Source organism: Asanoa iriomotensis (genome assembly GCF_016862515.1).
Lineage (GTDB): Bacteria > Actinomycetota > Actinomycetes > Mycobacteriales > Micromonosporaceae > Asanoa > Asanoa iriomotensis.
Window position 1 is genome coordinate 1 of record NZ_BONC01000009.1, and the last position, 115343, is coordinate 115343.

The following is a 115343-nucleotide window of genomic DNA, read 5'->3' on the forward strand; positions in this document are numbered from 1 at the left end:
TCGGGGCCCGCCGCCGCTGCGCGGCGGCGGGTGTACTCCGCACCTGGTAGTCCAGCGACGTCGGATCCGTGGCATGCGGCGGCAGGGTGCAGGATGAGGTCGTGGCTGTCGACGTGGTGACCGAGATCGTGATTGACCGTCCCTGTGCGGACGTCGCGGCGTACGCGGGCGATCCGTCGCACGCGCCGCAGTGGTACGTGAACATCGAGTCGGTGCGGTGGCGCACACCCGAGCCGGTGGTGGTGGGATCGCGACTGGATTTCGTGGCACGGTTTCTCGGTCGGCGGCTGGCCTACACGTACGAAGTGGTCGAGTTCGTCCCCGGCGACCGCCTGGTGATGCGGACGGCGCAGGGGCCGTTTCCGATGGAGACGACCTACACCTGGACACCGGTGGGCGCGGACCGGACGCGGATGACGTTGCGGAACCGGGGTGAGCCGGCCGGGTTCACCAAGGTGACCGGGCCGGTGATGGCGGCGGCGATGCGCCGGGCCAACCAGAAGGATCTGGCCAACCTCAAGCGGATCCTGGAGGAGCCACGCTGAGCATGGTCCGCGTCCGGGAATGACGCGGTCGCTTCGCTAGCGATGGAGCTCCGCGCCGCTATTAGTAAAGTTTGTGAACAGAAGGTGCTACAGTCACGGACATCGATCCCTAACTCCCTCCGGAAAGGAGTGATCGCATGTCGAGACTGCGTGCCCTGCTCGTGGCGCTGGCCGTGGCCGTCGGCGGCGGACTGGTCGCGGTCATCCCGGCGACCGCGGCGTCGGCCGCCGCGTGCACGGCGGCGTGGCAGGCGTCGACCGTCTACTGGGGCGGCGACCAGGCCTCCCGCAACGGTCGCAACTACCAGGCGAAGCGGTGGACGCAGGGCGAGGCCCCGCCCGGCACCACCGGCGTGTGGCAGGACCTCGGCGCATGCGACGGCGGCGGTGGCGGTGGCGGTGGCGGTGGGACCACCTGCAACTACCCGAACTGGGCCGCCGGCACCTGGTACGCGGCGGGCGCGATCGTCCGCTACACCAACGGTCTGTACTACATCGCCGAGCACGACAACCCGGGCTACGACCCGATCATCAGCACCTGGTACTGGGACCCCTACACCTGCGGCGGTGGCGGCAACCCGACCGACCCGCCACCGGGCACGGGCGGCTTCGTCGTCAGCGAGGCGCAGTTCAACCAGATGTTCCCGGGCCGCAACTCGTTCTACACGTACTCCGGCCTGGTGGCCGCGCTCGGCGCCTACCCGGCGTTCGCCAAGACCGGCAGCACCACCGTCCAGCGCCAGGAGGCCGCGGCCTTCCTCGCCAACGCGCACCACGAGACCGGCGGGCTCGTGCACATCGTCGAGCAGAACACCGCGAACTACCCCCACTACTGCGACTGGAGCCAGTCGTATGGCTGCCCGGCCGGCCAGGCCGCCTACTACGGCCGCGGGCCGATCCAGCTCAGCTGGAACTTCAACTACAACGCCGCCGGCAACGCGCTCGGCCTGCCCCTGCTGACCAACCCCTGGCTGGTGCAGAACGACGCCGCGGTCGCCTGGAAGACCGCCCTCTGGTACTGGATGACCCAGAGCGGGCCCGGCACGATGACCCCGCACAACGCGATGGTCAACGGCGCCGGCTTCGGCGAGACCATCCGCAGCATCAACGGGTCGATCGAGTGCAACGGCGGCAACCCCGCCCAGGTGCAGAGCCGCGTCACCCGCTACCAGCAGTTCGTCGGCATCCTCGGCGTCGGCGCCGGAAACAACCTCTACTGCTGACCATTAGGCCCGGGAGCGACGCGCGTACGCGGTCGCTCCCGGGCCCTTTCACTGCGCCGTGCGGACCCATACCGCGTTGATGACCCACCTGAAGTTCGACTTGCTGTTGATTTCCATGTCGTTCGTGACCGAGCCGTCGCTGCTGCGGGTGCCGGCCCGGATGTGCACGGTCTGGCCGAGTTGGACCGGGCCGTTGCTGAACAGCCGCGCCGTGAAGGCGCCGCCCTGGGTGAGGAACTCGCGGGCGACGACCGCGGTCGAGTCGGTGACCCAGTTGAAGCGCGACATCAGCGCGAACGACGGCGCGGTGACGTTGGGGTGCAGGACGTGGGCCATCAGGAAGTTCTCCTGCGTCGTGGACGAGTCCGACGTGCCGAACTCGTCCTCCACGCGCAGCTCGTGCCGGCCGAGGCCGCACCGGGCCTCGATGAAGATCTCCAGCACGCCGGTCGCCGCGGCGCGGAAGTTGAAGCCGATCTGGGCGTCGGCGACGGCCCAGCCGTTGTCGAAGTCGTCCGCGTCGTTGTTGTCGAGCATGATCTGGTGACTGACCAGGCCGGCGAACCGGTCGATGTCGACGGTCCGGGAGACGCGGAACCCACCGAGGTTGTGTGGATCGAAGCCGTGCTGGAAGGCCGGGAACGGCGGACGGAACGCGGTCCAGGCCAACGGCGCGTTGGCCGCGTCCTGCTGTGCGGTCGTCGGTCCCTGCGCGTCGTGCAGCCACGCGGCGTGCCCGCCTTCGGCCTGCGTGGTCGGCGTCGCTTCCAGCACCGCGGCCTTGGTCTCCGCGACGATCCGCCGCAACTGCCCTTCGTCGACGTTCAGGCTGTCGAAGTAGGCCTGCACGTTCTTGCGGCGCTGCTGATTGAGCGCCTCGTAGTCGGCGTTGAGGCCGTTGGGCGGCTGGAGCAGGTCGCGGAACCGGGTGCGCTCGCCGCGCATCCGCCGCCGCAGCGACAGCCAGTTCTCCTCGCCCAGCAGCTCGGCGATGCGCCGGTTGCCACGCTCGACGATCTCGGCCACCTTGTCGCCACGCGCTTCGGCGGTGTTGCGCTGACGACGGTCGTAGTCCTCGGCGACCTCGGCCGCCATGCGGCGATCCGCTTCCGGAATGTCAGGATCGAACGGCATGTGATACTGACTGAAATATTGCCCCGTCGACATGAGTCCCCCCGCTGGCCCCATGGGTCGTCCGGCGCGACTCCGCGCCCAGGCTGAACGTAGCAAGCCCTGATCCACTGCGGGCCGGATCGGAACGACCCACCGGGCAAGGGTGATGGACACCGTCTGTCAACCGGCACCGCCGGCGTTCGACAGCCGCCCGATCGATGGCCTCGCCCGAAGGCCAGCTCAGCATGGTCACCTCGATGAGCAGCGCGGGGATCCGTTGGCTCGCCGAACGCTGAGCTCGACCTCGTTGACCCGCAGCACAGATCGCACGCCCCATCGAACGCGGGTTGACGCAACCGTCCGGTTGCCATACGGTTATAGCAACCGGATGGTTGCATCAACGATCGAAGGAGCGTCCGATGCTCGTACCAACCGCCATGGTCATGGCCGACAATGCGACCAAGCAGCACGTGCTGTCGGCGCGCCCCACGGCGCCCACGACCCACGCGCCCGCGGCGCGCCGGAGGCAAGCGGGTGCCGCACGCCGCTTCACCGTCGCGACCCTGCGCCGGCTCGCCGACAACGTCGAAAATCGCGGCATTCCCGCGCCGACGCACTGACACTGCAACTGGAGGCGAAATCATGAGCCACCACACACCGAACCCGGCCCTGCCGCCCGTCGTGGACAGGAAGACCTGGCAGGAGGCGCGGGAAGCACTGTTCACACGGGAGAAGGCGCACACCCGCGAGGGCGACGCGATCGCAGCGGCCCGGCGACGGCTGCCGATGGTGGAGGTCGACGCCAGCATCGAGGTCATCGGTCCCGACGGGCCGGTCACGATCCTCGACGTCTTCGAGGGCCGCAAGCAGCTCATCGCCTACTACCACGCCTGGTGGCCGGGCCGTCCCGCCGCGGAACAATGCGAGGGCTGCACGTTCTTCAACAGCCAGGTCCGCGAACTCGCCTACGTCCATTCGCGCGACGCCACGTACGCCGTCCTCTGCAAGGGCCCCTTCGAGGAGAGCATTCGCTACCGGGACTTCCTGGGCCTGGACATGCCGTGGTACTCGGCCGCGGAAACGGCACCGCGACTCCTGGAGGGTCGCGACTGGCAGCGTCACCACCTGGTCTGCTACCTCCGCGACGGTGAGCGGGTCTACGAGACCTACTACACCGGCGGCCGCGGCGTCGAGATCATGGCACCCACGCACGGGCTGCTGGACATGACCGTCTACGGCCGCCAGGAGGCGTGGGAGGACTCCCCGGACGGATGGCCGCAGGGCTGGGGGGACGCGAAGAACCCCGAAGTCTGGCGTACGAACGGACGCCCGATCGTCCAGTGGTCCCGCATCGAAGCCGGCCGCTCCGACGACCTGACCTGAAGGACGACGAGCCCGCGGATCGTCAGTTCGTGACCGCGGGCTCGTCGTCGCAGGCCCTGTGCACCGGGCTCCCGCAAGCCGCCCGCTTCGTAGACGCCGAGCGCGGCGTCGAAGGAGACGAACTTGACGCCGCCGACCAGGGCGCCGTCCAGTCAGCGTCGGACGACGGCGTCCGTCCGCTCCGCCGCTTTGGTCGCCGGTCGGCGCCGCCGCCGGCTTCGGACGAACTCGACGACCACCGGGACGAACGACACCGCGACGATGGCGACCAGGATGAGCTCGACGTTTGACCGCACGAACCCGATCTGTCCCAGGAAGTAGCCGGCGACGGTGACTCCGGTGCCCCAGGCGATGCCGCCGACGACGTTGTAGGTCACGAACGTGCGGTAATGCATCCGCCCGGCTCCGGCGACGACCGGTGTGAACGTGCGCACGATCGGCACGAACCGCGCCAGCACGACCGAGCGGGCGCCGTGGTTGGCGAAGAACGTCTCCGCGCGGCGCAGGTTCTGCTGTTTGAACAGCCGGGAGTCCGGCCGGCGGAACAACGCCGGGCCGACCTTGCGGCCGAACAGGTAGCCCACCTGGTCGCCGGCGACCGCCGCGACGCTGATCAGCAGGCACACCAACCACAGTGGAGCGTGGAGCACCCCGCTCGCGACCAGCAGGCCGGTGGTGAACAGCAACGAGTCGCCGGGCAGGAAGAAGCCCGCGAGGATGCCCGACTCCGCGAAGACCACGGCCAGGATCCCGAGCAGGCCGAACGTGGAGATCAAGTGCGTGGGGTTGAGGATCACGTTCCCCACAGTGCGCCGGCGAGCCTGAAACTGACCTGAAAGCGCTCGTGTTCAGCCGCCGTCGGCGGCGAGCCGGTAGCCGCTGCCGCGCACGGTCTCGATCGCCGCCCGGCCGTAGGGCAGATCGATCTTGCGGCGCAGGTAGCGGACGTACACCTCGACGATGTTGTGGTCGCCGTCGAAGTTCATGTCCCAGACGTTCTCGATGATGGCGGTCTTGCTCACCACGTCGCCGCGATGGCGCATCAGGAACTCCAGCAACGCGAACTCGCGGCTCGTCACGCTGATCTCGTCGTCACCACGGGTCACCCGCCGCCGCGCCGGATCCACCGACAGGTCACCGGCGGAGAGCACGGTCGGCCGTGCGGGCGCGCCGCGGCGGGCCAGCGCGCGCAGGCGTGCGACAAGGACGACGAACGAGAACGGCTTGGTGAGGTAGTCGTCGGCGCCGAGATCCAACGCGTCGGCCTGGTCGTAGTCGCCGTCCTTGGCGGTCAGCATCAAGATCGGCGTCCAGACCTCGCGGGCCCGCAGCTGCCGCGAAACCTCGTACCCGCTCATGCCCGGCAGCATGATGTCGAGCACGACGACGTCGTAGGGGTGCTCGGTCGCCGCCCACAGCCCGTCGGGGCCGTTGTGCATGACGTCGACGGCGAAGCCCTCCCCGGTCAGGCCCTCACGGACCATTTCCGCCAGCGCGACCTCGTCCTCGACGAGCAGGATTCGCATCGTCCCCCCTCACAGATCGGCCGGCGGCAGCCAGACGTGCAGCGACGCGCCGCCGCTGGACGAGGTCTCGGCAGTGATCCGCCCGCCGTGGCTCGCCACGATCTCGTGTGCGATGGCCAGTCCGAGGCCGGAGCCGCCGTCCGACCGGGTCCGGCTGTCGTCGAGCCGCACGAACCGGTCGAAGACCCGCTCGCGCTCGGCCTCGTCGATGCCCGGGCCGTCGTCGTCGACGCGCAGGTCGGTGCCGTCGGGACCGACGGTGACCGTGAGCGTCACGACCTGTCGCGCGTAGCGGGCGGCGTTGTCGCACAGGTTGCGGATCACCCGGTCGAGCTGGTGTGCGTCGCCGCGCACCCGGGCCGGTCGGATGCGCGACTCGATGCGCAGCTCGGGATGTTCGGCGTGGAGCCGGTCACGCTCGACGTAGGCGAGGTCGTCGAGGTCGACGTCGTCGTGCCGCACGGTCAACCCGTGCTCGTCGGCCCGCGCCAGCAGGAGCAGGTCGGAGATGATCCGGCTCAGCCTGGCGGTTTCGCCCCGCATCCGCCGCAACTGCCGCCCGTGACCGGAGTCCGTCGCCTCGAGGAGCTCGAGCCCGACCTGCAGCGTGGCCAGCGGGCTGCGCAGCTCGTGGCTCGCGTCCGCGACGAACCGGCGCTGGGTCCGCGCGGCGCCGTCGAGTCGATCGAGCATCGCGTTCATCGTCTCCGCCAGGGCGGCGACCTCGTCGCGCGCTGCCGGGACAGGCACACGGGTACGCAGATCGCTGGCGGTGATCGTCGACACGCGGCGGCGGATCGCCTCGACCGGGCGCAGCGACTTGCCGACGAAGAAGTAGGTCGCCAGGCCCACGACGAGCGCCAGCGCCGGCACACCGACGAGCGCCGCCCGCACGATCACCTCGAGGCTTTCGTTGACGGGCCGCAACGACTGACCGACGACGACCACCCGCGCACCGTCGGCGGTCTGTGCTCCGGTGGCCAGGATCCGGAACTCGTCCTCGTCGTCGGGCGACAGCAGCCGCTGCTGCGTCACCGTCTGTCCCGGAGCCGGGCGGGCGGCGGTCAGCGCGGGCCGCGTGCCGAGGTCGGGCGACGCGTCCAGCACCCGACCGGAGCTGTCGAGCACCTGCACGGCGGTGCGATCGCCGGCGGCGGGTTGCAGGGTCTGCGCGAGCCGGGTCGGATCGTCGGCCTGGAGGGCGGCGACGACCTGACCGGCCCGCTGGGTCGCGGCGGCGTCGAGGTTGCCGGTCAGCGTGGCCCGCGTCGCCAGCAGCAGGCCGACTCCAGCCACCAGGACGGCGCAGGCGACGACGGCCGCGGCCGCCAGCGCGGAACGCACGCGGACACCGCCCAGACGCGCAGTCCAGGGCTGCGTGATGCGTCGTACGGCGGCCGTCACCTGGGAAGCGTATGACTCCCCTACCTGAGAACCCGCTGAACCGGACGCTTCAGCCGGTTCTCAGCACGGCCTTCCTAGCGTCCCGCAGGCACGGGCGGCGACCGCCGACAGCAGGAAGGCACCGGAATGCGACCAACCCCGCGGATAGCGATGATCTCGGCCAGCATCGGCGCCGGGCACGACCAGGCCGCCGACCAGCTGACGACCGCCCTGGTCGCCCGCGGCTGCGCCGTGACCCGGCACGACTTCCTCGATCTGCTGCCGGCCCGGGCCGGCCACGGGCTCGCCCAGCTCTACGCGGCCCAGCTGCGCACGGCACCGGGCAGCTGGGGCGCCCTCGTCGGGACCCTGCGCCGGCCGTCGCTGGCCCGGGTGACCGGCAACGCCGTCGCCCGGGCGGCGGCCCCGGGACTCCTGCGGGCCCTGACCGGAGACGAGGACCTGGTCGTGTCCACGTTCCCGTTCGCCAGCCAGGCGCTCGGGCAGCTCCGGGCGGCCGGCCGGTTGGCGTCGCCCGTGGTCACGTTTCTCTGTGACCCGTCGGTGCATCCGCTCTGGGTGTCCGCCGGCGTCGAGACGCATATGGCGGTGGACACCGTCGCCGCGGCGCAGGCCCATCGCCTGGGCGCGCGCGGGATCGTGGTCTGCGCACCCGCCGTCGGAGCCGGCTTCCGTCCGGGGACCGAGGCCGAGAAGCGCGCGGCCCGCGCGCGCTGGGGTCTGCCGGACGGGCCGATCGCGTTGGTCGTAGGCGGATCCTGGGGCGCCGGAGCGCTGGCACAGACCGCGCGGGACATCGCCGCGACCGGTCTGGCCACACCGGTGACCGTCTGCGGCCGCAACACGCGGTTGCACCGGAGGCTCGTCGCCGACGGGCCGGGCATCACCCTCGGCTGGGTCGGGGACATGGCCGAGCTGCTGCGGGCCGCGGACGTGGTGGTGCACAACGCCGGCGGGATGACCTGCTGGGAGGCGATCGCCGCGGGTGTGCCCCTGCTCGCCTACCGGGCTCTGCCGGGCCACGGCACCGCCAACGCCGCCGCGCTCGAACAAGCCGGCCTGTCCGCCTGGTGCCGCGACCGCGCCGACCTGCGCGCGGCCCTGCGCGACCCGCGACCGTTTCCGCCGCAGCCGGTGACGGCTCCCCGCCCGGCCGACGCGCTCACCCGGTTGCTGGGCGCGCCCGCCGCCGACCTGGCTCCCGCGGCGTGAACAGGTCCTGGCGGGCGGCGCTCGCCATCGGCGCGGCCGCCGTCACACCGGCGCTCGCGCCCTCGTTGCGGGTGGTCGCCCCGGCGCTGGCCGGAGTCGGAGACCCGCGACACGTCGCCCTCACCTTCGACGACGGGCCCCATCCGGCGTCGACACCGGCATTCCTCGACGCTCTCGGCCGGCTTCGCGTACGCGCGACGTTCTTCCTCCTCGGCGAACAGGCCGCCGCCTACCCGGAGCTGGCCCGCCGGATCGTCGACGACGGCCACGAGGTCGCGCTGCACGGGCACAGCCACCGCCTGCTGCCCACGCGGAGCCCGTCGGCCACGCGGGACGACCTGCGCCGCGGCTTCGTCAGCGTCGGCGACGCGACCGGGATCGCGGCGCGGTGGTACCGGCCGCCCTACGGAGTGCTGACCGCGGCCGCCCGAACGGCGGCGACCCGACTCGGGATGCGGTGCGTCCTCTGGACGGACTGGGGTCGCGACTGGACCACCCGCGCCACACCGCGGACCGTCTGCGACACCGTCACCCGGCGGCTTTCCGGCGGCGCCACGATCCTGCTGCACGACAGCGACACCCAGTCGGCACCCGGCTCCTGGCGCGCCACCCTCGACGCGCTGGTCCCGCTGGTGACGACCTGCCACCAGCGCGGCTGGACGGTCGGCCCGTTGGCCGAGCACCAGATGCGGTGACCGCTATCGCCGGCGGACGTCGACGACAAGTGCGACGGCGAACGACACCGCGATCAAGGCGCCGGTCAGCGCGACGGCGTAGCCGGGCAACACGTCGGTCCCGATCAGCGTGAGGCCGATCGCCAGGGAGAGCAGCGCGGCGACTGCGATCTTCCAGTCGTCGCCGACGATGAAGTCGTAGCCGAAGCGGTAGACACCGCGCACCAGGTTCATGCCGGACTCCCCAAGCGGTCGAGGTTGGCGGCGACCGATTTGCGCCGCACGTGAGGCAGGAGGGCGACCAGCACCCGGGACCAGATCAGCCAGCCGGCCAGGATCACCACGAGTGCCCAGTCGCCGCCGGGCCAGTGCAGGCTTGACCCGCCGTGGAACACGCCGAGCCCTTCGACGGCCCAGAAGGTGCCGTAGGTGGTGAGCAGCAGCCCGACGGCGTACTTGAGCGCGTTCTCGGGCACGGCCGACAGCGGGCGGGCCACGACCGCGCCGATCCCGGCGACGATCAGGCCGGCGCAGACCGCGGCGGCCACGGCAACCGGCACGTCGCCGGCGTTGAGGCCGAAGGTGATCACGATGAACACCACCTCGACGCCTTCGAGGAACATGCCCTTGAACGAGACGACGAAGCCGAACCAGTCGAGCCCGAAACGATTGCGATGGCCGGCGGCCTCGGCCGCGGCGGTCTGCGCGGCGAACGCGGAGTCCTCGTCGTGGCGTGCCATGAGGCCCGCGCTGCGCAGGATCGCCTTGCGCAACCACTGCAACCCGAAGATCAGCAGCAACGTGCCCACCACCAGTTGCAGAACCGTCCGCGGCAGCCACGTCGCCAGCGAATAGCCGACCACGGCGCTGAAGAGGACCAACGCGACGAGGGCCGCGCCGGCACCGGCCAGGGCCGAGCGCCGGCCACGCGTCAACGCCATCGCCAGCACGATGGTGGCCGCCTCGACGAACTCGACGAACGCCGCGGCGAAGGTGGCCGAGGCCAGACCCCAGACCGCGTGGTTGCCCACTGTTCACCTCCCGGCTTACACCTACAAGTTATAGGAGGTCGCCTCGAAACGGTCAGCTGTGATTGCCCGGGAGCACGATCGGGTAACGCGGTGCGATGTCCTTGAATCCGAGCGACGGGCCTGTGGCGGACCCCCAGAGCCGAGTCGCACCGGCCGAACCCTCCGCCGGGCGACCCGCCAAGGCACCGGGCAAGCGCTCGCGCCGCAAGACGTGGCTGCTCGGCGGCCTGGCGCTGCTGCTGGTCATGTGCGGCGCCGGCACCGCGATCGGCACCTACTACGTGGACAGCGTGCCCCCGCCCGACGAACTGGTGCTGCCCGAGTCGACGACGCTCTACTACGCCGACGGGAAGACGCCGATGGCGAAGCTGGGCACGGAGAACCGCACGATCGTGCCGTACGACCAGATGAACGACGCCGTCAAGCAGGCCATCGTGGCGGCCGAGGACCGGACGTTCTGGACCAACGAGGGCATCGACTTCAAGGGTGTGCTGCGGGCCGCGTGGAACAACGTCACGGGCGGTGACCGGCAGGGCGCCTCGACGATCACCCAGCAGTACGCCCGGATCGCCGCCGATCTGCAAGGGGTCACCTACTCCCGCAAGCTGCGCGAAGCCGTCATGGCCTGGAAGCTGGCCGACAAGCACAGCAAGGAGGAGATCCTCGGCTTCTATCTCAACACCGTGCCGTTCGGTCGGGGCGCGTACGGCATCGAGGCGGCAGCACAGGCGTTCTTCGGCAAGACGGCCCGCAAGGACGCCTCCCGCGCGAACCAACTGACGCTCGCGGAGGCCGCGGTGCTGGCCGCGATGGTCAAGCAGCCGGAGGCGAACCCGGACGACCCCGAGGGGCAACCCGGCTACGACCCGACCCGCAACGACAAGGCTCGCCAGAACTCGATCGAGCGGTGGCGCTACATCCGCGACGGGATGGTCGCCCTGGGCTATCTCACCGCGGCCGAAGCCTCGAACCTCGCCTACCCCGACACGGTCCGTGACTACGACCCGCGGGCCGGTCAGTCCGGCCTCGGCGGGCCCACCGGGCTGGTCGTCAACCATGTGCTGAGCGAGTTGCGGGGCACCGAACCGTTCAAGGACAGACCATTCGACTATGTCCGCAACGGCGGCTTCCGGATCGTGACGACGGTCGACAAGCGGGCGCAGGACGCGGCCGAGGCGGCCGCGAACATCCACGGCGAGAAGGCACCCGACGCGGTGCGGGGACAGCCCAAGAACTGGCAGTCGGCGCTGGTGGCCGTCGAACCGGGCAGCGGCCGGGTCCTCGCGTACTACGGCGGCAACGACGGCTCCGGCGCCGACTACGCGGGGTGGTACATCGACGACGAGGGCAACGCGGCCGGTTTCGGTCAGCACCCGCCGGGCTCCTCCTTCAAGGTGTACGACCTGGCGGAGGCGCTGCGGCAGGACATCTCGCCGAAGCAGACGTTCGACTCCCCCGCGACCAAGGAGTTCCCGGCCAGCGGCCGCACCCGCGACAGCGCGGCCGGGCCGATCCGCAACTCCGGCAGCGCGGACTGCCAGCCGGACTGCGCGCTCTGGGAGGCGACCGTCGCGTCGCTGAACACCACCTACTTCGCGCTCACCGAGCAGCTCGGGGTCGCGGCGGTCATCGACATGGCCCGCAAGGCCGGCGTCGAGTCGATGTGGGCCAACGAGAAGGACAAGCCCGAACCCGTCCGGGTCGACCTGCGCGAGACGTCGGGCAAGGACGCCGCACCCCGATTCTCCACCGAGGTCGGCATCGGCCAGTACGGCATCACGGTGCAGGACCACGCCAACGGCATGGCCACGTTCGCGGCCGGCGGCAAGCGCGCGGAGGCGCACTTCGTCCGCTCGGTGTCCAAGGGGGACGAGGAGCTCTACAAGGAGCAGTTGAAGCAGACGGACGTGGGGCTCGACGAGGAGCAGTCCAAGCAGCTCAACTGGACGCTGCGCCGGGTCGCCGCGGCGAAGGTGCCGGACTGGGACGCGGCGGGCAAGACCGGCACCTGGCAGGCCGGCAAGAGCACCACGCAGAACCTGCACGCGTGGATGGTCGGCTACACCGGTGCGATGTCCGCGGCGGTGTGGCTGGGCACCACGGACGGCAAGCCGTTGCGCACCAAGGACGGCAGCTACGACGTGTTCGGCGCGAGCCATCCGGGAAAGATCTGGCAGCAGTTCATGACCGAGGCGGCCAAGGCGATGAAGCTCAACCCGGACGACTACCGGTTCGCGGAGCCCAAGTTCCCGCAGGAGACCCCGTCCGCCCCGCCCAGCGCGGCGACGACAGCCCCGTCGCCGACCCGCACGCCCGAGCCGACGGACGCGCCGGAGCCGACCCCGTCGGTGGAGCCCACCCGCGAGCCGGAACCGACCAGGACGCCGCGGCCGACCGGGTCGCCGCGCCCGACCGCGCCGGTCACGCCGCCACCTAACTAGCGGTTCCGCCCGGACGGAGCAGCACCACGCCGTCGACGACGATACGCGCCTGGGCGGCCGATGCCGCGCAGTCGGTCAGGACCTCGCGCTGCGGTGCCTCGCAACCGGTCGGGTACGGCGTGACGAGCCGGCCGAGCAGCGCCGCGGTGACGGCGTCCTGCAAGGCGCCGCCGCCCTCGTCGACCACCATGCCGGCCTGTGCGAGGTCGGCGAAGAGGCGCTCGATGTTGGCACTCTCGATCGGCAGCAGCCCGGGGTCGAGATGGTCGGCGACCGTGACGGATCCGGATCGCAACGCCCCCAACGCCGCGCGGACCGACCGGGCGACCGCCGGCGACTCGGCACTGACGTCGATGACCGCCGGGTGCGTCGCCACCGATGTGCGTACGACGAACTACCAGGAGCCGCAGGTGGTGGAGGCGCCGGGGGCGACGGTGACGGTCAGCCCACCGGATGCCGTCGTGGCAACCTGGCTGGTGAAGCTCAGCATGGGGGTCTCCCTTCTGGACGGTGGTGAGACGGCACTGACGTGCGTCGATGGTGAGCGCGAGATCAGCAGGGCCCGTGCGCCGAATAAAGATCGAGCGGCGTCATCTTCCGCAACGTGCACCGCGTGGCCGTCGGGCGTTCACCGTCCGGTATGGATCACCGGTCAAACCTGATCGCGCTCTCTCACAAAGGTCGACGGACCCGTACCGGGGCAATCCCGTTCACGGCAGGCACCGCCTCCGACCTGGTCATTGACAGCACCGAGCACCCCCGTTCAGGATGGGCGCACTGGCAGCCGGGTCTCTACCAACGAATCGGCGTCGTTGGTCGGGAAGCGCCTTCTGTGTGCCCTCCAACCCGAGAGCGATCACCGGCCGGCCGAACAAGGACGGGGAGCCCCAACGCGTGAACCGCGTCCCCGGACTCAGGCCCTAACGGATCGCACAGAAAGGGCACACCCAGATGCCCCACACCCCCAGTGGGCGGTGGCTGAGGCGGCTACCAGTCGTCACCCTCGCCGCCGTCACCGCCGTGCTCCTCGTCAGCCCGGCGGCCGCCGCACCGGACGGAGCTTCGCCCGCCGAGACACCCGCCGCGCCGGTCGAGCTCGAGCGTCTCCCCGGCGAGGAGGCGAGCGTCGTCGAGGTGAAGGTCTCCGGCACCGCGGAGATGGACCGCCTCGTCGCCACCGGCGTCGACCTCGACCACCACGTCTCGCAGGTCCCGGACGGCATCGTGCTGCACGCCGTCGTCACCCCCAACGAGGTCGCCGGGCTCCAGGCCAACGGCTACCAGGTCGGCAACGTCCTGTTCGCCCCCGAGGACTCCGCGGAGCGGGTGGGCGAGCGCGAGGCGACGATCGCCGCGCACATCGCCGAGAACCAGGCGTTCACGGCGGAACTGGTGGACGACCCCACCACCAAGGACATCAAAATCATCCGGGCCGACTACTACACCTCGGGGACCAACCAGGTCCTGTCGGTCGAGGCGAAGTGGGCACAGGGCCAGACCTCGACCAGCGCCCTGACCGTGCAGCGGGACAGCGGACCCGGCACGGCGATGGGCTCGGGCGGCTCGCAGAACATCTCGCGGTTCGTGGACGCCGGGGTCTACCTGTACCACCGCGGTGCCTCCACGATCACCAGCCGGCCGGACCGGATCCAGATCACCAGCCCGACCGGGGATGTGGCCAACGTCCAGGTGAAGGAGTGGCTGCCGATTTCGGAGGAGTCGCCCGAGGGTCCGGGTTACCAGAAGGACTTCGTCAGCAGCTACCTGACCCCGACCGAGCTGTACGACCGGATCAAGGCGCTGGCGGCCGAGTTCCCGCAGCTTGCCGAGATCGTCGAGCTGCCGTACAAGACGAACGGCTACCGCCGCAAGGCGCAGGTGGTGCTCGGCACCGCGAACGCCAGCCGGGTGGCGGTCGACTCGCGGGCCTGGGGCCACGAGGGCGGCAACGACATCTCCGTCGAGCTCGCCAACCCGGGTGCCGCCGACCAGCCGCTGTCGGTGAGCCTGACCGGCAACGACATCAAGGTCAGCCTGGCGACCAACGCCAGCGGCGCGGTGACCAGCACCGCGGCCGAGGTCGTCGCGGCGCTCAACGCCAGCGCCGGCTCGCTGATCCAGGCGTACACCTACCGGGGCAACACCGGTGCGGGTGTGGTGGCCACCGCCGCCCGCACGGCGCTGACCGACGGACTGCGGGCGCCGGCCAGCGTTTCCCGCGATCCCCAGCCGGTGTACGCGATCCGGATCGGTAAGACCCGGGACGGATCGAAGACCGGTGTCCTGGCGTACGCCCAGGAGCACGCACGTGAGTGGGTGCCGCCGCTGGTCACCATCGAGACCGCGGAGCGGCTGCTGCGCAACTACGCACATGACGGCAAGACCAAGCAGCTGCTGAACAACCTGGACATCTGGATCGCCCCGTCGATCAACCCGGACGGCGGCCACTACTCGTTCTACGACTTCAACTCGCAGCGGAAGAACATGACCAACCACTGCCCGCTGACCGGGTCGGCGGACGCCCTCGGCCGCAACTCGTGGGGCGTGGACAACAACCGCAACTACACCGAGTACAGCCTCTTCGACGGCTACTCCGGTGCTTCCGCGAGCTGCACAGGCGAGACGTACGCCGGGCCCAGCGAGCTGTCCGAGCCGGAGAGCAGGAACGTGGACTGGCTGGCGGCTCGGCCGAACATCAAGTTCTCGATGAACCTGCACTCGTCCGGCAACTACTTCATGTGGTCGCCGGGCGCGTACGCCACCCCGGGCCGGATCTCGGCACCGCGGCCGACCCTGGCCCAGGAGTCGTTCTTCTGGGGTGCCTCGTCCCGGATCCTGACCGCGATCAAGCGCCACCGCAACATGGCGGTGACGCCGGCCCGGACCGGCCCGATCTCCGACGTGCTCTACTCGGCGGCGGGGAACTCCGGCGACATGCTGTGGTACAAGTACGGCATCTACGCCTGGAACTTCGAGGTCGGCACCTCGTTCCAGCCCTCGTGGGACTCGGCGCACAACGAGACGATGGAGTTCTCCAACGGCCTCGTCGAGCTGCTGCGGGTGGCGCGTGACTACTCCACCGACTACCAGCGCCCGGAAAGCACCCTGGCGGTGACCCCGAGCGCGACGGAGGGCATGGTCAACGTCCAGTTCAACGTGACCGAGGCGGCCGCCGTCTTCTACACCATCGACGGCGGCACGCCCACCTACGCGTCCACGCTGTACGCCTCCGCGGGCATCCGCGAGGCCGGGGAGATCCTGACCCTGCCCGTCGGGACCAGGATCAACTGGTTCTCGGTGGACGCGGCCGGCAACGTGGAGAAGAACTACGTTCCGAACGGCACAGCGAAGAACTTCAACAAGGGCCAGGCGGTTCTGGCCACCGGATAGTCACATCGCGGCCGCGGCACCTCGTCGGTGCCGCGGCCGCGCCTTCCGTTGTGCGGCCCCGGATGCGCCAAAGGCTGACGCGGGAAGCCCGTACCCCAACGCCCAGTTCACCGAGAAGCTGCTCGGCAACGCGGTGCTGCTCACCCTCGACGGCTACGGGCACCCGAGCTACCAGGTGCCGAGCGCGTGCATGGACGCGGCCCGGGTGACCTTCCTGGTCGACCTGGTCACTCCCCCGCCCGGGACGGTCTGCCAGCCGGACGAGACCCCGTTCCCGCAGTAGGCGGTCGCGACCACGGGGAGAGATTGGCGGCGGTGACCCAGGCGACGACGACCGCGACGATCACCACCGAGATGAGGTTGAGGGCCTCGGACTGCAGGAAGAGCAGCGTGAACAGGACGGCGGTGAGCGGCAGGCCACCGAGCATGACCACGGTCATCGCGCCGATGCCCATGCCGACGCCGGCGGTCAGCGGCAGGCCGGCCGCATGCGACAGGGCGAGACCACCGGCCGCTCCGATGAACATGCCGGGAAACGTCGGGCCGCCGCGGAAGCTGCTCAGCGACACGCTGTAGGCCAGGCTCTTGAACAGGACCAGCAGCACCAACTCGCCGACCGACCAGGCGCCGGCCAGTTGGATCAGGGTAGGCAGCGCATTCTGGCCCGAGAACAGCACCTCTTCCGGGCCCTTGTCGGTGACCGCGGCGAAGAGGGCCGCGAATCCCCCGACGACCACGCCCGCGAGGGGGGTGGCCAGCAGCACGCGCCGCGTCACGTACGGCTGGATCTGGAAGGCGAGGCGGCGGATCGCGGTGCCGAGCACGCCGGCGGCCAGGCCGATGACGATGGCCCAGCCGAACTCGCCGACGGTCGGCGGTCCGAGTGCGGGGATGTTCGGCACCGCGAGCGAGAACGTGCCGAACCCGGTGACGTGATTGAGGCCCACGAAGATGAGCGCGCCGATGCCCGCGGCCAGCAGCCCGGGCGCCATCACCACGCTGACCATGCTCCCGCCGACGCCGGCCGCCTCCAGCAGCAGGAACGCGCCCGCGAGCGGGGAGATCAGCAGGGTCGAGATGGCGGCGAAGCTGCCGGCCGCGCCGATCAGCACCACTGCCTGGTGTGGCGTGTCGCGCTTGAGCAGCCGCACGATCAGCACTGCCAGCCCCGAGCCGATGAGCACCAGCGGGCCCTCCGGGCCGAGGACCGCGCCGAAGGCCAGCGTGGCCAGCGACGCGCAGGCGACACTGGGCAGGTCGCGTGTGCTCAGCGGCGAGCCCGCCACGAAGCCCTCCGCCGGGTTGTGCCCTCCCGGTCCTGGCAGGTACCGCAGGCTGAGGCCGACCAGCAGGCCGCCTACCGCGACCATCGGGATCGGCCACCACACCGGGGTGCCGCTGAAACCCAGGTCGCGCGGCAGGTCGGTGAGGAAGAAGGTCTGTGCGTTGTTGACTGCCTTGAGGTAGAAGTACGCGACGATCGACACCGGGACGCCGATCGCCGCGCCCACAACCAACAGGGCCAGGTAGCCGCGGCTCCTGAGCATCTCCGTCGGGCTGGGCGAGGTCGACGATGGGCTACCCACGACGATCTTGTGCGTCGGCGTGCACACCCATCCGCGACTCCCTCCGGTTTCGTAAGCTGATCTTCCGTAGGTTCCGGCGCCCGCGGGCCGACATCGCGAAATTCGCCTGGCCCCGGCCACGAAAGGCTGAACCTCCGAGCGGTGCCCGGGCCGCAGCGGCCCGGGCACTCGCGTCAGCTCACGGCGCAGCGTCTGCCGTTGAGGGTGATGTTGGGTGGGATCGGGTTGGTCACGTTGTCGAAGCTGGCGTTGAAGCCCACCCCCGACAGCGTCGCTCCCGGCGCCAGGGTCGCGTTCCAGCTCGCGTTGCGGACCGTCGTGGTCGGGCCGCTCTGGCTGAACGTGCCGTTCCAACCCAGGGTCACGGCCTGTCCGTTGGCGAACTGCCACTGGACCGTCCAGCCGTTGACCGGCGCCCCGGTCAGGTTGGTGATGCCGAGCTCGACCTGGAAGTTGCCGGTCCACGACGTCGTGACGGCGTACGTGACGCGGCAGGTCGCCGCGGGCAGGTCGTCGTCGGGCACCAGGAAGACGTTCGGGTTGATGTCGGCGGCCGGCGTGTCGGTGTTGCGGGCGATCACCTGTGCGAGGGTGGTGTGGAAGTCGACGCCGAACTGGTCGCGGATCCAGGACAGGCCCAGGTCGTTGCCGTAGAAGAAGCGGTCGCCGTCGCGGAGGGCCTGGAACTGCCGGGTCCAGATGGCGCGTTGCAGCTCGCCGAACTCGCTGCCGGTCACGTGCGGCTCGGCGATCATGCCGACGAACGCGTCGACGTTGTCCACGCTGCCGTAGACGGCCCGCAACCGGGCCGCGACCGTCGACCGGCGGACGCCGGAGGTCGAGCCGTCGGCCTCGCCGACCACGGTCGGGCTGCCGTTGATGTCGGCCGTACTCAGGAAGTCGAGGCTGTTGGGGTTGTCCACGCCCGTGCCGGACGGGAACGTGTCCGTGGACTCGCCGGTGATGGCCCGGAACGAGGTCTTGGGCGGCAACCCGTACGCCTGCCGCATCTGGTTGTAGCTCGGCATCCCGTGGTCGCGTGACCGTTCGATGTCGATCGCGCCGAGGTCGACCACGCCGCGGAAGCAGGCCGGCAGCGTCGGACCGTCCAAACAGGTCGGATTGCCCGGCACCGGCACCTGGAAGAGCACGCTGCGGAGCTGGTTGTCGATCATTTCGTCGTTGCGGTACTGCGACTCCGACAGGCTGGTCATCAGCGGACCGAGGCCGAGCGCGGGAAGCAGGCCCGGGTTGAAGAACCCGACGTTGAGCGGCACGGTGATGGCCACGTCGGCGCCGTCGACCTCGACCTCGAGCCCCTGCGCGCGGAACGCGTCGAGCTGTGCCGAGGTGTAGCGGGATGCCTGCGTCTCGGCGGTGAACTCGCCGTGGATCTGGCTGTGGGCGCGGTAGCCGACGGTCGCGAACTCGTTGGACAGCGTCGTGTCGGTCGACGGCTTGTATCCGGTGTACGCGGGCAGGTTGACGCCCATCACCGGGAGGAACTCGTTGTAGGTGATGTACTGCTGCTCGGCGACGACGATCCGGCGGGCGATCTGGAACCGGTCCTCGGCGCTCAGCGACGCCGGCAGCGACCGCGCGATCCGGTTGTGCTCGCGGGCGAAGAGGGTGTGGGTGGCGGTCAATGCGACGTTCTCGTTGGCCCGCACGTCGCCGGCGGTGACGGCGGCGCCGGAGTTGCCGATCAGCCGGCCGTCGACGTCCATGGCCGGCGCGGCGGCCGCGTTGCCACGTGCGTCACGGCGCGGCAGGTAGTTGCCCGGCATCATCAGCGTCGCCGCGTTGTTGGCCATGTTGTTGTCGACCGGCCCGTCACGCAACCATTCGAGCCGTTGCGGTGTGCCGCCGTAGACGGCCCAGGCGTCGATGTAGGAGCTGACCGTGTTGACCGCCTGGCGCGGGTTGGTGACCCCGGTGCCGGTGGCCGCCCGGTCGCGGGTGAACGGGATCCCGCCGGCCGTGTCGACGAACTGCTCCAGCGGATCGGCGGCGTTGAACGGGATCGGCGCCGACTCGGTGCCGCCGGCGGCGAGGCCGAAGGTGTGGTCGAGGAACTGGCCCCAGGTCCAGCCCCATTGGGTCACCCGGTGCTCGGAGAAGATGTTCTGGTGCGCGTCGTTGAAGACGCGGTTGCTCACGTACCGGCTGTTCGGCCCTGTCACCGGCTGCCCGCGCCCGTCGGCGTAGCGGGCCGCGGCCACCCGGGAGTAGCTGGTGCCCACCTGCCCCTGCGCCGGCCGGAACAGGTTGTTGCCGCTCCCGTCGAGGCTCTGCACCTCGAAACCCACCGCGGCGCGGGCGTCAGGCATCACCACCAACACCGCCGCGGTCGCGACAACAAGGGCGAGGATCGACTGTGGTACGCGGGCTGTGGGCATGGCTCCTCCATGCACTGGGTCATCAGAGATCCGATCATTGACCCGCTTCACTGCGAGTCAAGGCAGCATTTGGGCGCCAGTGTGCGCTGCGCAACGATGCACGTCAATAGGTAAGATGGGATGTTTGAAGGCGCAACTGTTGAACGTGCGCGCAACGGCGAATACCGCACGGATACCGGTGAAGAGCGGCGAGTGCCGGATGGAGACCCGGTGAGGGTCCGTCCCCCGGAGAGTACGGAGAGACGACGCGGCCCCGCGTCTCTGGCTCAGGGGAGGTTTCGTAATGGCAGACAAGGCCCGCGGCTGGGACTGGTCCAAGTGAAGGTCATGAACGGTCCGCCGACGTCAGCACGAGGCGTCCGCGAAGGGTGCGGTCCTCCATACGCTGGTGGGCGATGGCCGCCTCGCGGAACGGGAGGACGTCGACGACGGTCTCCCCCAGACCCGCGGCGACCGCCGTCAACGCGGCGCGGAGGGCGGGTCGGATGTGCTGCGGATGGGTCGGCAGGAACGCGCCGGCGTTGAAGCCGGAGATGGTGACGCTGCCGAGCCAGAGCTGGTTGCTGTCGATCTGGTGGGTCCAGTCGTCGCTGGCGTTTCCGGCAGCGATCAGGCGACCACCCGGCCTCAGGAGAGACAGGCTCCGCGTGCGGAGCTGACCGCCGACCGGGTCGATCACGACGTCGAACTTCTCGTCCGCCAGCGCCGTGGACAGGTCGGCCGAGTCCACGATCTTGTCGTAGGGCAGCCGGGTGTCGGCGGCCGCCGCCAGCTTGCCCGTCCGCACCGTGCCCACCACGCGGGAGGCGCCGAGCTGCCTGGCGATGCCGGGAAAGGCGGCCGAGAAACCGCCGAGCGCGCCGTGCACGAGCACGGATTCGCCCTCGGCGAGGTGCGCGACCTGGGTGAGCGCGACGTGCGCCATCGCCGCGTTCGGCACGACGGAGACCGCCAGGCCCGGCTCGATGCCGTAGCCCGCGGTCGAGACGACGAGAGCCGCAGGGGCGACGTAGACGGAGGCATAGCCGCCGGTGCCGGCCGCGGACATGGAGACCACGGGCTCGCCCGGCGTGAATCCGGTGACGCCCGCGCCGATCGCGCGCACCGTTCCGGCGACCTCGAGGCCCGGCACGTACGGCGGTTGCGGCATCCCGGGCTGGTCCTTGAACACGCCACGCCGCATCAGCACGTCGACCAGCCCGACAGCGGAATGAGTGACATCGATGGCGATCTCGCCCGGCCCGGGAACGGGGTCCGGGAGCTCGGTGACGGTCAGCACCGACGGGGCGCCGAAGGAGGTGGCTTGCACTGCCCGCATCAGAATCATCTCCTCATAACGCATCACATGATGCGCTAACTCGACCGTAGCACGGCCGAGCCCGATAGCGCATCGCGCGATGCACTAAACTGGGAGCATGCGTGAGCGAGCGCGATCGCCCGAAGACAAGGCACAACGTGCCGAGGACCTGCTGGCCGCGGCCGAGGCCCTCGCCCTCGACCTTGGTGGTGTTCGGTTCGTCACGGTCGCGGCTGTCACCGACCGCGCGGGGCTGCACCGGACAGGTGCGCGGCGGTACTACGCGAACCGCGAGGAACTGCTGCTCGAACTGGCCGAGCGCGGGTGGGGGCAGTGGCGCGACGCCGTCAAGGCCGCCGTCGGCGATCGAGCCGGGCTCGGCCCCGAGCAGGTCGCGGTGGCGGTCGCCTCGACGCTCGCGTCGCTGTCGGTGTTCTGTGACCTGCTCTCCCACGCGGCGATGAGCCTCGAAGGCGATGTCGACATCGAACGCGCCCGCAGGTACAAGACGAACGCCACCGCCGCCGCGACAGAGATCACGAACGTCCTGGCAGAGGCCAGTAGCATGACCGTCGAGCAGATCGAGGGTCTCATCGCGGTCGCGGTCACGCTCGCGGCCGGCCTCTGGCAGGTCTCCCACCCCACTCCCACCCTGGCGGCGCTCTACGAACAGATGCCGGCCTGGGGACATGCCGCGCTCGACTTCGAGCCGAGGCTCACGCTCCTGCTCCGCGCGACAGCCGTGGGACTCGTCGACATCACGGCTTGACGTACGTCATGTTATCGCTCACAGTCGATGTCAACGCCGACGACAGGCTCACCGGGCAAGCCCGTTCGTCTGGCCTTCGTGCAGTCGCCTGAGGCGGCGTGCCTCCGTTGTGAACGATCACATCTCTGACCTGGCATGCCCCTCTTTCCCATGTGGAGGAAGATCATGTCCGGGCTTCAACTGGCTCCGTCAACTCCGCGTCGCTGGTTGCGGCGCTTCATCGCTGGTGGCGTCGCCGCGGCGGTGATCGCGAGTGTTGCGGCGACCGTCCTGGCGACGCCCGCCGCGGCCGCGACCGTCGACACGAGCGCGTGGTACGTGCTGGTCAACCGTAACAGTGGCAAGGCGTTGGACGTCTACAACCTGGCCACGAACGACGGCGCGCGGATCGTGCAGTGGGCGCGGAACAACGGCAACCAGCAGCAGTGGCAGTTCGTGGACTCGGGCGGTGGCTACTACCGGCTGCGGTCGCGGTTGTCGGGCAAGGTGCTCGACGTCTACAACTGGTCGACCGCCAACGGCGCCAACATCGTGCAGTGGACCGACAACAACGCGGCCAACCAGCAGTTCCGGCTGGCGGACTCCAGCGACGGCTACGTCCGGTTGGTCAACCGCAACAGCAACAGGGTCGTCGAGGTCCAGGGCGCCTCGACCGCCGACGGCGGAAGCATCGTCCAGTACGACGACTGGAACGGTGCCAACCAGCAGTGGCAACTCGCCCGCGTCGACAGCGGAAACCCGGGTGGCGGGTGCGCGCTGCCGTCCACGTACCGCTGGACGTCGACCGGCCCGCTGGCCACCCCGAAGTCCGGGTGGGTGTCGCTCAAGGACTTCACCTACGCCCCGTACAACGGCCGGCATCTGGTCTACGCGACCACGCACGACACCGGGACCAGGTGGGGCTCGATGAACTTCGGCCTCTTCACGAACTGGTCCGACATGGCCTCGGCCAGCCAGAACACGATGTCATCGAGCACCGTCGCGCCCACCCTGTTCTACTTCGCGCCGCGCAACATCTGGGTCCTCGCCTACCAGTGGGGCGGCACCGCGTTCTCCTACCGCACGTCCAGCGACCCCACCAACGCCAACGGCTGGTCGGCGCAACAGACCCTGTTCACCGGCAGCATCTCCAACTCCGGCACCGGACCCATCGACCAGACCCTCATCGGCGACAGCACCAACATGTACCTGTTCTTCGCCGGAGACAACGGCAGGATCTACCGCGCCAGCATGCCCATCGGAAACTTCCCCGGCAACTTCGGCTCGACGTACACGACCATCATGACCGACACGACGAACAACCTCTTCGAAGCTGTTCAGGTCTACAAGCTTCAGAACGAGAACCGGTACCTCATGCTCGTGGAGGCCATCGGCGCGCAAGGCCGCTACTTCCGCTCGTTCACGGCCACCAGCCTCAACGGCTCGTGGACACCGCAGGCCGCGACCGAGGGCAACCCGTTCGCGGGCAAGGCCAATAGCGGCGCCACCTGGACCAACGACATCAGCCACGGGGAGCTGATCCGCGCCAACGCCGACCAGACCATGACCGTCGACCCCTGCAACCTGCAGCTGCTCTACCAGGGGCGCTCCCCCAACTCCGGCGGCGACTACGGGCTCCTGCCCTACCGGCCGGGGCTGCTGACTCTCCAACGCTGATCGCGTCGCGGGAGTCGTTCGCCAAAGACGTCTCGCACCGGTCACGGGATCGATAGCCTAGGTGCGGCATGGCACGAACGGTGGCGCAGGCGATGGTGGCGACGCTCAAGGCGTCGGGGGTCAAGCGGGTCTGGGGCATTCCCGGTGACTCGCTGAACGGTTTCACCGATGCGCTGCGGCGCGACGGCGGGCTGTCGTGGGAGCACGTGCGCCACGAGGAGGCGGCGGCCTTCGCCGCGGCCGGCGAGGCCGCGCTGACCGGTCAGCTCTCGGTGTGCGCCGGCAGTTGCGGCCCCGGCAACCTGCATCTGGTCAACGGGCTGTACGACGCCAACCGCAGCGGCGTGCCCGTGCTGGCGATCGCGGCACACATCCCGGCCGACGAGATCGGCAGCGGCTACTTCCAGGAGACCCACCCGCAGCAGTTGTTCGCCGAGTGCAGCGTCTACTGCGAGCTGGCCAGCATTCCGGAGCAGGTGCCGCGGCTGCTGGAGGCGGCCATGCGGGCGGCGTTGCAGCGCGGTGGTGTCGGCGTCGTGATCATCCCCGGCGAAATCTTCCTCACCGAAGCCACAGCCGGCGCCTGGCCCGGCGCGGTTCGGCGAGCCGACTCGGTCATCCGGCCCGACGACGCCTCGCTCGCGGCCGCCGCGGACATCCTCAACCGGGCCGAGCGGGTCACCATCCTGGCCGGTGCGGGCTGCGCCGGCGCGCACGAGCAGGTGGTCGCCATCGCCGGAGCTCTGCGGGCGCCGGTCGTGCACGCGTTGCGGGGCATGGAGCACCTCGCCTACGACAACCCGTACGACGTGGGCATGACCGGGCTCATCGGATACAGCTCCGGCTACCGGGCGATGGAGCACTGCGACGCCCTGCTCATGCTCGGCACCGACTTCCCTTACCGCCTGTTCTATCCGGACGACGTGCCCGTCATCCAGGTCGACGTGCGCGGCGAGCGCATCGGCCGCCGCGTTCCGGTCCGCGTCCCGCTGGTCGGTGCCGTCAAGGACACCGTCGACGCGCTCCTGCCCATGGTCGACGCGAAGGCGGACACCGCCCACCTGGACCGGATGACCGCACACTACCGCCGCGCCCGGGCCCGGCTGGACCGCCTGGCCGAGCCGGGACGCGGCGCCGGGCCGCTGCACCCGCAGCACGTCGCGGCCGCGATCGACCGGCTCGCCGCCGACGATGCCGTGTTCACCGCCGACGTCGGCACCCCGAGCATCTGGGCCGCCCGCTACCTCCACATGAACGGTCGCCGGCGGTTGATCGGCTCGTTCACACACGGCAGCATGGCCAACGCCCTGCCCCACGCGATCGGTGCCCAGGCCGCCGACCGCGACCGCCAGGTCATCGCCCTGTCCGGCGACGGCGGGCTGGCCATGCTGCTCGGCGAGCTGCTCACTCTGCGCCAGCAGCGCCTGCCGGTCAAGGTCGTGGTGTTCGACAACAACGCGCTGTCGTTCGTCGAGCTGGAGATGAAGGCGGCCGGCATCGTCACCTACGCCACCGAGCTGGTCAACCCGGACTTCGCAGCCATCGCGACGGCGGCCGGGCTGTTCGGCCGGCGCGTCGAAAGAGCCGAGCAGCTCGAGGGCGCGCTGCGCGAGGCGCTCGCCCACGACGGGCCGGCCGTGGTCGACGCCCGCACCGCCCGCCACGAGCTCTCGCTGCCACCCAAGATCACCCGCGAGCAGATCAAAGGCTTCACGTTGTACGCGACCCGCACCATCCTGTCCGGCAACGCCGACGAGATCGTGGAGCTCGCACACACCAACCTGCGCCAACTCGATCGCGAATAATACGGTTCTTCAAACATATGGGCGTTTTGTCCGGCATACTGATCTGGAAGGTCGATTTCGACACCGGAAGGTTGGCTCGGGATGCATCCCATCGTTCCGCCGCCGCCGAACAGCCGGCTCGCCCAGACGCTGGGCCAACTCGACGAGGCCGTGCGCCAACTGCCTGCCGGTGCCGAGCATTCGGCGCCGGCATCGTTGCGACGGGAGGCGATCGCGCTGGCGGAAGTCATCCATCGCAACGGCGATCGGTCCGGCGTCGCGCACACGGCCGAAGCGAACCGCTTGCTGCACCGGATCCGCGGCTATCTCGCGGCCACCGCCAAGACACGCTGACGAATCAGAGAGGACTCTCCGTGGGACTCGACGACAAGATCAACAACAAGGCGGAAGAAGTAAAGGGCAAGGTCAAGAAAGGTGTCGGCAAGGCCACCGGCGACGAGGAGCTCGAGGCCGAGGGTCGCGTCGACCAGGCAAAGTCCAACGTGAAGCAGGCCGGCGAGAAAATCAAGGACGCGTTCAAGAGCTGACCACGTGGCGGGGGCACTGATCCAGTGCCCCCGCCCTGGTCGCTACCCGCAGGTGAAGCGGGGCTCGGCGGAGTAGGTCCAGGTGAACTTCTCCCGCTCGACGACCTTGCCGTCCTTCTTGAAGACGCGGAACGCGTCCTGGGTGAACCCGGGGATGCCGTTGGTCGCGATGCACGTCGGACCCTTCGGCAGTTTGATCACCTTCGGGCTGGTGATGTTCCGCCGCGGGCTGTACTCGGTGCTCACGCTGTCCCAGACCTTCGTGCTGTACATCGACACCGTGATCGAGTTGTCGGTCCACGAGGTGTCGATGACGACGCCGTACTCGGTGTTGTTCCGGAACTTCATGTCGAGGTCCGGCCAGAAGATCGTCGACTCGATGACCGCGGGATAGCGATCGAAATAGTACGAGTGCGGCTTGTGATGGACGTCCTCGAGCCCCGCGTAGTAGGCCGCGTTGAACAGGGTGGTCGTGAACTGCGACGTGCCGCCGCCGACGCCCGGCACGAGCTTGCCGTCGAGGATGACCGGAGCGTCCCGGTAGCCCTGCCGGTAGCCGCGCTCGCCGGTGTGCCCGTTGAGTGAGAACACCGCGCCGGGCTTGACCAACGTGCCGTCGACGTCCTTCGCGATCTGGACGATGTTCTGGCTGCGCGGCGCGCCGAGGCCGCCGGTGAACTTGGTGGTGAACGTCGAGACGCGTTCCTTGATGCCGAGCTTGGCGACGTCGGCCGCGGTCGTCGCCGGTTTCGCCGCCACGAGCTTGCCGGTGACGGTGCGCTCGTCGGACTTCGGCAGCACGGCCAGCAGGTCGGTGGCGAGCGCGGTCACGTCGACCTGCCGGCCCTCCGTACCCTCGGTGACTCTCGGTTTGCCACTGACGATCGCGACCCGCGCGTCCTTGGGCTGCACCTCGACCGCACCCAGCGGGGTGGACAGCGCGGCGCGCAACTTCTTCGCGTCCAGCGCGGGCTCGATCCGGCCGGCCTTGTCGGCGACCAGCCGCAGGCTCTTGGCGATCGCGGCCGGGGCCACCGTGACGTCGCCTCGCTCGGTCGTGACCGTGACCGGTGCCGAGACGGCCGGGCGGGCGAACTCGGCGACGAGCTTGTCGACGTCCTCCTTGGTCGTGGCGGGATGGATCTCGACGATCGGCACGTCCACCGGCCCGCCGCCGAGCCAGCCGGACCGGACCGCGTCCGCCGACCGCGCCGCGTCGAGACCGCGGCCGGGCTGCGGGTAGTTCGGCTTGGGCGTCGTGCCCGAGAACGTGATCGACGGTTGCTTCATCGCCCGCGCGTCCTTGCCGAGGGCGGTGCCCAGCAGGTCGTGCAGCTTGCCTTCGTCGAGGGTGACGACCGGTTCGACGGTACGCGAGCCGAGCAGCCGGCCGATCGGGTTGGGGCTCGCCTCGATCGCGACCGTGACCGTCGCCTCGACGTCGACCCCGAGGTCGATGTCGGCCGGCGTCACCTCGGCCGCCCGGTCGCCCAGCCGCACCGCGACCGGGTTGCCGAGCTTGCCGGCCTGCTTCGCCAGACCGGCGTGCAGCGCGGCGATCGCGTCGGACCGGTTCTTGCCGCCGATGTCGACACCGAGCACCGAGGTGCCCCGCGGAACTTCGCCGGCGTACGCGTAGGCGCCGGCACCGCCGATCGCACCCAACACGGCCGCGGCGACACCGCCGGCCATGAAGAAGCGGCGCCGTGACGAGCGCTGGCGGCCGGGTGCCGGTGTGTGGCCGGATTGGACCGGGATGAAACCTGCCGAGGAGGGCTGCTGGTCGACCGGTAGGCGCGGTGCCGGGAACTGCACGGTCGGTGCGTCGGCGTCCGGCTGCTGGTTCACGCGTCACCTCGGAGCTTCGACGGAATCGACCCGCGGGCCGACGGGCGCCCGGAGGACGCCGGCACGATGCTACTGCCAGCGGCGGTTTCGGATCGACGATCTCGTGGGTAGCAGGTGGCATGAACCGCAACCTGGTCCGGGCGTTGCTCTCCGTATGGGATCGACCGGCGTTCCGGGACGGTGTGCGGCACCTCGTCGACCTCGACGAGGTGACGGCGCTGCTGGCGGCACTCGCTGCCGAGGACGGTGGCGACGAGGTCGACCTGCGGGTGATGGGCCTGCTGCGGTCGGCGCTGGAGACCACCGAGATCCGGCGCGCCGTCCTGCTGCTGGTCGACACCGATGACGTACGCCAGGAAGTGTCTTCGAGCATCGCGGAAGGTCTCGCCGACCGCCCGGACCTCGCGCGGTCGATCGTGTCGGCGTTGGGCGATCCCGCCGTGCGTGCCGAGCTGACTGCGGCGCTCGAGTCCGCGCGCCTGCGGGAGGCGATCTGGCGGGCGGCGGACAACCAGCTCCGCGGCCGGCGTTGGAAGACGATCGGGGAGCTGGCCGTGGTGCTGGCGCGGCACCGTCACGCGCGCCGCCTGGTGTGGCTGCTCAAGCGACACGGTGTGCTGCGGGCGCTTCGCCGCTGACGCCTCCGTAGACGCGTAACCGATGTGTTACGCTTTTCCGCGTGGACGAGGTGGCGGGAGCGATCGCCGACGGCGTGCGGCGGGAGATCCTGCTGATGCTGCGCGACGGTCCGCTCACCGCCGGGCAGATCGCCGACCGCTTCGCGATCAGCCGGCCCGCCGTCAGCCGGCACCTGCGGGTGCTGCGTGAGGCCGGGCTGGTGCGCGACACGGCCGACGGGCGCCGTCGGGTCTACGCGTTGGTCACGGCACCGCTCGACGAGCTGACGGGATGGCTGGTCAGACTGACGCGGCCGTCCGGCTGGCAGCACCGCCTCGACGCGTTGGAGACCGAGGTCTACCGCACCCGGCGCGAGAGCCGCTCGGCGGCCGGGCCAACCCGAGACCAGGAGAAAACCGCATGAGCCTGACACCCACCGGACAACTCTTCGGCAACGACCTCGTCCTGACCCGCACATTCCGGGCGCCCGCGGCCGACGTGTGGGCGAGCCTGACCGATACCGACCGCACGGCCCGCTGGTTCGGCCCGTGGAAGGGCGACGCGGCGCCGGGGCGCACGATCGAGGTCCAGATGGTGCACGAGGACGGCCAGCCCTGGATGGAGATGACGATCGACGCGTGCGAGCCGCAGCGCCGGCTGGCCCTTTCCGCGGTCGACGAGCAGGGCAGCTGGCTCCTGGACATGGTGCTGACCGAGAGCGGTGGTGTCACCGAGCTGCGGTTCACCCAGCACCTGGCCGACACGGCCGCGGTCGGCGATCTCGGACCGGGTTGGGAGTTCTATCTGGACGCGCTGGTCGCCGCCCGCGAGGACCGCCCGGCCCCACGGTTCGAGGACTACTACCCGGCGATGAAGGACCACTTCGACGCGCAGCGATAGGCCCGCATCCCGGTCTTACGCACGCCCGGCGCCGGCCGCGCGTTGGCTGCGTCGGCGCGTGCTGTCAGAACCATTGGGCGGTCAGTGCTCGCAGCAGCCCGGGGTCGATGTCCAACGGATCGGGCGTGCGGAGAGCCTTCTCCAAGGCGATCGCCGCGTCCCGTTCAGGCGAGTCGGCATGACACTCGCAGTCCAGCCATTCCGCGGCCACGTAGGCATCACCGATGGCACCGCCGGGATAGTCGAGAGCCGGGGCCAGCCGCGCCAGGAATCGGATCGCCGCGAACTCGTCGGCCGGTGGTCGTGTGGCTGCGACCGGACCTACCAGGCGCGCGACCAGATCGCTGGCCTGCTGCGTGGGCATCTCCCGGACGCCCAGTTCGACCAGCACCTCGGGCACCAGCTGGTCGATGCACCAGGGCGATGTCGCCCGTGGCAGGCCGGCGAGTTCCGAGACGGCTTGCCCATCGGCTCCCTGCGCGAGCAGATGAGCGGCTACGACCGGCCAATCACTGCTCAGGATGAGGCCGAGGTGCTGTGCGGCACCCACCACGCGGCGTTCGTCGCCGGTGAGCAATCCGTCCACTGCCCCGCCCCGTAATCATGCGTAAAGCTCAGCCGAGCTTATTTCCCACGGACGATCACCAGTTCGTTGCCTTCGGGGTCGGCGACGCGCCAGCGATCGTCTGACTCGTCAAGTAGCCGGCCACCGGCTGCGATGGTCGTGGCAAGGCGCGCCTGCGCGATGTCCGACGGCACGGCGAGCTCGAAGTGGATGCGGTTGCGCTGTCGGCGCCGCTCCGTATCCGAGGCGTCGAGCTCTTGGAACACCAGCACCGGGTTCAGCCGCCGTGGGTCGTGGATGTCGCTGACCCCGGCTCGGCGGTCGTGGGTGTATCCGAGTGCGGCTACCCAGAACGCGCGGACCGCGTCGACGTCGGCGGCGTCGAGGAAGAGCTGAGCGAAGCGCGGCAGCGCCGGATCCGCGGTGGCCCCGAGTTCGCGGGCAGCGGTCTGGAGGTTTTCGGCCAGGTCGGTGAAGTCGAGCGCGAGGCCGTGTGCGTCGTCCTCCGCCTGGTCCTTGCCGCTGTCGATGATCACGAGCCCGGGGCGCAGGTCGACCAGCAGGGGGAAGCCCGCGTCGTCGGCCAGCGCCGCTGCCGCGGTGGCCAGGTCGCGCTGCTGCGCCGGCAAGGTGACGCGGTAGCACGCCATCGCGCTGAACACCGCCTGCCAGTCGGAGGTCCGCTCGCCGAGCGCCCCGCCCGGCACCAGGTCAACCTCGTTGCCGTCGGGGTCGGCGTGGCAGACCCCGTAGGGTCCCGATGCCTCACCAAGGCTCGCCTCCTCGACCGCCGCCGCCGGCCGCACCACGTCGAGGTGGATGCGGTTTCGCAGCGGCCGTGGCTCGGTTGACCGCCAGATCCGGATCGCCGGGTCGCGCCGCAACGGATCCACCAAACCGCCGTCGTCCCCTGGCGCGTAGTCGAACACGCGCTGCCAGAACCGCCGCACATCAGACGGGTTCGCGGTGTCGAACACGACACTCAACTGCTGCAGCACGGCAGGGTTCGCGGCCAGCCCGAGTTCCCGCGCGGCCACCGACACCGCCTCGGCGTGCTCGTCGGAGTCGAGGCGCACCCGCACGCCGGTCGCGCGCAGATCGACCACGATCCCGGCCGACAGCCCAAGGATGCGCCCGGCCAGCGCAGCCCCCTCGATCAGCGAAGGCGCGTCGAACCATGCCGTCGTAACGCCATCGACGACCCGCCAATCCGTTCCGATCTCTGCCATGCCCGGCACTGTAGACCTCATGTCCCGTCGGGAGGTCCCACTCCTCCGGCATGGACCATCATGCTTGTCTGTGGCGCGTTCGGCGTCTGGCGTCCGGCGAGAGTGAGCGTGTGTGCTGTTCATCGAGGAGCGTGGCCGCGGCCGGCCGCGTTGGTCCGCCTCGCGGTGGCAGGCGTGGCGGCGTTCGCCATCGTGGCGGACCGCCGTCGGCTGGGAGCGGATCGATGCGGTCGACCGTGACAAGGAAGGCGAGGTTCGGCTGCGCCTGAAAGCACGGCGCGTCCAGGTCAGCGACCCGGGCTGCGCCGTACCCGATGAGCGTCTTGGGTTTCTGCCTCGCCAATCCACATCGCCGGTCCGCCCTCGACACCCGAACCAGACAGAAACCAGATGCGTATGCGCAGAGTGGATGTCCGACGCGACGGCGTCACGCTGTCGTGCCTCGACGGCGGGACGGGTGACACGGTTGTCCTGCTGCACGGGCTGGCCGGAAGCGCCCGGGAGATGCTGGCCCCCGCCGAGTCCCTGCTGCCCAACCACCATGTCATCGCGGTGGACCAGCGGGGTCACGGCCATTCCACGCGGCGCCCGCAGGACCTTTCCCGGCAGGCGTACGTCGATGACGTGCTTGCCGTCGTCGACCACCTCGCCGCCGGTCAACCGGTCACGCTGGTGGGGCAGTCGATGGGCGGACACACGGCGATGCTGGTCGCGGCGCGGCATCCGGGGCTCGTGCGCCGGCTGGTCATGGTGGAGGCCGGCGTCGGAGGCGACGCTCCGGAGGACTACCCGGCCAAGCTCGGGGGTTGGTTCGCTTCCTGGCCGGTGCCGTTCCCCGACCTGGCGGCGGCGACTGACTTCCTCGGCTCGACCCCGATCGCCCTGTCCTGGAGCCGTGATCTGGAGGAGCGTGCCGACGGGCTGTGGCCCCGCTTCGAGCCCGACGTCATGCGAGCCGCCATCGCCGCGGTCGCGGAGGAGGCGCGGTGGGAAGAATGGCAGACCATCAAGGCCCCAACCCTGCTCGTACGCGGCCAGCACGGCACCATGAAGACCGCCGAAGTCGAGCGGATGCGCGCGTTGCGCCCCGACGTGCAGCACGTCGTCGTTCCGAACGCCGGCCATGACGTACACCTGGAGCAACACGGAGCTTGGACACGCGTGCTGAACGCATTTCTCGACCGTTGACGATGGAGGTGGCCGTGCGGAAGTTGGTCGTACTCGTGGGAGTCTTTGCCGCCTTGACGGCCTGCACGTCGGTTGGCGACGTTGGCCGATACAAGCGCTACCAGGTTCGCTCACCGGCGATGGAACCCACGATCCCGGAAGGGTCGACGGTCACCGCCACGAAGGTGAAGCCGGGCGAATACCGTCCGGATGCCGGTGACCTCGTCGTCTTCGACCCGCCGGACAGGCCGGGCTGGAACCCTGACGGACGTCCGCGGATCCTGCGCGTGGTGGCGGTGCCGGGCGACATGATCGCGTGCTGCGACCCACAGGGCCGGATCACGCTCAACGGGACCGCACAGGACGAGCCCTACGCCAGGGTGTCGGAGTTCGATCCGCCGAAGGCGTTCGAGGCCATCACCGTGCCGGTCGACGAACTCTTCCTCCTCGGCGACTCCCGTGGCATGGCCAACGACTCATCGTTCAACGGAACGGTCCCGCTCACGACCGTCATCGGCGTGATCAAGACCTAGCTTCATACGGGCGGTTGGCGCTCACCATCGGTCAGGTGGATGTGCTCCAGGCCGGGGTTGAAGGCGGCCACGTGGTCCGCGGTGCCGTGGTGCGGCTTCGACGGTGTGAAGCGGCCTTCGCTGACCGCCGCGTCGTAGGCCCCACCGTAGAGATACTCGGCGAGGATTCCGGTGACCCGGTGCTCGGCCGCCCAGGCGAGTCCGGCGTCCGCGGTCTCGAACACGGCGCTGGCGTATCGGGCACGATCACCGTGGAAGATCCAGACGGTCGGAGTGTGCTGATCGTTCGTGGGGCGGCGACGGAGGCCTTCGGGCGTGAACGAGAACGCGTCGGGAAACGCGCCTGGCCGGTGACGCGCGGCGAGAACGACGGGCTCCGGGTGTACGCCACGCGCGTTCCACAGGTGGATGCAGATCAGGTCGTCGTCCGGGTCTGCCGTGGTGTAGGCAAGCGTCTTGGGGTAGGCGGGGTTCGTGCCCCCGATCCACAGTGACGGCGTCCCGAACGTCTCGACGACATCGGACAGTGTGCGGTCCCGCGCGAGCCACGCGCCGATGTCCGAGGCGAACTTGCGACGCTCCACCGTCGACAACGCCCGGTCCAGGTCGAGCCAGCCGCACCGATGGGCGACCTCGGCGTAGACGGACGCCGTGGCGTCACGCAGTCCCTCTGCCGGCAGGACGAAACTGTAGGCACCCCGGACGCCTGTGGCGATGAAGGCATGACGGTCGCGCAGCGCGTCGCACTCCGCCCGCCATCGCGTCAGGGTGCCGTCCACCGCGGCCATCGCCTCGAGCAGCAGCCGTTCGACGATCTCGTCCGAGCCATACATGCCAGGGCGACGAAGCACATCGTTCACGCGCTCGCGGTGATGCCGGTGCACCTCACCTTCACCGCTACTCATCTGCGCGTGCGGTTCAGCGCTCGTGCGGCCGTGGACGACACCGTTGTCAGTTCGGGTCGGGCCGGGACGAACAACGTCGCTATACCAAGGTTCTCGTTCATCGCGGCCAGTTCGGACTCGTATCGGAGGTCGCCGGCGTCGCGGATGCCGCGAACGATCACGGCGGCCTGGTGGTCGCGACAGAAGGTCGCGGTCAGGCCCGACCATTCTGTTGCTTCCACGTTGCTCCAGCTCGGCGGGAGCAACTCGCGCAGCGCCGCCAACCGTTGGGCCGGTGCGACCGTTGGGTGTTTGTCCGCGTTGACGGCGACCAGGACCGTGACCCGCGCGAAGAGGTGCCTGACCCGGTCGACGACGTCCACGTGGCCGGCGGTGAAGGGATCGAAGGTTCCCGGATAGACCGCATGCGCACCCGGCCTGCGATCCATCCGTTCAAGATACCGTGGGGCACAAACCGCTTGGCGTGGCCGAAAAACGCCAACATCGACATCGCCGTCAAATGGGTTTCGGGTCGGGCGGGTCCGGGGTACACGACCCTTGATCGTTTGTTGTCGACTCGAGGAGGTCTGATGAGTGGCGTCGCCAACCCGGCCACGGTCGAGCAGTGCCTGCGCATGGGCACCGGCTTCACCCAGGGCGACCGGGCCTGGATCGCCGAGCAGTTCGGTCCGTTGGACGCCCGCCTCGCATCGTTCGACGCTGACGCGACCGACCTCGAGATCTCGGTGAAGGACCGCCAGTCCCCCGGTCAGAAGGTCACCCTGGAGTGCTGGACGCCCGGCCTGGACAAGATCGTCACCACGTCGAGCGAGGACGACCTGCACGCCGCGGTCATGGACGTGCGCGACGACCTGCGCCGCCGCCTGACCGACGCCAAGGGCCGCCGCAGCCCGCGATGAGCTGAGCAGGGCTTCCACATTCTGATCGGTCGGGTCGGCCGCCGCTGTCCCGTCCGGACGGGCGATCCGCGCGCACTCCCGGGGCCGTAACCTGGCCCGTCGTGACAGTTGATCAAGAGGCGGCGGCACCGGCACGCCGCCGCCGACGCGGTGTGCTGCTGGCGCTGTCGGGTGCGGTCGTCGCCGTCGCGCTCGCGGTGCCCGCAGCCATCGCGTGGACCTCGGCGAAGCCGTCGCAGCCCGCCGCCGCGGCATCGCCCTCGCCCACCGCGGCCGCGTCGCCCAAGGCCGGCGATCCCCCCGAGGCCCGGCTCGCGTGGGCCCGCGAGCGGATCAGGGAAACGCTCGCGGAGATGAGCGCGGCCATGATGTCCGGCGACCGGGCGGCGTTCACGGCGGCGGCGGGCGACACGGCGACCCGCGCGGCGCTCGACCAACGATTCCGGTCGCTGCGCGCGCTCAAGATCGTCTACTTCTCCCTGGCTCTCGACAGCGGCCCGTTCAAGGGCCGGATCGTCGACGGCCGTCAGGAGTGGGGGTTCACGGTCGCCCTGGACCACTGTCTCGGTGGCCCCCAATGCTCGATCGACAAGCTGTTGATCGAGACCACCTGGCGGGACTCGGACGACGGCTTCCGGATCGTCGGCATCGGCACCGCCAACGCCGACCAGAACGGCCCGCACCCGTGGGAGGTCAGCACGCTGACGGCGGCGGTCGGCTCCCGCGCCGTGGTCGCGGCGCCGCCGGCGTACGTCGCGCAGGCGCGCGCCTTCCTGCCCGTCGCCGAGCGCGCGGCGAAGATCGCCGACAAGTACCGGCTCGACGGCACGAACGGCACCTACATCGTCTACCTCGCCGGTCAGAAGGAATGGCAGACCTGGTTCGGCGGCAACCTCAAGGACTGGGTGGTCGGCTACGCGATACCGGCGACCGAGCGGCGATCCGACATAGTGCTGCGCTTCGACGCGATCGCCAGCGGCGACGCCGAGTCCGTGATGAAACATGAGATGGGGCACGTCGCGACGCTCGCCGGCCGCGACTACAACCAGTTCCAGGGCCCGATCTGGTGGGCCACCGAGGGCATCGCCGAACACATCGCGTGGGACGGCCGCAGCAACAACGCGTACGACGGGCGGCAGGCGGTGCGGCGTTACCTGCGCGAGAAGCAGTTCGCCGGCGACCCGGCAATGGTCATGCCGAACGACGACGCGGCCGACTGGGAGATCGACGGCGCGTACGGCATCGGCTTCTACTACATCCGTTGCATCGCCGACCGGTACGGGCCGGAGAAGATGCTGGCGTTCAGCGAGGCAATGCTGCGCGGCGAGAAACCCGCGGCGCAGGCCGCCGCCGACGTCCTCGGTGGCAGCTGGCCGGACATCTCGAAGCGCTGTCTGGCCTACACCCGCGATGCGGTCGGAGCCTGAGGGGCCCCGAGTCGGCCGAGCAGCAGCGCGAGGCGGCGGTCGTGCTCCTGGCGCGGGAGGCGCCCGCCGCGGGTCAGTGACACGAGCCCGTGCAGGCCGCTCCAGAGCACCTCCGCCAACAGGTCCTCGTCGTCGTTCGCGGCGAAGGGACGGACCACCTGGCGCAACTCGTCGAACCCGGCCTGCAAGGCCTGCGGCGCCTCGGCGGTCGCGAAGGGCAGGCTGACCGCCTGGTTGAACATCGCGTCGTAGAGCGCCGGACGGTGCTCGGCGAACGCGACATAGGCCGCCGCGACGTTGGCCAACGCCCGCCGCGGGCTGCGCGTCGACGTGCGGGCGGCCCGCATCTCGGCGGCGAGGTCGGCGAACCCCTCCACCGCCACCGCCGCCACGATCGCGTCCTTGCCCTTGAAGTGGCTGTAAAGCACGGGCTGGCTGTATTCGACACGTTCCGCGAGCCGCCGGGTCGTGACCGCTTCCCAGCCCTCGGCCTCGGCCAACTCCCGGGCCGCGCTGACGATCAACCGTTCGCGGTCGGCTCGTTCGCGCTCTCGCCGCGCGTGTATCGACATGACCGCAATCCTAGCACCGCTAGCACTGAGGGCGGCGCTATGTTAGCGTCGACCCAGTTCCTAGCAGCGCGTTTCATGCTCACCCCTGTCGCGTACGGCCTGGCCATCGTCCTGGACCTGCTGGTCGCCTTCATCGGTGCCCGGTTCCTGCTGCAGCCCGAAGCCGCCGCAACCGGCTACGGCGTGCCCGCCAAACCCGGCGCCTATCTGACCGTCAAGGGCCTGCGCGACCTCAGCTACGGCATCCTCGGCCTGGCCCTGCTCGCCTTCGCCGGCCCGCTGGCGGCAGCCTGGTTCATGCTGGTCGTGGCCCTGAACCCGCTCGGCGACACCCTGATCGTGCTGCGCAACGGCGGCACCAAGGCCGTCGCCTTCGGCATCCACTTCGCCACGGCCGTGGTGGTCCTGATCAGCGCCGCGCTACTGTTCGCCGTCTGACCGCCCGTCCTTGAGGCTCCGCAACGTCTCGACCTTGCTCTCCGCATCCTGCCGGGAGTACGTGCCTAGCACCGACAGAGGCATCGCGTCGACGCCGCCGACGAAACGGACGACCGAACGGCAGAGCGGCAAGCCTCTGCGCGGTGCCGTCCACCGTGCAGAGCGCGATCGCGCTTCAGCGCCTCGTTCACCCCGCTGCTCGTCGGGCCATGATGAGCGACGTCGGCGACGTCAGCCTCTCCCCCGCCGCGTTCGCCGACGTCTGCCGTTCGTGGCCGGCCAACTGCTCCGACCGTGGGTCGGCGCCGCGATGAACCGCCACAAGAAGCTGCTTACGCTGGTTTGACCGCGGCTCGATCCTGCTGGTCGTCTACACCGCCTTCAGCGCCAGCGTGGTCGGCGGGATCTGGGGCAGCGTCGCCGTACCCGACCTGCTGGTCCTGGTCGCGGTCGTGCTCCTGGCCGCGGTGCTGGGGACGCTCGCCGCGCTGCGGTCGGCCGCGACGACAAGGTGGCCATCGCGTTCTGCGGCTCGACCAAGAGCGTGCCCGCGGGCCTGCCGATGTCCTGGCCGGCCGCTGGGCCTTACCTCCCGATCCGGGCCCCGCCCACGTCGGCTGAATTCTCCGGGTTCGTCGAGCGCTGAGTGGTCGGGCGATGGTTTCCGGCCTTGGTGACGAGGGCGGCGAGCACGGTGGTTATCGGCACGGCGGCGATCAAGCCCAGGGTGGCGACGGTGGTGCGCACCAGTTCCTGAGCGACGAACTCGCTGGTGACGGACTCGACCGTGGACCGGCTGCCGGCGACGACGAGGAGCACCACCTGCAGGGACGCGCCGGCGTACGCGAGGACGATGGTGTTGACGGTCGAGGCGATGTGCGCCCGGCCGACGCGGATGCCGCCCTGGTAGAGCTGGCGGTGGGTGAGGTTTGGGTTTGCCCGTGCCAGTTCGGCGACGGTCGCCGCCTGGGTGACGGTGACGTCGTCGAGCACCCCCAGGGAGCCGATGATGATGCCGGCCAGCAGCAGGCCGCGGAGGTCGATGGCGCCGTAGGTGAGGTAGACGTCGACGGCGGCGTCGTCTCCAGCGCCGGTCATGTGGGTGAGGGCGATGGCCAGCGAGCCCATGGCGCCGGTGAGGACGAGGCTGGCCAGGGTGCCGAGCACCGCGACGGACGTCTGTGCCGTGAGCCCGTGGGTGAGGTACAGGACCACGAACATGATCAGAGCGGCGCCGACGACGGCCACGAGCAGCGGCGAGTGGCCGGCGAGGATCGCCGGAAGGATGAAGCCCAGCAGCACGGCGAAGCTGACGCCCAGACCCGCCAGCGCGGCGAGGCCGCGCCAGCGGCCGAATGCCGCGATCACGATCGCGAACACGGCGACGAGCCACAGCAGGGGTGTGCCGCGCTGGTGCTCCACGATCGTGTAGATGGCGTCTTCCGGGTTCAGTCCGTCGACGAGCGGCGAGACGATCACGTTGTCACCGATCTCGACCGACGGTGCGCCGCCACCGCTCGAGAGGTCGACCTCGGCCGACGTGCCATCCGCGGGGCCGTCGTCGAAGCTGACCGTGGCCGTGCCGCATTGACCGCTTGGCGCCGCGGCCTCCGGCGTCTCGGTGGCGGGCGAGCACGGTAGCTCGACGATGCGCGTCACGGTCGCGTGGTAGCGCGGGACCGGATCGACGGCGTTGCGCGACGGCGACCGTTCCGGCCAGAGCAGGACGGCGGACACCAAGGCCGTCAGGAACGACGGCACCAGGATCGCGGCGAGGACGACGCGCAGGCGGCTGCCCGATCTGGCGACGGTGGGGTGGTCGCGCACGCCGGAAGACTACGCGGCGGGTGCCGAACCCGTCGGTGCCAGCGTGCGGGTCTCGTGCTGGGGGCTGACATGGACCAGCGCGCCGGCCATCTTCGGGATGTCCGCGAGCAGGGCGTCGCGGGCGCGGTCGGCGGTGTCGTGGGCGTCGGTGAAGCTGACGTGTTCGTCGGCGCGGATCGCGACGTCGGCGTGGAGTCGGTGGCCGAGCCAGCGCATCTGGACGCGGTCGACGGCGGTCACGCCGGGGACGTCGGCGAGCACCTGTTCCGCCCGGGTGATCAGGGTCGGGTCGACGCTGTCCATGAGGCGGTGGTAGATCTCCTTGGCCGCGATGACCAGGACGCCGACGATCGCGGCGCAGATGACCAGGCCGATGATCGGGTCGGCGAGCGGGAAGCCGAGCGCGACGCCGATGGCACTGGCGACGACGGCGAGCGAGGTGAGCCCGTCGGTGCGGGCGTGGAGTCCGTCGGCGACCAGAGCGGCGGACCCGATCCGCCGGCCGACCCGGATCCGGTAGAGGGCGACGAGTTCGTTGCCGGCGAAGCCGATGATGCCGGCGGCGAGGACCCAGCCGACGTTGTTGACCTCGCGGGGTTCGAAGAGGCGGCGGATCGACTCGTAGCCGGCCAGGGCGGCGGAGCCGGCGATGACCAGGACGATGACGATGCCGGCGAGGTCCTCGGCACGTCCGTACCCGTAGGTGTAGCGGCGGGTTGCCAGGCGTCGGCCGATGACGAACGCGAACCACAGCGGCACCGCGGTCAGGGCGTCGGCGAAGTTGTGCACGGTGTCGGCGAGCAGTGCGACCGATCCGCTGATCCAGACGACGAGCAGCTGGAGAACGGCGGTGACGCCGAGGGCGATGAGGCTGATCTTCAGTGCCCGGATGCCTTCGGTGCTGCTCTGCAGCGCGTCGTCGACCTTGTCACCGGCGTCGTGGGAGTGAGGCGTGAGCAGGTGCCGGAGCCGGTCCCACCACGAGTGCCTGTGCTCGTGCCCGGAGTGCGCGTGGTCGCCGTGCTGGTGTGTGTCGGGCGCGGCCATGTCAGGCTCCGGTCTCGTCGGCGGTGAAGGGCGCCGCATTTCGCGAATTGGGTTTTCTCAGTTAACCCGAGTTGACCGACGAAAGGCAAGGATCGACGTTTATCTCACCTCTTTGCTATTTGCGCGTACACGATTGTTGCCCCACTTTTGCAGAAAGCCATTATTGGCTTTAAGTGCGATGCGAGATCAGGCGACGACCAGGGTGTACGGCACGGACCGCAGCCGCCCGTCGATGTCGAGCTCGAGGTTGGCGCGGTAGCGGCCCGGGGTGGGCATGGTCAGCCACACCTTGAGGGCGCCGCCGACGAGTTCCGCGTCGGCATAGGTGGGGACGACGCCGAAATCGCCTTCGCGAATGACGACGAGTCGTCCGAACGCGCCGTGATGGCGGGCAAGCCATGCAGAGGCGGGCGCGCCGGCCGCGTAGACCCGGAACTGCAGCGGCACGGACGCACCGGCCAACGGGGTGCCCTCCATGGTGACGGTGATGTCGCCGGTCACCTGCTCACGCTTGGGCGCCGGCGGCGGCTGCGGTCGGAACGTGCCGGGGGCGGTGTGGTCGACGCCGAGGGTGACGGCCTGTTCGCTGCCGTCGGCGCCCGTCGCGGTGAAGTCGGCGTAAACGCGGTAGGCGCCCGACCCGGGGATCGACAACGGCGTCGTCCAGGTGCCGTCCAAGGCCATCGTGGGATGCAGGTGCTGAAACCCCGTCAGGTCGGCGCGGACCACGGTGAGGTGCATCGCCTTGTCGCCGCTTCCCGTGAAAGCGGTGACGGGGGCCCGGTTCTTGTCGATGATCCGGTAGCGGAAATCACCCGCGCTCTGGGAGCGGGTCTGCGGTTCGAGGGTGAACCCCTGGGCGCTGACGGCCAGGCCGACCACGCCCGCTCCGCCCGCCGCCGCTGTGCCGCCGGCGTGGTTGTGGCTGCCCATGACACCGGCACCTGAGGTCGGCTGCGTGGCCGAGGCCGTCGACGGCGCGGCGGGAACGTCCGGGCGCGCGCTGGTCAGCCGGGCCAGGGCGAATCCGGCGAGAACGGCGACCAGCGCCGACGCGAGGGTGACGGTCGTGCTGACGGTGCGCGCCGGAGCCGGAGCCTGGGGCGGTGCGGGGTCGGGGCGGGGCTCGGCTTGGTCCTGGTCGAAGCTGGCACTCCAGCGGCTGGGCATCCCCGCAATCTAGCGGTATGGATGCGGGATCACCGCTGCCTGCCGTTGCCAGTCGGGGATCAGCGGCGTGGTGAGCCACATCGTCGCGGCGGCGGACACACCGACGACGATCAGGCCGGCATGCGCGGCCGGCCTGGTGTGGCGCCAGGTGATGTAGTGCCGCAGGACGTCGCCGAGCATGAACATGCCGCCGACCGCGAGCAGTTGGCCGATCTCGACGCCGACGTTGAAGGCGAGCACCCGCGGCAGCGACCCGCCCTCGGGCAGCCCGAGTGTCTGCAGGCGGGTCGCGAGGCCGAGCCCGTGTACCAGCCCGAAGCCGAGGACGTACGCCGCGATCCACCGCCGGTGGCGGTCGAGGTCGACGAAACCGGCCGCGCCGACGTAGGCGAGGCTCAACGCGATCACGATGTCGACGATGGTCGGCGGGAACTGCCAGCCGGCCAGCGTCGCGACGATCAACGTCGTCGAGTGGCCGAGCGCGAACAGCGACACAAGCTTCACGGTGGCCCGGACCTGGCTGGTGATCAGCACGATCCCGGCCAGGAACAGCAGGTGGTCCCACCCGCTGATCATGTGGATGAACCCGGACCAGACGAACGCGCCGACGCTGTCGCCGGTGGTGGCCACACCGTGGGCCAGCTCCATGTCCCCTCCATCTGCCCGGGAAACGACACTGTACCGACCTGCCGGGAACTTTCCGCCGACTGCCGACGACCAACTCAGACCGGCCGTCGCCCGTGCCGGCCAGGCGACGAAGGGACGGCTCGGTTGAGTCAGCTGATGATGCGCGTCGGCGCGGTAGTAGTCGCCGCCGCAGTGGGAGTGGTCGGCCTCTCCGAGCCGGCCTGGGCACACGGCATCACTGGTGGGCTGGAGTCGATCCCGGACTTCGTGCTGTCCGGCATCACCCACATGCTCCTCGGCTGGGACCATCTGCTGTTCATCGTCGGCGTCGTGCTGCTGGCCGGTGAACTGCGTCGCGCGGCGAGCCTGATCTCCCTGTTCGCGCTCGGTCACTCCACCACGTTGATCATCGCGACGTTGTCGCGGTGGCAGGTCAACGCGGCGCTGGTCGACGGGGTGATCGCGGCGAGCGTGGTGTTCGTCGGCGTGGTCGGCCTGATCGGCCGCCCGCAGCGGTGGGGCTGGTTCGCCGCCGCCGTCACCGGGTTCGGCCTCGTCCACGGGCTGGGTCTGGCGACCCGGTTGCAGGCGCTGGGCCTGCACGAGGAGACCGTGCTGTCGCGGGTCATCGCGTTCAACATCGGTGTCGAGGTCGGCCAGCTCATCGCCATCGGCGTCCTGATGTTGATCGTCGAGGTGGCTCACCGGTTCCCCGTGCCGAACAACGGCGCGCTGCCGGGCTGGCTGCGGACGCGGCGGGCCGCCAACGTGGCCCTGGTCGCCGGCGGCGTCCTCGCCGGGACCCTGGTGGCGGTCGGCGCCGTCGAGCAGGAGCCGGCGACCGCGACGGCGGCCGGGTCCGGTGCGTGCCAGGTCCGGGACCGCACCGAGACCTTCCAGGGCATCGGCGGCCACCCGAAGAAGGACTTCTACGAGCCGACCGAGACGACACCGCAGGACGACTTCGGCCACGTCGTCGGCGACGGGTACGTCGCCGTGCTCTACCAGCCCACGCTGGCCACCGCCCAACTCGACGAGCTGCGGGTCTTCGTCACCGGGCCGGACGGCAACAAGGTCGTCGGTGGTCCCGCGGCCGCCGGGCAGGCCGAGACCTTCAAGGCCATCCACGCCTACCAGACGCTGACCTGCACACAGTTCGACCTCGCCGCGTTGCGGGAGTTCAAGGCCGGTTGGGCCAATGATCCCCGCTCCCGCTCGACGGGCTGACGACTGCACCGCTGGTCGATGCGGCCATATGCTGGCGCGATGGCGTCCATCCACGGCGGACGACCCGCACGCGCGACCGGGCTCGTCCTGGTGACGGCTGCCTGCATCGTCGCCGCCACGCCGGCGGCGGCCTGGGCGCACGGGGTCTCGGGCCACGCCGACAGCGCCGGCGCGTTTCTCGGCCTCGGGTTCCGGCACATGCTCCTCGGCTGGGACCATCTGCTGTTCATCGCCGGGGTCGTGCTGCTGCTGGCACCCGAGATCGAACGGGCGATGATCACCTTGTCGCTGTTCGCGCTGGGCCACAGCGCCACGCTGATCGCCGGCACGCTGGCCGGCTGGCGCTTCGATCCCGTCCTGGTCGACGTGGCCATCGCGCTGAGCCTGGCGTACATCGGCCTGGTCGGCTGGTTCGGCCCACCGGCAAGATGGCGGCTGTTCAACGCCGCCGTCCTCGCCGTCGGCCTCGTGCACGGGCTCGGCTTGGCCACCCGCCTACAGGATCCCCAGTTCACCGGGCACCTGACCCTCTGGCGCGTGCTGGCATTCAACGCCGGAGTCGAGCTCGCGCAGCTGTTCGGCGGCGGGATCATCGTGCTCATCGGACTGGCTGCCAAGGAGTCGCTCAAGGACCGGCTGAGCAGCGCGACGACATGGCGACTCGCACACGGCGGCCTCATCGTCGTCGGCCTGGGTGCCAGCGCCCTGCTGCTCACCACCGCTGCCAGTGGCGGCTCAACCGCGCTGACCTTGCCCTGACCGACGTAACCGTGCCCGGACCGCCGTGGAATCCCTCGCCGGCGCCGGCGAACACGCCGACGCACGAGGACGCACATGAGGTGGGCGACCCGCGCCGGCGTGCACATCGACCGGGCGGCATGCGCCTGGCTCATCGCCCGGCACGTGGACACCGAGGCCGAGTTCCTGTTCGTCGACGACCCGGCCGCGGTGCCGGCCGACGCGACACCGTTCGACATGCGGGGCGTCGCGCTCGGGCACCACGGCGGCAACTGCACCTTTGAGACGATCCTGCGCCGCTACGACCTGCACGACCCGGTGCTCTGGAAGCTCGCGGAGCTCGTGCACGAGGCGGATCTCGAGGACGAGCGGTACGACGCGCCGGAGGCGCCGGGGCTCGATGTCGTCCTGCGTGGGCTGTCCATGGTGCGCGGTGACGCCGACGTCCTGGCCCTGACCGGCCCGCTGTTCGACGGGCTCTACGAATACTTCCGCCGGGCGCTGCTCCTGGACCGCCCACCAGCGTGAGGGACAACCGATGACCGCCACCGAGCAGCGGGCGACCACCGAATCCATACCGTTCACCCGGGCCCTCCGGGTCTGGTTCCTGATCTCGTGGCAGACCTTCGGCGGCCCCGCCGGTCAGATCGCGGTCATGCAACACCACCTGGTCGACCGGCACCGCTGGATCGGCCAACGCCGTTTCCTGCACGCGCTCAACTACTGCATGCTGCTGCCCGGCCCCGAGGGCCAGCAGCTGGCGATCTACATCGGTTGGCTGCTCAACGGCCTGCGCGGCGGTCTGGCCGCCGGCACCCTGTTCGTCATACCGGGTGTCGTCTCGCTGCTCGCGCTGTCGATCGCCTACGTCGCCCTCGGCGACACCGCGGTGGTCATCGGCCTGTTCGCCGGGCTGGCCCCGGCAGTGATCGCGATCGTGGTGCAGGCCGTGTGGCGAGTGGGTCGCCGCGCGCTGACCAGCCCGGTGCTCGCCGCACTGGCCGTCGCGGCGTTCATCGCCCTGGCCGTCTTCGCGGTGCCGTTCCCCGTCGTGGTGCTGGTCGGCGCGCTCGCCGGCTGGCTCGTCCACCGCCGCCGGCCACACCAGGTCGCCGGACGACCGGCGCACACCACCGAAGCGTCCGGCCCCGAACCCCTCATCTCCGACGACGCCCTGCACCACGAGCACCCAAGCACCCGCCGTACCGCCGTGATCGCCTCCGTCGGTCTGCTCCTATGGTTCGTCCCGGTCGCGATCGTCGCCGGCCTGTTCGGCACGGGCAGCGTGTTCACCGAGCAGGCCGTGTTCTTCTCCGGAGCGGCCGTGGTCACCTTCGGCGGCGCCTACGCCGTGCTGTCCTATGTGGCCCAGCGCGCGGTCGAGCACTACGCCTGGCTCTCGGCCGGCGACATGGTCCGCGGTCTGGCACTGGCCGAGACGACCCCGGGCCCGCTGATCATGGTGGTGCAGTTCGTCGCGTTCCTCGGCGGCTACCACCATCCGGGCACCCTCGACCCGTGGGTCGCCGGCGTGCTGGCCAGCCTGCTGACCGTGTGGGTGACCTTCGTGCCCTGCTTCCTGTTCGTGCTCCTCGGCGCGCCCTACGTGGAGCGGCTGCGAGACCGCCACGGCCTCACCGCCGCACTGACCGGAATCACCGCGACGGTCGTCGGCGTGATCGCCAACCTCGGCCTCTACTTCACCGTCCACACGCTGTTCGGCACGGTTACCTCCGGACCCCTCGGCCTGCTGGTCCCCGACCCCACGACCCTGCGCGCCGTGCCGCTGGCCATCGCGATCCTCGCCGGCGTGCTGCTGATCCGGCTGCGCTGGTCGGTCCTGGTCGTACTCGGAATCTCCGCGGCAGCGGGCCTGGTCGCGGCGCTCGCGGGCCTCCCTGGCACCTGACCGAGCGCGCCGGAAATGGGCCGATCCTCCCGCTTACGATGTGAATGCGCCGTACGCTGGCCTCACGTCTGTGCGACAGAGGAGGTGGGGTGGACGGTCAGGGCCAGTGGCGCGCTTGGAGGGCCCGACTCCGATCCGCCCGCGGGCTGATCGCCGCCGCCCTCGTCGTCGGCGCAATCATGGGCTCGTCCACCGTGATCGGTCGGCAGAGCGAGTCAACCCACGATCCGTACACCGCCGAAGCCGCACGCGGCCAACGGCACCGCGGCGCCACCGAGCCTCGACCCTCGGCGACCGCCGCCAGGCCGAGCCCGACGCCGACTCGACTCAACACCCCCGATCGGCCCTCGCCCTCGACGGCTCCCGACGGCGGACCGGGACCGGCGCTCGGTCAAGTCCCCCAGGCACCCAAGATCCCTGACGCCTTCCCCGAGCGGATCATCGCCGGACCGGGCCAGCCGCCACTGGCGCCCGAGATAGGCGGGCCGTTCGAGAGCCGGATGACCACCGGGACCCAGCAAGTGGCACTCACCTTCGACGACGGACCCGATCCGACGTTCACACCCCAGGTGCTGGCGTTGCTGCGCCAGTACCACGTCAAAGCGACGTTCTGCGTCGTCGGCGAACTGGTCGCGCTCTATCCGGACCTGACCCGCGCGATCGCCGCCGACGGGCACACACTCTGCAACCACACCTGGTCCCACGACATCGGGTTCGCGAGCCAACCACCAGCCACCATGCGGGCCGAACTGGAACGCACCAGCGCCGAGATCCACAACGCCGCGCCCGGTGCCAAGATTTCGTACTTCCGCCAACCCGGTGGCGAATGGAGCGCCGGGGTGGTCGCGGTAGCCAAAGACCTCGGCATGTCGTCGCTCCACTGGGCGGTCGATCCGCAGGACTGGACCCAACCCGGCGCCGCGACCATCACGTCACGCGTGGAAGGAGAAACGGACCGCGGCTCGATCGTCCTGCTGCACGACGGCGGTGGCGACCGCGCCGGCACGGTCGAGGCGCTCAAGTCCATACTTCCCGACCTCACACAACGGTTCACCCTGGTCGCACTCCCACCCGGCGACGACCCACCGCGCCAAACCCCAGCCGCACGAACGATGTCTCCGCGCGAGCCGAGCCAGCGCTGACCAGCCCCGGACCTAGTCCTGCGTAACCGCTGGGGAACCGATTCTCTGAAATTCGGGGAGGGATGCGGTCGCTTCGCTTGTGGTGGCTCGCGGTCCGCGCAGTAAGGCGACGCCGGTCATGGCGAGGAACAGCAGCCACACGGCGAAGCCGGCGTAGCCGAGGTTGATCCACGGCGATCCGTTGGTGACGGCGACCGCCGGGCCGGCCGCGACCACCAGCAGCACCGCGCCGAGGGCCGTGACGGGCGAGAGCCACCGCGGGACCAGGTCCGCCAGGACGGCCGCGCGGCCCAGGCCGAGCAAGGCTAGACCCACGCCGGCCATGTTCAGGGTGAACATCGCGTTGTGGAACGTCCACAGGAGATCGATCAGCGCCGAATCGAGGCCGTCGCGGGCCGCGACCATCGTCACCTGGACGACGTTGATGATCCCGAACAACACGGCGACGACGATCGTCGACGCGGCGCCGAGGCGGGCCCACGAGGCCGCGGCCGGGTTTCGCCGCGCGCACCAGTCCCCGATGTTCGCGCTGAACCACAACAGCGCCAGCATCCCCACGAGATATGTGATCACCATGAGGTGGACCGACCAGGCATGCTCGTGCAGCAGTGTCGATATGTCCGATGTGGACGCTGCGGCGGTTGGCCCGAGAATGCCGCGCAGGACGTTCTGGAACAGGACCAAGCCGAAGAAGCACAGTGCGGCGCCACCCAGCATCGCGGTTTCGCGGCGGCCTTCGCGAACCGTCACCATCTGTAGCCTCCATTGACTAGAGATCACGTTCATTCGTTAGAAGTCGTCTATAGTCATGAGACGCTTAAGCTATTCGGTATGTCAAGGCCCATGGGTCGGCGTGCGCGCCAGGCGGAGGAGACCAGGCGGGACATCCTGGACGCGGCGTTACGGCTGTTCGCCGAACGGGGCTACGCAGCCACCGCGATCGCGGACATCGCGGCGGAGGCAGGGGTCGCGGTGCCGACGGTCTACGCGAGCGTCGGTGCCAAGCCCCTGCTCTTGAGGGGTCTCCTGGGGACCATCGACCTCGAAGCCGGCGTGCCCGAGTTGGCGCGGGCTCTGGGGGCGGCGACCGACCCGCGGGAGGTCCTCCGGCTCGCGGTCCGGATCACCCGGCAGGTCGCCGAGCGCGGTTCGACCATCATCAAGGTGCTCGCGTCAGCCGCCGGCTCCGAGCCCGACATGGCTCAGACCTACGCGGAAGGCTTGGCCAAACACCGCGCTGGCGCGACGGCTACGGTCGGCCGGGTTGCGGCACTCGGCGCACTGTCAACGGACCTGTCCGAGGCCGACGCGGTCGCCATTTTCACCACGATGACCGACACACCGGTGTACGACGCCCTGACCGGCAACGGCTGGTCGTACGACAAATGCGAGACCTGGCTGTTCGACACCCTCGCGGCGCAACTCCTGCGATAGACCCTCCGGGTCGATGGCTCGCGATTGGATGGCCATGGATATTGACGCGCTTTAGGTTGATGGGAATCCCTGTGGGATCTGTTCAGGGACACATTGGACGCGGCACAGCAACCGCCGAAGCTGGTCCACCGGTTGCCGTCCGACTACCGCGACCGAGCGACTGGGCGACCTCGCGGGCGGTCGCCCGGAACGATGTGGGACTGACACCGAGCATCGTCCGTACCTCGTTTACGGTGGTGTCGTGATTGACCGGTTCGCCTTGGGTAGCGTCGTGCATCGCCGTGAGGTGTTGCACGGTGATGTGTGGCTCTCGATGCCCGTGCGGGTCATCGCCGACGACGACGTGCTCGCCGTCTGGCTTGCCGAGGGCACGCCGCTCACGTTCCCGCCGCACCCGTTCGGCCCGCACCCGTGGTCGGACCACACACATTGGACCACCACCGGTGTGCTCCACCTGCACCGCGTCGGCGACGCCCACGCCGTCTGGGGATTCTTCCGTGGCGACCAACTGGACCACTGGTACGTCAACTTCCAAGCGCCCTACCATCGCACCGGCGACGGGTTCGACACCGTCGACCACGGCGTCGACATGGTCATCAGTGAGGACGAATGGCACTGGAAGGACCGGGACGACGTCGCCGAACAGGTCCGCATCGGCCGGCTCACAGCCGTCGAGGCACAAGCGGTCTGGGCCGAGACCGAACGTGTGGCCAACGCCCTCGACAACGGCGAACGCTGGTGGCTACCCAGATGGTCCGACTGGCAGCCAGCTGATTGACCTCAGGTTCCGCCGGGTCTGACGAGGCCGTCGTCAGGTCCGGCAGTGGCGGCGGAGCCGAAGCGTCGGCGGGTGGTGGCCGGCGGACGTGGTCGGCGATCAGCCGGCGGGTGATCGTCGGGTCGAGCAGCGCCTCGCCGGTGGCGCCGGACCACGGCTGGCACACTGACGCGTCGATGATCGGGGACACTGTCGCGGTGCGAATCGACCTCGACCGGATAGAAGCGGCGTTCGCCGGCACGCCGTTGGCCGGCTTGCCGATCGGGTACGGCCCGTCGGGAACCGTCCTCGTGGCCGGCGTCGAACCTGGACGCCTCCACGAGGCCTGGCAGGCCGCGGAGGCGCTGGTGCCGGTCCTCGGGCGCCGGCCCGTCATGGTCACCGACGACTTCGACGACACGATGCGGATCCGGCCCGAGCCCCAACAGGGTCCGTCGGAGTCGGAGGTGCGCCAATTCGCCGAGGCGGCCCGGGCTTCCGAACCCTGGCTGGCCTACCGCCACTACAGCCAGGACGATCAGGTCGGCGAGGGCGAGGCCGAGAACTACCTGCGCGGCATGGCGGCCCTGGTGTCGCATGTGGAGTTGCCGACGTCGCGCCAGTCGCTCGAACGGGCGCTGTACGACCGACTGCTCGCCGACGCCGACCTGCACGCCCGAGCGCTCGGCCGCGTGCGGTTCGTGACGCAGGCCGACTACTGGTTCACGCCGGACAGTGTCCTCCTCATGTTGGTACCCACCAGCGACGTCCGCGGCGCGGCGTACTGGGTGGACTTCTGGGGTGCGCTCACGCGCGACTATCGCGAGATGCTCGCCGAGGTGTTGGCGCAATGGCGTGATCGGTGGGACGCCCGCCTGGTCGCTTCGTGGGGCACCATGCTGCAGTTTCAGGTGGGTCGTCGCCCGGCGCCGGGTGACGACGCGTGGACCGCGGCCGGCCAGCTCAAGGCGCTCGCCCCGAACCTAGACCTGAGTCGATGGGAGGTCGCCGTCGCCATGACCGCCGGTGACGCCTGGTTCGTCCACAATCGACCCTGACAAGGGCCCCCTTTACCGCGGCGTGACGGGGACCTCGTGGTTGGCCTGGAAGAGCCGGTCGGGATCGACCGCCGCGCGGATGCGGCACAGCCGGCCCCAGACGTCCGGGTCGAAGCCACGACTCGAGTCGCCGCCGACCTCGTCGTAATTGAGGTACATCCGTCCGCGCGACCACGCGGACACGGCGTCGACCGTGCGCTCGCAGTCGGCGATCGTCTGCTTCGCCATGTCGCCGATCAGCACGCCGGCGGCCAGCAGGAGGAACTGGCCGTCGAACCGGGCGGCGGCGCCGGCGCCGGGCGCGACCCGACCGACCGCGCCGCCGAGCTGGCGGATGTCGATCACGTTGAGGGTGGTGCCGGCGTCGGGTCCCGCGACCTCCAGCAGCCGGTCGATGGCCTCTGGTGGCAGCCCGTCGAGCAACGCGGACCGCCCGCCGCCGGGGACGGGCTGCTCGGGATCCATGTGCACACGCGCGACGGCCGGTGCTGGGACGCGGGCGAAGGTGTCGATCTCGGGGTCGAGCGCACGCAGCGAAGCCAGGATCGCCTGCGCGTCGTCGCCGAGCACTGCGCCGTCGACGGCGACGAGTTGATGGCCGCGGAAGACCTCGGGCACGTCCGCGATCGGCGGGAACCGCAGCAGCCGGAAACAGGTGGTGGCTGCTTCGGGCGCGGTGACCGACCAGGGCGCCCAGGCGCTCAGCACCCGGTGGGCGGCCGAGATATCCCAGACCATCATCCCGGCGTACGCGGTCTCGATGGGAAACAGCGTGAACTCGACCGCGGTGACGACGCCGAAGTTGGCCGCGTTGCCGCCGCGCAGCGCCCAGAAGAGGTCGGGCTCGTGGTCGGCGTCGGCGCGGACGACGGTGCCGTCCGCGGTGACCAACTCCACGGCGGTGACGGTGTCGGCCGCGAGGCCGTGCGCGCGGGCGTACCAGCTGAGGCCGCCGCCGAGCAGGTAACCCACGACTCCGGTGTCGGGGCTCGATCCGTGCAACGCGGCCAGCCCGTGTTCGGCGGCCTTCTCGACGATCGGCAGCCAGACCTCGCCGGCCCGCACCCGGGCGGTGCGGCCGTGGATCTCGATGCCCTTGAGCGCGGACATCCGCATCAGCACGGTGCGCGACAGGTCGACACCTTCGAGCGGGTGCGCGTTGTGTCCGGTGCCGAGCGGCGCGACCCGCAGGCCGCCCTCCGCGGCGGCACGGACCACAGCGGCAACCTCGTCGACGGTACGCGGAAAGACCACGGCGGCGGGCCGCACGTCGACGGCGAGTGCCCAGGTGGTCCGCGCCCGGTCGTATCCCTCGTCGTCCGGCAGGTAGACGCCGCCGCTGGCCACTGTCTTTTCGATACTCACGTCTCGTACCCCCGTCCGCGCGTTCTTCTCATTGTGAGAGTAACCAGCGAGCGGCCTTCGTCACGCCGTCGTGACGGGGATCTCGTCGGACCCGACCGTCACAATGGCGTGGTCCCTCATGACACCCCTGCGCAACAAGGAGCGCTCACATGCGTTTCGGACTGGTCGGCTACGGGTTCGGCGGCCGCTACTTCCACGCGCCGCTGCTCGCGTCGGCACCGGACATCTCTTTCGCCGGCGTGGTGACGCGCTCACCGGACCGCCGGGCCGAGCTCAGGAAGGACCATCCCGACGCCACGGCCTACGACTCGCTGCGGGCGCTGGCCGCGGACGGCGTCCAGGCCGTCGCGATCTCGACCCCGGCCGACACCCACGCTCCCCTGGCACTCGAGGCGATCGGCCTCGGCATGGCGGTCGTGGTCGACAAGCCGTTCGCCCTCGACGCGGCCGAGGCCCGCACGGTGATCGAAGCGGCCGAGCAGGCGGGAGTGGCGCTGAGCGTCTACCAGAACCGGCGCTGGGACTCGGATCTGCTGACCGTGCGGCGCCTGATCGACACCGGCGCGTTGGGCGACGTCAGCCGCTTCGAGTCACGCTTCGAGCGCTTCGCACCGGACCCGGGCCCGCCCGCGGCCGGCGGCGGCACCCTGCGCGACTTCGGCGCACACCTGGTGGACCAGGCGTTGCTTCTTTTCGGCCCCGCGGAGCACGTGTACGCGCGGATGGCTGCCCGGCACACACTCGACGACGACTTCTTCGTCACCATCCGCCACACCGGTGGTGTCGAGTCACAGCTCTGGGGCAGCTGGGTCCAGGGCGCTCCCGGCCCACGATTCCGCGTCACCGGCACGACGGGCACCTACATCGTCGACGGCGTGGACGGCCAGGAGGACGCCCTCGTCGCCGGCCGCACACCCGCGACCGAACGCGACCTGTGGGGCACCGAACCGGAGAACCGCTGGGGCCGCGTCTACCGCGGCGGGCCGGGCGAGCCGGTGCCGACGGAACGGGGACGCTGGGACACGTACTACCCGGCCTTCGCCGCCGCTGTCCGTGGCGAGGCTCCGGTTCCCGTCGATCCCTGTGACGTCCTGCGCAACACCGAGGTTCTGGACGCCGCTCGGGCCAGCGCCACAACGGGCACCACGATCAGGCTGTGACCCGGCCACTCGGGCCGCGTCTGGAATACGCGGCCCGAGTGGCGTGGGACTCATTACCCGAAACAGCGGTACCAGCCGGTCCACGGTGGCTTGTACGTTTTGCAGTACGGCTCATTGTCCAATCCGTTCCCGTACACGATGAGCGGGTCCGGCTTCAACAGGTTCGCGCCACTGAGGAAGCCACCGCCCATCGACGACCAGCCGCTCCACGAAGCGTCGCCGGGGTAACGCTGGTAGATGTGCCACATGGCTTGGTCATACCCGATGATGAACGTTTCCTTGCGCCCGTCAGGATGCGTGTAGTCCTGGGATCGGTAAGCACCGCCACACAGCATTCCGCCCCGGTACGCACCGCGGTAGATGTTGCACATCCCGGCAGCGGTGAAATCCGGTCCTCCGCTTGTCGCGACTTCCGGCCCTGGAGACGGATCCGCTGCCGCGGCGGGCGCCGCGGATATCCCGGTGAGCGCGGCGGCCGTCAGCAGAACCGCTGCCAACACCGCAGCAATTCTGGTCCGATGGGTTCGCGGTCTCATTCGCAAGTGACGCTCCTGTCCGTGTGGGTGAGCGGTGACGAATGGTCGGATCGTTCTGCCCCGGCGCGGCGGGAATGTCGCGGCACAGCGCTCGTCAGCTGCAATTAGCCAATTGCCCGTCGCATCGAAGCTCGTCGGTTGACGATGAGCAAAGCATCGTCGACACATCGCCATCTGTCAACTACTCGACGCGATGCAGATGCCGCGAAACCTTCCTATCAGTTGACAGCATGGACCCAGTCGTTGGCCGGACGGCGAGCTGGCCTTCCGCTCAGGAAAAGAAGGCGTCGATCGGGGCGCGGGCCTCGTCGAACAGTGCCGGGCCTTCGCGTGGCACCCGCTTCGGGTCGGCGACGCCCGACAGCGCCTCGAACTGGTCGCCCGACAGGGCGAACACCACCCGGCCCAGGCCGGAGCGGTCGATCGCGTACGAGCACATCGGGCACGGCTCGCAGCTGGTGTACATCGTGGTGCCGGCGACCGTCGACGCGTCGAGCTCGCGGGCCGCCCATCGGGCGAGCTTGAGTTCCGGGTGCGCGGTGATGTCGCCGTCAGCCGGCACGGTGTTGTGGTCCTCCGCGAGGATCGCACCGTCCGGCCCCACCAGCAGCGAACCGAAGGGCCGCCCGCCGGCAGCCGGCGCGGCCGCCGCGAGCGCGATGGCGCGGCGCAGATACTGCTCGTCTCGTTGGTCCACGGCGTCAAACCTTACCGATCAGCCAGCGCCGCCAGAAGCTCCTCCGCACGTTGGGCGAACAGGTGGGCCTCGCGTTCGACGGACAGCGCACGCGCCCGCTCGGCCACGGCTCGGACGCTCGCGACCGGCTCGCCGCGGGCGTTCATCACCCGGGCCCGCAGCAGGAGCAGCAGGCCCTCGGCATAGCGCTCGCCGTGCGTGTCCAGCAGCGAGTCCGCCCGGTCGAGCGCGGCGGCGGCCTCGTCCAGCTTGTCGCCCGCGAGCCACATCTCGCCGAGCAGGCCGCACCAGGTGGCCAGGCCGGAGCGCGGCGGTTCGGCCAGGACCGCCGAGATGATTCCTTCCGCCTCCAGTGCGGCGCCGGTCGGGTCCTGGCCCGTCACCGCCCGGCCCCAGCACTGTGCCAGCCGCTGGTAGCCGCCGAAGTAGCCGAACGAGAAGTCGCGATCGACGGCGATCCCGCGGCGCGCGACGCGCAACGCCCACGCCGGATCACCGGCCAGCGCAGCGACGGTGACGGTGAACGCGGCCCACACCGTGATCACGTAGGGTTCGTCGCCGATGGCTGACTCGATGGTGTCGAGCAGCGCCCGCGCCGCCGTGACGTCACCGTGCAGCGCGGTCATCAACGCGAGCATGACCGGCCCGAGCATCCGCAGGTCGCGCCGGAGCTGGTCGTCCGCACCGTCGGCCAGGACGTCCCGCACCGTGGAGTCGGTGCGGCTCAGATACCGGTACGCCGCGCCGATGTTGCCGATCTCCCATTGGTGAATGCCCCACGCGTACCGGCCGTACGCCTGGATGATCGGGTCTTGAGACGCCTCGCCCGACGACAGCAACCGGGCCGCCAACCGGCCCGCACGGTCGAGTTCGATGCCCTGGGCGTGCGCCACCCAGCGGGAGAAGAGAAAGTCGGCGGCGTCCCGTTCCCGGCCGAGGTGACGGGCCAGCTCCTCGGCCCGCTCGAGCGGTTGCTGTGCCGCGCCGTAATAGCCTTCCCGCATCCCGTCCACGGCGGTCAGCAGCGCCAGGGCCGACAGTTCGAGCTCCGCCAGACCCGCCGTCCGGGCCAACCGCGACGCCCTCTTCACGTGCCGCGCCGCGGCGTCGCAGGCTCCTTTGGCGGCGGCGCAACGGCCGGCGCGGATCAGCATGGCCACGGTCCGCCCCGGCTCGGCCAGCGGGCCGGCCGACCACAGGTGATAGGCGAGGCGCTCGACCATCGTCTCGTCCTGCGCGACCGCGGGTTCGAGGACGTCGCCGATCCGCAGGTGCAGGCGGGCGGCGTGCGGCGGCGACACGGCACCGGCGACCGACTCGCGGACCAGATCGTGCGTGAAGCGGTACGAGTACGGGTTTCCGGGCGCCGGCTCGATGAGGGCGAGCCCCTCCAACCGCTCCAGAAGGCCGAGACACGTCGCCACATCGAGCCCGGCGCTGCCGGCCAGCAACGGGATCTCGAACTCGCGTCCGATCAGCGCGGCGATCCGCAACAGGCTCTGTGCCTCGTCGGCCAGAGCGGCCACCCGGCCGCGAACGACGTCCTGGACGGTGGCCGGCACCTCGGTGCACACTGCCTCGGCGGCGAGCTGCCGGGACAGCTCCCGGACGAAGAAGGGATTGCCGCCGGTACGGGCAACGATCTGCTGCGTAACCCGCGAGCTCGGGTGCTGGCCGGTCTCCCGGCGGACCAGCTCGGCGACCTCGGACACCCCGAGCGGCCCGAGCCGGACCCGGCGGTGCACCGGCAAGCGGCTGGCGGCGGAGAGCACGCGGCTGAGATCCGGCCCGGGCGTCGGTGCACTGGCACGGAACGCGGCGATCACGGCTGTGCCGCTCGGCTGCCGCGCGATCAGGTGGCTGAACAGATCGAGCGAGGCAGCGTCGGCCCACTGGAGATCGTCGACCAGCAGCACCACCGGCCTGCGCAGCGACACCTGGCCGACGATCGCGACAGCCTGCTCGAACAGGTGGAACCGGCCGCCACCCGGCGGCAGCGGCGCCGCGGCGGCGGAAAGTCCGAGCAGGGGCCCGAGCTCGTTGCCGCGAACCTGTTGCCGCGCCGCCGGCGGCAGCGCGTCGACGACCGCGCCGACTGCCTGCACCCACGGCCACATCGACGGCGCGACGTCCCCTTCCAGGCACCGTCCCCAGGCGACGAGCGCGCCGCGCCGCTCCGCCTCGGCGGCGATCTCCTCCAGCAGGCGGGTCTTGCCGACCCCCGGCTCACCCTCCACCAGGCCGAGCCCGGTGGCTCCGCCCAGCGCCGCCTCCACCGTCCGCCGCAGCTTCGCGAGATCCTCGGCCCGGCCGATCAGGTGGCCGGACACCGAGGCGGAGGCGGACGGACGAGGGTCCGGCGCCTTCTCCAGCACACGCCGGTACGCGGCGACGAGCGCCGGGCCGGGGTCGATGCCCAGCTCCTCGGCGAGCCGGCTGCGAACCGTCCGCAACAACGACAGCGCTTCGGCCGGTTGACCCGCGTCGGCCAGGGCGTTGGCGAGACTCGCGTGCACAGCCTCGTGCAGCGGCGCCATCCGGGCGGCGAGGCGCAGCGCATGGAGTACGCGCCCGGGCTGCCCGCACGCCACCGCGAGGTCGGCGGCCGCGACGCACACCTCGAGGAACTCCGCGTCCAGCGACGCGAAGATCGACATCCCCGTCGGTCCGTGGGCCAGCCCCTCACCGGCGGAGCCGCGCCAGAGCCCGAGCGCGCGGACGTACAGGTCGAGCGCCGCGTCGGGCCGCTTCTCGGCGGCGGCGACCTGAGCCGCGCCGACCAGCTCCTGGAACAGGGCGACGTCGAGCCGAGCGGGGTCAGCGGTGAAGAGGTAGCCGCTGCCGTGGCGGCGCAGGTGCGAGCCGGTCGCGCGCGCGGGCAGCGTGGGCTCGAGCAGGCGACGCAGCGCACCGACGTACTTCTGCAGGATGTTCGCCGCCGAGACCGGCACGTCGTCGGCCCAGACCAGGTCGACCAGCGCGCTCATGCTGGTCGGCTTGCCGGCGTTGGCGAGCAGCACCGCCAGCAGATAGGCCTGCTGCCGGGGTCCCACGTCCAGTTCGACGCCGTCCCGCCAGACCCGCAACGGACCGAGAATCTGCAGACGCAGACTTCCGCCCGTCGACGCCATTCCCCGATCGCCCCCCACCTCGTACGCCATCTGTGCCCAGACGGTAGGCAAAGCCGGGCGGCGTCAAACTACGTCGGATGACGTAACCTTCCGGGCCAGTTCGGCGCGCGAGCTGACGTCGACCTTCGGGTAGATGCGGTACAGGTGGGTGCTGACCGTCCGCGGGGAGAGGAACAGCCGCTCGCCGATCTCCCGGTTGCTCAGACCCTCCGCGGCCAGCCGGGCGATCTGCTGCTCCTGCGGCGTGAGCGTGGCCAGCGCGTCCATCGGCTTGCGCCGGGTCTCGCCGGTCGCGCGCAGCTCGGCGCGGGCCCGGTCGGCCCACGGCGTGGCTCCGAGCGCGTCGAAGGTGGCCGCGGCGGCCCGCAGCAGCGGCCGGCATTCGGTGATCCGGTGCGCGCGCCGCAGGGACGCGCCGTAGGTGAGCTGCAACCGGGCCCGGTCGAACGGCCAGTCAGCCAGGTCGTCGGCCAACGCGGCGGCGTAGTCGCCGGTGAGGACAGCGCGGCCGTACGCGAGCCCGACGGTCAGCGCGGGTGACCGACTCTGCGCGGCGAGCGGCACCAGGCGGGACACCACCGGACTCAGTTCGTCGAGCAGGCCGCCGCGCACCGCCGCTTCGGCCAGGTCACCGAGCATCAGGAGCTCGTAGTTCGGGAAGTGCGCACTGTCCGCCGGGTCGTAGACCCGCATCAGCTGGCGGAAGGCGTCGTCCGCCCGACCGTCGGCGAGCGCGGCGACGCCCCGCACCCGTTGCACGAGCGCCAGCATCGGAAACCGCCGGGCGGCCACGAGCACCCGTTCGGCGTCGTCGGCGCGCCGGCGGGCGGCATCGACGTCACCGCGGCGCGCTTCGGCCAGCGCCGCGACCAGGCTGCCGCCCAACATCCACGTCGGCTGCCCGGTCTCCGCGGCCAGTGCGATGCACTCGGCAGCCAGCGGCAACGCGCCGCGCGTGTCACCCAGTGCCGCCGCAGCGGAGGCGGCAGTGCTGAGCGCCTTGGTCAGCGAGCCGATCTGGCCTTGCCTGCGCAGGTCGGCCGCGGAGGACAGGGCGAAGTCCCGAGCAAGGTCGAATGCGCCGATCGCGAACGCCGCGACACCCAGTTCCATTCGTCTGCCGGCGGGCAGATCCATCCGGTGCACCAGTCGTCGCAGGCGCTCCAGGCCGGTCGCGCCGTGCTCGACCGGCGCGATCTGCAACAGGTTCACGGTCAGCCGTGGATCGTCGTCGTCGAGACCCAACGCGAACAGGACCCCGACGAACCGGTCGCGGACCACTGCCGGAGCGCTGGAGTAGTAGACGCGTAGGGCCAGCTCGGTTATCGCCTTGACGGCGAGGTCGGGCTGGCCGTCGCGACGTATCGTGTCGATGAGGTCGGCGTAGGCGAGCAGTCGTTCCGATCCGGACCAGGAATCACCCAATGACGCCTCGCGGATCCAGGTCAGCCGGGCCTGGTCGGCGGGCCGCAACGCGCTCTCGTCGATCTCGGCCATCAGCCGGCGCACGGTGACCGCGTCGCCTTGGCTCGCAGCCAGATCGCAGGCCCAGACCTGCCGGCGGCCACGCTCGGCCGGATCCTCGCTGAGTTGCACCGCCCGGCTGACCGCGGCCAGCGCGACCGCGATCGCCTGCCGCTCGGAGGCCCCGACGGCCGCCTCGGTCAGTTCCCGGGCCAACGCTTCGTTGCGGCCCGACTCGGCGGATGCCCGGTGCCACAGCCGGCGCTCCGGTTGGTGGGACAGCACTTCGGCGAGCGCCGAGTGGATGCGGCGCCGGTCGCCGGCGCCGGCCTGCTGGCGCAGCGCCGAGCGCAGCAGGGGGTGCCGGAACCGCACCTCGTAGCGTTCGTCGACGGTCACGAGCCGGGCCGCCACGGCGGGCTGGATCGCGTCGGGCGACACGTCGGCGCCGGTGGCGAGCGCGGCGGCGGCCAGGATCTCGTCCAGGTCGCCGCCGTCGTCCAGCGCCGCGATCAGCAGCAGGTCCCGGGTCAGCGGCGGCAGCTCGGCGACCAGACCGGCGAAGGTCTGCTCGACCCGCGTACTCAACGGCAGCGCCGAGGGCAACAGGGCGGACCCGCCTTCCCGCCCGGCGGCGGCACCCAGCTCGACGATGCCCAGCGGGTTTCCGGCCGCTTCGTCCAGCACCCGCGCCCCGAGTGCCAAGGGCAGCCCCGGCGCGGTGCGGTCCAGCAGCGCCCTGGAATCGGCCGCACCGAGCGGTTCCAGCCGCAGCTCGGGCAGCCCGGCGGCGGCCAACCGCCGATCGATGTCCTCGCCGTCACGCACGGCCATGATCAGCGCGATCCGGTCCACCTCGATCCGCCGACACAGGAACGTCAGCGTCTCCCAACTCGAGACGTCCAGCCAGTGCGCGTCCTCGATCGCCATCAGCACGGGCGCGTCGTTCTCGCCCAACAGTTCAAGAACCTCGAGGGCCAGCCGGTACGGCGACCCGGTGTCGGACGCGCCGGGACGCAGGGGTCGGAGCAGATGGTCGAGGCCGGCGTACGGAATCTGCACCTCGGCCTGCACCCCGGTCACGCTCAGCACCCGCATGCCGCGCTTCCGCCCGGCCCGGACGGCGTGCTCCATGAGCACCGACTTGCCGATGCCGGCCTCACCACGCAGCACGAGGGCCGCCCCGTGCCCGTCGCACGCCCGGTCGAGCAGCGCCTCGAGCACGCCGATCTGACCGTCCCGCCCGACGATCTCCACCATGCCCTACATCCTGCCCTGCCGCGTCGGCCTCACCAGGGCACGGAACCCTCCTCGTCGAAGAATCCGGCGGTCGGTCCGTCCGAGCCGAGCGAAGCCAGCCGCACCACGACCGCGGCGCCCTGCGCGACCGTGCGGAACCCGGTGTGGTTGTTGCTGTCCGTGTCGACGAAGCCGGGGGCGACGGCGTTGACGAGCACGCCATCCTTTCGCAGCTCGTTGGCGTACTGCACCGTCAGCGCGGTGAGCGCGCTCTTGGACGGCGAGTACGCGGCCGACGGCAGCAGCGCGGCGAACGGCCCGTCCGGGTCGCTGGTGAGAGCCAGCGAAGCGGCGTGACTGCTGACGTTGACGATGCGTGGCGCGGCGGAGCGCCGCAGCAGCGGCAGCATCGCGTTGGTCACCGCGATCACCCCGAAGACGTTGGTCTCGAACACGGCTCGAACCATGTCCAGGTCGACGGAGCTCGGGACCTGGTCGTGGGCGTCTTCGGGTGAGACCTGCCCGGAGCCGGTGATGCCAGCGTTGTTGACCAGTATGTCGAGGCGGCCGAAGCGCTCGTCGATCCGATTCGCGGCCGCTCGGACGGTGGCCTGGTCGGTGACGTCCAGAACGACAGCGTACGCGCCGAAACCGGCCGCGCGCAGCTCCGCCGCGGCCTCCTCACCGCGTCCGGGGTCTCTGGCGCCGATCAGGACCGTCATGCCCAGTGCCGCGAGTTGCTCGGCCACCCCTCGACCGATCCCTTTGTTCGCCCCGGTGACCAGCGCGACCTTTCGGTGTGTCGGCTCTTCGCTCATGACCCGCTCCTTGTGGTCGGGCGGTTCTCCCGCAGAACCCGCCTTCGCACCCCGAGACGAGACAGCCCGACCGTCTATGACACGCGGACGGTAGAGCCCCGTTGCGACGGCGCTCTACGCTGCGGCTCGTGTCGATTCGACTTCTCCGGCTGGGGAATCAGCTCGGTGCGGCGTACCTCGCCGTGCTGACCGTCGTGTCGGCTCTCGGCGGCGCCCTGGTGGCGACCGCGTGGATCCGGGCCGACCTGGTGGCTGTGCTGGGCACCTTCCTGTGGTTTGTGGCCTTGGCGGCGGCGGTGCTCGTGACCAGACCCGCACCGCCTCCCCGCATGGGCCTGCTCGTCGTGGCCTGGCTCGTGTCCGCGCTGCTCATGTTCGCCAGTGCGTGGGGCTTCTACACCGCCGTCCTCGAAGCGCGGGGCGAGCGGGTCGAGGCCACCGTGACGCAGGTGCGCGACGGCAGCGAAAAGGGGCGCCACCTCTACTACGCGCTTGCCGATCCGGCTGGGGCGCGCATTCCCGGCGAGCTCGGCGCGTGGCCCGGGGCGGAGATCGGTGCGAGCAACAACCCGGAAGGCGAGGTCGGTGCGCGGGTCACGGTGATCCGGGACCCGGCGGGCCTCGTCGATCCACGCCTGCCGGGCGACGTCGACGGTCCGGCCGCCGTCCTCCTCTGGCTCGTGGTCTTCGTCCTGACCGCCGTGGCCTGCATGCTCGCCGGACGACCGCCGACGGCAACGCCCGTGGTGCGCCATCCTCGCCCGACCTCAGAGACCGGCCGCAGCCGTCAAGCCCGGCGGCGACGCAAACGACGCCTCCGCCGGTCCTGATCTGTGTCCGACGACCGACATCGACATCAACCGCGTGGTGATCGCGAATATGGTGGTGACGCTCGCGGGCGCCTGACGTCCGACGTCCCGGCCTCACTCAGGAGCGACGCATGCGTGAGATCGTCAGCACTCCCGACGCACCAAGCTCGCCGCTGTACAGCCAGGCCGTGAAAGCCGGCAACCTGGTCTACGTCTCGGGTCTGGTCGGCATCGACGTGACCACCGGTGCGTTGGCCGGGCCGACGATCCAGGAACAGACGCGGCAGGCGCTCGCCAACTGCCGCACCGTCTTGCAGGCGGCCGGCGCGACCTGGGACGACGTCGTCGAGGTGGGTGCGCTGCTGACCTACCCGGCCGACTTCGCGGGCATGAACGAGGAGTACGCGACGTGGTTTCCCGGCACGCCGCCGACGCGCTACGTGGCCAAGCTCGGCGTCGAACTGCCGGGCGTGCTCGTGTCGATCCGGATGACCGCGTTCATCGGCTGAGGCATGAACGGCATCGGGTGGTACGGCGCGTTGGTCGCGCTGGAGTTCGGGCTCGCTGTCGTGACCGTCGTCGCTCTCTTGTGGATTAAGGCGCCTTACGGGCGCTATCAGCGTCGTGGTTGGGGTCCGACGGTTTCCGGTCGGGTCGGGTGGGTCGTGATGGAGTCGCCCGCCGTCGTGGTGTTCACCGCCGTGTTCCTCTCCGGGGCACACCGGGCGCAGCTCGTCCCGTTGGTGCTGCTGGGTCTGTGGCTGTGCCACTACGTGTACCGGGCCTTCGTCTACCCGGTGTTGATGAGGCCGGGCAGTCGCATGCCGCTGCTGATCGTGGCGCTCGCGATGGCGTTCAACGTGCTCAACGCGACCGTCAACGCCTGGTGGGTGGCCGAGGTCGGCGGTTACGCCGACAGTTGGCTGCGCGATCCGCGCTTTCTCGCCGGGGCGGCGCTCTTCCTCGCCGGGCTGGTCGTGCACGCGCGCTCGGACCGCACCTTGCGCCTGCTGCGCTCGCCTGGTGAGACCGGCTACCGCATTCCGTACGGAGGCGGCTTCCGCTGGGTCAGCAGCCCGAACTACGCCGGTGAGATCGTGCAGTGGTTCGGGTGGGCGTTGGCGACCTGGTCGCCGGCGGGGCTGGCGTTCGCGGTCTACACCACCGCGAACCTCGCACCGCGGGCGATCGACCACCACGCCTGGTACCGCGAGCGCTTCCCCGACTACCCGCCCGACCGGCGGGCGCTCGTACCACATCTGCTGTAGCGGTCAGCCGACGGCGAAATGCCTGGTAGTACGGTGTAAGCCAGGAACCGCTTCAGACCGAAAGCCGTCAAACTGGCTGTGAGGTGCGAGTCTTGGGCGAAGAGGTTCATAACCGGCGCTGGCTCGGCGTCGGCCGGAGCGCTCTGACCGATTCGGCCGCCGCGGCGACCCAGGCCGTGACCGAGGCGCAGACCGGGCCCGACCCGAAGCTGTTGATCGTGTTCGCGGCCATCACCCATGACACCGAGGCGGTGCTGGCCGGCGTCACGAAGGCCGCGCCGGGGGTGCCCGTCATCGGGTGCACCACGCACGGCGAGATCGGGGTCGGCGGGCCCGCCGACGGCACGGTCACCGTGGCCGCGATCGGCGGCGCCGGGCTGGAGATCGCCACCCGCGCCGCCGAGCACGTCTCCGGTCGCCAGGCCGACGCGGGTTACGAGGTCGCGGCCTGCGTCGGCGACGTCCGACAGCCGCACCGGGTCCTGATGCTGCTCACCGACGGCCTGGTCCGCGACCAGGAGAGCATCGTCCGGGGCTGCTATCGCGCATTGGGTGCGGGCACTCCGCTGTTCGGCGGGGCCGCGGCCGACGGCTGGCGGATGAGTGGGGCATACCTCTTCAAGGACGGGCAGGTGCTGACCGACGCGGTGATCGGCGCGGCCATCGCGTCCGAGGCGCCGATCGCGGTGGGTGTCGGCCATGGGTACCGCACGGTCGGCCAGCCGATGATCGTGACCCGCGCCGCCGACGGGCGGGTGCTGACTCTCGACGACCGGCCGGCGCTCGACGTCTACCTGGAACGGCTGAACGCTCCGCCGGAGGCGTACACCGACCCGTCGGCGTTCACCGCTTTCGTGCTGCCACGCCCCCTCGGCGTGCAACGGCGCAGCGGCGTCGAGGCCCGCAACCTCTCCACCGAGGTCGACCTCGAGGGCCGGACCATCGGCGGTGGCGGTGCCATCGACCCGGGCGGACTGACCTGGGTGATGACCGGCGACGAGGAGTCCATTTTGGACGCCGTGGACCGGGTCTGCCAGGATGCGCGCGACCGGCTCGAGGGGCACGAGCCGATCGGCATGCTCACGTTCAGCTGTGCCGCGCTGCGCGCCGTGCTCGGCGACGACGGCATCCAGCGCGAGTGCGAGCGCCTGCAGCGGTGGGCCGGCACGATGCCGTTCGCCGGCTTCTACACGTACGGCGAGATCGCCCGCAACCACGGTATCGACGGGTTCCACAACCAGACGCTCGCCGTGCTGGCCTTGAGCTGAGATGGCCGGGCCCGCGGAGTCGCTCTACATCCAGCAGCTCGTGGAGCTGCTGGCCGTGGTGTCCTCCTCCCCCGACGAGGCCACGGCGGTCCAGAACGCGGTGGAGCGCTCGGCTCAGGCACTGGAGGCGGAGGTCGCCGCGGCGGTCATCGACGGGAACGTGGTGGCGTCGATCGGGTTCCCGCCCGGCGCCGCGCCGGACGACGAGATCGTCGCGATGACCCGGGAACAACACTCCATATTGTACGTTCCCGGGCTGGGCGGCTGCCCCGCGGTGACCGCGTCCTGGGCCGGCAGCCACCCGGGGCACCTGGTGCTGGCCCGGTGGGGCGGGCCGTTTCAGGTCGAGGAGCAGAACCTCGTGCGCGGCATGGCCCGGGTGTTGGAGCTGACCCTGACGATGCTGCGGACGCTGGTCGCCGAGCACGCGATGCGCGAGTCGTTGCAGGAACGGCAGCGGCTGCTGGAACATCTGTCCGCGATCCAGCGCGCGATCTCCCACCGCGAGGACCTCCAGCACATCCTCGACACCATCACCGACGGTGCACGCGATCTGCTCGGCGACGAGATCAGCCTGCTGTGGGTGCGCGACGAGCCCGACGCGGGCCAGGCCCGGTTGGCGTCCGCCGCCGGCACGCGGCCCGTCGACCGGCCCGTGGTCGACCTCACCGCGGCGTCGCCGGCGGGCGAGGCGATGGTCACCGACCGGGTGGCGGTGCGGCACGGCAACGAGCTGCAGTCCCGGATGCTCAAACTGCTCGGCCCCAGGACGGTCCACGCGTCGATGGCCGCCCCCGTGCACGACAGCGGTGTGCTGGCCGGCGCCCTGGTGGTGGCGTCCTGCGACACGAACCGCAGGTACACCGCCGCGGACGAACAGACGCTGCGCGCCTTCGCGGAGAACGTCAGCCTGGCCCTCACCGACGCCAACACGGTGGTGCGCATGCGCGAGGCGCACCACGACCCGGTGACCGGCCTGGCCAGCCGGGGCCTGTTCCTCGAGCAACTGTCGCAGCAGTTGGCGGTCGCGGATGCGAACGGCCACACGCTGGCGGTGCTGTTCCTGGACCTGGACCGCTTCAAGGACATCAACGACTCACTCGGGCACGCCGCCGGCGACCAACTGCTCGCCGTGACCGCGGGCAGGGTCACCGCGCAACTGCGGGCGGGCGACACGGCGTCGCGCTTCGGCGGCGACGAGTTCGCGGTGATGCTGGCCCGGGTCGACGGGCCGCAGGACGCCGCCGCGGTGGCGCGGCGGATCGTGACCGCACTGGCCGAGCCGATGCGCGTGGCCGAGCAACGGCTTCGGGTCGCCGTCAGCGTCGGCGTCGCCCTCAGTGGCACCGACGGACCTGAGCCCACCGAGCTCGTCGCCCGCGCCGACCTCGCCATGTACGAGGCCAAGGCCAAACACCGCGGCACCGGCGGGTACGCCATCTACTGCGAAACCGTCCCGGGCGACTGAAACCGGCAACCACGGCATTGATTCCCGCCTATTGATCCCTTACGCTGAGCGGGTCGGCGAACGCACAGCGCTATCCCCACCTGTCCCCCGGCTTCGGGAGCGCCCGCATGAATCGCATTCGCCGTCCCCATCCGCGCCGAGTTGTCGCCCTCGTCGCCGCCGTCACGCTCGCGGTGACCACGGCGATCATCGGCCCGGCCGACCCCGCCAGCGCCGCACCGCGGTTCCGGGTGCTGGTGTTCTCCAAGGTCACGAACTTCTACCACGACTCGATCCCGGCCGGGATCGCCGCCGTGCAGCAACTCGGCGCGGCCAACAACTTCGAGGTCGAGGCGACCACCGACGCCGCCGCGTTCACCGACGCCAACCTGGCCCGGTTCGACGCGCTGGTCTTCAACAACACCAACTCGACACCAGCATCCGGCGCGTTGCTCAACGCGGCCCAGCGCACCGCGCTGCAGAACTTCGTCCGGGCCGGCGGCGGCTGGGTGGGCCTCCACGCGGCGAGCGCCAGCGAGCGCGACTGGACCTGGTACGACGGCCTGGTCGGCACGATCTTCGACTTCCACCCCGATTTCACCTCGACCGGCGGCGTCTTCCCCGGGCGGATCAAGGTGCTCGACCGCGCGCACCCCTCGACGAAGAACCTGCCGGAACTGTGGGAGCGCAGCGAGGAGTGGTACAACTGGCGCACCAACCCGACCGGCCGGGTGCACACGCTCGCACAGATCAAGGTCCGCGACGGCATCAACGGCCTGGACGAGGGCGTCGACCACGCGTACTCGTGGTGCCAGAACTACGACGGCGGCCGGTCCTGGTTCACCGCCGGCGGGCACTCGATCTCGTCGTTCGGCGAGCCGTTCTTCCTCGACCACCTTCGCTACGGGATCGAGTGGGCGGCGGGCGCGGTCGCCGGTGACTGCAGCGCCACCCAGAACGACAAGTTCCAGCGGGTGCCGCTGGTGACGCAGAACCTCGCCGACCCGTTCGAGCTGGCGGTCGCGCCGGACCGGCGGGTCTTCTACATCCAGCGGACCGGCGCGGTGAAGGTGATCGACCAGAGCACTCTCGCGGTGACCACGCTGATCGACTTCGCCTACACCCCGACGCAGACCAGCCAGTCCGACGGGTTGCTCGGGCTCACCATCGACAACAACTTCGCGACCAACAACTGGCTCTATCTGCTGTGGTCGGACAAGACGCTCAACCAGCTCAACCTCTCCCGGTTCACGGTGACCGGGTCGACGATCGCGCTCAGCTCGGAGAGACGGCTGCTCACGATCCCGACGCTGCGCGGCGAGGCGCGGGCCAACTCGCACATGGGCGGCTCGATCGCGATGGGCAAGGACGGCAACCTCTACGCGGCGATCGGCGACAACACCGACCCGTTCGAGTCGAGCGGTTTCGCACCGATCGACGAGCGTGCCGGGCGCCGGGCCTTCGACGCGCAGGGCACGTCCGGCAACACCAACGACCTGCGCGGCAAGATCCTGCGCATCCGGCCCCAGGCGGACGGCACCTACACCGTGCCGTCGGGCAACCTGTTCGCGCCTGGCACCGCCCGTACCCGATCAGAGATCTATGCGATGGGGCTGCGCAACCCGTTCCGGATCACCGTCGACCCGCACACCAACGCGGTGCTGGTCGCCGACTACGGGCCCGACGCGACGGCGGCCAACCCCAACCGCGGTCCTGAAGGGACGGTCGAGTTCAACCGGATCACCAGCGCCGGCAACTACGGCTGGCCGTACTGCACAGGCAACAACACCCCGTTCAACGACTACAACTTCGCGACCTCGACGTCCGGCCCGCTGTTCAACTGCGCCGCGCTGGTCAACGACTCGCCCAACAACACCGGCCTGACGAACCTGCCGCCCGCGCGCCCGGCGCTGGTCTGGTACGCCTACTCCGCCTCGACCCAGTTCCCCGAGGTGGGCACCGGCGGTGGCGGCCCGATGAGCGGCCCGGTCTACGACTACGACCCGGCCAACCCGCGCCTGTCGAAGTTCCCCGAGTACTTCGAGAACAAATGGATCGTGTACGAGCTGACCCGCAAGTGGTGGAAGACGCTGTCTCTGAACAAGACCGCGCAGACGTTCTCCGATCCGCGATTCGGGCCGACCAGCGTCGGCGGGCTCCAGTCGATCAACACGATCTTCACCGGCATGAGCTGGATCCAGCCGTTCGAGGCGGAGTTCGGGCCGGACGGCTCGCTCTACGTCATGGACTTCGGCGCCGGCTCGGGCAGCGGGCGCGGCGGCACCAACGACGGCGCCGGCATCTACCGCATCGACTACGTGGCCAACGGCGTGCCACCGGTCGCGGTGATGACCGCGAACCGCGACTCCGGCCCCGCACCACTGGCCGTGACGTTCTCCAGCGCCGGCACGACCGGAGCCACCAGCTACGCCTGGGACTTCGACGGCAACGGCACCACCGACTCGACGGCCGCGAACCCGACCTTCAGCTATGCGACGCGGGGCCGGTTCACCGCGCGTCTCACGGTCACCGGCGCCGGCGGGCTCACCGCGATCGCCACCACGGAGATCACCGTCGGCAACACCCGGCCGACCGTCACGATCAACATCCCCAACGGCGGCTTCTTCGAGTTCGGCGACCGGATCCCGTACACGGTGACGGTCTCCGATCCCGAGGACGCGACCGTCGACTGCAACCGGGTCGTCGTGCAGACGCTGCTCGGGCACGACGCGCACGCCCACCCGCTCGACAACTACGTCGGCTGCTCCGGCACGCTGGTCACCGAGTCGGGCGGCGGCGACGGGCACGGGCCGGGCGCCAACCTCTACCAGTTGGTCAGCGCGCAGTACACCGACGCGGGCGCGACCGGCGGCATTCCGGCGTTGACCGGCTCGACGCAGGTCGCATTGCAGCCGCGCAGCATGGAGGCCGAGCACTTCGACGCGCAGTCCGGGGTCAGTGTCCTCGACCGGCCCGCGGCCCAGGCCGGGCGGCGGCTCGGCGACATCGACAACGGCGACTGGATCAACCTCGGCCCGGTCAACCTGACCGGCATCAGCGGTGTCACCGTCGGCGCGTCCTCGGGCGGCACCGGCGGCACGATCGAGTTCCGCGCCGGATCACCGACCGGCACGCTGATCGGCACCGCGACGATCAACAGCACCGGTGGGTACGACAACCTGATCTCGCCGACGGTCACCCTGACCAACCCGGGCGGCACGTTCCCGCTCTACCTGCGGTTCGTGAAGGTCGGCCAGACCGGCGACCCGGACATCATGGCGCTGGACTGGCTGCGGTTCAACGGCCGGGGCGTCAAGGTCGAGACGGGCGCGACGCTCTCCGTCACCGCCACCCCGGCGACCGGCACCCGGCCGCTGACGGTGGCGTTCGGCAGCACGTCGACACCGCCACCGGGGCGCACCATCGTGGACCGGGAGTGGAGGTTCGGTGACAACACCGCATCCGTCCACGCGGCGACGGCCAGCCACGTCTATTCGCGCGCCGGCACCTACACGGCCTGGATGACCCTGACCGACAGCGTCGGCGCCACCCACTCGAGCAGCGTGACGATCACCGTGACCTGAGCCGCGGCGGAGGCCGCACCGGCACGATGTGCGGTGCGGCCTCTGGTGCTCGGTCAGTGCTTCTTCGAGACCCTCAGCGGGAAGGTCGGGGCGCCGACGGTGTCGAGCGTGATGGTGTTGGCCGTCAGGTAGCGGTCCAGGTAAGGCGATCGGTCACCCTGGGTGGGTGAGTCGAACCGCGGGTCCTGCACCTCCAGGCCCAGTCGTGCGTCGGTGACGGTGATGGTCTGGCCCGAGGGAACAGGGCGCCAGCCGCGTGAGGTGATGGTGCCGATCTGGACCCCGAGCTGGTGTCCCGGTTCGAAGGTCCAGTCGTTCGCCTTCAGGTCGAAGGAGGTCGACCGGTCCTCGTTCAGCGCCGCGACCATCTCGTTGAACATCGTCGCCCGGCCGTCCGGGGCGACGTCCCACAGCCGTACCCAGACGTTGCCCTGCCCCTTGGTCTTCAAGGTGATCGCCGGCGTGCCGGTGACCCGCACCTGGCTCGACGCGGGCGTGGAGAAGGTCCAGTAGCTGTTGCCGGGCGCGTCGGCGGCCAACGCGCTCGACTGGAGAGCCGTCGGCGAGCCGGCGTACTCGATGTCCCAGCCCGGCGCCGCCATCGGCTCGGCGATCCGCGCCGCCTGGCCGCCGTCGTCGACGTACTGCCCGGGCGAGAGCCGCGCCGTGTACGAGTCGTTGATCACGGGCCACGTCGGCTGGGCGCGCCAGTTGCCGAGGCTGTCCTCGACCGAGAACGCCGGGTCTTTCACCGACGGCTTGATGCCGCGCAGGTGCTGGTCGTAGAAGCGCATGACCTCGTCGAACCAGCCGGCCCGGCCCATCTTGAGCCGGCCGCTGCTGTCGGTCTCGTTGCCCCGGACGTGCTCCCACTGGCCGAGCCAGCCGCGTTCCGGGCCGTGGTGGTTGGCCAGGTACTTCTGCATGTCCTCGGGCTTGGTGTTGTCCTCGATGAAGCCCGACGTGACGAACAGCGGCGTGTGGGAGCCGGCGGCGCGGGAGGCGAAGTCCCGGGCCCGCCAGAACGCCGACTTCGGGTCAGGGTCCTGGGTGTCGGTGCTGTTGTTGATCTGGCACTCGGGGTGGCTCTTCTCGTAGTCCGCGTTCGCCTTGTAGCGGTCGCTGTCGCCGGCCAGCTGCGGCATCGTCGCGATCGAGTAGTAGCTGCGCGGGCTGCTGGTCGCGTTGGAGCGCGGCACTCCGTTGCTGAACAGGTAGTTGTACCTGTTCCAGGTGGGTTCCTGGGCGACGATCGCCTTCAGCGGCTTGAGCTTGAGGACGTTGGCGGCCAGCCCGGTGTTGGCGTCGTACGACTTGCCGTACATGCCCACCTTGCCGGTCGACCACGGCTGGCGGGCGGCCCACTCGACGGCCGCCTTGATGTCGGCCTGCTCGCCGGGGCCGAGGAAGTCCAGGCACCCGGTGCTGCCGCCGAAGCCACGCAGGTCGACCATCACGAAGGTGTATCCACGCTCCATGAGCCGGGCTCCGTCGATCAGGTCCTGGAAGCGCCCCGACGGACCGACCTGATCGAACCCTCCGGGAGAGGTCTCCCCCGCGTGCGAGAAGTAGGGTCCCACCGACAGGATCACCGGCGTCTTCGCCCGCTCAGGCAGGTGTGCGGGGCGCAGCACGTCGGCGTGCAGCTCGACGCCGCTGCCGTCCGAGGACGGGAAGTACGCCTCGGTCCACGCCGCCCCTTCGGGAACCCGTGGGTTCTCCTCATGGGTGACCGGTGCGCCGTCCGGCGCAGCGGCCTGTGCTGGTGAGACGCCTGTGGTGAGGCTCGCGAAAATGGCCAACGCACCCGCCGCCGCGACGGGCAAGGCCACCCTCCTCCGAAGGTTCATCCAACCCTCCACCTAACTCCGAACGAGATCGTCCGGTCGGTCATTGATGCTAATGATCATTGGCCTCCATGTATCCCACAGTTATCTCGCCGTGACCTTCCGCTACTCGAACGGATAGCGGACCCCGAGTGCGGAGCGAGCCTGGTCGATGACCTCCAGGGTGGCGATGCTGTCGTCCAAGGGGAGCACGGCGCTCTCGGTGCGGCCGTCCGCGACGCAGCGGGCTACCTCGTCCACTTCGAACTGGAAGCCGTTGCGGGCCTCGCCGTCGAACGAGTGCTGCTTGCCCGCCCTGGTCTCCAGCCGCAGCGTGGTGGGGCGCAGGAACGGGCCGTCGAAGGTGATCCGGCCGTCGGTGCCGAGGATCTGGGCGCTGATCGCGCTCAGGCCCCACATCGACGTGCTGACGGTCGACTGGGCGCGGTCGCCGTGGCGCATCGCCAGCGAGGCCTGGCCGTCCACCCCGGTCTCGGTCAGCGCGCCGACCGCGGCCACCTGGGTCGGGCGGCCGAGCAGGTCCTGCACCAGGGCTAGCGGGTAGACGCCCAGGTCGAGCAGCGCGCCGCCGGCCAGGTGCGGGTTGTAGAGCCGGTGCGCCGGGTCGTACGGGAAGTGCTGTGAGTGCTCGGCGTGCACGTGGACCAGCTCGCCGATCTCACCCGCGGCGACCAGCGACCGCAGCGCGGTCATGTGCGGCAGGAACCGGGTCCACATCGCCTCCATCGCGAAGACGCCGGCGTCGGCGGCCGCCTTGGCCAGGGTGCGGGCCTGCTCGGCGCTGACCGCGATCGGCTTCTCGATCAGGACCGGCTTGCCGGCGCGGACGGCGAGCAGCGCGTGCTCCAGGTGGAACACGTGCGGTGTCGCGACGTAGACGGCCTGCACCGCGGGATCGTCGACCAGTTCGCGGTAGGAGCCGTGCGCGGTGGGTACGCCCTGCTCGGCGGCCCAGGAGGCGGCCTTGTCCCGGTCCCGCGAGCCGACCGCGACGACGGACGACGCGGCGCTGCGCTTGGCGACCGCGTTGACGAACTTGCCGGCGATGAAGCCGGCGCCGATGATGCCCCAGCAAAGCCCGGGAGCGGACATCGAACCTCCTAGTTGTTGAGTGAGAGCCCACCGTCGACCGTGACGATCTCGCCGGTCACGTAGTCCGCCTCGATCAGCGCCAGCACCATCGTGGTCACGTCGGCCGGGGTGCCGATGCGGCCCAACGCCGACAGGGCCAGGACCTCTTCGGTGCGCGCCGACCAGCCTTGCGTCCACGGCGTGTCGATCAGGCCGGGCGCCACCGCGTTGACGCGGATACGCGGGCCGAGGGCCTTCGCGAGGGTCCGGGTGAGCTGGTTGAGGGCGGCCTTCGAGACCGAGTACGGCAACGAGCTGCCGGTGACCCGGATGCCGGCCATGGAGGAGATGTTCACGACCGCGCCGATCGGGGACGCGCGCAGGTGCGGAGCGGCCGCCTTCACCGTGTTCCAGGCGCCGATCACGTTGACGCCGAGGATCCGGTGCCAGTCGGCGACGCTGATCCCGTCGAGGTCGTGGTGCGGGACGTGCTTCGTGGTGCCGGCGCTGTTCACCACGATGTCGAGCCGGCCGTGCCGCGCGACGATCGTGGCGACCAGGTCCCGCACGGTGGCCTCGTCGGCGACGTCTCCGGGGATGTGCAGGTCGTCGGCGTGGCAGGAGCGCGCGTTGCGCACGACCGTCACGCCCGACCCGGTCAGCCGGTCGGCGACCGCCTGGCCGATGCCCGACGTCGCGCCCGTCACCAGGGCGACCGCACCGTCGAGGCGGCTCACCGGAGGTCACCGAACGAGCGGCGCAGCTTGCCGGCCGAGTTGCGCGGCAGCGCGTCCAGCACCACGAAACGGGCCGGGCGCTTGTACCCGGCGAGCCGCGCGGCGCACAGGTCGGCCAGCTCGGCGGTCAGCCGCGGGTCGGCGGTGGCCTCGACGTACGCGACCATGGTCTGTCCGAGCCGGTCGCTGTCCGCACCGCGCACGACGACCTCACGGACCGCCGGGTGCTCGCGCAGCACCAGTTCCACCTCGACCGGATACACGTTCTGGCCGCCGATCACGAGCATGTCGTCGACCCGCCCGGCCAGCATCAGGGCGCCGTCCGCGTCGATGCGGCCGAGGTCGCCGGAGGACTCCCAGGCGGACGCGTTCGCCTCGTACGCCGACACGCCGCCGCCCAGCGGGATCGCGTACGGCCGGCCGCTCTTCTGCACCCGCCCGATCTCGCCGGCCGGCACCGGGCGGCCGTCCGCGCCGGTGACCCGCACCGAGGCACCCAGCACCGGCAGGCCGACCAGTCCCTCGCGGGTGTCGCCGGGCCGGTGTTCGATCCAGGTCACCCAGCCCAGCTCGGTCGAGCCGTAGTACTCGACGAGCCGGGCGGTCCCGGCCTCCAGCACGCGTTCGCGCAAACCCACCTGCAGGGGCGCGCCCGCGCACACCAGCAGCTCGAGCGCGGACAGGCTCGCGTCCTGCCGGTACAGGTCGTGCACCATCGTCGGCACGACCGCGGTCCACGCCCGTGTGTCGCCGCGCAGCCACGCGGCGGCCGCGGCCGGGTCGTAGCGCTCGACCAGGGCGACCGTCCCGCCGGAGGCGAGCTGACCGACCGCGTGGCTGAACCCGATGCCGTGCGCGATCGGGGACAGGCAGACGTGGACCGGATAGGCGGACCATCCCCACTCGTACGCGTTGAGCATGGAGTTGGTCAGCAACCGCTCGTGTGACACCGCGAACAGCCGGGGCGTGCCGGTGCTGCCGCCGGTGGTGGAGACCCAGCACGTCGAGTCCGCCCGCGGCACCACCGGATCAGGCCCGGCGACGCCTGAAGCGGCCGCCGGCGCGAGCCGGAACCGGCGGGTGGACAGGCCGCTGAGCCGCTGCGCCCGCTCGGCACCGACACCCGCGGTGGCGACGCAGGCGACGGCGTCCGCCTTGTCCACCAACGCGACGATCTCGGTGTCCGTCAGCGCCGGGCTCAGCGGCATCAGGGCCGCGCCCAGCGCGCCGGCCGCGATCAGGTACTCGAAGACGACGGTCTCGTTGAAGCAGACCACGGCGACGATCCGGCCGCCGGTAACGCCCAGGTCGGCCAGCTCGGCGACCCGGGCGGTGCCCCGCCGGTGCAGCTCGGCGAAGGTGACCGGGTCGTTGCCGAGCAGTGCCGGGCGGTTCGCGGTGCGGGCCGAGGCAGCGAGCGCGGCGATCACGCCCGGGAAGGTGATCACTTGAAGTACCCGTTGACGGTCCAGCCGCCGTCCACCACGAGGGCCTGCCCGGTGGTGTAACCGGCCTCGGCGGAGAGCAGGAACTTCACCGCACCGACCACATCGGACGGTTGCCCGAACCGGCGCAGCGGCATCCGGCCCTCGATGGCGTCCACGTCGAGCACTCCGCGTGCGATGAGATCCGTGGTGAGGTCGGTGCGGATGTAGCCGGGCGAGACCGCGTTGACCCGGATGCCGTGCGGACCCCAGTCGTTGGCCAGAGCCCGGGTCAACCCGAGCACCGCGTGCTTGGAGGCGATGTATGCCGCCCGCTCCGGCTGCCCGGTGAACGAGGTCATGGACGCGATCGACACGATGCTGCCCCCGCCCTGGGCCGCCATCGCCTTCGCGGCCGCCTGCGAGCACGCGAACAGGCTGGTGACGTTGACGTCGAGGATGCGGGCGAAGTCGGCCAGGTCGTAGTCGAGCGACGGGCCGACCTTGGAGATGCCGGCGTTGTTGACCAGCCCGTCGATCCGGCCCCACCGGTCGAGCACGCGCTCGAACGCGGCGGGGACGGACGACGGGTCGGCCAGGTCGACGGCGACGCCCTCCGCTGGGTCGGGTTGGCGGGCCAGGACACAGACCCGCGCACCGTCGTCGCGCAGCCCCTGTGCGATCGCGGCGCCGATGCCCCTGGTCCCGCCCGTGACCACGTACACCCGGTCGGTGTGCATCGTCAGAAGATCCGGCCGTTGAGGAACGCGCCGTCGGGGTCGATCTCGGCGATCGCCTGGCGCTCCGCCTCGGTCGGCTCGGGCGTGGTCGGCACCTCGTCGGGCCAGATCAGCGCGAAGCCGGTCTCCTCGACGAGCTGCTGCCTGGTCACGCCCGGGTGCAGCGAGACCACGCGCATCAGCTTCGACTCCGGGTGGAAGTCGAGCACCGCCAGGTCGGTGAACACCTTGGCCGGCCCGCCGCCGATCAGACCGAGCCGCTCCCGGTGCCCCGGTCCGTCGCCGAAACCGAACGCCGACCGGTAGTCCACCTTCTCCACGAAGGTGCGCCGGGCGTGCGGCAGGATGATGATGGTGCGCTTCGCGTTGGCCGCGTGGTCCGGCTGGGCGATGCCGCCGACCAGTCGCACCTTCGGCTTGCGGTAGTCACCGATCGCGACGCTGTTCAGGTTGCCGTACTTGTCGATCTGCGCGCCGGAGATGAAGCCCACGCTCATCTTGCCGCGCTTGAACCCGTCCAGGCAGGTCTCCACCGCCAGGTTCGCCGACGACGGCCAGGTGAGCAGGTTCCGGTCCTCGAAGCAGCGGGGCGCGTTCTCGATGTCGGGTTCGAGGGCGACGCCGTACTGGGCGATGAAGTCGATGCCGCGGCGGTGGGCCAGGGCGACCGCGACCGACGGGATGCCGACCGCGAACGCGAACGAGCGGCCGCCGGTGCCCAGGCCGATGAAGCCGAGCCCGCCGTCCTCCAACTCGGCCGAGACCTGGACGCAGAGCAGTTCCTCGAGGGTGGCGGTCATGCGGTGTCAGCTCCCTTGACGTTCGAGGTGTGGGTGGCGCTGGTGAGCAGGTTCGCGACGCCGACCTTGTCGAGGTACTCCCAGTGGTCGCCGACCGAGGTGACCCGGTCCGCGAGGTACTCCTCGAAGGTCTCCTGGGTCTTGGACGCCTCGTAGTAGCGGCGCAGCTCGTCCTGGTCGTAGCCGTACCGCGCGTCGGCGCAGCAGGGATGGGCGCCGAATGGGGCGTGCACGACCCTGGTCACGTACTCGCGCGGCAGGAACGTGCGGCGCGGGTTGGCCCGGATGTGCTCGGTGCTGACGATCTCCTCGACCGACACGATGACGTGCTTGCCGGCTCGGCCGATGAACGGGTCGACCGTGTTGTCGCCCCAGTTCGCCTCGTCGAGCTGCACGTTGCCGTGTACGTCCGCCGAGTGTGCGTGCAGGAGCACGAAGTCCGGCTCCACGCCGCGGACCGCGGCGTACGTCTGCCCGGTGAACGGCGACGTGATCTCGACCAGGCCGTCGTTGTACGTCATCAGGTCGGTGCCCAGCGGCGTGCGGTTGGGCAGGAAGTCGACGCCGAGCGCGGTGGCCCGGAACATGTCGATCGCGGTCGTCTCCGAGTGGTCGACCGTCTCCACGGCGCCGGACTCGACGTGCCGGCGCAGGTTGCGGGCGAGGCCGAGCGGGCCCATGCCGACGTACGACGTCTCGATCTTGGCGGCCACCCCGGCGCCGATCAGCATGTCGAAGTCGATGCCGTTGTTCCAGCCGAGCAGGTGCAGGCCGCGCTTCCGCTGGCGGATCAGCTCGCGGACGAGGGCCATCGGATGGCGGCGCAGCGTGTGACCGCCGATCGCGACGCTCGCACCGTCCGGTATGACGGAGATGGCCTCCTGGGCACTGACGAGACGTTCCGGGATGCGAGATCCGGGCACGGTTTCTCCTTAGAGGTAGACGCCTTCGGGGTCGATCCGGGTGCGGAGGATGTCGAGTTCGCTGTCGCTGGGCGGCTTGGTCTCGCTCAGGTCCGGCTTGACGGCCAACTCGAACGCCGTCGCCGCGCGCACGTCGTCCAGCGAGACGCCGGGGTGCACCGACTCAACGACCATCTCGCACGTCCGCGCGTCGAAGCCGAACACCCCGAGGTCGGTGACGACGCCGATCGGGCCCCCGCCGGGCAGACCGGCCCGCTGCCTGGCACCGGGACCGGTGAGATGCCCGGGCGTGGTCAGGTAGTCCACCGACTCCACGAAGGTGCGGCGGTTGTGCCGGGTGACGATCAGGTGGTGCTTGGCGCAGCTCGCGATGTCGTTGGCGCCACCGCTGCCGGGCAACCGGGTCGACGGCCGCTCGTACGAGCCGATCGCGGTGGTGTTGATGTTTCCGAACCGGTCGACCTGCGCGCAGCCGAGCACGCCCAGGTCCACTCGCCCGCCCTGGAGCATCAGGAGGCTGTCCATCATGCCGCTGACCCGGCGGGCCGTGGAGACGAGCCGCGGGTCGCCGACCGCCTTGGCGATGCTGCGCGGCCGCGGATCCAGCACGCCGGACTCGAACATCAGAGCCACGTTCGGCGCGTGCGTCGCCTTGGCCAGGTAGGCGGCCACCATGGGCAGCCCGGTGCCGATGAACACGGTGTCGCCGTCGGCGATGTAGCGACTGGTCGCCACCGTCATGATCTCGTCCTTGCTGAAGCTCATTTCTGCCCCCTGGCGATCTTCAGGGCCGGGTCCGCGCGCAGGTCGAACAGCCGCCGGCTGCCGAGCGAGCTCAGGTACGCCGCGTGGTCGGCGTGCGCGAAGACGTGCTCGGCGAAATACCCGGCGAGGCCCGCGCGCGACCGGGATGCCTCGTAGTAGGTGGACATCGCGGCCAGGTCCTCGTCGTACTCGTCGTACATGCCGCCCGGGTGGGCGCCGTACGGCGTGTGCACCACGGCGTCGACGAAGATGCCCGGCACCGTGACGACCTGGTTCTCCGCGGTGATCTCGTCGGCCGAGACCACCCGCTCGGTCGTGACGATCACTTTCCGGGCCGATCGCACCTGGGCGTCGACCACCGACATGGCGCCGTACACGATGCCGTTGCCCTGCTCGTCGGCCTTGTTGACGTGGACGACCGCGACGTCGGGGCGCAGGGCCGCCACCGTGCCGACCTCGTCGTCGGAGAACGGTGAGCGGACCCGCGCGTACTTGGGTGCGACGCCGGTCTGCACGGCGGCCAGGTCGGTGCCGGCCATCGACCGCACCGGCAGGAACGGCACACCCCAGGCGCCGGCCAGCAGCCGCAGCGACAGCGCGAGGTGGCTGTGGTCGTCGACCGCCACCTCGCCCTCCTCGACCGCCCGGCTGATCGCGCGGCACCGGCCCAGACCCTCGAACATGAGGTTGGACAGGTTGATCCGGCTCACCCGGCCGGTGGCGACCAGGAACTCGGCCGGCCAGCACTCCGCGATCGCGTGCAGGGTCAGGTCGGCGGTCCCCTGCCGGATCAGCTCCCGCACGAACGCCAGCGGGTGCCCGGCGTGCCCGAAGCCGCTGAAGGTCAGGCTGGAACCCGGTGCGACGGACCGGGCGGCTGCGCCGATGGTCGTCAGCTTGCTCATGAGTACCTTCCCGTCACTGGGCCGTCAGGCCGCCGTCGACCGGCAGGTCGACGCCGGTGATGAAGCTCGCCTCGTCGGAGAGCAGGAACCGCACCGCGTACGCGATGTCCTCGGCCGCGCCGAGGCGTCCCATCGGCACCTGGGCGGTCAGCTTGGCCTCGAGCGTCGCGATGCCGCTCGCGTCCGCCTTCGGACCGACCACATTGGTCATCCGGTTCTTCATCGGACCCGGATGCACGCTGTTGACCCGGATGCCCTGTGCCGCGAACTCGATGGCGGCGGACTTGCTCAGCAGCCGCATGCCACCCTTGGACGCCTGGTACGCCGTCCCGCCGCCGCGCCCGACCAGTCCGTCGACCGAGCCCACGTTGACGATCGAACCGCCGCCGCCGGCCCGCATCGCCGGAATCACCGCCTTCACGCCCAACCAGGCGCCGGTCAGGTTGATCTTCAACGTGCGCTCCCAGACCGCGAGCTCGGTGGTCTCGGCGCCGGCCCGGCTCAGCACGGCCGCGAAGTTGGCCAGGCCGTCCAGCCGCCCGAACGTCGCGAGGGTCCGATCGACCAGCGTTTGCCAGGAGTCCGGATCACTGATGTCGGTCGGCACCGCCAGCGCGCCTTCGATGCCGGCGGCCGCCGTCTCCAGGTCCGCCGCCGACAGGTCGGCCAGCACCACGGTCGCCCCGGCGTCAGCGAGCAGCCGCGCGGCCACCCGGCCCTGGACGCCGGCCCCACCGGCGATGATCACCACCTTGCCGTTCATCGTTCGCACACCGTTACCTCTCCCTCGGTCCAGGACCGCCGCACGGCGTCCAGGGTCAGCGCGTTGGCCAGGGCGTCCTGCGGAGTGATCCGCGGCGGGATCCCGTCGCGCACCACCGCCGCGAAGTGGTCGATCTCCGCCTCGTACTGGTCGTGGAACGGGGTGGACTCGGTCGTCCAGGACCCGTCCGCGTGCTGCCGCTCGATGTCGAACGGCGCCTGCGCCGCGCGGATGCGGAACGCGTTGGTCATCCGGATCCGCCCGCGGGTGCCCAGGATCTCCACCAGGCCGCCGCCCGGCACGTCCAGGGCGGCGAAGAACTGGCCGGTCACCCCGTTGTCGAAGGCGATCTGGCCGGACGCGGTGGTCTCGACCGCGCGTCCCGGCGCAGAGTGCTTCCAGCTGTGCACCGAAACGGGCCGGCCACCGGCGTACGTCCGCAGTCCGCTCACGCAGTAGGCGCCGAGGTCGCTGACCACCCCGCCACCGAGGTCGGCGTTCAGGCGCAGGTCGTCGTCGACCGAGCCGCTGCGCACGTCACCGGCGGCGGCCAGGTCGAAGGTGTACGTGGACCGGACCAGTCGCACGTCGCCGACCGCACCGGCGGCGAGCAGGTCGAGGACCCTCTCGACGCGCGGGTGGAAACGCCACATGAACGCCTCCATCAGGACGCGACCGTTGCGCTGGGCGGCGGCGTTCATCCGGCGCACCTCGTCGGCGCTCATCGCCATCGGCTTCTCGCACAGCACGTGCTTGCCCGCGTCCAGCGCCGCGACCGCCCAGTCGGCGTGCAGCGCGTTCGGCGTCGCCACGTAGACGGCGTCCACCTCGGGGTCGGCCAACAGCCGGTCGTACGAGTCGTAGGCGGCGGGGGCGTCGAGGTCGGCGGCCAGCTTCTCGGCCGCGGGCAGGCGGCGGCTGGCCACTGCCCGGACGGTGTTGCGGCGGGAGCGGAGCATCGCGGGACCCATCTCGGCCTCGACGATCTTCGCCGCGCCGAGGATGCCCCAGCGGACGGGGTGCGACATCAGTAGTGCTCCCTCAACTCGATCGCGCAGCCGTGTGCGGCGGCGGGGTGCAGGTACGCGACCCAGCCGTGCGGGCTGCGCCACGGCTTCGCGTCGATCATCCGGACGCCCCGGTCGGTGAGCCGCTCGACGGCGCCGTGGATGTCGGCCAGCTCGTAGCAGACGTGGTGCAGGCCCTCGCCGCGCTTCTCCAGGAACCGCGGCAGCGCCCCGGCTCGCGTCGTCGGGCAGAGCAGCTCGACCTTGCTGGTGCCCGCCCGGAGGAACTGGACCTCGGTGTCCAGCCCGTCGAGCGCGACGCGGTCGCCGTCGAGGCTCATGCCGAGCTCCTCGACGTAGAACGCGACGGCGTCGTCCAGTGACTGGACCGCCAGGCCCACGTGGTCGATGCCGCGCACGGCGCTGCCTTCTGGGGGTGGCATTGTTCCTCCTCAGTGGACGCCGGCGTTGGCCAGGCGGAGCATGTAGCGCTGGGAGAAGCCGAACATCAGCAGCATCGGCAGGGCGCCGACGATGGACGCGGCGGCCAGCGGGCCGACCAGCGACAGGTAGTCCTGCTGGAAGGTGGTGACGTAGACCGGGAAGGTCATCGTCGCCGGGCCGGCCAGGGTCGCGACGACGATGTAGTCCACGAAGACGAGCAGCGCGGCCAGGATGCCGGTGGCGGCGATGCCCGGGCGGGCGATCGGCAGCACCACCGAGCGGAACGTGCGCCAGACGCCGGCGCCGTCCACCCCGGCCGCCTCCTCCACCTGTGGCGGCACGGCGTCGAAGAAGACCCGCATGGTCCAGATGCAGTACGGCAGGGCCAGCGGCACCAGCGCGACGATGACGCCGGGCATGGTGTTGATCAGTTGTGCCTTGCTGAAGATGACGTAGTAGGGCAGCACCAGCGCCACCGGCGGGACACCGCGCAGGACGAAGGTCGACATGTAGAGGCCGCGGCCCACCCGCTTGTGCTTGAGGTGCGAGAGGGCGTACGCCGCGGGCACGGCGAACAGCAGCGCGATGACCGTGGCCGCGACCGTGACGATGACGCTGTTGACGAGCGCCGGCCAGATCACGTTGATGCCGTTGAGCACCGACATGAAGTTCTCGAACGTGAGCACGTCCGGCACGGAGAAGCCGTCCAGCGTGGTGCCGGTCGGGGTGAGTGCCACGGCGAACAGGAAGTAGATCGGCAGCAGCACCCAGGCCAGGATGACGACCAGGACGATGCCCTTGACGAAGGTGGCGGGCCGCGGCGTGCGTACGCGACTCATCAGATGGCCCCCTTGTCCTGCGTGCGCTGCCAGTAGAGGACCGCGCCGATGGACAGCGCCGAGGAGATGAGCAGCATGACGATCGCCAGTGCGGAACCGAAGCCGTAGTTGAGGAACTTGAACGCCTGCTCGTAGATGTAGGTGCTCATCAGGTGGGTGCTGTTCTGCGGCCCGCCCTGCGTCATCACCCAGACGAACGGGAAGGACAGGAACGAGTCGACCGCCTTGAAGCTGAGGGTGACGAAGATGATCGGCTTCATCTGCGGCAGGATGACGCGGCGCAGCCGCTGCCAGTAGCTCGCGCCGTCCACCATCGAGGCCTCGAGCGCCGACCGGTCGAGGTTGTCCAGCCCGCCGGAGAGCAGCAGGAAGACCCATGGCGACCAGGCCCACACGACGGTGACCAGGATGGCCCAGAAAGCCAGGTTCGGGCTGCCCAGCGGCGGGTCGATGATGCCGTCGAGCCCGAACGTGCGGAGGAACTGCTCGTTCGGCGGTGCCCACATCGTGGTGCGCCAGAACACCGCCGCGCCGGTCGGGATGATCAGGATCGGCAGCATGAAGATCATCCGGAGCACCTTCGCCGTGCGAGCCTTCAGCTCGAACAGCAGCAGTGCCTGGGTCATCCCGAGCAGGAAGTCGAAGGCGATGACCAGCACGACGTAGACCAGGGTCCGCACCAGCGACTTGAGGAACTCCGGGTCGCCGCCGGTGAAGATCTCGGCGTAGTTGCCCAGCCCGACGAACTCGTTGAGGCCGCGGGCCAGGTCGTAGTGCCGCAGGCTGAGATACAACGTGTACCCAAGTGGCACGACGATCAGCAGCAGGATCGCGATGCCCGAGGGGACTAGGAACCAGTAGTACTGGCGGTCGCGCCGGCGGGCCTGGCCGGTGGTGCTCGTCGTAGCCATCGCTTTCACCTCCTCGGTGAGATGTGGTCGGGACTCGTCGGTCGGGGGGCGGCGCCGGCGGACCGGGGTGCGGTCGGCCCGCCGGCGCCGGGCCGGTTACTTCACCAGCCCCGAGTCCACGGCTTCCTTCTGGATGGCCTCGCCGCTGTCCTTGGCGTACTGCTCGGGCGTGAGGTTGCCCTGGTAGAGCCGGTCGACGAGCGGCAGGTTGACCTTCTGGCGCATCCGGCCGGTGGCCGTGGTGACCTTGTAGGGCTGGTTGGTCGACACCGCGTCCGCCACGCCCTGCGGCACCTTGCCCTGCTCGACCGACCAGGCCAGCAGGTTCTTGTCGGTCGGCACGTACACGCCCTGGCCTTCCGTCAGCGCCAGCTTCTGGTTCTCCTCCGACATCACCCACTGCATGAAGGTCCAGGAGGCGTCCTTGTTCTTGCTGCACTCCGGGATGCCGCGGCCCCAGTAGAAGGTGATGCCGCCGGCGCCCTCGACGAAGGACGGCGGCGCGAACGAGCCGCTCTCGCCGATCTTCGAGACCACGTCCTGCGCCGAGAACTGCGCCCAGGGCAGGTAGATGTGGTCGTAGATCATGGCCGCGTTGCCGTCGGTGTAGAACGACGTCGCCTCACCGGTGGCCATCGCTGTGACCGACTTGGGGGCGTACCCGTTCTTGATGAGGTCGGTCAGCCACGTGGCCGACTCGACGACCTTCGCCTGGTTGGCCGGGTTGCTCGGGCCCCACATGGCGTTGTCGTCGTCGGACTGGTAGCCGTTCACGCCGTGCCGGAAGATCACGTCGGCCAGCGTGGTCTCGCCCGAGTCGCCCTGACCGGAGAACACGATGCCGTACTGGGTTCCCCGGCCGGTGAAGAACTTCGCCAGGTCGACGATCTGGGCCGGAGTCGTCGGCGGGGTCGGGATGTCGTACCCGAACTCGGCCTTGAAGTCGGTCTTGTTCTTCGCGTCGGTGAACAGGTCCTCGCGGTAGGCGATGCCCTTGGAGCCCGAGTAGAACGGGTAGTAGGCGACCTTGCCGTCGAACTCCATCGCGCCCTTGGTCCAGCCGACCTGTGCGTCGAACAGTGCCTGTGCGCTGGAGCCGGACTTGGTCAGGTAGGTCGACAGGTCCGCCATCTTGGGCGCCGCGCCGGCCAGGGCACCGTCGAGCAACTCGACGTTGTCGTAGGTGCAGGCGCCGACGGTGACGTCGCGCTGGAAGGCGCCCTCGATGTCGGTGGTGGCCACCTGGTCGAGCTGGACCTTGATCCCGGTCTGTGCGGTGAACTCGGGCAGCTTGTCCCACACCGGCTTGAACTGCTGGTGTCCGGAGCTGACCAGAACCTTGATGGTCTTGCCACCGGCGTCCTGGCCGGACTGGCCGGCGCCGGAGGTGGAACAGGCCACGAGTGGCAGTGCCACGACGAGTGATGCCGCAAGGGCGGCACCTCGGAAGAAGACGCGCTGAGTCATGGTGGAGCCTTTCGACTGCCCCAGAACCGCGGGGAACGGACGATAAGAATCTTGGAAATTTCTACAGTTATCTATTCATCTCGACCCAGACCGACAGGTCGGGATGGGACCACGTGCGCGCGAGCTCGACCGGATGGTTCTCCGGGTCGCGCGACAGGCGCTCGGCGGCGAGCAGTGGTGTCGAGATCGGCACCCCGAGCAGCTCGGCGTGCCAGTCCTGCGCCGCGACGGCGAACATCCGCTGTTCCGCGCGGTCGAGCGTGACGCCGGCCTCGGCCAGGTACTGGTAGAGCGATCGGTCGGTCAGGTCGTCCCGGGCCAGCCCGGGCGCGAACTTGAACGGTATGAACACCTGTTGCAGTGACGCGGGTGTGCCGTCCACGGTGCGCACGCGCACCAGCTCGACGACGCGGCCGTTCCACGACATGGCCAGTGCCTCGGCCACGTCCCGGTCCGGTCGGATCTCCTGTTGCCGGATCACCCGTCCACCGACGACCGCACCGCCCAGCTCGTCGCTGAAGCTCTGCAGTCGCGTGGCGGATCGGGCCATCGGTCGCGTTCGGACGACGAACGTCCCCGACCCACGTCGGCGCACCACCAGCCCGTCCCGCACGAGGCCGTCGATGGCGTGCCGCACGGTCATGTGCGCCACCCCGAAGCGTTCGACGAGCTCCCGCTCGGTGGGCATCCGGTCGCCCGGAACCAGAGCCCCGCGCTCCAGTTCCTGGCGCAGCACATGACGGATTCGCTGGTAACTCGGAAGCGCAACGTCAGACATGCACCGCAACCTATGCTCTAGTTATCTAGATAACTGGCAAGGAACGTATGGCCTGGTGAACGACGTGTCAAGAACTTGTTTCGCGCAAACTTCCGGCGAGGGTACGCGGCCGAGCACTCTCCGAGATTGTTCTAGACAACTAGGTAACTCGCGCTACGCTGTCCCCACTTACGGGCAGCCGCGACATCCCCGCGCCAACGCTGACCCGGTCCCCGCTGAGCACCGCATCCCCTTCAACGGAAGAGAGTCGACGTGACCAGCAAGACCGGCGGCCAGGTAGTGGTCGACATGCTGCGATCCCTCGGCGTCGAGTACGTCTTCGGCGTCGTCGGTGGACAGACCCTGGCGATCACCGACGCCATCATCGACACCGACGGGGTCGAGTTCGTGCACACCCGCCACGAGGGCGCGGCCGCCGTGATGGCCGACGCGTACGGGCGCCTGATCGGCAAGCCGGCGGCCTGCATCGCCACCACCGGCCCGGGCGCCACCAACCTCATCACGGGCGTCGGGGGCGCGTTCCGCGACTCCAGCCCGGCGTTCATCCTCACCTGCAACAACAACGGCGTGAACATCCACAAGGACGACGCACAGAACGCCGACCACGTGGAGCTGCTCAAGCCGCTGACCAAGTACAGCCGGCTGGTCGCCCACGCCGACGGCATCAAGCAGGCGATGGAGGAGGCGTACGTCAACGCCGTCACGGGCAACCCCGGCCCGGTGCACCTGGACTTCGCCCGGGACACCATCGAGGGCCTGATCGACAACCCGCCGGTGGTCCCGGACGTGCACCCGGCCCGCCGGTGGACCGCCGAGAAGCCCAGCCCCAACCCGGTGGCCGTGGCCCGGGCCGCCGAGCGGCTGCTGCGCGCCGAGCGCCCGGTCATCTGGCTGGGCAACGGCGGCAACCGGTCGCGCGCGAGCGAGGACGTGCTGGCGCTGGCCGACGCCCTCAACATCCCGGTGGTCACGACGTTCAACGGCATCGGCGCGGTGCCCACCACCCACCCGCTGGTCTTCGGCGCGGTGAGCCGGATGGGCACCAACCTGTCGACCCGCGTGCTGGCCGGCGCCGACCTGGTGCTGGCGCTGGGCAACAGCCTCAACGCCGTGTCCACCACCCGCTGGCGCCGGGCGCTGCCCGAGGTCGTCCAGGTGGACGTGGACCCGGCGATGATCGGCCGGTACTACGGCGAGATCACCGACGGGATCGTCGGCGACCTCGGCGCCTTCGCCCGCGACCTGGTGACCGCCGTCGGCGACCGGGCCGCCGCGGCCAAGGAGTCGCGCACCGGCTGGGTCGCCGGGCTGCGGGCCGCCGAGACCGCATGGTGGCAGGCGACCGAGGTCAAGGACGCGTCACCGGAGGGCACCCTGTCCCCCGCCGACGTCGTGCGGGCCCTGCGCGCGGTGACGCCGGACGACACGCTGCTCATCCCGGACGCCGGCAACCCCGGCGTGTGGTCCTTCCTGTGGGAGGTGACCAGGCCGAACACGTACATCAAACCGGTCGGCTTCGGCAACATGGGCTTCGCGCTGCCCTCGGCGATCGCGGCCACGCTGATCGACCCCGACCGCCCGGTGCTGGCGCTGATCGGCGACGGCTCGCTGGGCATGAGCCTGGGTGAGCTGGAGACGCTGGCCCGGGTGGGTGGCAAGGTGTGTGTGGTGGTGCTCAACGACTCGAGCTACGGCAACATCCGGCAGGAGCAGGTGCTGCACTTCAACGGCCGGACCATCGGCGTCGACTTCCACACCGTCGACTTCGGCACCGTGGCGCGCGGGATGGGCGTGGACGGCGAGGTGATCACCAGCCTGGACGCGCTGTGCCAGCGGGTCCGCAAGGTGCTCGACGGCAACACGCCGGCCGTCCTCGACGTGCCGATCGACCGGGACGTCAACGCCTGGACCTTCCCGGCGTTCGCCCCCTACCAGGCGCAGGAGTGACCAGCGCCGTCCTCGCCGTCGACGTCGGCTCCTCCGCGATCCGGGCGGCGGTGGTCGACGAGTCCGGCAACGTCCGGGCCGAGCGCCGCGTCGAGCGGCAGGACGCCGAGTCGGGTCTCACCTTCGACGCCGAGGTGCTGTGGCACCAGGTCGTCGCGACCGCCGCCGCGGTCACCGGCGGGCACGGCCACGACATCCGCGGCATCGGGATCGCCGGGCACATCGGCACCGTCCTGACCGACCGGTCGCTGGCACCGGTCGGTCCCGCACACGGCTGGGCGGACAGCGCCGGGCTCGCCGAGCTGCGGGAGCGGCTCGGCGAGCGGGCGGCGGCGGTGCTGCGTGCCAGCGGCCGCCCGACGGTCACCGGTGGCGCGCTCGCCGCCCTGGTGCACCTGCGGACGACCGACCCACCGGTGTTCGCCCGGGTCGCGTACGCCCTGCAACCCAAGGACTTCCTGGTCGCCCGGTTGACCGGGGTGGTCGCCACGGATCACACCAGTGCCGCGTACTTCGGCGCCAGTGCGGTCCGCGAACGGGACTGGTCGGCGGCGACCATCGCGGCAGCGGGGCTGGACCCGGGACTGTTCCCTGCCCAGCACCCGTCCACCGGCGTCGTCGGCAGCACCAGCCCCGCGGTCACCCGCCTGCTCGGGCTCGCCCGGGACGTGCCCGTGGTCGGCGGAGGACCGGACGGCACGGTCGGTGCCACCCTGGTGGCCGGCACCCGGACCGACGCGGTGGCCGACGTCGCGGGCACCACGGACGTCCTGGTGCGGGTGCTCGACCACCCGGCCGACCCCCCGCCCGGGGCCACGCTCAACCCGTACACCTCCCCCGGGCTCTGGACCGTCGGCGGCGCGACCGGCATGACCGGCGGTGCCGTGTCGTGGTGGGCGCAGTTGCTCGGGTACGCCGGACCGGCCGCCGCACTCGAGCGGCTCGGCACGGAGATGGACCGGATCGGCCCCGGCGCCGGCGGCGTGCTCGCCGACCCCAACCTGTCCGGCAGCCGGTTCCCGAGGTGGTCGCCGGCCACCCGCGGCAGCGTGAGCGGCCTGCGCGCCGACCACGGGCCGGCGCATGTCCTGCTGGCGGTGCTGGAGTCCGTCGCGTACGCCGTCCGCGAGGGCGTCGACCGGCTGGCCGCCGATCCCGGTCTGTCGATCGTGCTGGCCGGTGGCACCGCCCGCTCGCCGCGGCTGGCCAGGCTGCGTGCGGACGTGTTGGGGCGGCCGGTCACCGTCTGCACCGAGCCGGACGTCAGCCTCAAGGGCGCGGCGCTGCTGGCCCTCACCGGCACCGGCGGGCCGCCGCTGGACGAGCAGGCGCGGCTGCTGCGCGGCCCGCTGCACACCTACGACCCCGAACCCGCCCGCGCGGCACGGTACGAGCACCTCTACCGCGACTGGCGGGCCGCCACCGGAGGAGAAGCGTGACCAGCATCCTGGACCGGCTGCTGCCGCCGTGGTCCGGCGCAGGCCTCGACGTCGCGGACCCAGCCACCGGGCACGTGATCGCCACACTCGCCGACGGGACGCCCGCCGACGCGGCCGCCGCCGTCGACCGGGCCGCGCGCGCCTTGCCGGCCTGGGCGGCCACGCCGGCGCGGGCCCGGGCCGACGTGCTGCTCCGGGCGTACGCGCTGATGACCGACCGGGCGGCGGACCTCGCCGCACTGATCTCCCTGGAGAACGGCAAGGCCGACGCCGACGCGCTGGCCGAGGTGGCGTACGCGGCCGACTTCTTCCGCTGGGCGGCGGAGGAGGCGGTGCGCAGCGACGGCGACTTCACCGCCACCCCGGCGGGCGGCGCCCGGGCCATCGTGACGACCCGGCCGGTCGGCGTGGCAGCGCTGGTGACGCCGTGGAACTTCCCGGCGGCGATGATCACCCGCAAGGCGGGACCGGCCCTCGCCGCGGGGTGCACGGTCGTCGTGAAACCGGCGTCGGAGACGCCACTGACCGCGCTCGCGTTGGCCCGCATCCTGGTCGAGGCCGGACTTCCGGCGGACGCGGTCAACGTCGTGCCGACCCGCGACGCCGGCGCTGTCGTGACGCAGTGGATGCGCGACGACCGGGTCCGCAAGCTGTCCTTCACCGGCTCCACCGGTGTCGGCCGCCGCCTGCTCGCCCAGGCCGCCGGCCGCGTGGTCAACACGTCGATGGAGCTCGGCGGGAACGCGCCCTTCGTCGTCGCCGCCGACGCCGACCTGGCGGCCGCGACCGCCGGCGCGATGGTCGCCAAGTTCCGCAACGGCGGGCAGGCGTGCACCGCGGCCAACCGGTTCTACGTCCACGCCGACGTCGTCGAGGAGTTCACCGCGCTGTTCGGCGCGGCCACCGCCGCCCTCACCGTCGGACCGGCGGGATCCGGTGCGCAGATCGGCCCGCTGATCAGCACCCGCGCGGTCGCCGGGGTCGACGCGCTGGTGCGTGGCGCGCTTGACCGGGGTGCCCGGATCACCCACCGGGCACCGGCACCTTCGGGCGGCTGCTGGTACCCGCCGACGGTGCTGCGCGACGTCCCGGCCGACGCGGAGGTCGTGACCGAGGAGATCTTCGGGCCGGTCGCGCCCATCGTCGCCTGGCGCACCGACGAGGGGCTGCTGGGGATGGTCAACGGGACCGAGCTCGGCCTGGCCGCGTACGTGTTCTCCGGTGACCTGCGCTGGGCGCTGAAACTCGCCGAGGCCACCGAGGCCGGGATGGTCGGCATCAACCGCGGGGTGGTCTCCGACGCGGCCTATCCGTTCGGCGGCGTGAAACAGAGTGGCATCGGGCGCGAGGGCGGCCGGGAAGGGCTGCGCGCCTTCCAGGAGACGCAGTATTTCAGCGTGGACTGGTCTTAGCCTTAGTCGGCCTCGATGCGCTGGATCAGCGGGAAGCTCTCGCGGGTCCAGCTCCGCACGAACTCGATCGGCACGTTCCGCTTCGAGTACGTGGTCCGCCGGATCGTCAACAGCGGGCTTCTGGGCTTCTCGTCCAGCAGCCCGGCCAGTTGCTTGGTGGCGAGGGACGTGGAGATGATCTGGCTCGCCCAGCCGAGCTCGACGCTGTAGCGCTCGGCCAGCGTCCGGTAGAGCGACCCGTCGATGAGCTCGTCGCGGGCCAGGCCGGGCGCCACCGAGAAGGGAATCCAGGACTCCTGGTACGCGGCCGGGACGCCCTCGACCAGCCGCACCCGGGCCAGCCGCACGAACTGGGTCGACCGCGCGGTGGCCAGCTCGTCGGTCACCTCCCGCGGCACGGCCGAGGTCGTCTCCTGATGAACGATCCGGCTCGCCACCGAGGCACCGCCGGCACCGAACTCGGCGGTGAACGAGCGCAGGCCGTCCATGCCGCGCAGTCGTTTCGGCGCCTCCCGGACGTAGCTGCCGCTGCCCCGGAGCCGCACGATGACCTTGGCGCTTTCGAGCTGGTCCATCGCCTGCCGCACGGTCATCCGGCTGACTCCGTACCGCGTCGACAACTCGGCCTCGGTCGGCAACTGGCTGGAGATGGGCAGGTCACCGCTGGAGATCTGGGCAAGGAGATCATCGGCGATCACCCGGTAGATCGGCACTCTAGCCATGGCCCTTTTGCCCCGTTCGTCACCAGCCCTGACGGTCGTGTGCGACAGCTTACTTTCACCGCACCCGCCGGCGACGTCGAACGCTCAGCCCGCCGAGCGGCTGCTTTCGGCGGCGTCCGCGGCGGCTTGCTCGATGATCTGCCGGGCCGTCGCGTAGTCGGCGGTCCGTAGCGCGGACCGCGACAGTCCCCAGGTCGGCATGTTGCCCAGCAGCGGCGCGAGGACGAGCAGCGCGAGCCCGGACGTGATCGCCGCCATGACGAACACCGCCTGCCACCCGCTGGGAGCGATGCTGCCGGCGAGCACGAGAAGGCAGATGACCTCGGCGGCGAGGTTGGCGAGGATGGTCGCCAGCACCGCGACCACACCGAGGACGCGCAGGACGTACTCGGTGCCGACGGACAGCGACCGGCTGCGGCCGTCGTCGATGGCGCCGATCGCGTCGACCAGCGCTTGGCCACGGATCCCCTGCTGGTGCAGGTCGACGACCGTGCGGGAGAAAGCGGTGACGCTGGTTCGCAGCGGTTGGGCCATCTGTTCGTGCGCCCGCACCCGGGCCCGGAACGCGACCACGGCGCCGATGGCGAGGACCGGCACGACCTGCGCGCCGGTCGTGGCCAGGTCGGTGGTCAGCAGCACGAGATCATTATGCAATCGACCTCATGGGCGACGACGTCGGCGCCTTCACCGACGACCTGATCAAAGACTCGCCGACCGGTGCGGACCGCCATCCTGGGTCGGGAGCGGTAGGTGTGCCGTGACGAGCGTGCCGCCGGTCGGGGTGGTGTGGATGTCGGCGGTGCCGCCGAGTTCGGCGCAGCGTTCGCGCATCGAGCGTAGGCCCATCCCGGCCTGGTAGACCGCCGGCAGGCCCGTGCCGTCGTCGCGGACCTCGATGTGCAGGGCGTCGTCGCGGCGCAGGTGCACGACGCACGTGTGTGCGCCGGCGTGGCGGACCACGTTCGTCAGGGCCTCCGAGACAACGTGGTACGCGGCCACCTCGACCGCGGCCGGGAGTGGTTCGACGTCCGTGGTCGCGATCGTGATGGTGACCGGGCCGCCGAGGCGGGTCGCCTGTTCGCGGAGGGCCGCGGTCAGGCCTAGCTGGTCCAGGATCGGAGGGCGCAGGCCCTCGACGAGGCGGCGCAGGTCGGCGAGCGCGTGTTCGTGGGTCTCGACGAGGCCGGCGAAGATGGCGTCGGCGGTGGGCGGGTCGTCGTGGAGGAACTGCCGCGCCAGGCGCAGGCGCATCGTCACCGAGGCGAGGGTGGGGCCGAGGCCGTCGTGGATGTCGCGACGGATCCGGCGGCGTTCCTCCTCCAGGGCGGTGACGGTGCGTTCGAGGGAGTGCTGCAGGCGGGCGCTCAGCTGGAGGTGGTGGGCGATCACGCCGACCTGCCGCGCCAGGCCGTCGAGGAGGCGGTCGTCGTCCGGGCCGAACGGTTCGCGCAGCGGGCCCGGGTCCAGCCGCAGCCGGCCGTGGTGCTCGCCGCGGTGCACCAGGGCGATGTCCGTCGGCTCCGCGCTGGCTGTGCCGACCGCGACGGTGGGGATGCCGCCGATCTCGACGGCGGCGTACGAGAGTCGGAGGGTACGCCGCAGCGAGTGCACCACCCGCTCCAGCACCGCCCGCGGGGACACCGACGACTCCAGGGTCGCGCTGAGTTGCCGGAGCACCTCGTAGGGGTCGTCCCGGTCGCCGTACAGCCAGCGTCCGACGACCCGGTGCAGGCGGGTGGCGGCCGGGACCACGGTGACGGCGACGATCGCGACGGCGGCCAGCGGGACCTGGGCGCCCAGCAGCGGGCGCACGGCGGCGACGATGCCCACGTAGGCGAGGACGACGAGCGCCGAGAGCAGGCCGTACACGAGGGATCGCTTGAGGATGACCTGGATGTCGAAGAGCCGGTAGCGCAGGACGGCCGCGCCCAGGGCCAGCGGGCAGGGCAGGAAGAACAGGGTGAGCACGTCCCAGCCGAGCAGCGGGCTGCCCCAGAGCCACTCCGGGAGGCGGCCGAGTCCGATGTAGGCGGTGACGCCGAAGCCGAACGCGTAGAGCTGCCATCGCATGCGTCGGCGGTCGCCGGGGTCGTGGTTGCGCACGTACCCGATGACGAGCGCCGCGACGATGACCAGCGGGTAGACGTTGGCGGCGGGTGGCGACACGGCGGCGAGGAGGCCGAGGCGTTGCAGCGGGTTCGCGCCGGGCAGGCCGGTGACGAGCCGCGCGGCGTAGAGGATCAGGGGCGCGGCGTACGCCAGTGCCGTCCATTGCCAGCGCAGCGGCCGCCGCCGGGGAAACACGAGTGCGAAGTGGAGCATCGCGCCCCACATCAGGGCGTTGGCGGTGTCGCTGACCAGCGACGGCCAGATCCGGCCGGTGGCCACGTCGACGACCTGGCTCGACAGCGGGTACGCGGCGCCGCCGGCCAGTTGCAGCGTCGCGATCCCGAACAGGGCGCGGGCCGCCGGGTCGCGCGGGCGGCGGCGGATGACGAAGGCGGCGACGGCCAACTCGACGGCGGCGAACGGCAGCGCCCACACGTGTTCGCGGAGCACGTCGCGCACGGGATAGCGGTGCAAGGTGACCGGTATGTCCATGGCGGTGCCGTCGCGGACCACGGTGTAGACGGCCGACGGCCCGGGGGTGACCGCGCCGAGTGGGTGGCCGTCGACCGCCACCACCAGGTCACCGGGCAGCAGCGCTCCCCCGTCGGCGCGGACCTCGCGGATCACGACGCCGTCGGGGCCCCACGGCGGGGCGCTCGGGTACACCGCCGTCCCGTCGGCCGGCGCGGCCAGGCGCACCGTGGCGACCCAGACCGCGGGCGCGACGCACACGGCGAGGAGCAGCATCGTGCCGGCCCACCGGCGTACCCGCTGCGGCACCGCACCGTCCAGAGTCCCGGGACCCGAGTCCCTTGACGCTCGGGTCGCTGTGCCCGCATCGTGGGGCATCGATGGTCGAATGCGGATGGTGGTGATGCATGTCCGACAGTGCGCGGCCGTTGCGGGTCGTCGTCGCGGACGACCACCCGGTGTTCCTCAGCGGCCTGCGGTTGCTGATCGACACCAGCCCCGGCCTGGAGTGTGCCGGCACGGCGGCCACGGGTGCCGAGGCGATCGCGTTGTCGGCCACCGCGGACGTCGTCGTGCTGGACCTGCACATGCCCGGGGTGAACGGCGTCGACGCCGCGCGGGCCATCGCCGCCGCCCGCGCGGAGGTTGCCGTGCTGATGCTGACCATGATGGACGACGACGAGTCGGTGTTCGCCGCGCTGCGCGCCGGTGCGCGGGGCTACCTGCTCAAGGACGCCCAGCCGGCCGAGATCGTGCACGCCATCCACACGGTGGCGGCCGGCGCCGCGGTGTTCGGGCCGCGGATCGCGCAGCGCATCATCGCCCACTTCGCGGTGCCGCGGACCCCGGACGGTCTGGCGGAGCTCACGCCTCGGGAGCGGGAGATCCTGCGGCTGCTCGCCGACGGGCACACCAACGCGGCGATCGCGGCGCAGCTGCACCTGAGCCCGAAGACCGTGCGCAACCACGTCTCCAACGTCTTCGCGAAGCTGCACGTCACCGGTCGCGCCGAGGCGATGCTGCACGCCCGGCGGGCCGGGCTCGGCACGCCGTAGGCCCGGGACCGCTGTCCCGGCCCGCGCGGGCAGCACGGGACCGCGGCCTCAGGCGCCGGGAGCTGCCGCGTTCCTATCGTGTGGCGCATGAACCGTCGTCTGCGTCCGGCCATCGCCGTCGCGATGCTCCTGGCCGCCACCACCGTCGCATTAGGACAGGCTCCGGCGAGCGCCGGACCGCAGCCGCGGCGCGCCGTTTGCCAGAGCCGCGCCTGCCTCGTCGTGCTCGAGACCTTCAGAGACCGTGACGGCGACGGAGTCGCCGACGTCGACGAGAAGCTCGTCGGCACCGCGGCCGACGACCCCACCTCGACGCCCGAGGCGTCGCTGCTGATCGACCTGTTGCTGAAGCGGCGGCTGACCTCGTTCGAACGGCACTTCACCGAGTTGGTGCTGTTGCCCACCCTGACACCGGACGGCAGCGCGATCGCCACCGGCCTGGGCGAGTTCCAACTCGTCGACCACGACGCCAACCTGCTGGCGTCGGCCGGCATCGTGCTGGGCTCGTTGGACGTCAACGGCTTCGACCTCCAGTTCGGGCTGAAGGTCACCGGCTCCCGGCAACCGCCGACGTACGGCATCACGCCCGGCACCATGAGCGGCACCACGTTCCTCAGCAAGTACGACCGGTCGCTGTACTCCGACTACACGAACGGCGGGCTGGCCCAGTTCGGCGCGAACGCGGGCAAGGAGGTCCATTTCGAGATCCTCGGCGACCTCGACGGCAAGCCGTACATCGACTACGAGCGGGGCGTGCGCGACTACACCGAGGTGTACGTGGACGGCAGCCGCGACGAGGTGCACGACTCGTTCCATTCGACGGAGGGTGACAAGGCGACGTCGACCACGATCACCAGCTACGACAAGAGCGGTCAACAGACCAGCGAGGTCTACCGCTACCAGCGCGAGTCGACGCAGGCCGACGGCTCGACGGTCACCGAGTTGCACAGCACGCAGCCGATCAAGGAGAACGGCAAGATCGTCGGCACGCGGGACGTCTACGTCAAGATCGTCGAAAAGGACGGCAAGGGCACCCTGACGAAGGAAGAAACGATAAGGAACAAGGACGGCGAGGTCGTCGAGCGGACCAAGACTGACGGCGACTGCGACGCCGAGTGCGTCGAAAAGGAGAAGAAGGCCCACGAGGAGGGCGAGTTCTCCGACCCGGACTACATCGGCTTCGACATCGTCACCGAACAGGACATGGCCCGCCTCGAGTTCCGGATCAAGTGGATCAGCACCCCGGCACCGGACGACGGCAACACCGGCGGACCCGCTCCCGCACCCCCGTCGTCGGGCCAGTGCTGGCCCAACTGCGGTGGCGACGGCCTGCTCGTCCTGATGGATCCGGACGCGGTCGTCGTCGTGGCAGCCGGCAGCGAGCCACGGTTCAACCGCCGCGTCCAGCCCGACTACGACCCGTGGCTGCAGGAGCTGACCGGCATGACCGGCCAGCCCGTCCCGGTCACCGGCGGCGGACAGGACCCACCCCGGCGGTAGCGGACCCGCGCGGGCCTGTCCGGGTCGTTGCCGTCCCGGTCACCGGCGGCGGACAGGAACCGCCCCGGCGGTAGCGGACCCGCAAGGGTGCCCGGCGTCCCATGAGGGGTGCCGGGCACCAGTCCGTGCGGCGCCATCCGGTGCGGTTGCCCTCGCGCGTTCCACTTCGAACACAACGGCCACTTGATCTTGACATCCTGGGAAAGGCCTGAAAGGTTCTCGCGTACCGAGATTTCATCAGACGTTTTTTTGGTCTGACCATTCAGGGAGATCGCGAAGATGCTCAAGAAACCTTTAGCACTGACATGTGGCATGTCATTGCTTCTGTCCATGGGGTTAGCGGCCAACGCGTCCGCGGCCACCGTCGGCGAGGAGCCCTTCCAGCCAGGTGTCACCTACGACCTGTCGGTGACCGACGCCGAGCGCGACGCGATCCACGCCGAGGTCGAGGCGTTGGCCGGACGCGTCAACAGCGCGCGGGCCGGTGACGGCACCTACGACCCGCTCACTCTGGTCGGGGCGATGCTCGACGGGTCGAGCTACGACTCCATCTCCCGAGGCGGCACGGCCGCGACGGCGTACCCCTTCCCGGTCAGCAACACCGCCGCGAACCAGAACGAGTACGACCGCAAGGTCGCCAAGCTCGCCTGGGTGGTCAAGCTGGCCACCGACCTGGGTTTCCCGGTGGTCGTCCAGCGCCAACCCGACAAGTACGTCTACGCCGAGATCGGTGATCCGGACGCCCCGGAGATGGTCATGGCGTTGAGCCACCTCGACTCGCCGACGGCTTCCGTCTCGGCGGCCCAGCTGGCGCGCTGGCGCGACGCCGACGGCAACCTCGGCACTCCCGGTGCGTACCACTCGCCCTATATCCAGGACGGCTGGGTCTACGGTGCGGGCATCCAGGACGACAGCGGCCCGACGCTGGCGACGCTGCTCGCGGCCAAGGCGCTGCTCGAAGCGGGGTTGCCCATCGACCGGCGCATCCGCATCGTCATGGGCATCTACGAGGACGGCGGTCCCGGCACGCCCTCGACGACGAACACCGCAACCTTCCAGTCCATCCCGTACAACTCGAACCCGAGTTTCTACGACAACTGGGCCTACAAGAACCTCAACCGGGAGGAGATCCCGGTCGCGGCCTACACCTCCGACTCGCGGTTCCCGGTCATCGTCGGCAACTCCGGTGCGGTGACCCCGGCGGTGTCGATGAGCTTGTCCGCCGACAGTGCCAAGGCGTTCCGGCTGACGGCCGCCACGGCCGGCGTCACCCTGCGCGAGTGCGACCCGACGCTCAAGGACATCGCCTACGGCAGCACCACGCAGATCGCCTCGCGGGCCATCTTCACCCTCGACGTGGCCGGGGCCGGCTCCGCCGAGCGCGACCGGTTCGTGTCGGCGATCACCGCTGCCGCGACCACGAAGGGTTGGCTACCGGCCGCTCCGCGCACGACGCCCAAGGTGCAGGCCACGATCACCGGCGACTCGCTCACGCTGGAGATCAACACTGATCTGGCGATGGAGATGCCGACCCCGCAGTACGGCAAGAACGCCGTCGTGTGGGGAATGTTCCTGCTTTCCCAGGGACTCGGCGCGGTGGGCGGCGCGGCCGCCGACATGCAGTTGAAGAAGGCCGCCGACGGCATCGCGGACCTGTTCTTCCGCGACGGTGTCGAAGGCGAGGCCTACCTCGGCAAGTACATGGGCATCCCGGCGAACCTGCTGCGCAACCCGAGCAACGGCACGCCGAACCTGACCTTCGCGCTCATGGGCGGCATCAACTCCGAGACCCCGACGAGCTTCTACACGGAGCCCTCCGGCAGCCTCAGCATGCCGATGTTCGTGCGCAGCATGCACGTCACACCGGCCGACTCCGGTGAGGCGACGGCGGCGGTCACGGCCGCCTTCCAGGCGAAGGGTTTCACCATCGGCACCCTCGGCTCGCCCGTCGGCGCCGGGTTGTACGTCGACCACGACAACCCGCTGACGGCTCTTCAGTTCGGGAGCTACCAGGCCACGATCAACCACAGCCCGGAGGAGTTCGCGGACCCGTACTCCCTGCGCGACGTGGTCTATCCGCAGGGCACGACCGGCGGCACCCTGGCCAGCAGCTTCCGCAACAAGATGACCGCCTTCGGTGCTGTGATCCCGGGCAACGAGCGCTGGTGGCACACGGCCAACGAGCGGATGAAGGTCGATTCCGCGGTGCAGATGACCAAGATGATGGCCGACGGCATGCTGGAGATGGCGCGGTACTCCGGGCCCGCCGGTGCCAAGTTCATGTGGGCGGACATCCCGGGGATGAACGCCGACCGGGCGGACCTCGACCTGCTCGACGTCACGATCGGCACCTACAAGGACGCGTCGGCCGCCGTCGGCACGAGCCAGTTGGGCAACCAGGCACTGCTCGGCGCCACCGCGTTCAACATTCCGATGTGGAACGCGCGCGGCAACTCGGCCCCGACGGCGTCGGCCTTCGCACTGGGGCACGCACCGGGAGGGGTCTACCTGCCCCTGACCGACGCCGAGTACCTGGACAGCACGTACGTGGCGCCGATGCGGTTGGAGTTCAAGGTGGAGCGCCCCGGCTACATGTCGGACGCGGCGTGGGCGACGTTCCGCGCCGGCGGCTACGGCGACTTCCAGTTCAACATTCTGGTCGGCGACCAGGTCGTGCCGCTGGCCGTCCCCGCGGGACAGAGCGCGGACGACTACTTCTCCTCGCGCGTCTCGGCCACCAACGCCAACGCCATCTACCTGTCGGTCAACCTGGCTGTCACCGATGCGCCGTACACCGGTGTGCAGCCGATCCTCGCGGATTCCAAGACGGACCTGTACAAGCTCAACCCGACGTACCTGGCCTCGAACCCGGACCCGTTCCCGGGCCGTGGTGCCGTCGAGAAGCGGGGCTTCTTCCAGTTCGGTGACGGGCAGAAGAACGCGGAGTTCTCGTCACCCGACGCGGTCTACGTGACGGTGGCCAACGCGGTCATCGATGCGAAGCCGTCGGCGGTGGTGAAGAAGCTGACGGGCAACACGAACGAGTTGACCATCACGGTGACGCAGACCCACGTCGACGGCAGCGAGTCGCCGGTGACGGCCACGTTCACCATCGACAACAACGCCGCCGGCACGTACACCGTCGGCGACTACCGGGTGTACGTCGACACCAAGGGCAACACCCAGGTGCGGTCGATCTCCATCGTCTGACGCATCCGAACCGGAGCAGTGGAGCCATTGCCGTCGGCAGTGGCTCCACTGCTCAGCGACGTGCGGGTGCCGCGTCCAGGACGGCTCGTGCCCGTTCGCGTGCCCGCGCGGAGGTGTCCAGGTCGCCCGCCTCCTCGTGGTTGTCGGCGAGGCGGTCGAGGACGGCGGCTTCCGAGTGTGGGTCCCCCAGGACGTGCCACAGGTCGATCGAACGTTGGTAGCAACTGGCTGCCAGCTCATAGCGGTGCAGTCGATGGTGGCTGTAGGCGAGGCTGTCCCACGTCGCGGCCTCGCCGTAGCGGTCGCCCAGCGCCTGGACCAGTTCCAAGGCCTTCGTGCAGTGGTGCAGGGCCTCTTCGTATTCGTCGAGCATCGCGTGGAACCAACCCACCGCGTTGAGCGCCTTGGCCTGGCCGGACCGGTGGCCGGCCCGGACGAAGATGTCGAGCGACTCCTGCGCGTGCCGCAGCGCATCGGTGTGCAGGCCCTGCCGTTCGAACACCAAGGCGTGGTTCAGGTGGTTGTGCGCGAGGCCGCTGTCGTCCCCAAGCCGACGGAACAACTCCCCGGCGGTGCGGTAGTGGCGGTGAGCGTCGTCGAAACGGTCGAGGAAGTTGTAGGCGATGCCCAGGCTGTGGTGGCACACGGCCTGACCGGTGCGGTCGGCGGACCGCTCCGCCGCGGCCAGGCCGTTGGTCATGACCGCGACTTTGTCGAGCCAGTGACCCCGGCGGTCAAGATAGGTGCCCAGGGCCCAGGCCAGTTGCCAGGCGTGCTGGTGGTGTCCGGCGGTCGTCGCGTGACGCGCGGCCGCCATCAACGCCGTGTGCTCGCCGGCGAACCAAGCCAGCGCCTCGTCGTGGTCGCTCACCGAAGCCGTGGTGACGCCCGCGGTGGGCGGCGCGGTGGCAATGGTGTGCCGGTGGGGGTAGAGCAGGTTAGCGGCCGCGAAGGCGCTGCACAGGTAATGGTCGAGCATCCGCCGTGTGGCCAGGTTTCGCTCCCCCTCGGGATCGACCGTGTGGGCGAGTTCGCCGGCATAGGCCCGCAACAGGTCGTGAAAGCCGTACCGGCCCGGTGTCCGTTCGGTCACCAGGTGCGCCCGGGTCAGCTCGGCCAGCAACGCGCGCGTCCGGCGCAGCGGTGCACCCGCGAGGCTGGCCGCGCCGGCCGCGGCGACGTCGGGGCCCCGGTGCAGGCCGAACAGCCGGAACAGCGACGCGGCGTCGGTGCTCAGCGAGCGGTAGGACCAGGACAGCACCGCGCGTACGTCGGTCGCCGCGTCATCCCCGGCGAACGCCTCCAGCCCGTCGTGGAGCTGGCCGACCAGGGCGGCGAGGGGAAAGTCGGGGCGCGACGTGGCCCGGGCCGCCACCACGGCCAGCGCCAGGGGCAGCCGCGCACAGGCGGCGACGATCTCGTTCACCGCGTCGGGCTCGGCGGCCACCCGTCCGGCACCGAGCCGGCGGGACAGGAACTGTCGAGCCTCCTCATAGGACAGCAGATCCAACCGCAACGAATGCGCGCCCTCGGTGGCGACGAGGCCGGCGAGGTCGTGCCGGCTGGTCACCAGGACCAGGCACTGTTTCCCGGCGGGCAGCAACGGCCGGACCTGCTCGGCGTTGACGGCGTTGTCCAGGAGGACGAGCAGGCGCTTGCCCGCCGTGGCGCTGCGGAACAACGCCGTCTGGGCTTGCAGGCCGGCGGGGACGGTATCGGCCGGCACGCCGAGGCCGTCGAGGAGGGCGCGCACCGCCTCGTCCGGGCCCAACGGCGGCTCGGACGGATCGAAGCCACGCAGGTTGAGATACAGCTGACCGTCCGGGAACTCATCGCCGACCCGGTGGGCCCAGTGGACGGCCAGCGTGGTCTTGCCGACTCCAGCGGTGCCGGTGATGGTCGAGATGATCGACCCGTGGCCGGTGCCGGGCAGGAGATTGTCGAGCCGGCGCAGATGGGCCGACCGGCCGCCGAAGGTCGAGATGTCGGCGGGCAGCTGGGCCGGAATGGTGCGGCCCGGGACAAGCGAGCTGTCGCCACGCAGCATCGCCGCATGCAGGCGCTGCAGCGCGGGACTGGGCTCCACGCCGAGTTGTTCGTCCATGAGCGCCCGGGTCGCACGGAACAGCTCCAGCGCCTCGGCCTGGCGGCCGGTGCGGTAGAGGGCGAGCATCAGAGAGGCCCGCAAGCTTTCCCGGTACGGGTGGGCGTGCACGAGGTCGGTGAGCTCACTCGCGATGTCGGCGTGTCCACCCAGGTCGAGCGCGGCCTGTGCCCACTGCTCGTACACGCTCAGGCGTTGCTGTTCCAGGCGGCGCGCCTCTTCCGCGACGATCTCGCAGTCGTCGAACTCGGGCAGGACCGGACCCCGCCACAGGTCCAACGCCGTCCTGAGGTCGCGGGTGGCCTGTGGGACGTTTCCCGCGAGGAGGGCCTCGTTTCCGGCGGCGGCGAGCGCCCGGAAGGTGGCGGCGTCGAACTCTTCGCCCGGCAGCAGCGCGTAGCCGGCCGCCGACGCGACGACCCGGTCGGCACCGAGTGTGCGTCGCAACCGATGCACGTACAGCTGGACGTTGCGCCGGGCCGATACCGGTGGATCGTCACCCCAGAGCGCTGCCACGAGCGAGTCGACCGACACCGGCGTGCCGGCACGGGAGAGCAGCACGGCGAGCATCAGCCGAGGTTTGCGAGCCGTGCCCACGTCGACCGTGCGACCGTCGCAGGTCACCTGCAACGGTCCCAGGATCCCAAACTTCACACCGACAGGGTGTCAACACAGCTGGTGGACGAGACGCGAGGGTGCCTCCCCACGCGGGGAGGCACCCTCGAGGTCGAACTAGGCGGTCCACCCGGTAAAGCCGAACTTCTGCTTGGTGCCCAGCGTGTTGCTGTCCGCCACCATGAGGCCGACGAGCGGACTGGCGTACTCGGTGTGTGCCGTCACCCATTTGTTGTTGGCCGTGGACATCAGTGCCCACGCGACCTGCGAACTGCTGTAGTAGAGCCTGAACTTCTCCCACGGCCCCGGGGCGTCAACCGAGGTACGCGCCCTGAGCACTCCCGGGTAGGTCAGGTGAGAGATCTCGGCGCAGACGTACCTGTTGTTGGCCACGTTGCGGAACAGGAACGTCCCGGAGCTGACCGTGACGGCGAACTTGTCGGTCGTCAGGCCCGGCTCCGCGCGGCTGGTGACGAGCGCGCCGTACGAGTCGCCGTTCCAGTCCAGGCGCGGGTACGTGTAGCGGTAGTTCGAGTGCGAGAAAATGGAGATGTACTTGCTGGACAACGGGTACACCGACTTGCTCGTGATCAGTGTCCAGCCGGACGGCACCGTGGCCGCGTGCGCGGCTGACGGGACCACTATGGACGCCGCCGCCAAGGCTACGACGAGGACCATCGCCTTGAGGACGCGACGTAGCGACGTCGTCCTCGGTTGTGTCATCCGAGCTGGGTGGGTGGTCATCGACTCAGAACCTCCATCTGGGTGTGCCTCGCCCCCGCGAGGCGCGACGGAAGCATCCAGTGAGTCGGTTCACCCGGCGTATAGCCGTGCTATATCCGCGGCAGGCGTCGCACGCGCGGCGCGACGAGTTCCTGCACCTCGGGCATTCTCGACGAGAGCGAGATCCAGGTGCCGTCGAGCTTCATCACGCTGTGGAGCCCACCCCTGCGGTGGTACTGGAAATCCGCGATCTCGTCCCATCGGCACTCCTGCACCACGCGGCGGTGCCGGTATGCGAACCCGTCCTGGTGGATCCGGAGCTCGTCGTCGCGGTCACCTCGGGCCACCCACAGCATCAGTGCCACGAACGCCGACGCGACCGTCACACACCCGAGCGCCGTCGCGATGTCCTGCGGATCGCGGTCCATGCTCAACGCACCGAAAAGCAGGAACACCGCGATCAGGAGCAGGAAGCCCGGAATCAGCAGAATCAACAGCTCCGACCGGCGGTTCCGCATCGGGTACGCGGTGAGCAGTGCCCCGATCCCCTCGCCCGCCGGCGCGTATCCGGGTGCCGGGTCTCGACCGCCCCTCGTCTCGTACGCCCGGTGCAACGCGTCGAGGCCGCCCATGAACCGCGAGAACGCGATCTGCTCGCCGCGACGGGTGGTCACGGCGTACACCCGCATCCGCCGATCCGAGCCCATTTGGGCGTCAAACGACTGGATGTCACCCCATCGACAGGCGCGAACCCGGCCGGCGTGCCGGAAGGTGAATCCGTCGCGATAAACGACCAGTTGGTCGCGCCCCCGGGTCACGACGAGCCACCCGACCAACCCAACCGGCAGCACCGCGACGACGAACAGCCACGTCGAGAGTAGGGCCAGACACAGGACTCCTACGGCCGCCGCCGCGACCAGCGCCGCCAACAAACCGAGTCGCAGGCGGTGCCGCGACAGCTCGCCTCCCAGCTCGCCCATGACCCTAGGACGATAGTGGCCGACAGCGATCCGCGATGTCGTCTTTCGGTCGGGGCGCGCGGGCTCGCGCCCACGTTCGGCCGGTGAGGCGGCCGATCCGGCGGGCCGCTGCCGCGTAGCCGACCCCGACGGCCAGACACAGCACGAGGACCAGCAGCGGGTGCCAGTGCACGCGGAGGAACACCTGCCAGTGCGTCAGGTAGATGTAGAGCGACGCGGCGGCGAGCAGCGCGAGCACCTTGTTGAGGAGAGTGATGCTGGGCAGGGTCCGCACCCAGATCAGCAGGCAGAGCCCGGCGATGATCAGTGCTTCGCGGCCCGGCTCGCCGAAGAATCCGGGCACGGTGACCAGCACGGCGAGGGTGACCGCGACCCGCTGCGCCGGCCGGTCGGCCTTCGCCGCGGCCCAGCCCAGGGCGAAGAGCCAGAAGGCCACGACCGCTGAGGGTACGAAGAATCGCGCCTGCCACCCCGGCAGGTCGTAGCGGGTGACGAGGCCGATCGTCGCGATCGTGATCGGCAGCGCGAACGGCAGGCGGCGTTCGAGTCGGTCGACGGCGGGGAGCGCCATCAGCGCGAGCCCGCCGAGCAGGATCATCACCAGCGCCTCGATGAACCAGAACTGCCATTCGGTGGCCCCGTCGTGCGGGCCGAGGACGCTGTTGAGCAGCACGATGTTGGCTGGCGTGTAGTGGCTGGTCAGCAGGAACGCGAGCGTGATGTAGAGGATGCTGGGCACGGCGACGCGGCGGATGCCGGCGGCGATGCGGCGCAGCCGGGTGCCGTGCGCCACGTCGGTGAGGTGGAATCGGGCGAAGTTGAACCCGGCGATGCCGAGCAGGAGGTGTGCGCCGCCCTTGATGGTGAACAGGCCGGGCAGGTGCGAGCCGACGACGAAGACGATGGCGAGGCCGCGCAGGGCGACGCTGGTCTCGATCGTGCGCAGCCGCGATCGTGCGGTGCGGGGTTCGGCCGTGCTCGGGCCCGCGCGCAGGTCTCGGATGGGCATGAGGTGCCAGCCGGCGGGCAGCGCACCGAGCCGCTCCTCCAGTCGCACCGACATCTCGACGTACGACAGTGAGTCGCCGCCGAGACTGACGAACGAGTCGTCGGCGGTGACGTCCCTGCGGTCGAGGATGGCCTCGAAGAGTGCGACGAGATCGCCGGATGGGCGCTCGGCGTGCGGCTTGTCCGTCAGGGTCGGCAGCGCCTGACGGTCTATCTTGCCGTTGGGCAGTCGCGGCAGGGCTTGCACGAGGTGGGCCCGGACCGCCCGGGCCGGTATGCCGGCCTCGGCGGCCGCGGCCTTCGTCAGCGCCGCGACGCCGGCCGGCGTGGCCGTGAGCCACGCGCCGCTGCGCTCAGCGGCGACGATCATCGTCCCGTCGCCGGCCGCGCATGCCGAGGTGATGCCTCGCGCGGCGAGTTTCTCCTCGACCCGGCGCAGATCGACCCGGAGCCCGAGGACCTTCGCGAAGTCGGCGCGCCGGCCGACGATCGAGTAGATGCCGTCGGCGTCGCGGCGGGCGAGGTCGCCGGTGCGCAGCTCGGTGATCGTGCGCCCGAGGGCGAGGTCGGCGGTGCTCTCGGCGTACCCCAGCATGACGTTGGGTCCGGTGTAGACGAGTTCGCCGACGCCGTGCTCGGCGTCGGCCGTCGCGTCGATGCGCAACGCGCCGCCGGGGATCGGCACGCCGATCGCGTCGGGGCGGCTCGCGGCCAGCTCCGGTGGGAGGTAAGCCATGCGGGCGGTGGCCTCGGTCTGGCCGTACATGACATAGAGGTCGAAGCCGTGGCGGCGGCCGAGTTCGGCGTAGGCGCGCACCCGGTCGGGTGCCAGCCGACCGCCGGCCTGGGTGACGTACCGCAGATGCGGCAGGCGGGGCAGCTCGGCCTCGGCGAAGCGCGACCGGTCGAGAAGGTCGAAGGTGTACGGGACGCCGGCGAAGCCGGTGCCGTGTGCGGAGCGAAACTCGGCCCAGAAGCACGGGTCGACCACCGAGTGGTCGGTGAGGATGAGCCCGGCGCCACGGAGCAGGTGGCTGTTGACGACGGACAGCCCGTAGCAGTAATGCATCGGCAGGGTCGTCGCGCCGCGATCGTCGGCGGTGATGCCGAGGTAGGTGGCGATCGCCTCGGCGTTGGAGCGCAGGTTCGCGAGCGAAAGGCGGACCAGCTTCGGCGAGCCGGTCGAACCGGACGTGCTCAGCAGCAGCGCGAGATCGGGGTGCGGTGCGTGCGCCGACCGGTCGCGCCGGACGACGAGGTCGCCGCCGTCTGCGACGATGTCCGGATCGTACTGGTTGATCATGGCTGCCCGCGCGGCGGACGGCGCGAACAGCACGGGGTTCGCGGTGCGCAGGGCGGCGAGATAGGTGGTGAGCGTCTCGACGGTGTTGGCGCCGGTCAGCAGCACCAGCCGCCGCCGGCGGCCGAGCTGTTCGGCGGTGTCGTCGACGAGTCGGTCCAGTTCGGCGTAGGTGAGCCGGCGGTCGCCGGACACGATCGCCGTCCGGTCGCCGTGCGCGGCCAGGTCACCGGGGAACCGGGTCGGTTCGACGGCGACCGGCGGAAGGACAGGGGCGCTCACGAGGCGAAGTGTAAGTGAGGGTCGCCTAACTTTGCTATGCCTAAGCTATTGCCAGGGTCGCCTAACCTCTGGCACTCTAGCTTGTGCGAATTCGTCGATCCGTGCTCCTGCCCCTCGCCTTCGTCGCCGTCCTCGGCACCACCGCTTGCGGCGACGACCTCGGCGAGCCTGGCGACAAGAAGCTCACCGTCTACAGCGGTCGCAGCGAAGGCCTGGTCAAACCGATCCTCGACCGGTTCCAGCAGGAGACCGGCATCGAGGTCGAGGTCCGTTACGCCACGACGGCCGCGATGGCGACCCAACTCCTCGAAGAGCGCGACAAGACGCCGGCCGACATCTTCTTCTCCCAGGACGCCGGCGCTCTCGGCGCTGTCGCCAAGGCGGGGCTCGTCGCCGAGCTCCCTGCCGAGGTCCTCGCCAAGGTCCCCGACACCTACCGCTCGGCCCAGAACCTCTGGGTCGGCGTCAGCGGCCGGTCGCGGGTGCTCGCCTACAACAAGGACAAGGTCACCGTCGACCAGCTCCCGGCCTCGGTCCTGGAGGTCACCGACCCCGAGTGGAAGGGCAGGCTCGGCGTCGCGCCGACGAACGGCTCGTTCCAGGCGTTCGTCACCGCGCTGCGGGTGCAGCACGGCGACGCGAAGACCAAGGAGTTCCTCGACGGGCTCAAGTCCAACGCGGCGAAGATCTACGAGAACAACGTCCAGATCGTCGCCGACATCAACGACGGCAAGCTCGACGTCGGCCTGGTCAACCACTACTACGTGTACGAGCTGGCCAAGGAGAAGGGCAGCACACCGGAGGACCTGGCCGCCAAGCTGCACTTCTTCCCCAACGGCGACACCGGCGCCCTGGTCAACGTCGCCGGCGTGGCCGTCCTCGAGAAGGCCGCGACCGACCCCGACGCCCGCGCGCTCGTCGACTTCCTGCTCGGCGCCGAGGCACAGCGGCACTGGGCCGAGGAAACGTTCGAATACCCCTTGGTCGACGGCGTGTCGCCGCCGCCCGGCGTGCCCACCCTCGGCGAGATCGTGGCTCCGAAGATCGATCTCAACGACCTGGACACCCTCGACGTGACCACCACGATGATCAAGGAAGCCGGGCTGGCCGGTTGAGCCGACCTGGGCTGATCGGGCGGAGCGGCACGGTCTCCGCCCGATCCGTCGTGCCCCGGCCGGCCCTGTTCGTCGCCGCGACCGGCGCGCTCGCGGTCGCCCTCCTGCCCCTGGTCTACCTGCTGATCCGCACAGGTGAGGCCGGCCTCGGCCGGATCGCCGACGAGGTGCTGACCCGACGGGTCGCCGAGCTCGCCGGCCGCAGCATCGCGCTCATGGTCGTCGTCACGGTCGCCTGCACCGTCGTCGGTGTCGCCGCCGCGTTCCTGGTCACCCGCACCGACCTGCCGATGCGCGGCGCGTTCGGCGTGCTCGCCGCGCTGCCGCTCGCGGTGCCCACCTACGTCGCCGGCTTCGCCTGGATCGCCACCGTCGACGGCTTCGAAGGCTTCTGGGCGGCAGCGCTCGTGCTCACCCTCTGCTCGTACCCCTATGTGTATCTGCCGGTCGCCGCGGCGCTCGCCGCCGCCGACCCCGCACAGGAGGAGGTCGCCCGATCGCTGGGTCGCGGGCCGTGGCGCACGCTGACCACCGTCACCCTCCAGCAGGCCCGGCCCGCCATCGCGGGCGGCGCGCTCCTCGTCGCCCTCTACACCCTCTCCGACTTCGGCGCGGTGTCTATCCTGCGCACCGACACCTTCACCCGGGCGATCTTCACCGCGTTCAACCTCGGGTTCGACCGCACCGGCGCGCTCGTGCTCTCCACGGTGCTCGTGCTGCTGACCATGGTCCTGCTCGGCCTGGAACTGGTCAGCCGCACCCGGGGCGCCCGGTACGCCGGTGGCGGGCCGCGCCGTCCGGCCACCCGATTCCACCTCGGCCGGCTGCGCATTCCCGCCGTGTCCGCGCTGGTCGCCGTCGGCCTGTTCGCGCTCGGCGTGCCCGCCGCGAGCCTGGTCCGCTGGTCGATCGCCGGCGCCTCCCGCCCCGGCACGCTCGCCGAGATCGGAGCGGCCGCCGGCAACACGCTGAGCGTCTCCCTCGGCGGGGCCCTGCTCACGCTGCTGCTCGCGCTCCCGGTCGGCCTGCTCACCGCCCGCGCGCCCGGGCCGATCGCCACCCTCGTCGACCGGCTCAGCTACCTCGCGCACGCGCTGCCCGGCATCGTCATCGGCTTGTCCCTGGTGTTCTTCGGCATCGCGGTCGCGTACCCGCTCTACCAGACGGTGTGGCTGCTCGCCCTCGGCTACGCCACGCTCTTCCTGCCGTTGGCCGTCGCCGCCGTCACCGGCGCGGCCGTGCAGGCGCCGCCCGTATTGGACGAGGTGGCGCGGTCGCTGGGCCGCTCACCGTTCGTCGTGCTCACCAGCGTGACGCTGCCGCTGATGGTGCGCGGGATCGGCGCCGGCGCCGCGCTCGTCTTCCTCACCTGCGTGAAGGAGCTCCCGGCGACGCTGCTGCTGCGCCCGACCGGGATGGACACCCTGGCGACGGAACTCTGGACGCACACGTCGACCGCGTCCTACGCCGCGGCGGCACCCTACGCGGCCCTGCTCGTCGGGGTCGCCGCGATTCCCACCTGGCTGCTCGGACGTCGAACGGGACTCACCTGATGCTGGACGCGCAAGGACTCCGCAAGTCGTACGGGCCGGTCCTGGCCCTCGACGCCGTCGACCTGACCGTCGAGAAGGGCGATCTGACCGCCGTCCTCGGCCCGTCCGGGTGCGGCAAGACCACCCTGCTGCGCTGCGTCGCCGGGTTCGAACGGGTCGACGCCGGCACGGTGACGCTCGACGGCCGGGCGGTCGCCGCCGCAGGCACGCACGTGCCACCGCATCGCCGCCACGTCACCGTGGTCCCCCAGGAAGGTGCGCTCTTCCCCCATTTCTCGGTCCGCGACAACGTCGGGTACGGGCTCGACCGCTCCGCACGGCGCGGCGGCCGGGTCGACGAGGTCCTCGCCCTGGTCGGCCTCGATGGCTACGCCGACCGGATGCCGCACCAACTCTCCGGCGGTCAGCAGCAGCGGGTCGCCGTCGCTCGCGCGCTCGCGCCCCGGCCGCCGCTCGTGCTGCTCGACGAGCCGTTCAGCGCCCTCGACGCCACCTTGCGCACCGACCTGCGCCGCGACATCCGTGCCGCACTGCGCGCCGATGGCGCCACGGCCATCCTCGTCACCCACGACCAGGGCGAGGCGCTGTCGATGGCCGACCACATCGCCGTCATGCGCGCCGGTCGCATCGTCCAACACGGACAGTCCAATCAGGTGTACGAAGACCCGGCCGACCCCTGGATCGCCGAGTTCGTCGGCGAGGCGATGCTGCTGCCGGCGACCATTGCGAATGCCACCACCGTCGACACGGCACTGGGCCGGCTGCCACTGCGCGGCGCGGCCGGGGCCGCCGGCCGGGTGCGGGTGCTGCTGCGCCCCGAACAGCTCAGCCCGACCGACGGCGACCTCGCCGAGGTGACACGCCACGAGTACCACGGCCACGACACGTTGCTCGGCCTGCGGCTGGCCGACGGCACACCCCTGCTGGCCCGTGTCATGGGGCAGCGGACGCCGCCGGTCGGTGCCTCGATCGGCCTCGACGTGCTGGGCGCGGTCCGCGCCTACGGCGATGCCTAGGCCGCTGCGGTCGCGGGTTCGTACGTGACGATCAACGCGCCGGAGGTGAACTCCCGCGTGCCGGTCAGCCGCAGTTCGGTGCGTGGGTAGGTACCGTCGAACAGGCGTGTCCCGCCACCGAGCAGCACCGGGTTGACGACGATGCGGTACTCGTCGACGACGCCCAGCCCGACTGCGGCACTCGCCGCTCGTCCGCCCGCGAAGAGCGCCAGGTCCCGCCTGCTCTGCCGTTTGATCTCGGTCAGTGCCGCGCCCGGGTCGTCGCCGAGGACATGGGAGTTGTGCCAGGCAGTGTGGCGGAGGGTTCGGGACAGCACATATTTCGGCAGTTCGTGCATGCGGCTCACCTGGACCGGCGAAGCGTCCGCTCCGGCGGTGGGCCAGTAGCCCGCCAGCTCCTCGAACGCCACCCGCCCGAACACCATCCCGTCGATGTCGTCGAGCAGGTCGTCGAGGTAACGCTGGAACTCGTCGTCGGCGAAGTGCCAGTCGATCTCACCGTCGGCGTCGTTGACGTAGCCGTCCAGTGACGCGTTGATGTGCAGAAAGAGCCGTCCCACGGTGCCCTCCGGTGGTTCCGGGTCGACTTTTTGGTCGGTCGACCAAAAAGATGCTGCGCACGCTACTTTTTCTTGAACGAACCGTCAAGAAGTGAGGTAGCGTCACGGCATGGTGCGCACCGGCCGACCCCGCTCGTTCGACGAGACACAGCTCATCGAGCGCGCCAAGGAGGTGTTCTGGCGGCGCGGCTACGTCGCCACGTCGATGCGCGATCTCAAGGACGAGCTGGGCGTGCTGCCCGGCAGCCTCTACGGAGCCTTCGGCGACAAACACGCGCTCTTCCTGAGGACGCTCGAACGGTATGCCGCCGACACACAGCGGGCCGCCGCGTCGCTGCGGGGCGACGGGTCACCGCTGGCCGGCGTGCGCAAGCTGTTGACCGACGCGCTCGACGCTGCGCGGCTGTCGCCCGGCCGTGGCTGCATGCTCGGCAACACGGCCACCGAAGTGGTTCCCGACGACGAGGAAGCCGCGCGGATTGTCCGGCGGGCGTTCGGTGAGCTGGAGTCCGGCCTCGAGGAAGCGCTGGCCAACGCTCAACGGGCTGGCGAAGTGCGGGGCGACGTCGACTGCGGTGCGCACGCCCGGCTGTTGTTGGCGCTGGTGCAAGGTCTGCACGTCGTCGCCCGGGCGGAGGCTGATCCGGGCCGGCTCGGCGACGCGATCGACGCTGCCCTCGCCGGCATCACGGCGTAATTTCTCGAGGTGCGTGTCGAAGGGGCGCGGACGGCTCCGACCTACGGGCGAGACTGAACTGACGCTCCTTGAGGAGAAGCGCACATGAAGACCGACCTGCTGCCCGTTCCCGGTGCGGTGCTCTATTACGAGGTACGTGGTGCGGGGCCCGTGCTGCTGTTGGTGTGTGGTGGTGTCTATGACGCGGCCGGGTACGCCCCGTTGGCCGAGCGGCTCGCCGACCGCTACACCGTCGTCACCTACGACCGGCGCGGCAACTCGCGCAGCCCGTTGGATCGGGCGGGCGAGCCGCAGCGACTGGACGAACATGCCGACGACGCGGCGCGGCTGCTGGCCGCGGTCGGGGTGAGCACCGAGCACCCCGCGTACGTGTTCGGCAACAGCTCCGGCGGCCAGATCGCGGTCGCGTTGACCACCCGCTACCCGCAGCTCGTGCGGGCCGCGGTGATTCACGAGCCGCCGCAGTTCGACCTGCTGCCCGACCGGGACCACTTCGCGAAGATGATCGACGACGTGGAGGCGGCCTTCGCGGCCGACGGACCGGAGGCGGCGCAGCAGGTGCTGGCGAAGGGCCTCGACATGGGGCCCGGCCCGACCGACGAGGAGCGCGTCCCCGGTGGGAGCGAGGCTCCGGCGGAGCCCGACGCGGCGACGCTCGAGATGATGGAGCGGATCGGCGGCAACTTCGTCCAGTTCATCGGGTCGGAAGTGCCGTCGTTCGGGCGCTACCGGATCGACCTCGACGCGCTGCGGCCACACCGGCACAAGCTCGTGCCGGCGGTGGGCTCCGCGTCGGCCGGCGAACCACCGGCCCGCGCGGCGGTCGCGCTCGGCGAAGCGGTAGGCGTCGAAGCCGTGGTGTTCCCCGGCGACCACGGTGGGTTCGGCAACCAGGCCGAGCCGTTCGCCGAGGTCCTCGACACGGTCCTGCGGGCCGCCTGACCGGTCAGTCAGGGGAGGTGCCCGCAGAACTGCGGGCCCCTCCCCCGCCGGAGGATCCCCGGCCTGGTTGGACGGTCACAGGCCCTTGCATTGCCCGGTCGCGGGTCCTCGGATCGTGTTCGGCTGACCGTTGTTGACCGGCGCGGGCGTGTTGCCGGTGCAGGACAGCGGACCGTTGACGATGTTGCCGGCGAGCACGGGTGCGACGGCGACATTCGTGCCGGTGAGCGTCAGCGGGCCGCTGATCCGTACCCCTTCGACCTCGACCTCACCGGTCGTGCCGGTGAGGGTGACCGGCCCGCTGACCGACCCGCCGATCAGTTCGAGCATGGCCGCGCCGGTGGCGCTCACCGGCCCCTGGATCGAGGCGCCCGTGGCGACCAGCGATCCGCCCGGAAGGACGGTGACCGGCCCGGAGACCGTGGCACCGGCCAGACAGGTGACCCCGGCGTTGACGACCAGCGGACCGGGATGGGTGCCCGACACCGTCGAGGTGCAGGTGTCCACGACGACCGTGAAACGGGCGGTGGCGCTGCCAGTCGGCCGGGTGGCCGTGATCGTCGCCTGGTAGACGCCGTTGCGGCCGTACGTGTGGCTGGCCGTGGCCGTGTAGATGCCGTTGGCGGTCTTGTTGGTGCCGGCCGTGCCGCTCAGGGTCGCAGCCGAACTGGTTCCGTCGCCCCAGTCGATCGTCGCGGAAACCTGCTCCAGCGTCGCGCCCGGGGTGGACACGGAGGCGATGTCGCCCGCGACCGTCCGCCCGCCTGAGGCGATGTCCGGCGCCGCCACGTCGACCCGCCACGGCACCTGCGGCGACGGGTGGAAGTTCTGGCCCTGTAGCTGCCACCGCAGCCCGTGCCCGGCCACGCGGTTGACGAAGGAGGCGAGGTTGCGGTCGGGGTGGGTCTGCGGCGACCAGCCGATCTCCGCGGTCGCCGGAAGGCGCGGGAACATCTGGAACCCGATGTCGTCGAGGGTGCGCAGGGTCTCGGACCACATCGCCGCCTCGACACCGAGGATGTCCGCGTCGGTGACCGCCGGCAGGGTGACGCCGCCGGTCGTCCGCGCCGGGATGTAGGTGGCCGGGTCGCTGCTGCTGCCGGACCAGTTGTAGAACTGCGAGACGTCCAGCCGGCCGGCCCAACTCAGCCCGAGCGGGCTGCCGACGAACTGCTGCATGTCGAGGTACGTGTGGTTGGCCGGCGACATCACCACCTTCATGCCCTTCTGCACGGCCCGCCGGGCGGTGTCGCCGCCGGAGCCGGCCGGGTTCCCGTTGTTCCAGAACTGTGCGACGGCCGCCGGCGAACCGGGCTGGCCGAAGTTCGCCTGGGAGATCTCGGCCCAGCCCATGACGATCTTGCCCTGCGCCTTGACGATCTGGGCTTCCTGGTCGACGAAGCTGACGTAGCGGGGAGTGGCCAGAGTGGACGCCGGCACCTCGTCGCCACCGAGGTGGTAGTAGGGCCCGGGTGTCATGGCACTGAGCTGGCTGACGATGTCGGTCAGGATCGCCCAGGTGTTCGGGCTCTCGGGGCACATGGCGCTGTAGCCCACCGCTCCCGTCAGGTTCCACTGTGGAGGCGTGTTTCGCGTGCAGTTGACGTCCGGCAGCACCGGGTTCGCTTCCGGCCCCGCGTAGGACATGACGATCGCGTTGGTGTGCCCCGGCGTGTCGACCTCCGGGATGACGGTCATGAAGCGCGCCGCCGCGTAGTTGACGACGTCGACGTACTCGGCCTGGGTCCAGAAGCCACCCGGGTCGTTGTTGATCGAAAACTGGCCGCCGATGGCGGTGAGCTCGGGCCGGCCGTTGATCGCGATCCGGAACCCCTGGTCGTCGCTGACGTGCAGGTGCAAGACATTCAACTTGTAGGCGGACGCCCGGTCGATCACCCGCTTGACCACGTCCGGCGGCTGGAAGTGCCGGGCGATGTCGAGCATCATGCCGCGGTACGCGTACCGCGGGGTGTCGGTGATCCGCACGCCGGACACCGTCCAGGGGCCGGGCCGCACGGTCGGGCTCTCGATCCAGGGCGGCAGCAGTTGACGCAGCGTCTGCGTGCCGTAGAAGAGCCCGGCCGGCCGCCGCGCCTCGATGCGGATGCCGGCGCTCGAGACGTCGAGCCGGTAACCCTCGTCGCCGAGGTCCGCGGCGTCGGTCAGGCCGAGCGCGATGTCACCCGGTTGCGGCTCGGCCGTCGACACGAGCAGGGGAAAGCCGGTCGAGGACCGCATGGTCGCCGCGAGCGCGTCGGCGACCGCTCGCGTCTCCTCGCCTCCCACGATCCTGGTGGTCGGCCCGACCACGAAGGTCTCCCCGGGTAGTGCCTCCATAGTGGCCGGAATCGGCACGATCTGTTGTGCCGCAACCGGTGCCGTGTCCGCCAGCGCCGGCGTGGCCACCTGACCGGTCAGCGCGGCCGCCTGGACCGCGAGCGTGACGACCAGTGCCAAGCCGAACCACCGTCTGGCTCGCGTGCCCCGGGTCCTGTTCGGCGTCTGCATGTCAGACCTCCCTGCTCGGGGCACGCGCCTGAATCGATCAACGTCCGTTGATGGTAGGCACAGAAACCTCGAACCGTAAAGACTCCTTACAGAACGTGACCACAACTGTCGACGGTGGACGGTTCATCGGGTTGGCGCTCATGGGCGGGTGGGCAGTTCGGCTGTTCGAGAGTCAGACTGGGTTAATGGAACGCGCAGTTGGTTATGCGCAGCGCCACTCGGCACGGGGCAGTTGGGGGCAGCCGCGCATCTACGAGGCGCCGGTGCGACGAGGCCGGCATGGGCACCCGGTTCGGGGTGCGTGCGTGATGGAGTTCGCGAGTGCCTTGTCCGGCGGCGAGTGGTCGGACCACCCGGAGAGCACTGACGCGACCGTGGCGCGGCTGGCTCGGGCGGTCAATGACCTGAGCAGCGAACAGGGTCGCGTCGCGTTGCTGCCGTTGCTGCCGTGGCTGGTGATCCAGCCGCGCGCTGGTGAGCCTGCGACGCGTGTGGCCGTAACGACGGTCGTGGTGCAGGCGGCCCTCGGCCGTGCCGCGGGTCACGCGGCGGACCGGCTGGCCCGGGACGCGGCCGAGCTTGCCGGCGGCGCGCAGGTGCCTCGGTGGTGGCAACGGCCGCTGGGGCGCGGTCCGCAGATGATGATGCGCCGCAGCCTTCGCGTGTTGCGCCGCGCCGACGGCCGCGACCGGCTGCTGCGGCAGGTTCTGATCGACGCGGTGAACGCGGCTCGTGCTCTCGACGGCCTCCCGCCAGTGCCCGGCGAGACGCTGGAACCCGTCTCTGTCGGGTCTCTGCCCATCCGCGTGCGGACGCACGTGCCGAGCGGTCTGGAGCCGTGCCACCTCCACGTCGCGGCGCCGGCTGATCAATGGCCCGCGTGGCTGATGAAGGCCTGGGCGCACCGGCGCGCCGAGATGCGCCCAGGCCTGGTCGAGCCCGCCGCCGCGCTCGATCGCTACCAGCCGACGGCGGTGTGGTGATCGGTCGGGCGGTCGGCGGGTGCGGGCACGGTGCCGATGACCGTTCCGGCGGCGTCGAGGGCTTCGAGGACGACATCGGCTGTGCCGGCACCGCGGACGACGGCCGCGGCGTCCGTGACGGCGGCGGTGTCGATCGTCCTGCCGCCGGCGACGGAGCGCACCTCGCTCGTGCCCGGCGGTGTCACGACCAGGAATGAGTCGCTGTCGTCGAGGCGGACCGGCACGATCGCGGATGGCGTGGTCGGATCCCAGGACAGCCAGGCCTCCCCTCCCCCGATGTACTCGCCCTCCACCGGTTGCCCCGTGGACCAGGTGCCCACGCTGACCTGCCATCCGCCCCGCGCAGCCGGATAGGCGACCATGGTCGCGGGATCGTCGTAGTCGACGTTGTCCCCGGGTTGCGGGTCCTCGATGCGGCCACCCCAGACGACGGTCAACGGACCTGAGCCGTACGCGAGGGACTCCCCGACGCCCATCGCGAACCGAGCGGCGTCCCGATCGATCCCGCCGCGCGCGCCGGCCACGGCCGCGTCGACCTGTTCATCGGTGGGTGCGGTGGTGGGCAGGATCTGCCGGGCGGCTGTCTCTTCCCGGACCACGCCGTCGCAGACGGCCCGCCACCACTCCGGGCGCTCCGTCGCACGGGTTCGCACCAGGTAGGAGCCCGTCTGGGCAGGGGTCCAGTCGTCGAGAGCCGGCAACGCCGCGGTCTCGATGACGCAGCCGTCCGGGACCAGCGCGATGGCCGCCGCACTGTCGAGATCGACCGTCCCGAAGTTCCCGGTTACTTCGAAGGGGCTGAGCCCGTCGCCGGTGCCCATCTCCGCGCGCGGGTCGGCAAGCTCCGAGGCCGCCGCACCACGCGGC

Annotated in this window: 104 protein-coding genes (1 of these 104 running past the window's edge); 51 read left to right on the forward strand and 53 right to left on the reverse strand. The window is 70.5% G+C overall.

The genetic code is table 11. The features are described 5' to 3' along the window. The first annotated feature begins 101 nt into the window (after nt 1-101). On the forward strand, nt 102-545 hold the full coding sequence (locus tag Air01nite_RS08755; protein ID WP_203701468.1) for an SRPBCC family protein: 444 nt from the start codon (nt 102-104) through the stop codon (nt 543-545). A 137-nt stretch (nt 546-682) separates the two neighbouring features. After that, entirely contained in the window at nt 683-1768 is a 1086-nt protein-coding gene (locus tag Air01nite_RS08760) for a glycoside hydrolase family 19 protein (protein ID WP_203701469.1), read from the forward strand. Nucleotides 1769-1816: 48 nt separating this feature from the next. On the opposite strand, the gene Air01nite_RS08765 is transcribed toward Air01nite_RS08760, so the two are convergent. Next, entirely contained in the window at nt 1817-2863 is a 1047-nt protein-coding gene (locus Air01nite_RS08765) for a hypothetical protein (protein WP_203701470.1), read from the reverse strand. Between the two features lie 437 nt (nt 2864-3300). Between Air01nite_RS08765 and Air01nite_RS08770 the strand changes: the two genes are divergently transcribed. Then, nucleotides 3301-3501: a hypothetical protein gene (locus tag Air01nite_RS08770; protein WP_203701471.1), complete on the forward strand. Its 201-nt coding sequence runs from the start codon at nt 3301-3303 to the stop codon at nt 3499-3501. A 22-nt stretch (nt 3502-3523) separates the two neighbouring features. Then, nucleotides 3524-4264: a DUF899 family protein gene (locus Air01nite_RS08775; RefSeq protein WP_203701472.1), complete on the forward strand. Its 741-nt coding sequence runs from the start codon at nt 3524-3526 to the stop codon at nt 4262-4264. 152 nt (nt 4265-4416) lie between these two features. Here Air01nite_RS08775 and Air01nite_RS08780 read toward each other — a convergent pair whose 3' ends face one another. The 3 genes from Air01nite_RS08780 to Air01nite_RS08790 are packed head-to-tail and all read right to left on the reverse strand — an operon-like array spanning nt 4417 to nt 7134. Then, the gene (locus tag Air01nite_RS08780; RefSeq protein WP_239090590.1) at nt 4417-5061 is read right to left on the reverse strand and encodes a DedA family protein; all 645 of its coding nucleotides are present in this window, start codon (nt 5059-5061) and stop codon (nt 4417-4419) included. 51 nt (nt 5062-5112) lie between these two features. After that, the gene (locus Air01nite_RS08785) at nt 5113-5790 is read right to left on the reverse strand and encodes a response regulator transcription factor (protein ID WP_203701474.1); all 678 of its coding nucleotides are present in this window, start codon (nt 5788-5790) and stop codon (nt 5113-5115) included. Between the two features lie 9 nt (nt 5791-5799). Next, nucleotides 5800-7134, reverse strand: coding sequence for a sensor histidine kinase (locus Air01nite_RS08790; protein WP_239090591.1), 1335 nt, complete (start codon nt 7132-7134; stop codon nt 5800-5802). A 186-nt stretch (nt 7135-7320) separates the two neighbouring features. On the opposite strand from Air01nite_RS08790, the gene Air01nite_RS08795 reads away from it, so the two are divergent. Together Air01nite_RS08795 and Air01nite_RS08800 are read left to right on the forward strand one after the other, a co-directional pair. Next, a complete protein-coding gene (locus Air01nite_RS08795) occupies nt 7321-8406 on the forward strand; it encodes a glycosyltransferase (protein ID WP_203701475.1) in 1086 nt (361 codons plus the stop codon). Next, a complete protein-coding gene (locus Air01nite_RS08800) occupies nt 8403-9101 on the forward strand; it encodes a polysaccharide deacetylase family protein (protein ID WP_203701476.1) in 699 nt (232 codons plus the stop codon). Before Air01nite_RS08795 ends, Air01nite_RS08800 begins: the two co-directional genes overlap by 4 nt. A 3-nt stretch (nt 9102-9104) precedes the next feature. On the opposite strand, the gene Air01nite_RS08805 is transcribed toward Air01nite_RS08800, so the two are convergent. After that, nucleotides 9105-9314, reverse strand: coding sequence for a hypothetical protein (locus Air01nite_RS08805; protein ID WP_203701477.1), 210 nt, complete (start codon nt 9312-9314; stop codon nt 9105-9107). Beyond that, a complete protein-coding gene (locus tag Air01nite_RS08810) occupies nt 9311-10111 on the reverse strand; it encodes a TMEM165/GDT1 family protein (RefSeq protein WP_203701478.1) in 801 nt (266 codons plus the stop codon). Before Air01nite_RS08810 ends, Air01nite_RS08805 begins: the two co-directional genes overlap by 4 nt. A gap of 122 nt (nt 10112-10233) precedes the next feature. Here Air01nite_RS08810 and Air01nite_RS08815 point away from each other — a divergent pair, with 122 nt between their 5' ends. Beyond that, nucleotides 10234-12552 carry a transglycosylase domain-containing protein gene (locus tag Air01nite_RS08815; RefSeq protein WP_239090592.1) on the forward strand — a complete coding sequence of 773 codons (2319 nt, stop codon included), beginning with the start codon at nt 10234-10236 and terminating at the stop codon, nt 12550-12552. Here the strand turns inward: Air01nite_RS08815 and Air01nite_RS08820 are convergent. Continuing rightward, nucleotides 12545-12847, reverse strand: a complete 303-nt coding sequence (locus Air01nite_RS08820) for a hypothetical protein (protein WP_203701480.1) — start codon at nt 12845-12847, stop codon at nt 12545-12547. The genes Air01nite_RS08815 and Air01nite_RS08820 overlap by 8 nt on opposite strands. On the opposite strand from Air01nite_RS08820, the gene Air01nite_RS08825 reads away from it, so the two are divergent. The 3 genes from Air01nite_RS08825 to Air01nite_RS41015 all read left to right on the forward strand — a co-directional run bounded on the left by Air01nite_RS08825 (nt 12828) and on the right by Air01nite_RS41015 (nt 16225). After that, entirely contained in the window at nt 12828-13214 is a 387-nt protein-coding gene (locus Air01nite_RS08825) for a hypothetical protein (RefSeq protein WP_203701481.1), read from the forward strand. The genes Air01nite_RS08820 and Air01nite_RS08825 overlap by 20 nt on opposite strands. Nucleotides 13215-13503: 289 nt before the next feature. Next, entirely contained in the window at nt 13504-15942 is a 2439-nt protein-coding gene (locus Air01nite_RS08830; RefSeq protein WP_203701482.1) for a M14 family metallopeptidase, read from the forward strand. A gap of 118 nt (nt 15943-16060) precedes the next feature. Continuing rightward, nucleotides 16061-16225 carry an alpha/beta hydrolase gene (locus Air01nite_RS41015; RefSeq protein WP_239090601.1) on the forward strand — a complete coding sequence of 55 codons (165 nt, stop codon included), beginning with the start codon at nt 16061-16063 and terminating at the stop codon, nt 16223-16225. Here the strand turns inward: Air01nite_RS41015 and Air01nite_RS08840 are convergent. From Air01nite_RS08840 to Air01nite_RS08850, 3 genes are all read right to left on the reverse strand, one after another. After that, a complete protein-coding gene (locus Air01nite_RS08840) occupies nt 16170-17489 on the reverse strand; it encodes a chloride channel protein (RefSeq protein WP_203701483.1) in 1320 nt (439 codons plus the stop codon). The two genes, Air01nite_RS41015 and Air01nite_RS08840, sit on opposite strands and share 56 nt — an antisense overlap. A gap of 212 nt (nt 17490-17701) precedes the next feature. Continuing rightward, nucleotides 17702-19927 (reverse strand): peroxidase family protein, encoded by a 2226-nt coding sequence (locus Air01nite_RS08845; protein ID WP_203701484.1) that lies wholly within the window; start codon nt 19925-19927, stop codon nt 17702-17704. A gap of 325 nt (nt 19928-20252) precedes the next feature. Then, nucleotides 20253-21245, reverse strand: a complete 993-nt coding sequence (locus Air01nite_RS08850; protein WP_203701485.1) for a quinone oxidoreductase family protein — start codon at nt 21243-21245, stop codon at nt 20253-20255. A gap of 97 nt (nt 21246-21342) precedes the next feature. Between Air01nite_RS08850 and Air01nite_RS08855 the strand changes: the two genes are divergently transcribed. The 5 genes from Air01nite_RS08855 to Air01nite_RS08875 all read left to right on the forward strand — a co-directional run bounded on the left by Air01nite_RS08855 (nt 21343) and on the right by Air01nite_RS08875 (nt 25981). Then, nucleotides 21343-21993 (forward strand): TetR family transcriptional regulator, encoded by a 651-nt coding sequence (locus tag Air01nite_RS08855; RefSeq protein WP_203701486.1) that lies wholly within the window; start codon nt 21343-21345, stop codon nt 21991-21993. A gap of 165 nt (nt 21994-22158) precedes the next feature. Continuing rightward, nucleotides 22159-23649 carry a non-reducing end alpha-L-arabinofuranosidase family hydrolase gene (locus tag Air01nite_RS08860; RefSeq protein WP_203701487.1) on the forward strand — a complete coding sequence of 497 codons (1491 nt, stop codon included), beginning with the start codon at nt 22159-22161 and terminating at the stop codon, nt 23647-23649. A 68-nt stretch (nt 23650-23717) separates the two neighbouring features. Further along, nucleotides 23718-25454: a ubiquinone-dependent pyruvate dehydrogenase gene (gene poxB / locus Air01nite_RS08865; RefSeq protein WP_203701488.1), complete on the forward strand. Its 1737-nt coding sequence runs from the start codon at nt 23718-23720 to the stop codon at nt 25452-25454. Nucleotides 25455-25535: 81 nt separating this feature from the next. Then, on the forward strand, nt 25536-25787 hold the full coding sequence (locus Air01nite_RS08870; protein WP_203701489.1) for a hypothetical protein: 252 nt from the start codon (nt 25536-25538) through the stop codon (nt 25785-25787). 20 nt (nt 25788-25807) lie between these two features. Beyond that, nucleotides 25808-25981: a CsbD family protein gene (locus tag Air01nite_RS08875; RefSeq protein ID WP_203701490.1), complete on the forward strand. Its 174-nt coding sequence runs from the start codon at nt 25808-25810 to the stop codon at nt 25979-25981. Between the two features lie 42 nt (nt 25982-26023). Here the strand turns inward: Air01nite_RS08875 and Air01nite_RS08880 are convergent, their stop codons facing one another. Next, the gene (locus Air01nite_RS08880; RefSeq protein WP_203701491.1) at nt 26024-27829 is read right to left on the reverse strand and encodes a VanW family protein; all 1806 of its coding nucleotides are present in this window, start codon (nt 27827-27829) and stop codon (nt 26024-26026) included. Between the two features lie 119 nt (nt 27830-27948). On the opposite strand from Air01nite_RS08880, the gene Air01nite_RS08885 reads away from it, so the two are divergent. Genes Air01nite_RS08885 through Air01nite_RS08895 form a run of 3 tightly spaced genes read left to right on the forward strand, consistent with a single transcriptional unit; the run spans nt 27949 to nt 29347 of the window. Beyond that, nucleotides 27949-28467 (forward strand): hypothetical protein, encoded by a 519-nt coding sequence (locus Air01nite_RS08885; RefSeq protein ID WP_203701492.1) that lies wholly within the window; start codon nt 27949-27951, stop codon nt 28465-28467. Nucleotides 28468-28508: 41 nt separating this feature from the next. After that, the gene (locus tag Air01nite_RS08890) at nt 28509-28871 is read left to right on the forward strand and encodes a metalloregulator ArsR/SmtB family transcription factor (protein WP_203701493.1); all 363 of its coding nucleotides are present in this window, start codon (nt 28509-28511) and stop codon (nt 28869-28871) included. After that, a complete protein-coding gene (locus Air01nite_RS08895) occupies nt 28868-29347 on the forward strand; it encodes an SRPBCC family protein (protein WP_203701494.1) in 480 nt (159 codons plus the stop codon). The genes Air01nite_RS08890 and Air01nite_RS08895 overlap by 4 nt, the downstream gene beginning before the upstream one ends. A 64-nt stretch (nt 29348-29411) precedes the next feature. Here the strand turns inward: Air01nite_RS08895 and Air01nite_RS08900 are convergent, their stop codons facing one another. Both Air01nite_RS08900 and Air01nite_RS08905 read right to left on the reverse strand, forming a co-directional pair. Then, nucleotides 29412-29924, reverse strand: a complete 513-nt coding sequence (locus tag Air01nite_RS08900; RefSeq protein ID WP_239090593.1) for a hypothetical protein — start codon at nt 29922-29924, stop codon at nt 29412-29414. A gap of 47 nt (nt 29925-29971) precedes the next feature. After that, entirely contained in the window at nt 29972-31264 is a 1293-nt protein-coding gene (locus Air01nite_RS08905) for a VOC family protein (protein WP_239090594.1), read from the reverse strand. A gap of 273 nt (nt 31265-31537) precedes the next feature. On the opposite strand from Air01nite_RS08905, the gene Air01nite_RS08910 reads away from it, so the two are divergent. Further along, nucleotides 31538-32329, forward strand: a complete 792-nt coding sequence (locus tag Air01nite_RS08910) for an alpha/beta fold hydrolase (RefSeq protein WP_203701495.1) — start codon at nt 31538-31540, stop codon at nt 32327-32329. A gap of 2 nt (nt 32330-32331) precedes the next feature. Then, nucleotides 32332-32841, forward strand: coding sequence for a signal peptidase I (gene lepB, locus Air01nite_RS08915; protein ID WP_275408189.1), 510 nt, complete (start codon nt 32332-32334; stop codon nt 32839-32841). A gap of 2 nt (nt 32842-32843) precedes the next feature. On the opposite strand, the gene Air01nite_RS08920 is transcribed toward lepB, so the two are convergent. Together Air01nite_RS08920 and coaD are read right to left on the reverse strand one after the other, a co-directional pair. After that, entirely contained in the window at nt 32844-33701 is an 858-nt protein-coding gene (locus Air01nite_RS08920) for a DUF7710 domain-containing protein (protein ID WP_203701497.1), read from the reverse strand. A gap of 41 nt (nt 33702-33742) precedes the next feature. Continuing rightward, the gene (gene coaD / locus Air01nite_RS08925) at nt 33743-34174 is read right to left on the reverse strand and encodes a pantetheine-phosphate adenylyltransferase (RefSeq protein WP_203701498.1); all 432 of its coding nucleotides are present in this window, start codon (nt 34172-34174) and stop codon (nt 33743-33745) included. A 141-nt stretch (nt 34175-34315) separates the two neighbouring features. Here coaD and Air01nite_RS08930 point away from each other — a divergent pair, with 141 nt between their 5' ends. Together Air01nite_RS08930 and Air01nite_RS08935 are read left to right on the forward strand one after the other, a co-directional pair. Beyond that, entirely contained in the window at nt 34316-34645 is a 330-nt protein-coding gene (locus Air01nite_RS08930) for an HPF/RaiA family ribosome-associated protein (RefSeq protein WP_203701499.1), read from the forward strand. Nucleotides 34646-34746: 101 nt separating this feature from the next. Further along, on the forward strand, nt 34747-36072 hold the full coding sequence (locus Air01nite_RS08935; RefSeq protein WP_203701500.1) for a hypothetical protein: 1326 nt from the start codon (nt 34747-34749) through the stop codon (nt 36070-36072). On the opposite strand, the gene Air01nite_RS08940 is transcribed toward Air01nite_RS08935, so the two are convergent. Continuing rightward, on the reverse strand, nt 36045-36644 hold the full coding sequence (locus Air01nite_RS08940) for a TetR/AcrR family transcriptional regulator (RefSeq protein ID WP_203701501.1): 600 nt from the start codon (nt 36642-36644) through the stop codon (nt 36045-36047). The genes Air01nite_RS08935 and Air01nite_RS08940 overlap by 28 nt on opposite strands. A 75-nt stretch (nt 36645-36719) precedes the next feature. On the opposite strand from Air01nite_RS08940, the gene Air01nite_RS08945 reads away from it, so the two are divergent. Continuing rightward, nucleotides 36720-37082: a DUF4267 domain-containing protein gene (locus tag Air01nite_RS08945; RefSeq protein ID WP_203701502.1), complete on the forward strand. Its 363-nt coding sequence runs from the start codon at nt 36720-36722 to the stop codon at nt 37080-37082. A 362-nt stretch (nt 37083-37444) separates the two neighbouring features. Next, on the forward strand, nt 37445-37759 hold the full coding sequence (locus tag Air01nite_RS41865) for a hypothetical protein (protein WP_373310359.1): 315 nt from the start codon (nt 37445-37447) through the stop codon (nt 37757-37759). Here the strand turns inward: Air01nite_RS41865 and Air01nite_RS08955 are convergent. From Air01nite_RS08955 to Air01nite_RS08970, 4 genes are all read right to left on the reverse strand, one after another. Beyond that, nucleotides 37668-38909 (reverse strand): YibE/F family protein, encoded by a 1242-nt coding sequence (locus Air01nite_RS08955; protein WP_203701503.1) that lies wholly within the window; start codon nt 38907-38909, stop codon nt 37668-37670. The genes Air01nite_RS41865 and Air01nite_RS08955 overlap by 92 nt on opposite strands. Nucleotides 38910-38918: 9 nt before the next feature. Then, nucleotides 38919-39956, reverse strand: a complete 1038-nt coding sequence (locus tag Air01nite_RS08960) for a cation diffusion facilitator family transporter (RefSeq protein ID WP_203701504.1) — start codon at nt 39954-39956, stop codon at nt 38919-38921. A 186-nt stretch (nt 39957-40142) separates the two neighbouring features. Further along, nucleotides 40143-41126: a DUF8832 domain-containing protein gene (locus Air01nite_RS08965; RefSeq protein ID WP_203701505.1), complete on the reverse strand. Its 984-nt coding sequence runs from the start codon at nt 41124-41126 to the stop codon at nt 40143-40145. A gap of 9 nt (nt 41127-41135) precedes the next feature. Beyond that, nucleotides 41136-41774: a HupE/UreJ family protein gene (locus Air01nite_RS08970; RefSeq protein WP_203701506.1), complete on the reverse strand. Its 639-nt coding sequence runs from the start codon at nt 41772-41774 to the stop codon at nt 41136-41138. 123 nt (nt 41775-41897) lie between these two features. On the opposite strand from Air01nite_RS08970, the gene Air01nite_RS08975 reads away from it, so the two are divergent. The 5 genes from Air01nite_RS08975 (at nt 41898) to Air01nite_RS41020 (ending at nt 46769) form a co-directional block, all read left to right on the forward strand. Then, entirely contained in the window at nt 41898-42980 is a 1083-nt protein-coding gene (locus tag Air01nite_RS08975; RefSeq protein ID WP_203701507.1) for a HupE/UreJ family protein, read from the forward strand. A gap of 39 nt (nt 42981-43019) precedes the next feature. Further along, a complete protein-coding gene (locus Air01nite_RS08980; protein ID WP_203701508.1) occupies nt 43020-43739 on the forward strand; it encodes a HupE/UreJ family protein in 720 nt (239 codons plus the stop codon). A gap of 75 nt (nt 43740-43814) precedes the next feature. After that, nucleotides 43815-44246: a chromate resistance protein ChrB domain-containing protein gene (locus Air01nite_RS08985; protein ID WP_203701509.1), complete on the forward strand. Its 432-nt coding sequence runs from the start codon at nt 43815-43817 to the stop codon at nt 44244-44246. Between the two features lie 10 nt (nt 44247-44256). Next, entirely contained in the window at nt 44257-45627 is a 1371-nt protein-coding gene (gene chrA, locus Air01nite_RS08990) for a chromate efflux transporter (RefSeq protein WP_203701510.1), read from the forward strand. Nucleotides 45628-46127: 500 nt separating this feature from the next. Further along, nucleotides 46128-46769 carry a polysaccharide deacetylase family protein gene (locus Air01nite_RS41020; RefSeq protein ID WP_239090595.1) on the forward strand — a complete coding sequence of 214 codons (642 nt, stop codon included), beginning with the start codon at nt 46128-46130 and terminating at the stop codon, nt 46767-46769. Nucleotides 46770-46781: 12 nt separating this feature from the next. Here Air01nite_RS41020 and Air01nite_RS09000 read toward each other — a convergent pair whose 3' ends face one another. Beyond that, nucleotides 46782-47555, reverse strand: coding sequence for a DUF4386 family protein (locus Air01nite_RS09000; protein WP_203701512.1), 774 nt, complete (start codon nt 47553-47555; stop codon nt 46782-46784). 45 nt (nt 47556-47600) lie between these two features. On the opposite strand from Air01nite_RS09000, the gene Air01nite_RS41525 reads away from it, so the two are divergent. From Air01nite_RS41525 to Air01nite_RS09015, 3 genes are all read left to right on the forward strand, one after another. Beyond that, nucleotides 47601-48203 (forward strand): TetR/AcrR family transcriptional regulator, encoded by a 603-nt coding sequence (locus Air01nite_RS41525; protein WP_203701513.1) that lies wholly within the window; start codon nt 47601-47603, stop codon nt 48201-48203. A gap of 241 nt (nt 48204-48444) precedes the next feature. After that, entirely contained in the window at nt 48445-48981 is a 537-nt protein-coding gene (locus Air01nite_RS09010; protein ID WP_203701514.1) for a ribonuclease FAU-1 family protein, read from the forward strand. A 197-nt stretch (nt 48982-49178) separates the two neighbouring features. Next, nucleotides 49179-50018, forward strand: a complete 840-nt coding sequence (locus Air01nite_RS09015) for a DUF4253 domain-containing protein (RefSeq protein ID WP_203701515.1) — start codon at nt 49179-49181, stop codon at nt 50016-50018. A 12-nt stretch (nt 50019-50030) separates the two neighbouring features. Here Air01nite_RS09015 and Air01nite_RS09020 read toward each other — a convergent pair whose 3' ends face one another. Then, entirely contained in the window at nt 50031-51383 is a 1353-nt protein-coding gene (locus Air01nite_RS09020; protein WP_203701516.1) for an FAD-binding oxidoreductase, read from the reverse strand. A 149-nt stretch (nt 51384-51532) separates the two neighbouring features. Between Air01nite_RS09020 and Air01nite_RS09025 the strand changes: the two genes are divergently transcribed. Further along, nucleotides 51533-52543, forward strand: coding sequence for a Gfo/Idh/MocA family protein (locus Air01nite_RS09025; protein WP_203701517.1), 1011 nt, complete (start codon nt 51533-51535; stop codon nt 52541-52543). A gap of 53 nt (nt 52544-52596) precedes the next feature. On the opposite strand, the gene Air01nite_RS09030 is transcribed toward Air01nite_RS09025, so the two are convergent. From Air01nite_RS09030 to Air01nite_RS09050, 5 genes are all read right to left on the reverse strand, one after another. Then, nucleotides 52597-53043 (reverse strand): DUF8189 domain-containing protein, encoded by a 447-nt coding sequence (locus Air01nite_RS09030; RefSeq protein WP_203701518.1) that lies wholly within the window; start codon nt 53041-53043, stop codon nt 52597-52599. Between the two features lie 307 nt (nt 53044-53350). Then, entirely contained in the window at nt 53351-53776 is a 426-nt protein-coding gene (locus tag Air01nite_RS09035) for a nucleoside deaminase (protein ID WP_203701519.1), read from the reverse strand. 11 nt (nt 53777-53787) lie between these two features. Further along, the gene (locus Air01nite_RS09040; RefSeq protein ID WP_239090596.1) at nt 53788-56862 is read right to left on the reverse strand and encodes an ATP-binding protein; all 3075 of its coding nucleotides are present in this window, start codon (nt 56860-56862) and stop codon (nt 53788-53790) included. Between the two features lie 108 nt (nt 56863-56970). Continuing rightward, on the reverse strand, nt 56971-59631 hold the full coding sequence (locus Air01nite_RS09045; RefSeq protein WP_203701520.1) for a helix-turn-helix transcriptional regulator: 2661 nt from the start codon (nt 59629-59631) through the stop codon (nt 56971-56973). 29 nt (nt 59632-59660) lie between these two features. After that, a complete protein-coding gene (locus Air01nite_RS09050; protein ID WP_203701521.1) occupies nt 59661-60428 on the reverse strand; it encodes an SDR family NAD(P)-dependent oxidoreductase in 768 nt (255 codons plus the stop codon). A gap of 128 nt (nt 60429-60556) precedes the next feature. On the opposite strand from Air01nite_RS09050, the gene Air01nite_RS09055 reads away from it, so the two are divergent. The 6 genes from Air01nite_RS09055 (at nt 60557) to Air01nite_RS09080 (ending at nt 68804) form a co-directional block, all read left to right on the forward strand. Further along, a complete protein-coding gene (locus Air01nite_RS09055) occupies nt 60557-61258 on the forward strand; it encodes a hypothetical protein (protein ID WP_203701522.1) in 702 nt (233 codons plus the stop codon). A 110-nt stretch (nt 61259-61368) separates the two neighbouring features. Next, the gene (locus tag Air01nite_RS09060) at nt 61369-61746 is read left to right on the forward strand and encodes a RidA family protein (protein WP_203701523.1); all 378 of its coding nucleotides are present in this window, start codon (nt 61369-61371) and stop codon (nt 61744-61746) included. 3 nt (nt 61747-61749) lie between these two features. Beyond that, nucleotides 61750-62505: a methyltransferase gene (locus Air01nite_RS09065; RefSeq protein ID WP_203701524.1), complete on the forward strand. Its 756-nt coding sequence runs from the start codon at nt 61750-61752 to the stop codon at nt 62503-62505. Between the two features lie 92 nt (nt 62506-62597). Then, complete coding sequence (locus Air01nite_RS09070) at nt 62598-63773, forward strand: FIST signal transduction protein (protein WP_203701525.1); 1176 nt, start codon at nt 62598-62600, stop codon at nt 63771-63773. 1 nt (nt 63774) lies between these two features. Beyond that, entirely contained in the window at nt 63775-65241 is a 1467-nt protein-coding gene (locus Air01nite_RS09075) for a sensor domain-containing diguanylate cyclase (RefSeq protein WP_203701526.1), read from the forward strand. A 107-nt stretch (nt 65242-65348) separates the two neighbouring features. Beyond that, nucleotides 65349-68804: a ThuA domain-containing protein gene (locus tag Air01nite_RS09080; RefSeq protein ID WP_203701527.1), complete on the forward strand. Its 3456-nt coding sequence runs from the start codon at nt 65349-65351 to the stop codon at nt 68802-68804. Between the two features lie 53 nt (nt 68805-68857). On the opposite strand, the gene Air01nite_RS09085 is transcribed toward Air01nite_RS09080, so the two are convergent. From Air01nite_RS09085 to Air01nite_RS09160, 16 genes are all read right to left on the reverse strand, one after another. Continuing rightward, nucleotides 68858-70654 (reverse strand): CocE/NonD family hydrolase, encoded by a 1797-nt coding sequence (locus tag Air01nite_RS09085; RefSeq protein WP_203701528.1) that lies wholly within the window; start codon nt 70652-70654, stop codon nt 68858-68860. 102 nt (nt 70655-70756) lie between these two features. Continuing rightward, nucleotides 70757-71743: a Gfo/Idh/MocA family protein gene (locus tag Air01nite_RS09090; protein WP_203701529.1), complete on the reverse strand. Its 987-nt coding sequence runs from the start codon at nt 71741-71743 to the stop codon at nt 70757-70759. Nucleotides 71744-71751: 8 nt separating this feature from the next. Continuing rightward, nucleotides 71752-72459 (reverse strand): SDR family NAD(P)-dependent oxidoreductase, encoded by a 708-nt coding sequence (locus Air01nite_RS09095; RefSeq protein WP_203701530.1) that lies wholly within the window; start codon nt 72457-72459, stop codon nt 71752-71754. Further along, nucleotides 72456-73907 carry a class I adenylate-forming enzyme family protein gene (locus Air01nite_RS09100; RefSeq protein WP_203701531.1) on the reverse strand — a complete coding sequence of 484 codons (1452 nt, stop codon included), beginning with the start codon at nt 73905-73907 and terminating at the stop codon, nt 72456-72458. The genes Air01nite_RS09095 and Air01nite_RS09100 overlap by 4 nt, the downstream gene beginning before the upstream one ends. Beyond that, on the reverse strand, nt 73904-74623 hold the full coding sequence (locus tag Air01nite_RS09105) for an SDR family NAD(P)-dependent oxidoreductase (protein ID WP_203701532.1): 720 nt from the start codon (nt 74621-74623) through the stop codon (nt 73904-73906). Before Air01nite_RS09105 ends, Air01nite_RS09100 begins: the two co-directional genes overlap by 4 nt. 2 nt (nt 74624-74625) lie before the next feature. Beyond that, nucleotides 74626-75423, reverse strand: coding sequence for a CoA-transferase subunit beta (locus Air01nite_RS09110; RefSeq protein WP_203701533.1), 798 nt, complete (start codon nt 75421-75423; stop codon nt 74626-74628). Further along, nucleotides 75420-76346, reverse strand: a complete 927-nt coding sequence (locus Air01nite_RS09115; protein ID WP_203701534.1) for a CoA transferase subunit A — start codon at nt 76344-76346, stop codon at nt 75420-75422. The genes Air01nite_RS09110 and Air01nite_RS09115 overlap by 4 nt, the downstream gene beginning before the upstream one ends. Before the next feature lie 9 nt (nt 76347-76355). After that, the gene (locus Air01nite_RS09120; RefSeq protein ID WP_203701535.1) at nt 76356-77111 is read right to left on the reverse strand and encodes a CoA-transferase subunit beta; all 756 of its coding nucleotides are present in this window, start codon (nt 77109-77111) and stop codon (nt 76356-76358) included. Next, the gene (locus Air01nite_RS09125) at nt 77108-78016 is read right to left on the reverse strand and encodes a CoA transferase subunit A (protein WP_203701536.1); all 909 of its coding nucleotides are present in this window, start codon (nt 78014-78016) and stop codon (nt 77108-77110) included. Before Air01nite_RS09125 ends, Air01nite_RS09120 begins: the two co-directional genes overlap by 4 nt. Nucleotides 78017-78029: 13 nt before the next feature. After that, complete coding sequence (locus Air01nite_RS09130) at nt 78030-78779, reverse strand: SDR family NAD(P)-dependent oxidoreductase (RefSeq protein ID WP_203701537.1); 750 nt, start codon at nt 78777-78779, stop codon at nt 78030-78032. Beyond that, nucleotides 78776-79807, reverse strand: coding sequence for a Gfo/Idh/MocA family protein (locus Air01nite_RS09135; RefSeq protein WP_203701538.1), 1032 nt, complete (start codon nt 79805-79807; stop codon nt 78776-78778). Before Air01nite_RS09135 ends, Air01nite_RS09130 begins: the two co-directional genes overlap by 4 nt. Beyond that, complete coding sequence (locus Air01nite_RS09140; RefSeq protein WP_203701539.1) at nt 79807-80229, reverse strand: VOC family protein; 423 nt, start codon at nt 80227-80229, stop codon at nt 79807-79809. The genes Air01nite_RS09135 and Air01nite_RS09140 overlap by 1 nt, the downstream gene beginning before the upstream one ends. A gap of 9 nt (nt 80230-80238) precedes the next feature. Continuing rightward, nucleotides 80239-81069 carry a carbohydrate ABC transporter permease gene (locus Air01nite_RS09145; RefSeq protein ID WP_203701540.1) on the reverse strand — a complete coding sequence of 277 codons (831 nt, stop codon included), beginning with the start codon at nt 81067-81069 and terminating at the stop codon, nt 80239-80241. Next, nucleotides 81069-81980, reverse strand: a complete 912-nt coding sequence (locus Air01nite_RS09150) for a carbohydrate ABC transporter permease (RefSeq protein WP_203701541.1) — start codon at nt 81978-81980, stop codon at nt 81069-81071. The genes Air01nite_RS09145 and Air01nite_RS09150 overlap by 1 nt, the downstream gene beginning before the upstream one ends. A 96-nt stretch (nt 81981-82076) precedes the next feature. Continuing rightward, nucleotides 82077-83447, reverse strand: coding sequence for an ABC transporter substrate-binding protein (locus Air01nite_RS09155; RefSeq protein ID WP_203701542.1), 1371 nt, complete (start codon nt 83445-83447; stop codon nt 82077-82079). A gap of 67 nt (nt 83448-83514) precedes the next feature. After that, a complete protein-coding gene (locus Air01nite_RS09160) occupies nt 83515-84225 on the reverse strand; it encodes a GntR family transcriptional regulator (RefSeq protein WP_203701543.1) in 711 nt (236 codons plus the stop codon). A gap of 252 nt (nt 84226-84477) precedes the next feature. Here Air01nite_RS09160 and Air01nite_RS09165 point away from each other — a divergent pair, with 252 nt between their 5' ends. Genes Air01nite_RS09165 through Air01nite_RS09175 form a run of 3 tightly spaced genes read left to right on the forward strand, consistent with a single transcriptional unit; the run spans nt 84478 to nt 89023 of the window. Continuing rightward, nucleotides 84478-86172, forward strand: coding sequence for a thiamine pyrophosphate-binding protein (locus Air01nite_RS09165; protein ID WP_203701544.1), 1695 nt, complete (start codon nt 84478-84480; stop codon nt 86170-86172). Beyond that, nucleotides 86169-87611, forward strand: a complete 1443-nt coding sequence (locus Air01nite_RS09170) for a xylulokinase (RefSeq protein ID WP_203701545.1) — start codon at nt 86169-86171, stop codon at nt 87609-87611. Before Air01nite_RS09165 ends, Air01nite_RS09170 begins: the two co-directional genes overlap by 4 nt. Further along, nucleotides 87608-89023 carry an aldehyde dehydrogenase family protein gene (locus Air01nite_RS09175; protein WP_239090597.1) on the forward strand — a complete coding sequence of 472 codons (1416 nt, stop codon included), beginning with the start codon at nt 87608-87610 and terminating at the stop codon, nt 89021-89023. Before Air01nite_RS09170 ends, Air01nite_RS09175 begins: the two co-directional genes overlap by 4 nt. Before the next feature lie 2 nt (nt 89024-89025). On the opposite strand, the gene Air01nite_RS09180 is transcribed toward Air01nite_RS09175, so the two are convergent. From Air01nite_RS09180 to Air01nite_RS09190, 3 genes are all read right to left on the reverse strand, one after another. Then, nucleotides 89026-89745 carry a GntR family transcriptional regulator gene (locus Air01nite_RS09180; RefSeq protein WP_203701546.1) on the reverse strand — a complete coding sequence of 240 codons (720 nt, stop codon included), beginning with the start codon at nt 89743-89745 and terminating at the stop codon, nt 89026-89028. An 84-nt stretch (nt 89746-89829) separates the two neighbouring features. Continuing rightward, on the reverse strand, nt 89830-90384 hold the full coding sequence (locus Air01nite_RS09185) for a hypothetical protein (protein WP_203701547.1): 555 nt from the start codon (nt 90382-90384) through the stop codon (nt 89830-89832). 60 nt (nt 90385-90444) lie between these two features. Next, nucleotides 90445-92634, reverse strand: a complete 2190-nt coding sequence (locus tag Air01nite_RS09190; RefSeq protein WP_203701548.1) for a sensor histidine kinase — start codon at nt 92632-92634, stop codon at nt 90445-90447. 98 nt (nt 92635-92732) lie between these two features. Between Air01nite_RS09190 and Air01nite_RS09195 the strand changes: the two genes are divergently transcribed. The 3 genes from Air01nite_RS09195 to Air01nite_RS09205 all read left to right on the forward strand — a co-directional run bounded on the left by Air01nite_RS09195 (nt 92733) and on the right by Air01nite_RS09205 (nt 98090). Then, on the forward strand, nt 92733-93380 hold the full coding sequence (locus tag Air01nite_RS09195; RefSeq protein ID WP_203701549.1) for a response regulator: 648 nt from the start codon (nt 92733-92735) through the stop codon (nt 93378-93380). An 87-nt stretch (nt 93381-93467) separates the two neighbouring features. After that, nucleotides 93468-94880 carry a hypothetical protein gene (locus tag Air01nite_RS09200; RefSeq protein WP_203701550.1) on the forward strand — a complete coding sequence of 471 codons (1413 nt, stop codon included), beginning with the start codon at nt 93468-93470 and terminating at the stop codon, nt 94878-94880. 330 nt (nt 94881-95210) lie between these two features. After that, entirely contained in the window at nt 95211-98090 is a 2880-nt protein-coding gene (locus Air01nite_RS09205) for a M20/M25/M40 family metallo-hydrolase (RefSeq protein ID WP_203701551.1), read from the forward strand. 52 nt (nt 98091-98142) lie between these two features. Here the strand turns inward: Air01nite_RS09205 and Air01nite_RS09210 are convergent, their stop codons facing one another. The 4 genes from Air01nite_RS09210 to Air01nite_RS09225 all read right to left on the reverse strand — a co-directional run bounded on the left by Air01nite_RS09210 (nt 98143) and on the right by Air01nite_RS09225 (nt 105102). Then, a complete protein-coding gene (locus Air01nite_RS09210; RefSeq protein WP_203701552.1) occupies nt 98143-100848 on the reverse strand; it encodes an AfsR/SARP family transcriptional regulator in 2706 nt (901 codons plus the stop codon). A gap of 78 nt (nt 100849-100926) precedes the next feature. Beyond that, a complete protein-coding gene (locus Air01nite_RS09215; protein WP_203701553.1) occupies nt 100927-101532 on the reverse strand; it encodes a fascin domain-containing protein in 606 nt (201 codons plus the stop codon). Between the two features lie 110 nt (nt 101533-101642). After that, entirely contained in the window at nt 101643-102512 is an 870-nt protein-coding gene (locus tag Air01nite_RS09220; protein ID WP_203701554.1) for a hypothetical protein, read from the reverse strand. Between the two features lie 4 nt (nt 102513-102516). Continuing rightward, nucleotides 102517-105102, reverse strand: a complete 2586-nt coding sequence (locus tag Air01nite_RS09225; protein ID WP_203701555.1) for an AMP-binding protein — start codon at nt 105100-105102, stop codon at nt 102517-102519. Nucleotides 105103-105185: 83 nt separating this feature from the next. Between Air01nite_RS09225 and Air01nite_RS09230 the strand changes: the two genes are divergently transcribed. Genes Air01nite_RS09230 through Air01nite_RS09240 form a run of 3 tightly spaced genes read left to right on the forward strand, consistent with a single transcriptional unit; the run spans nt 105186 to nt 108786 of the window. After that, the gene (locus Air01nite_RS09230; protein WP_505606716.1) at nt 105186-106217 is read left to right on the forward strand and encodes an iron ABC transporter substrate-binding protein; all 1032 of its coding nucleotides are present in this window, start codon (nt 105186-105188) and stop codon (nt 106215-106217) included. A gap of 14 nt (nt 106218-106231) precedes the next feature. Further along, nucleotides 106232-107770 (forward strand): ABC transporter permease, encoded by a 1539-nt coding sequence (locus Air01nite_RS09235; RefSeq protein WP_203701595.1) that lies wholly within the window; start codon nt 106232-106234, stop codon nt 107768-107770. Beyond that, nucleotides 107770-108786 (forward strand): ABC transporter ATP-binding protein, encoded by a 1017-nt coding sequence (locus Air01nite_RS09240; RefSeq protein WP_203701556.1) that lies wholly within the window; start codon nt 107770-107772, stop codon nt 108784-108786. Before Air01nite_RS09235 ends, Air01nite_RS09240 begins: the two co-directional genes overlap by 1 nt. Here the strand turns inward: Air01nite_RS09240 and Air01nite_RS09245 are convergent. Beyond that, nucleotides 108783-109346: a dihydrofolate reductase family protein gene (locus Air01nite_RS09245; RefSeq protein WP_203701557.1), complete on the reverse strand. Its 564-nt coding sequence runs from the start codon at nt 109344-109346 to the stop codon at nt 108783-108785. The genes Air01nite_RS09240 and Air01nite_RS09245 overlap by 4 nt on opposite strands. A gap of 109 nt (nt 109347-109455) precedes the next feature. Between Air01nite_RS09245 and Air01nite_RS09250 the strand changes: the two genes are divergently transcribed. Next, complete coding sequence (locus Air01nite_RS09250) at nt 109456-110043, forward strand: TetR/AcrR family transcriptional regulator (RefSeq protein ID WP_203701558.1); 588 nt, start codon at nt 109456-109458, stop codon at nt 110041-110043. A gap of 84 nt (nt 110044-110127) precedes the next feature. Next, on the forward strand, nt 110128-110985 hold the full coding sequence (locus Air01nite_RS09255; RefSeq protein ID WP_203701559.1) for an alpha/beta fold hydrolase: 858 nt from the start codon (nt 110128-110130) through the stop codon (nt 110983-110985). Between the two features lie 75 nt (nt 110986-111060). On the opposite strand, the gene Air01nite_RS09260 is transcribed toward Air01nite_RS09255, so the two are convergent. Beyond that, the gene (locus Air01nite_RS09260) at nt 111061-113442 is read right to left on the reverse strand and encodes a family 20 glycosylhydrolase (RefSeq protein ID WP_203701560.1); all 2382 of its coding nucleotides are present in this window, start codon (nt 113440-113442) and stop codon (nt 111061-111063) included. 356 nt (nt 113443-113798) lie between these two features. On the opposite strand from Air01nite_RS09260, the gene Air01nite_RS09265 reads away from it, so the two are divergent. Continuing rightward, entirely contained in the window at nt 113799-114476 is a 678-nt protein-coding gene (locus Air01nite_RS09265) for a hypothetical protein (protein ID WP_203701561.1), read from the forward strand. Here Air01nite_RS09265 and Air01nite_RS09270 read toward each other — a convergent pair. Continuing rightward, nucleotides 114452-115343: the 3' portion of a hypothetical protein gene (locus Air01nite_RS09270; RefSeq protein WP_203701562.1), read on the reverse strand. 485 nt of this gene lie beyond the right edge of the window; only the last 892 of its 1377 coding nucleotides appear in the window; its start codon lies beyond the right edge, outside the window; the stop codon is at nt 114452-114454. The two genes, Air01nite_RS09265 and Air01nite_RS09270, sit on opposite strands and share 25 nt — an antisense overlap.

What these genes read in the sequence shown, in the direction of transcription:
- Air01nite_RS08760 (WP_203701469.1), top strand. Translation starts at nt 683, where the DNA reads ATGTCGAGACTGCGTGCCCTGCTCGTGGCGCTGGCCGTGGCCGTCGGC.
- Air01nite_RS08765 (WP_203701470.1), bottom strand. Translation starts at nt 2,863, where the DNA reads ATGGCGGCCGAGGTCGCCGAGGACTACGACCGTCGTCAGCGCAACACC.
- Air01nite_RS08770 (WP_203701471.1), top strand. Translation starts at nt 3,301, where the DNA reads ATGCTCGTACCAACCGCCATGGTCATGGCCGACAATGCGACCAAGCAG.
- Air01nite_RS08775 (WP_203701472.1), top strand. Translation starts at nt 3,524, where the DNA reads ATGAGCCACCACACACCGAACCCGGCCCTGCCGCCCGTCGTGGACAGG.
- Air01nite_RS08785 (WP_203701474.1), bottom strand. Translation starts at nt 5,790, where the DNA reads ATGCGAATCCTGCTCGTCGAGGACGAGGTCGCGCTGGCGGAAATGGTC.
- Air01nite_RS08795 (WP_203701475.1), top strand. Translation starts at nt 7,321, where the DNA reads ATGCGACCAACCCCGCGGATAGCGATGATCTCGGCCAGCATCGGCGCC.
- Air01nite_RS08805 (WP_203701477.1), bottom strand. Translation starts at nt 9,314, where the DNA reads ATGAACCTGGTGCGCGGTGTCTACCGCTTCGGCTACGACTTCATCGTC.
- Air01nite_RS08830 (WP_203701482.1), top strand. Translation starts at nt 13,504, where the DNA reads ATGCCCCACACCCCCAGTGGGCGGTGGCTGAGGCGGCTACCAGTCGTC.
- Air01nite_RS08840 (WP_203701483.1), bottom strand. Translation starts at nt 17,489, where the DNA reads ATGCTCAGGAGCCGCGGCTACCTGGCCCTGTTGGTTGTGGGCGCGGCG.
- Air01nite_RS08845 (WP_203701484.1), bottom strand. Translation starts at nt 19,927, where the DNA reads ATGCCCACAGCCCGCGTACCACAGTCGATCCTCGCCCTTGTTGTCGCG.
- Air01nite_RS08850 (WP_203701485.1), bottom strand. Translation starts at nt 21,245, where the DNA reads ATGCGGGCAGTGCAAGCCACCTCCTTCGGCGCCCCGTCGGTGCTGACC.
- Air01nite_RS08855 (WP_203701486.1), top strand. Translation starts at nt 21,343, where the DNA reads ATGCGTGAGCGAGCGCGATCGCCCGAAGACAAGGCACAACGTGCCGAG.
- Air01nite_RS08860 (WP_203701487.1), top strand. Translation starts at nt 22,159, where the DNA reads ATGTCCGGGCTTCAACTGGCTCCGTCAACTCCGCGTCGCTGGTTGCGG.
- poxB (WP_203701488.1), top strand. Translation starts at nt 23,718, where the DNA reads ATGGCACGAACGGTGGCGCAGGCGATGGTGGCGACGCTCAAGGCGTCG.
- Air01nite_RS08870 (WP_203701489.1), top strand. Translation starts at nt 25,536, where the DNA reads ATGCATCCCATCGTTCCGCCGCCGCCGAACAGCCGGCTCGCCCAGACG.
- Air01nite_RS08885 (WP_203701492.1), top strand. Translation starts at nt 27,949, where the DNA reads ATGAACCGCAACCTGGTCCGGGCGTTGCTCTCCGTATGGGATCGACCG.
- Air01nite_RS08895 (WP_203701494.1), top strand. Translation starts at nt 28,868, where the DNA reads ATGAGCCTGACACCCACCGGACAACTCTTCGGCAACGACCTCGTCCTG.
- Air01nite_RS08905 (WP_239090594.1), bottom strand. Translation starts at nt 31,264, where the DNA reads ATGAACAGCACACACGCTCACTCTCGCCGGACGCCAGACGCCGAACGC.
- Air01nite_RS08910 (WP_203701495.1), top strand. Translation starts at nt 31,538, where the DNA reads ATGCGCAGAGTGGATGTCCGACGCGACGGCGTCACGCTGTCGTGCCTC.
- lepB (WP_275408189.1), top strand. Translation starts at nt 32,332, where the DNA reads ATGGAGGTGGCCGTGCGGAAGTTGGTCGTACTCGTGGGAGTCTTTGCC.
- coaD (WP_203701498.1), bottom strand. Translation starts at nt 34,174, where the DNA reads ATGGATCGCAGGCCGGGTGCGCATGCGGTCTATCCGGGAACCTTCGAT.
- Air01nite_RS08930 (WP_203701499.1), top strand. Translation starts at nt 34,316, where the DNA reads ATGAGTGGCGTCGCCAACCCGGCCACGGTCGAGCAGTGCCTGCGCATG.
- Air01nite_RS08940 (WP_203701501.1), bottom strand. Translation starts at nt 36,644, where the DNA reads ATGTCGATACACGCGCGGCGAGAGCGCGAACGAGCCGACCGCGAACGG.
- Air01nite_RS08945 (WP_203701502.1), top strand. Translation starts at nt 36,720, where the DNA reads ATGCTCACCCCTGTCGCGTACGGCCTGGCCATCGTCCTGGACCTGCTG.
- Air01nite_RS08960 (WP_203701504.1), bottom strand. Translation starts at nt 39,956, where the DNA reads ATGGCCGCGCCCGACACACACCAGCACGGCGACCACGCGCACTCCGGG.
- Air01nite_RS08965 (WP_203701505.1), bottom strand. Translation starts at nt 41,126, where the DNA reads ATGCCCAGCCGCTGGAGTGCCAGCTTCGACCAGGACCAAGCCGAGCCC.
- Air01nite_RS08970 (WP_203701506.1), bottom strand. Translation starts at nt 41,774, where the DNA reads ATGGAGCTGGCCCACGGTGTGGCCACCACCGGCGACAGCGTCGGCGCG.
- Air01nite_RS08980 (WP_203701508.1), top strand. Translation starts at nt 43,020, where the DNA reads ATGGCGTCCATCCACGGCGGACGACCCGCACGCGCGACCGGGCTCGTC.
- Air01nite_RS08985 (WP_203701509.1), top strand. Translation starts at nt 43,815, where the DNA reads ATGAGGTGGGCGACCCGCGCCGGCGTGCACATCGACCGGGCGGCATGC.
- chrA (WP_203701510.1), top strand. Translation starts at nt 44,257, where the DNA reads ATGACCGCCACCGAGCAGCGGGCGACCACCGAATCCATACCGTTCACC.
- Air01nite_RS41020 (WP_239090595.1), top strand. Translation starts at nt 46,128, where the DNA reads ATGACCACCGGGACCCAGCAAGTGGCACTCACCTTCGACGACGGACCC.
- Air01nite_RS09000 (WP_203701512.1), bottom strand. Translation starts at nt 47,555, where the DNA reads ATGAACGTGATCTCTAGTCAATGGAGGCTACAGATGGTGACGGTTCGC.
- Air01nite_RS41525 (WP_203701513.1), top strand. Translation starts at nt 47,601, where the DNA reads ATGTCAAGGCCCATGGGTCGGCGTGCGCGCCAGGCGGAGGAGACCAGG.
- Air01nite_RS09025 (WP_203701517.1), top strand. Translation starts at nt 51,533, where the DNA reads ATGCGTTTCGGACTGGTCGGCTACGGGTTCGGCGGCCGCTACTTCCAC.
- Air01nite_RS09045 (WP_203701520.1), bottom strand. Translation starts at nt 59,631, where the DNA reads ATGGTGGAGATCGTCGGGCGGGACGGTCAGATCGGCGTGCTCGAGGCG.
- Air01nite_RS09050 (WP_203701521.1), bottom strand. Translation starts at nt 60,428, where the DNA reads ATGAGCGAAGAGCCGACACACCGAAAGGTCGCGCTGGTCACCGGGGCG.
- Air01nite_RS09060 (WP_203701523.1), top strand. Translation starts at nt 61,369, where the DNA reads ATGCGTGAGATCGTCAGCACTCCCGACGCACCAAGCTCGCCGCTGTAC.
- Air01nite_RS09065 (WP_203701524.1), top strand. Translation starts at nt 61,750, where the DNA reads ATGAACGGCATCGGGTGGTACGGCGCGTTGGTCGCGCTGGAGTTCGGG.
- Air01nite_RS09075 (WP_203701526.1), top strand. Translation starts at nt 63,775, where the DNA reads ATGGCCGGGCCCGCGGAGTCGCTCTACATCCAGCAGCTCGTGGAGCTG.
- Air01nite_RS09080 (WP_203701527.1), top strand. Translation starts at nt 65,349, where the DNA reads ATGAATCGCATTCGCCGTCCCCATCCGCGCCGAGTTGTCGCCCTCGTC.
- Air01nite_RS09085 (WP_203701528.1), bottom strand. Translation starts at nt 70,654, where the DNA reads ATGAACCTTCGGAGGAGGGTGGCCTTGCCCGTCGCGGCGGCGGGTGCG.
- Air01nite_RS09090 (WP_203701529.1), bottom strand. Translation starts at nt 71,743, where the DNA reads ATGTCCGCTCCCGGGCTTTGCTGGGGCATCATCGGCGCCGGCTTCATC.
- Air01nite_RS09105 (WP_203701532.1), bottom strand. Translation starts at nt 74,623, where the DNA reads ATGCACACCGACCGGGTGTACGTGGTCACGGGCGGGACCAGGGGCATC.
- Air01nite_RS09110 (WP_203701533.1), bottom strand. Translation starts at nt 75,423, where the DNA reads ATGACCGCCACCCTCGAGGAACTGCTCTGCGTCCAGGTCTCGGCCGAG.
- Air01nite_RS09120 (WP_203701535.1), bottom strand. Translation starts at nt 77,111, where the DNA reads ATGAGCTTCAGCAAGGACGAGATCATGACGGTGGCGACCAGTCGCTAC.
- Air01nite_RS09125 (WP_203701536.1), bottom strand. Translation starts at nt 78,016, where the DNA reads ATGAGCAAGCTGACGACCATCGGCGCAGCCGCCCGGTCCGTCGCACCG.
- Air01nite_RS09130 (WP_203701537.1), bottom strand. Translation starts at nt 78,779, where the DNA reads ATGAACGGCAAGGTGGTGATCATCGCCGGTGGGGCCGGCGTCCAGGGC.
- Air01nite_RS09135 (WP_203701538.1), bottom strand. Translation starts at nt 79,807, where the DNA reads ATGTCGCACCCCGTCCGCTGGGGCATCCTCGGCGCGGCGAAGATCGTC.
- Air01nite_RS09140 (WP_203701539.1), bottom strand. Translation starts at nt 80,229, where the DNA reads ATGCCACCCCCAGAAGGCAGCGCCGTGCGCGGCATCGACCACGTGGGC.
- Air01nite_RS09145 (WP_203701540.1), bottom strand. Translation starts at nt 81,069, where the DNA reads ATGAGTCGCGTACGCACGCCGCGGCCCGCCACCTTCGTCAAGGGCATC.
- Air01nite_RS09150 (WP_203701541.1), bottom strand. Translation starts at nt 81,980, where the DNA reads ATGGCTACGACGAGCACCACCGGCCAGGCCCGCCGGCGCGACCGCCAG.
- Air01nite_RS09155 (WP_203701542.1), bottom strand. Translation starts at nt 83,447, where the DNA reads ATGACTCAGCGCGTCTTCTTCCGAGGTGCCGCCCTTGCGGCATCACTC.
- Air01nite_RS09160 (WP_203701543.1), bottom strand. Translation starts at nt 84,225, where the DNA reads ATGTCTGACGTTGCGCTTCCGAGTTACCAGCGAATCCGTCATGTGCTG.
- Air01nite_RS09180 (WP_203701546.1), bottom strand. Translation starts at nt 89,745, where the DNA reads ATGGCTAGAGTGCCGATCTACCGGGTGATCGCCGATGATCTCCTTGCC.
- Air01nite_RS09195 (WP_203701549.1), top strand. Translation starts at nt 92,733, where the DNA reads ATGTCCGACAGTGCGCGGCCGTTGCGGGTCGTCGTCGCGGACGACCAC.
- Air01nite_RS09200 (WP_203701550.1), top strand. Translation starts at nt 93,468, where the DNA reads ATGAACCGTCGTCTGCGTCCGGCCATCGCCGTCGCGATGCTCCTGGCC.
- Air01nite_RS09205 (WP_203701551.1), top strand. Translation starts at nt 95,211, where the DNA reads ATGGGGTTAGCGGCCAACGCGTCCGCGGCCACCGTCGGCGAGGAGCCC.
- Air01nite_RS09215 (WP_203701553.1), bottom strand. Translation starts at nt 101,532, where the DNA reads ATGACACAACCGAGGACGACGTCGCTACGTCGCGTCCTCAAGGCGATG.
- Air01nite_RS09220 (WP_203701554.1), bottom strand. Translation starts at nt 102,512, where the DNA reads ATGGGCGAGCTGGGAGGCGAGCTGTCGCGGCACCGCCTGCGACTCGGT.
- Air01nite_RS09240 (WP_203701556.1), top strand. Translation starts at nt 107,770, where the DNA reads ATGCTGGACGCGCAAGGACTCCGCAAGTCGTACGGGCCGGTCCTGGCC.
- Air01nite_RS09250 (WP_203701558.1), top strand. Translation starts at nt 109,456, where the DNA reads ATGGTGCGCACCGGCCGACCCCGCTCGTTCGACGAGACACAGCTCATC.
- Air01nite_RS09255 (WP_203701559.1), top strand. Translation starts at nt 110,128, where the DNA reads ATGAAGACCGACCTGCTGCCCGTTCCCGGTGCGGTGCTCTATTACGAG.